The 93,201-nt window shown below is 66.4% G+C and carries 86 protein-coding genes and 2 pseudogenes; 66 read left to right on the forward strand and 22 right to left on the reverse strand.

Annotated features, from left to right (window positions below; genetic code table 11):
- Window positions 1–154 precede the first annotated feature (154 nt).
- Window positions 155–1,099 (reverse strand): helix-turn-helix domain-containing protein, encoded by a 945-nt coding sequence (locus C5E41_RS25655; RefSeq protein ID WP_219823246.1) that lies wholly within the window; start codon window positions 1,097–1,099, stop codon window positions 155–157.
- 148 nt (window positions 1,100–1,247) lie between these two features.
- Here C5E41_RS25655 and C5E41_RS25660 point away from each other — a divergent pair, with 148 nt between their 5' ends.
- From C5E41_RS25660 to C5E41_RS25685, 6 genes are read left to right on the forward strand one after another with little or no spacing between them, the layout of a single operon-like run.
- Complete coding sequence (locus C5E41_RS25660) at window positions 1,248–2,411, forward strand: glycosyltransferase (RefSeq protein ID WP_219823247.1); 1,164 nt, start codon at window positions 1,248–1,250, stop codon at window positions 2,409–2,411.
- On the forward strand, window positions 2,408–3,112 hold the full coding sequence (locus C5E41_RS25665; RefSeq protein ID WP_104378315.1) for a hypothetical protein: 705 nt from the start codon (window positions 2,408–2,410) through the stop codon (window positions 3,110–3,112). The genes C5E41_RS25660 and C5E41_RS25665 overlap by 4 nt, the downstream gene beginning before the upstream one ends.
- Entirely contained in the window at window positions 3,109–4,290 is a 1,182-nt protein-coding gene (locus C5E41_RS25670; protein ID WP_104378316.1) for a hypothetical protein, read from the forward strand. The genes C5E41_RS25665 and C5E41_RS25670 overlap by 4 nt, the downstream gene beginning before the upstream one ends.
- Entirely contained in the window at window positions 4,287–5,144 is an 858-nt protein-coding gene (locus tag C5E41_RS25675) for a hypothetical protein (protein WP_104378317.1), read from the forward strand. The genes C5E41_RS25670 and C5E41_RS25675 overlap by 4 nt, the downstream gene beginning before the upstream one ends.
- Window positions 5,111–5,662, forward strand: a complete 552-nt coding sequence (locus C5E41_RS25680) for an AAA family ATPase (protein ID WP_219823248.1) — start codon at window positions 5,111–5,113, stop codon at window positions 5,660–5,662. The genes C5E41_RS25675 and C5E41_RS25680 overlap by 34 nt, the downstream gene beginning before the upstream one ends.
- The gene (locus C5E41_RS25685) at window positions 5,659–6,135 is read left to right on the forward strand and encodes a GNAT family N-acetyltransferase (RefSeq protein ID WP_104378318.1); all 477 of its coding nucleotides are present in this window, start codon (window positions 5,659–5,661) and stop codon (window positions 6,133–6,135) included. Before C5E41_RS25680 ends, C5E41_RS25685 begins: the two co-directional genes overlap by 4 nt.
- Before the next feature lie 354 nt (window positions 6,136–6,489).
- Here the strand turns inward: C5E41_RS25685 and rmuC are convergent, their stop codons facing one another.
- The 4 genes and pseudogenes from rmuC to C5E41_RS25705 form a co-directional block, all read right to left on the reverse strand.
- Complete coding sequence (gene rmuC / locus C5E41_RS25690; RefSeq protein WP_181063420.1) at window positions 6,490–7,731, reverse strand: DNA recombination protein RmuC; 1,242 nt, start codon at window positions 7,729–7,731, stop codon at window positions 6,490–6,492.
- A 1,262-nt stretch (window positions 7,732–8,993) separates the two neighbouring features.
- Window positions 8,994–9,790: pseudogene (locus C5E41_RS25695) on the reverse strand (IS5 family transposase).
- A 1,223-nt stretch (window positions 9,791–11,013) separates the two neighbouring features.
- Window positions 11,014–11,157, reverse strand: a pseudogene (locus C5E41_RS35370) (nucleotidyltransferase domain-containing protein); the annotation flags it as partial.
- Window positions 11,158–11,365: 208 nt separating this feature from the next.
- Entirely contained in the window at window positions 11,366–11,821 is a 456-nt protein-coding gene (locus C5E41_RS25705) for a hypothetical protein (protein ID WP_104378320.1), read from the reverse strand.
- Window positions 11,822–12,346: 525 nt separating this feature from the next.
- On the opposite strand from C5E41_RS25705, the gene C5E41_RS25710 reads away from it, so the two are divergent.
- Complete coding sequence (locus C5E41_RS25710; protein WP_146097684.1) at window positions 12,347–12,805, forward strand: hypothetical protein; 459 nt, start codon at window positions 12,347–12,349, stop codon at window positions 12,803–12,805.
- Complete coding sequence (locus C5E41_RS25715; RefSeq protein WP_146097685.1) at window positions 12,726–13,334, forward strand: hypothetical protein; 609 nt, start codon at window positions 12,726–12,728, stop codon at window positions 13,332–13,334. The genes C5E41_RS25710 and C5E41_RS25715 overlap by 80 nt, the downstream gene beginning before the upstream one ends.
- A 142-nt stretch (window positions 13,335–13,476) precedes the next feature.
- Here C5E41_RS25715 and C5E41_RS25720 read toward each other — a convergent pair whose 3' ends face one another.
- Genes C5E41_RS25720 through C5E41_RS25730 form a run of 3 tightly spaced genes read right to left on the reverse strand, consistent with a single transcriptional unit; the run spans window position 13,477 to window position 19,603 of the window.
- The gene (locus tag C5E41_RS25720) at window positions 13,477–16,611 is read right to left on the reverse strand and encodes a type I restriction endonuclease subunit R (RefSeq protein WP_104378323.1); all 3,135 of its coding nucleotides are present in this window, start codon (window positions 16,609–16,611) and stop codon (window positions 13,477–13,479) included.
- The gene (locus C5E41_RS25725) at window positions 16,611–17,861 is read right to left on the reverse strand and encodes a restriction endonuclease subunit S (protein WP_104378324.1); all 1,251 of its coding nucleotides are present in this window, start codon (window positions 17,859–17,861) and stop codon (window positions 16,611–16,613) included. The genes C5E41_RS25720 and C5E41_RS25725 overlap by 1 nt, the downstream gene beginning before the upstream one ends.
- On the reverse strand, window positions 17,858–19,603 hold the full coding sequence (locus tag C5E41_RS25730; RefSeq protein ID WP_104378325.1) for a type I restriction-modification system subunit M: 1,746 nt from the start codon (window positions 19,601–19,603) through the stop codon (window positions 17,858–17,860). Before C5E41_RS25730 ends, C5E41_RS25725 begins: the two co-directional genes overlap by 4 nt.
- Before the next feature lie 486 nt (window positions 19,604–20,089).
- On the opposite strand from C5E41_RS25730, the gene C5E41_RS25735 reads away from it, so the two are divergent.
- Complete coding sequence (locus tag C5E41_RS25735) at window positions 20,090–20,359, forward strand: hypothetical protein (protein WP_146097686.1); 270 nt, start codon at window positions 20,090–20,092, stop codon at window positions 20,357–20,359.
- 138 nt (window positions 20,360–20,497) lie between these two features.
- Entirely contained in the window at window positions 20,498–21,541 is a 1,044-nt protein-coding gene (gene ligD, locus C5E41_RS25740) for a non-homologous end-joining DNA ligase (protein ID WP_258081257.1), read from the forward strand.
- A 95-nt stretch (window positions 21,542–21,636) separates the two neighbouring features.
- On the opposite strand, the gene C5E41_RS25745 is transcribed toward ligD, so the two are convergent.
- From C5E41_RS25745 to C5E41_RS34125, 3 genes are all read right to left on the reverse strand, one after another.
- Entirely contained in the window at window positions 21,637–22,530 is an 894-nt protein-coding gene (locus C5E41_RS25745) for a hypothetical protein (RefSeq protein WP_181063422.1), read from the reverse strand.
- Window positions 22,531–22,578: 48 nt separating this feature from the next.
- Window positions 22,579–23,325, reverse strand: coding sequence for a helix-turn-helix domain-containing protein (locus C5E41_RS25750; protein ID WP_258081261.1), 747 nt, complete (start codon window positions 23,323–23,325; stop codon window positions 22,579–22,581).
- A 181-nt stretch (window positions 23,326–23,506) separates the two neighbouring features.
- Window positions 23,507–23,782, reverse strand: a complete 276-nt coding sequence (locus tag C5E41_RS34125; protein ID WP_181063424.1) for a hypothetical protein — start codon at window positions 23,780–23,782, stop codon at window positions 23,507–23,509.
- Window positions 23,783–24,038: 256 nt separating this feature from the next.
- Between C5E41_RS34125 and C5E41_RS25755 the strand changes: the two genes are divergently transcribed.
- A complete protein-coding gene (locus C5E41_RS25755) occupies window positions 24,039–24,782 on the forward strand; it encodes a helix-turn-helix domain-containing protein (protein WP_104378330.1) in 744 nt (247 codons plus the stop codon).
- A 409-nt stretch (window positions 24,783–25,191) separates the two neighbouring features.
- Here the strand turns inward: C5E41_RS25755 and C5E41_RS25760 are convergent, their stop codons facing one another.
- Both C5E41_RS25760 and C5E41_RS33460 read right to left on the reverse strand, forming a co-directional pair.
- A complete protein-coding gene (locus tag C5E41_RS25760) occupies window positions 25,192–26,034 on the reverse strand; it encodes an MmyB family transcriptional regulator (RefSeq protein ID WP_104378331.1) in 843 nt (280 codons plus the stop codon).
- 229 nt (window positions 26,035–26,263) lie between these two features.
- Window positions 26,264–26,677: a hypothetical protein gene (locus C5E41_RS33460; protein ID WP_146097687.1), complete on the reverse strand. Its 414-nt coding sequence runs from the start codon at window positions 26,675–26,677 to the stop codon at window positions 26,264–26,266.
- A gap of 343 nt (window positions 26,678–27,020) precedes the next feature.
- On the opposite strand from C5E41_RS33460, the gene C5E41_RS25765 reads away from it, so the two are divergent.
- From C5E41_RS25765 to C5E41_RS25895, 27 genes are all read left to right on the forward strand, one after another.
- Window positions 27,021–27,569: a hypothetical protein gene (locus C5E41_RS25765; RefSeq protein ID WP_104378332.1), complete on the forward strand. Its 549-nt coding sequence runs from the start codon at window positions 27,021–27,023 to the stop codon at window positions 27,567–27,569.
- On the forward strand, window positions 27,566–28,804 hold the full coding sequence (locus C5E41_RS25770) for a cutinase family protein (RefSeq protein WP_181063425.1): 1,239 nt from the start codon (window positions 27,566–27,568) through the stop codon (window positions 28,802–28,804). Before C5E41_RS25765 ends, C5E41_RS25770 begins: the two co-directional genes overlap by 4 nt.
- Entirely contained in the window at window positions 28,801–29,898 is a 1,098-nt protein-coding gene (locus C5E41_RS25775; protein ID WP_104378333.1) for a lipase family protein, read from the forward strand. Before C5E41_RS25770 ends, C5E41_RS25775 begins: the two co-directional genes overlap by 4 nt.
- Before the next feature lie 72 nt (window positions 29,899–29,970).
- The gene (locus tag C5E41_RS25780; RefSeq protein ID WP_181063426.1) at window positions 29,971–31,437 is read left to right on the forward strand and encodes a cutinase family protein; all 1,467 of its coding nucleotides are present in this window, start codon (window positions 29,971–29,973) and stop codon (window positions 31,435–31,437) included.
- Between the two features lie 112 nt (window positions 31,438–31,549).
- Window positions 31,550–32,245, forward strand: a complete 696-nt coding sequence (locus C5E41_RS25785) for a hypothetical protein (RefSeq protein ID WP_104378335.1) — start codon at window positions 31,550–31,552, stop codon at window positions 32,243–32,245.
- Between the two features lie 92 nt (window positions 32,246–32,337).
- Window positions 32,338–32,898, forward strand: coding sequence for a hypothetical protein (locus C5E41_RS25790; RefSeq protein WP_146097688.1), 561 nt, complete (start codon window positions 32,338–32,340; stop codon window positions 32,896–32,898).
- Window positions 32,895–33,179, forward strand: coding sequence for a hypothetical protein (locus C5E41_RS25795; RefSeq protein ID WP_104378337.1), 285 nt, complete (start codon window positions 32,895–32,897; stop codon window positions 33,177–33,179). Before C5E41_RS25790 ends, C5E41_RS25795 begins: the two co-directional genes overlap by 4 nt.
- Window positions 33,180–33,291: 112 nt before the next feature.
- Window positions 33,292–34,227, forward strand: coding sequence for an alpha/beta fold hydrolase (locus C5E41_RS25800; RefSeq protein ID WP_104378338.1), 936 nt, complete (start codon window positions 33,292–33,294; stop codon window positions 34,225–34,227).
- Complete coding sequence (locus tag C5E41_RS25805; RefSeq protein WP_104378339.1) at window positions 34,224–34,460, forward strand: hypothetical protein; 237 nt, start codon at window positions 34,224–34,226, stop codon at window positions 34,458–34,460. The genes C5E41_RS25800 and C5E41_RS25805 overlap by 4 nt, the downstream gene beginning before the upstream one ends.
- Window positions 34,461–34,485: 25 nt before the next feature.
- Window positions 34,486–35,124 (forward strand): hypothetical protein, encoded by a 639-nt coding sequence (locus C5E41_RS25810; protein WP_104378340.1) that lies wholly within the window; start codon window positions 34,486–34,488, stop codon window positions 35,122–35,124.
- Window positions 35,121–35,927 (forward strand): hypothetical protein, encoded by an 807-nt coding sequence (locus C5E41_RS33465; protein ID WP_104379964.1) that lies wholly within the window; start codon window positions 35,121–35,123, stop codon window positions 35,925–35,927. The genes C5E41_RS25810 and C5E41_RS33465 overlap by 4 nt, the downstream gene beginning before the upstream one ends.
- On the forward strand, window positions 35,924–37,333 hold the full coding sequence (locus C5E41_RS25820) for a hypothetical protein (RefSeq protein WP_146097689.1): 1,410 nt from the start codon (window positions 35,924–35,926) through the stop codon (window positions 37,331–37,333). The genes C5E41_RS33465 and C5E41_RS25820 overlap by 4 nt, the downstream gene beginning before the upstream one ends.
- Window positions 37,330–38,808: an SCO6880 family protein gene (locus C5E41_RS34130; protein WP_181063427.1), complete on the forward strand. Its 1,479-nt coding sequence runs from the start codon at window positions 37,330–37,332 to the stop codon at window positions 38,806–38,808. Before C5E41_RS25820 ends, C5E41_RS34130 begins: the two co-directional genes overlap by 4 nt.
- A gap of 62 nt (window positions 38,809–38,870) precedes the next feature.
- The gene (locus C5E41_RS25830) at window positions 38,871–40,571 is read left to right on the forward strand and encodes a hypothetical protein (RefSeq protein WP_104378343.1); all 1,701 of its coding nucleotides are present in this window, start codon (window positions 38,871–38,873) and stop codon (window positions 40,569–40,571) included.
- Entirely contained in the window at window positions 40,571–41,698 is a 1,128-nt protein-coding gene (locus C5E41_RS25835) for a C40 family peptidase (protein ID WP_104378344.1), read from the forward strand. The genes C5E41_RS25830 and C5E41_RS25835 overlap by 1 nt, the downstream gene beginning before the upstream one ends.
- Before the next feature lie 86 nt (window positions 41,699–41,784).
- Entirely contained in the window at window positions 41,785–42,246 is a 462-nt protein-coding gene (locus C5E41_RS25840) for a hypothetical protein (protein WP_104378345.1), read from the forward strand.
- Window positions 42,247–42,413: 167 nt separating this feature from the next.
- Window positions 42,414–42,797 carry a hypothetical protein gene (locus tag C5E41_RS25845; protein ID WP_104378346.1) on the forward strand — a complete coding sequence of 128 codons (384 nt, stop codon included), beginning with the start codon at window positions 42,414–42,416 and terminating at the stop codon, window positions 42,795–42,797.
- The gene (locus C5E41_RS25850; RefSeq protein ID WP_104378347.1) at window positions 42,794–43,861 is read left to right on the forward strand and encodes a hypothetical protein; all 1,068 of its coding nucleotides are present in this window, start codon (window positions 42,794–42,796) and stop codon (window positions 43,859–43,861) included. The genes C5E41_RS25845 and C5E41_RS25850 overlap by 4 nt, the downstream gene beginning before the upstream one ends.
- Window positions 43,858–44,799: a hypothetical protein gene (locus C5E41_RS25855; protein WP_104378348.1), complete on the forward strand. Its 942-nt coding sequence runs from the start codon at window positions 43,858–43,860 to the stop codon at window positions 44,797–44,799. The genes C5E41_RS25850 and C5E41_RS25855 overlap by 4 nt, the downstream gene beginning before the upstream one ends.
- Window positions 44,796–45,737, forward strand: a complete 942-nt coding sequence (locus C5E41_RS25860) for a hypothetical protein (protein ID WP_104378349.1) — start codon at window positions 44,796–44,798, stop codon at window positions 45,735–45,737. The genes C5E41_RS25855 and C5E41_RS25860 overlap by 4 nt, the downstream gene beginning before the upstream one ends.
- Window positions 45,738–45,813: 76 nt before the next feature.
- Complete coding sequence (locus tag C5E41_RS25865) at window positions 45,814–46,767, forward strand: hypothetical protein (RefSeq protein ID WP_104379962.1); 954 nt, start codon at window positions 45,814–45,816, stop codon at window positions 46,765–46,767.
- A gap of 62 nt (window positions 46,768–46,829) precedes the next feature.
- Window positions 46,830–47,744 (forward strand): hypothetical protein, encoded by a 915-nt coding sequence (locus C5E41_RS25870; protein WP_104379961.1) that lies wholly within the window; start codon window positions 46,830–46,832, stop codon window positions 47,742–47,744.
- Between the two features lie 64 nt (window positions 47,745–47,808).
- A complete protein-coding gene (locus C5E41_RS25875) occupies window positions 47,809–48,771 on the forward strand; it encodes a hypothetical protein (protein ID WP_104378352.1) in 963 nt (320 codons plus the stop codon).
- Window positions 48,772–49,081: 310 nt separating this feature from the next.
- Window positions 49,082–49,789: a hypothetical protein gene (locus C5E41_RS25880; RefSeq protein ID WP_104378353.1), complete on the forward strand. Its 708-nt coding sequence runs from the start codon at window positions 49,082–49,084 to the stop codon at window positions 49,787–49,789.
- Window positions 49,786–51,048: a hypothetical protein gene (locus C5E41_RS25885; protein WP_104378354.1), complete on the forward strand. Its 1,263-nt coding sequence runs from the start codon at window positions 49,786–49,788 to the stop codon at window positions 51,046–51,048. The genes C5E41_RS25880 and C5E41_RS25885 overlap by 4 nt, the downstream gene beginning before the upstream one ends.
- Before the next feature lie 67 nt (window positions 51,049–51,115).
- Window positions 51,116–52,966, forward strand: a complete 1,851-nt coding sequence (locus C5E41_RS25890) for a type IV secretory system conjugative DNA transfer family protein (protein WP_104378355.1) — start codon at window positions 51,116–51,118, stop codon at window positions 52,964–52,966.
- Window positions 52,963–53,817: a DUF4913 domain-containing protein gene (locus C5E41_RS25895; protein WP_104378356.1), complete on the forward strand. Its 855-nt coding sequence runs from the start codon at window positions 52,963–52,965 to the stop codon at window positions 53,815–53,817. The genes C5E41_RS25890 and C5E41_RS25895 overlap by 4 nt, the downstream gene beginning before the upstream one ends.
- A gap of 167 nt (window positions 53,818–53,984) precedes the next feature.
- Here C5E41_RS25895 and C5E41_RS25900 read toward each other — a convergent pair whose 3' ends face one another.
- From C5E41_RS25900 to C5E41_RS25910, 3 genes are all read right to left on the reverse strand, one after another.
- Entirely contained in the window at window positions 53,985–54,392 is a 408-nt protein-coding gene (locus tag C5E41_RS25900; RefSeq protein WP_104378357.1) for a hypothetical protein, read from the reverse strand.
- A 63-nt stretch (window positions 54,393–54,455) separates the two neighbouring features.
- A complete protein-coding gene (locus C5E41_RS25905) occupies window positions 54,456–55,283 on the reverse strand; it encodes an SAM-dependent methyltransferase (RefSeq protein WP_104378358.1) in 828 nt (275 codons plus the stop codon).
- Window positions 55,284–55,305: 22 nt separating this feature from the next.
- On the reverse strand, window positions 55,306–56,139 hold the full coding sequence (locus tag C5E41_RS25910; RefSeq protein WP_258081258.1) for a helix-turn-helix domain-containing protein: 834 nt from the start codon (window positions 56,137–56,139) through the stop codon (window positions 55,306–55,308).
- Window positions 56,140–56,316: 177 nt separating this feature from the next.
- Between C5E41_RS25910 and C5E41_RS25915 the strand changes: the two genes are divergently transcribed.
- On the forward strand, window positions 56,317–57,414 hold the full coding sequence (locus tag C5E41_RS25915; protein WP_146097690.1) for a helix-turn-helix domain-containing protein: 1,098 nt from the start codon (window positions 56,317–56,319) through the stop codon (window positions 57,412–57,414).
- On the opposite strand, the gene C5E41_RS25920 is transcribed toward C5E41_RS25915, so the two are convergent.
- Entirely contained in the window at window positions 57,346–58,182 is an 837-nt protein-coding gene (locus C5E41_RS25920) for an NUDIX hydrolase (RefSeq protein WP_104378361.1), read from the reverse strand. The two genes, C5E41_RS25915 and C5E41_RS25920, sit on opposite strands and share 69 nt — an antisense overlap.
- Window positions 58,183–58,473: 291 nt before the next feature.
- Between C5E41_RS25920 and C5E41_RS25925 the strand changes: the two genes are divergently transcribed.
- Window positions 58,474–58,812, forward strand: coding sequence for a hypothetical protein (locus C5E41_RS25925; protein WP_104378362.1), 339 nt, complete (start codon window positions 58,474–58,476; stop codon window positions 58,810–58,812).
- 71 nt (window positions 58,813–58,883) lie between these two features.
- Here the strand turns inward: C5E41_RS25925 and C5E41_RS25930 are convergent, their stop codons facing one another.
- The gene (locus C5E41_RS25930; protein WP_219823249.1) at window positions 58,884–59,801 is read right to left on the reverse strand and encodes an SUMF1/EgtB/PvdO family nonheme iron enzyme; all 918 of its coding nucleotides are present in this window, start codon (window positions 59,799–59,801) and stop codon (window positions 58,884–58,886) included.
- A 66-nt stretch (window positions 59,802–59,867) separates the two neighbouring features.
- Window positions 59,868–60,650, reverse strand: coding sequence for an aminotransferase class IV family protein (locus tag C5E41_RS25935; RefSeq protein ID WP_258081259.1), 783 nt, complete (start codon window positions 60,648–60,650; stop codon window positions 59,868–59,870).
- A gap of 161 nt (window positions 60,651–60,811) precedes the next feature.
- Between C5E41_RS25935 and C5E41_RS25940 the strand changes: the two genes are divergently transcribed.
- The 13 genes from C5E41_RS25940 to C5E41_RS26000 all read left to right on the forward strand — a co-directional run bounded on the left by C5E41_RS25940 (window position 60,812) and on the right by C5E41_RS26000 (window position 71,978).
- Window positions 60,812–61,240: a hypothetical protein gene (locus tag C5E41_RS25940; RefSeq protein WP_104379960.1), complete on the forward strand. Its 429-nt coding sequence runs from the start codon at window positions 60,812–60,814 to the stop codon at window positions 61,238–61,240.
- 120 nt (window positions 61,241–61,360) lie between these two features.
- Window positions 61,361–61,894, forward strand: a complete 534-nt coding sequence (locus tag C5E41_RS25945; RefSeq protein ID WP_146097691.1) for a hypothetical protein — start codon at window positions 61,361–61,363, stop codon at window positions 61,892–61,894.
- Window positions 61,895–62,232: 338 nt separating this feature from the next.
- Window positions 62,233–63,300 (forward strand): cytochrome P450, encoded by a 1,068-nt coding sequence (locus C5E41_RS25950; RefSeq protein ID WP_104379959.1) that lies wholly within the window; start codon window positions 62,233–62,235, stop codon window positions 63,298–63,300.
- A gap of 321 nt (window positions 63,301–63,621) precedes the next feature.
- The gene (locus tag C5E41_RS25955) at window positions 63,622–64,599 is read left to right on the forward strand and encodes a cytochrome P450 (RefSeq protein ID WP_258081260.1); all 978 of its coding nucleotides are present in this window, start codon (window positions 63,622–63,624) and stop codon (window positions 64,597–64,599) included.
- On the forward strand, window positions 64,596–64,979 hold the full coding sequence (locus C5E41_RS25960) for a hypothetical protein (RefSeq protein WP_104378367.1): 384 nt from the start codon (window positions 64,596–64,598) through the stop codon (window positions 64,977–64,979). The genes C5E41_RS25955 and C5E41_RS25960 overlap by 4 nt, the downstream gene beginning before the upstream one ends.
- Window positions 64,980–65,132: 153 nt before the next feature.
- Complete coding sequence (locus tag C5E41_RS25965; protein WP_104378368.1) at window positions 65,133–67,016, forward strand: hypothetical protein; 1,884 nt, start codon at window positions 65,133–65,135, stop codon at window positions 67,014–67,016.
- A gap of 46 nt (window positions 67,017–67,062) precedes the next feature.
- The gene (locus tag C5E41_RS25970) at window positions 67,063–68,040 is read left to right on the forward strand and encodes a nucleoside hydrolase (RefSeq protein WP_104378369.1); all 978 of its coding nucleotides are present in this window, start codon (window positions 67,063–67,065) and stop codon (window positions 68,038–68,040) included.
- A gap of 109 nt (window positions 68,041–68,149) precedes the next feature.
- Window positions 68,150–68,989 (forward strand): SAM-dependent methyltransferase, encoded by an 840-nt coding sequence (locus C5E41_RS25975; protein WP_104378370.1) that lies wholly within the window; start codon window positions 68,150–68,152, stop codon window positions 68,987–68,989.
- Between the two features lie 110 nt (window positions 68,990–69,099).
- Entirely contained in the window at window positions 69,100–70,200 is a 1,101-nt protein-coding gene (locus C5E41_RS25980) for an NAD(P)-dependent oxidoreductase (protein ID WP_181063428.1), read from the forward strand.
- A gap of 95 nt (window positions 70,201–70,295) precedes the next feature.
- Window positions 70,296–70,610, forward strand: coding sequence for a hypothetical protein (locus C5E41_RS25985; protein WP_146097692.1), 315 nt, complete (start codon window positions 70,296–70,298; stop codon window positions 70,608–70,610).
- On the forward strand, window positions 70,607–71,233 hold the full coding sequence (locus tag C5E41_RS25990) for a TetR/AcrR family transcriptional regulator (RefSeq protein WP_104378373.1): 627 nt from the start codon (window positions 70,607–70,609) through the stop codon (window positions 71,231–71,233). Before C5E41_RS25985 ends, C5E41_RS25990 begins: the two co-directional genes overlap by 4 nt.
- A 181-nt stretch (window positions 71,234–71,414) precedes the next feature.
- Window positions 71,415–71,702 (forward strand): hypothetical protein, encoded by a 288-nt coding sequence (locus tag C5E41_RS25995; RefSeq protein ID WP_146097693.1) that lies wholly within the window; start codon window positions 71,415–71,417, stop codon window positions 71,700–71,702.
- A 45-nt stretch (window positions 71,703–71,747) separates the two neighbouring features.
- Window positions 71,748–71,978: a hypothetical protein gene (locus C5E41_RS26000; RefSeq protein ID WP_104378375.1), complete on the forward strand. Its 231-nt coding sequence runs from the start codon at window positions 71,748–71,750 to the stop codon at window positions 71,976–71,978.
- Between the two features lie 72 nt (window positions 71,979–72,050).
- Here the strand turns inward: C5E41_RS26000 and C5E41_RS26005 are convergent, their stop codons facing one another.
- Both C5E41_RS26005 and C5E41_RS26010 read right to left on the reverse strand, forming a co-directional pair.
- Window positions 72,051–72,626 carry an HD domain-containing protein gene (locus tag C5E41_RS26005; RefSeq protein WP_104378376.1) on the reverse strand — a complete coding sequence of 192 codons (576 nt, stop codon included), beginning with the start codon at window positions 72,624–72,626 and terminating at the stop codon, window positions 72,051–72,053.
- Between the two features lie 15 nt (window positions 72,627–72,641).
- Window positions 72,642–73,751 (reverse strand): helix-turn-helix domain-containing protein, encoded by a 1,110-nt coding sequence (locus C5E41_RS26010; protein ID WP_181063429.1) that lies wholly within the window; start codon window positions 73,749–73,751, stop codon window positions 72,642–72,644.
- A 257-nt stretch (window positions 73,752–74,008) separates the two neighbouring features.
- Here C5E41_RS26010 and C5E41_RS26015 point away from each other — a divergent pair, with 257 nt between their 5' ends.
- The 13 genes from C5E41_RS26015 to C5E41_RS26075 all read left to right on the forward strand — a co-directional run bounded on the left by C5E41_RS26015 (window position 74,009) and on the right by C5E41_RS26075 (window position 87,274).
- Window positions 74,009–75,253 (forward strand): ATP-grasp domain-containing protein, encoded by a 1,245-nt coding sequence (locus C5E41_RS26015; RefSeq protein ID WP_146097694.1) that lies wholly within the window; start codon window positions 74,009–74,011, stop codon window positions 75,251–75,253.
- On the forward strand, window positions 75,250–75,891 hold the full coding sequence (locus tag C5E41_RS26020) for an HAD family hydrolase (RefSeq protein ID WP_104378379.1): 642 nt from the start codon (window positions 75,250–75,252) through the stop codon (window positions 75,889–75,891). Before C5E41_RS26015 ends, C5E41_RS26020 begins: the two co-directional genes overlap by 4 nt.
- On the forward strand, window positions 75,876–76,445 hold the full coding sequence (locus tag C5E41_RS26025) for an AAA family ATPase (RefSeq protein WP_181063430.1): 570 nt from the start codon (window positions 75,876–75,878) through the stop codon (window positions 76,443–76,445). The genes C5E41_RS26020 and C5E41_RS26025 overlap by 16 nt, the downstream gene beginning before the upstream one ends.
- Entirely contained in the window at window positions 76,432–77,271 is an 840-nt protein-coding gene (locus C5E41_RS26030) for a TauD/TfdA family dioxygenase (RefSeq protein ID WP_104378381.1), read from the forward strand. The genes C5E41_RS26025 and C5E41_RS26030 overlap by 14 nt, the downstream gene beginning before the upstream one ends.
- The gene (locus C5E41_RS26035) at window positions 77,271–78,500 is read left to right on the forward strand and encodes a thymidine phosphorylase (protein ID WP_104378382.1); all 1,230 of its coding nucleotides are present in this window, start codon (window positions 77,271–77,273) and stop codon (window positions 78,498–78,500) included. Before C5E41_RS26030 ends, C5E41_RS26035 begins: the two co-directional genes overlap by 1 nt.
- Before the next feature lie 10 nt (window positions 78,501–78,510).
- Complete coding sequence (locus C5E41_RS26040) at window positions 78,511–79,797, forward strand: aminotransferase class I/II-fold pyridoxal phosphate-dependent enzyme (protein ID WP_181063431.1); 1,287 nt, start codon at window positions 78,511–78,513, stop codon at window positions 79,795–79,797.
- Window positions 79,788–80,483, forward strand: coding sequence for an NTP transferase domain-containing protein (locus C5E41_RS26045; RefSeq protein ID WP_181063432.1), 696 nt, complete (start codon window positions 79,788–79,790; stop codon window positions 80,481–80,483). Before C5E41_RS26040 ends, C5E41_RS26045 begins: the two co-directional genes overlap by 10 nt.
- Window positions 80,480–81,640, forward strand: coding sequence for a hypothetical protein (locus tag C5E41_RS33470; protein ID WP_104379958.1), 1,161 nt, complete (start codon window positions 80,480–80,482; stop codon window positions 81,638–81,640). Before C5E41_RS26045 ends, C5E41_RS33470 begins: the two co-directional genes overlap by 4 nt.
- Window positions 81,641–81,663: 23 nt before the next feature.
- Window positions 81,664–82,953, forward strand: coding sequence for an aminotransferase class III-fold pyridoxal phosphate-dependent enzyme (locus tag C5E41_RS26055; RefSeq protein ID WP_181063433.1), 1,290 nt, complete (start codon window positions 81,664–81,666; stop codon window positions 82,951–82,953).
- Complete coding sequence (locus C5E41_RS26060; protein ID WP_104378387.1) at window positions 82,950–84,230, forward strand: class I SAM-dependent methyltransferase; 1,281 nt, start codon at window positions 82,950–82,952, stop codon at window positions 84,228–84,230. The genes C5E41_RS26055 and C5E41_RS26060 overlap by 4 nt, the downstream gene beginning before the upstream one ends.
- A 320-nt stretch (window positions 84,231–84,550) precedes the next feature.
- Complete coding sequence (locus C5E41_RS26065; protein ID WP_146097695.1) at window positions 84,551–85,354, forward strand: glycosyltransferase; 804 nt, start codon at window positions 84,551–84,553, stop codon at window positions 85,352–85,354.
- Between the two features lie 417 nt (window positions 85,355–85,771).
- Window positions 85,772–86,257: a hypothetical protein gene (locus tag C5E41_RS26070; RefSeq protein ID WP_104378389.1), complete on the forward strand. Its 486-nt coding sequence runs from the start codon at window positions 85,772–85,774 to the stop codon at window positions 86,255–86,257.
- A gap of 36 nt (window positions 86,258–86,293) precedes the next feature.
- Window positions 86,294–87,274 carry a hypothetical protein gene (locus C5E41_RS26075; protein ID WP_146097696.1) on the forward strand — a complete coding sequence of 327 codons (981 nt, stop codon included), beginning with the start codon at window positions 86,294–86,296 and terminating at the stop codon, window positions 87,272–87,274.
- Window positions 87,275–87,481: 207 nt separating this feature from the next.
- Here the strand turns inward: C5E41_RS26075 and mobF are convergent, their stop codons facing one another.
- The gene (gene mobF, locus C5E41_RS26080) at window positions 87,482–93,034 is read right to left on the reverse strand and encodes a MobF family relaxase (protein ID WP_104378391.1); all 5,553 of its coding nucleotides are present in this window, start codon (window positions 93,032–93,034) and stop codon (window positions 87,482–87,484) included.
- Window positions 93,035–93,201 lie beyond the last annotated feature (167 nt).

Raw genomic sequence — 93,201 nt, forward strand, 5'->3', positions numbered from 1 at the left:
GCCGTCGCTGCCACCGGCCGGGGTGTCGGATGCGGGGGGCAGCGTGAACGGGGGGGCGGGCCGGGTGAGGATATCGGCGTCGGCTTGCACGATGCCCAGTTCGGTCATGGTCTGGGATGGTTTGGTCTCGATCACGGTCGAATTCCCTTTCTGCTCAGTGGTTTTCTGGGTGTGAACGGAACCGCCATTCCATGCGGTAGCGGGTGTGCAGCGGCGGGCTGGTCGTGTTCCAGGTGAACACTGCTGCCTCATTGTCGTCGGTGCGGGCTGGTGGGGTCGCGATCGGGCGGGCATCAGCGGTCGGGGAGGTTTCGATGCCCCACACCACTGGGTCCAGGGCGGCGGGGAATGCCATCTGCACCTCCAGGCGGGCGGTGGGTAGCCGGACGGCGCGCTGGAACCAGCGGCCCCATTTGTTCTCGCCGATGCTGTACCCGTATTCGATCCAGACGCTCTCACCCGGATACAGCGGGAAGCGGCCGCCGGTGTTTTCGAACAGCAGCCACGCTTCCTTGAATGCATCGAGGTCGTGTTTGATCTCCCACCGCATCGGCTCGCCGCGGCAGGTGGCCGTGAGTGCGAGTTCATCCCAGGTCAGGGGGTGTTGCCGGTAGTGGGCGCGGGATTGGTCAGGCTCGCCGGGGTAGCGGTCGACCGCGATGCGGATGAGGTAGCGGGTGACCGGTTCGGTGCCGGTGTTGCGCAGCAGCCGCCGCATTCCCAGCCGGTAGGTGGCTCCGTCGTAGTCCAGGCGGGCGGCGTCGTGCTCGCACACCAGCGCGGCGGCGGCCAATGCCGGGTCCAGCCGCGGCGGCAGTGGCGCGGCGTGCTCGCCGGCGCCGTGGGCGCGGGCGGCCTCGAAGTCGCGCCAGCGCCGCCAGATCGCGTCTCCGGAGTTGAGGGCGGCGTCGGCCTTGCGGGCGAAGTCCTCGGTCGGTTTGTGCCGTCCGGCCTCGATGTGGCTGACGTAGGACGGGTCGAACCCCATCTTCACCGCCAGCGCTTTCTTGCCCAGGCCGGCGTTCTCGCGCCAGTAGGCGACTTCGGCGGCGAACGCCTCGGCCGCCTTTTGGGCGGCCTTGAGCTGCGGTGTCTTCAAGATTTTTTGTCCCCCAGCGTGCGTGAGTTGAGTGAATCGTGAATGAGTTCAGTTCACCATTCCCTCACGTGTACCACCAGCGTTTTCCTGGGTTCCCCGGCCCGGCGGCACCGATCCCGCCACGGCCCTTTCGCACCTGGTGGAGGACATGATGCGGTTGCTGTATCTGCTCAACATCTCCAATCCCGACCGGCTGAGCGCCGATTCGGGCTTCACCGTCGCCGAACTGCTGCTCCCGGCCTTGGCCGATCTCGGCGCGAGCATCACCCTCGCCGCCCCGGCGCGGATCTCCGATGAGCGCGTGTGGTTCGAGCGCACCGCGCTGCCGGGCACGAAGTACCGGGCCCGGTTCGGCGCTGATGCCGCGCAACTGGCGGCGATCGTGGGCGGCGCCCGCCCGGATGTGGTGGTGGTCAACCAGATCGAGCAGGCACCCGCGGTGCGCGCGGCCCTGCTTGAGACCGGCCTCACCGCGCTGGTGGCCGGCTACTGCCACTATCTGCCGTTCTCGGTGACCGACCTCGGTGCGATGCACCTGGATCCATCGCTGGACGATGCCGGGCTCGGCCCGGCAGTGCTGCTGGCGTTCTGCGCCGGACTGGCCGCGTGTGACCGGGTGCTGGTGCACTCCGCCGCCGCTTCGGCATGGACCCTCGCGGTCGCCGAACGCCACGGCCTCGACCTGGGCGAGCGGCTCGCCGTGGTGCCGCCACCCCGGGACGAACACCTCGTCCGCGACCCCGCCGAGACCGAAAACGACTGGGGCGCACCGCTGATCGGGGTCTACAACCACCGACTGTACCGGCACTACGGCACCGCACGATTCGCCGAGCTGGCCTCCCGCCTCACTGCGGAGACCAGCGTGCAGCTTCGGGTGACCGACCTGTTCGGTGACCGCAGCGCGGCGCGGGTCGCCCTGGATTCGAGCCCGGAATTTCACCGCGCCCAGCTCGCCGCCCTGCCCAGCGTGCACGTCGTGTCCGACGGCGGCGACCGGACCCGGTACCGGGAACTGTTGGCGAGCGCGCAATTTGGGATCGCGCCGTTGCGGGCGGGCTGTCCGTGGTCGATGAGCGTGATCGACGCCCAGGCGATGGGGCTGCCGGTGATCGCGCCCCGGATGGGCTGGTTCGCCGAGCACATCGACGAGGAACTGCTGTTCGACAGCCTCGACGCGGCGATCGACATCGCGCGCCGGCTGGCCGGTGACGAGGAGTTCTACCGGCTGCACGCCAAACGCGCCCACGCCGCCACCACCTGCCTGACCCCGGCCGCCATCGCCGCCGCGTACTGGGAGGCGATCTCGCGATGACCGGATTCGACGCGATTCAGCTGTCCTATGACGAACCACTCGCCGACGTGCTGCACTCGCGGCTGGCGCGGGTGTTCGGCGGCACAGTGAAACGCCTTCACGGGGTGCGGCCGATGCGCCGCGCCTACCGGCTCACCGCCGAACTCACCGACACCGCGCAGTTCTTCCTCGCAGACGGCGACTTCGCCATCGACCACGAATTCAGCGCTGCCGCAGTCGAACCCCTCGCCGAGGGCGTGTCGATGCGGGTCTGGCGGGCCCGCAACCCGCTCAACAGTCTGTCCTACGGCTACGGCGGGCTGAAGCTGATTTGCGCCGAGGCGTTGCGGCAGCTCGGAGACGCGGTCGATGTCCTGGCCGCCCTGCCCGGCCGCGTCGAGTTCGTCGAAGCAACCGCGGGGGTGACCCGGTTCAATCAGAGCCCATATCACGCCTGGCGTGCCGGGTTCCGCGAGTGCGCGATGCTCGCCCGCGGCAGCGAGTACGGCATGGACGACGTGTCCGCGCGGGCGAAGATCGCCGCCTGGCGGTCGGCCCGCACCGGCGAGTTCGCCTCCTACGCCGCACTCGGCGCCCGCGACGGTATCGCGTTCGCGCACGACGCCGGCCGTGCCCCGGACCGGTTCACCCAGCTCAACGATCCGGTGTGGCTGCACCACCGGTTCACCAGCTCCTACGGCGAGCGGGCGATTGCCGGATGAGCGGCCCCGCAACACGATTGGTGCTGATCGAACCCTACGCGGCTCGGGTCGGCGGCCACTACCAGCACACGCTCTACGCGCTGGCCGCCGCCGGGCCGGACAACCTCATCGTGACCCCGGCGCGGCGGTGCGGCCCGGCGGCGCATCTGCTGGCCGGTAGTGCGGCCGTGGCGCGGGTGCTGGCCATCGGCAGCGGCGCGGTGCTGGGCCCGCGATGGTGGCCGGACCGGCTGCGCCGCCTCCCGCACCAGATCGAACTGCTCCGGCGTTGCCTGCTCGAGGGCGCCTGCCTGCGCACCGCCCGCCACGAGGGCGGATCCGGGTGTGCGGTGGTGATCCTGACCGCCAGCGAGGGCCTGCACCTTCTTGCCGCAGCGTTGGGCGATGTGGCGCACCTGCGGTTCGTACACGAGGTCACCACCACCGAAGACCTGCCGTTACGGCTGCTTGGCAAGCTATTTCGTCGCCGCGCTGGTGCGGTTGGGCTCGTCTGTCCCACCGAGGCCGTGGCGCGCCAGCTGCGTACCCGGTTCCCGGTGCTGGCGACCGCGGTGCGGACCTATGCTGTCGACGACGGGCAGCGGTTGACCGACGCGGAGATCGACGGCGCCCGAGATGTTTTCGGGATTCCGGCGGATGCGACGGTGGTGTGCCTGGTCGGCGGCTGGTGGCCGCACAAGGATATCGCCACCTTGGACGCGGCGCTGGCTCGCATCCGTAAGCCGCTGCATCTGCTGGTCACCGGGCACCCGATCGACCAGCAGATCCTCGACCGGTGGCGGGGCCTGCCCCGGGTCCGGTTGTGTGTGGAGCCCGGCCCGGTCCCCGAACAGATCCTGCGGCTGGTGTACGCGGCGGTCGATGCCAGCCTGGTGATCCGCCATCGCGGCGTCGGCAAGGAATCCGGGCTGGTCCTCGGCGCGGCCCGCCTGGGCGTGCCGCTGATCGTCTCCGGCCACGACCTGGACCTGACCCACCAGCTCATCGGCCACCGGTGGGTGCGGGTCTTCCCCGCCGGCTCCCCGGTCAGCCTGGCCACAGCGCTGGACGGCCTCAGCGACGAGCGGATGCCGCGCCCACCGGCCTCGGCGGGCAAGTCCCTGGGCATGGCCACCCCGAGCGAACAAGCGGCCTTCCTGGTCGACACCTACCGCCGGCTGTCGGAGGCCCGGCGGTGACGCCGCCGGTGATCGCGGTGATCGGGCCCGTCGAACCCGCCCTGCTCACCGCCTGGACCAGCCACTATCGAGGGATCGGCGTCGAGCGGTTCCTGATCGCATTCCACTTCCCCGAACAGGTGCACCCGCGCCATCGGGCCACGTTGCTGGGCACCGCCGCCGATCTCGGCATCGGACCGGCCCTGACCAGCACGGGTCCGTGGCACGAGCACACCAACACCGAGTTGCGCGAACGGCTGCGCACTCTGGCCGGGCCCGGCTGGCATCTGCTCGCCGACGCCGACGAGTTTCACCAATTCCCCGTCGGCGTCGATGATGCGATCGCCGCCGCCGACACCTGCGGGCGCCCGGTGGTCGGCGGTCTCCTGTTCGACCGCATCACCTGCGACGGCGCACTTCCGCCGATCACTGTCGGCATCGACCTGGATCAGGTGTTTCCGCTCGGCGGGCACCTGACCCACCGGCTGCTCGGTGGTGATCCCCGCAAGATCGTGGCGGTGCGCTCCGATGTCGTGGTGGCCTCGGGCAATCACCGTGCCCCCGGATATCGGCCGGATCCGGATCGGCTGGTGTGCGTGCACCACTTCAAATGGAGGCGCGGTGTGCTGGCCGATCTGCGCCAGCGGGTGACCCGCTTCGGCAGCGGCGAATGGATCGAACACACCCCCGCGGTGCGGTCGGAAGCCGCCCGGCTGCTCGATCACGTCGGCCGCCACCACGGCCGCCTCGACCCCACCGACCCGCGCCCGGCCTACCAGCCTGCCACCCTGGCCCAGCTGCCTGAAAATTGGGTGGCCGAGGCCCGTAACATCCTGGTCGAATGGCGGCCATCGACACCGACGAGCAAGGAGTGATCATCCGAATGCACCGGTCACGGGTCATTTTGTTGTGCGGCATCACCGGCTCCGGCAAGACGGTGCTCGCCAAGGCCCTCGCGGACGAGGGCTTCACCCGGCTCTCGGTCGACGAGGAAGTCTTCCGCCGCCACGGCCGCTACGGCGTCGACTACCCCCATGACACCTACTTCGAGAAAGAACGCCCCGTCGTCGACGACATCCGCAACCAGCTCGCCGCCGAGATCGCCGCGGGTCACGATGTGGTGCTCGATCACGGGTTGTGGCTGCGCCCAGACCGCGACGCCTGGCGCGAGTTCGCCGAATCCCTCGGCGCCGAAGCTCTTTTGGTGTACCTGCCCGTGGACAAGGACGAGCTGCTGCGCCGCCTCGACGAGCGCAACCAGCGCGCCGACGCCAACGCCCTGGAAGTCACTCCGGAAGCACTCGACGACTTCTTCGCCCGATTCGACCCACCCGAGCCGGACGAGCACGCCGTCATCTACACCGGTGGCGACCCCGCCACGATCCTGGAATGAGGATCGAGCCACTGTCGGTGCCCCGCATCGGGGAGGTCATCGACCTCATGGGTACCGGCGCCCCCTACATCACACCGCGCACCAGCTCGGACTACTGGCTGTACGCCACCCTGTTCTCCACCACCTGCCCGCTCGCGGTCGTCGACGGCGCGATCGCCGGCGCGGTGATCGCGTTCCGCAGCCAGGACGACCCCGCCGACATCTACCTCCAGGACGTCATCACCCACCCCGACTACCGGCGCCGCGGCATCACCCGTGCGTTGATCGCCACGGTTGCCGACCACGGCATCGGCCGGGGCTGCCGACGGTTGTATCTGACCTCCGAACCCGACAACCACGCAGCTCACACCGCGTGGATCATGTTGGGTTTCACCAATGTCGCCGGTGACCACACGATTGGCGAGGTATCGGTGATCACCGACTTCAAGGGGCCCGGCAAGACCCGCGCGGTCTACGAGAAGCTGCTGAGCTGAACGGACGGCCCCGGAACCACACATCAAGGCCGTCCTCGACCGCGGCCCCGAAGGGGCGAGACCGCGGCCTCGGCAGGTATCGAACCATCAGCCACCGACAGAGCCCAGCTACCAGGGACGACCGAGCCGATGGCCGCGCCAGGGCAACCTACGGCGTGGGGCCGGGCCTGTACAGTCCCGGCGCCACATACCGAATTCCTTTCTCCGTAGTCAGCTTTCGAAGGTGACCTCGGTTGTTCGCGCAATCGCTGCTCGGCCTGCTCGAGCAGTGCCCGGACGTGGCCGTAGGCGGCCAGATAGTCGACGATGCCCGGTTCTGTGCCCACGCCACCTCGGTGCCGTGCGGTCGTGAGATCATGCCACGCCGGTGCCACCGTCGGGGGCGGGCCCGGCGGTGCTCGGGAACGTCAGCGCTCGCACACTGCGTTCGACAGGTGCCAGGTCCTTCAAAGCGGGGTCGTCCCCGCGCAGTTCGGCGATCTTCCGGGCGCCGGGAATCACGCGGCCCTCGAAGGAGCCGACAGTTTTGTTGAAGTTGTCGACCGCCTTTCCCAGGCTGGCGCCCATAGCATTGAGATGATCGGCCATAGTGGCGATTCGCCCATACAGCTCACGGCCGAGTTTCGCTATCTCCTCGGCGTTTACCGACTGTGTGTGCTTCTGCCACATGTAGGCGACCGTGCGCAGTGACATCAACAGATTCGTCGGGGTAGCGATGATGATCTTGCTGCGGATCGCGTGATCCCACAGCCCGGGGTCATGGTCCAGAGCCGCGTGCAGGAAGGCATCGGCGGGCAGGAACATCACCACGAATTCCGGCGTGCGCGCGAACTGTGCCCAATACTGTTTGCCCGCAAGCTGTTCGACGTGCCTGCGGACGTTGCGTGCATGCGCGGCGACACGCTCCTGGCGGGCAGCCTCATCGTAGGCATCCTGCGCGTCCAGGAATGCCCCGAACGGTGCTTTCGCATCGACCACGATGGTCTTGCCGCCCCCGAGGTTGATAACCATGTCCGGCCGCACATTCTTGCTGTCGCCGTCGGTGACGACATGCACTTGCTGCTCGAAGTCGACGTGCTCGACCATGCCGGCCGCCTCCACGAGAGTGCGCAGTTGAAGCTCGCCCCACTGCCCGCGAACTCCCGGCTTGCGCAGCGCGGTGACCAGTTGCTCGGTCTCCTTTCGGAGCCGTTCGCTGGAGTTATTGGCCATCTTCACCTGCTCGGCGACCGCCGAAAACGCGCCGACACCGCTTTCGTGGAATGTCTGCACCTTGGTATAGAGCTTGTCCAGCTCCTGACGCAGCGGCGTGACCATGGCTTCGATCGCGCTCTTGCGCTGATCCATCTCCCCGGCCGTAGCCTTCGCACGATGATCGGTCATCTCGGTGAACCGCTGAATCAGCTGAGAACCGGACTGCGCCAACACCTCCCCGGCCATCTGCCGCACGGTGTCCTGCATCTCCTCCTGAGCGCCGCGCAGTAGGTCAAGCTGATCGGCGTACTTCTGCCGCTCCCCATCCAGCTGAGCCTGCAGGCCACCCCGCACGGTAGCGGCTTCCTGGAGCTGCTGCTGCAACGCCTGGACCTGCGCCACCGCGGTGTCGCGTTCGCTACGCGCCCGTTCAGCCTGCTGATGTTCGTGGCGGGCACGTTCCTCGGCGCCGTCGGCGCGGCCACGCGAGACCATGTACCCGGCACCCGCTGCCAGCACAGCGACGATGACAACGACGATAGTGAAAGCAATCGAACTGATCACGCCAAACCCTCCATGACTCAAATGATTTCGGGCACCGGCCTACCAAAACAGAGCCGGTTAAGGTGACGCAGACGATCGACCAGAACTCGGGGTGTCGATCGGCGCGGAGCATGTCACACCCCACCGACATGTTTCGCCAGCCGAGACCGCACCTCACCGATTCCGGCCGCATTGTCGCTGGTCGGCGCGGAAATGGCCTGGGGGACTACGGCATAGGATCATCCCAGCGAATGATGTTCAGCATCGCGTCAGGAAAGTCGTTGCCCGGTACTGTCGGTAGCGGTTTCGCCGGCCTCAGCAGTCCGGTTGCAGCGGGTAACACGGCCGAGCGGTGTCCGGGGTCATCGGCGGAACCTCCGCTTGCGCTGGACCAACCGCAGACGGGGTGGGCGCCCCGGTCACCGACGTAGCATCAGGGCCGCTGGTGGAATCGTGTCTGTGTGGATGGTGGACACCGGCCATAGCAGGACCAGTGGTCCTGCCAAATCGGTGTCCACTACCCGGGGTGAACCTCACTCGTCAGTGCGGTGGACTGAAAGCAGGGTTATCGAGATCCGGAATACCGGATGATCGCACCAGGCACCAACAGGATAATAGGCTCAGATGCTGCTCATCACTTGCCGGGCGGAAGTGGTTCCTCAATGAGCACGTCGTTGCAGACTGGGCACCGGAACGGGACAAGCTCGAGAGCTTCGCGCTTCTCTCCACAGTTCCTGCACCAATTGTATTCGAACTGGGCGAAGTACTGATCCAGCCGCTCGTTCATAAGACCCCCATCCGGCGGCCCGATCCTCGGTGACCGCGCACGTGCCAGCAGTCTCGCACAAGGCGCCGGGTGCCGACAAAGAAAGAAGTACCCATATGGATACATTGGACTAACGCGGGCAGACTGCGGCATCCGTCGTGGAATGGATTGCGAGACACAAGATCCGTCTGAATGAAACATTGACGGCGACAGATGGATTCGCGGATCGCGCGGGCGGCTGCCGACCGCGACGGAGCCGACGACGAGTGGCCGGTTTCAGATCGCAGACATGGGAGTTTCGTGCCTACTGGTCCGGTGGGTTCGGCGGCAGGCGGTCTAGGTTCTGTCCTGTAAGTCATCTGAGCCAGAGGATGATCGCTGCGATGGTGAGTTCGGCCTGGTAGTAGGCAGCGCGTTTGGCGTAGCGGGTGGCCAGATCCCGGAATTGCTTGAGCCGGTTGAAGCATCGCTCGACCACGTTGCGCTGTTTGTAGGTGTCGGTATCAAACAACGGTGGCCGCCCGCCGCGGGAGCCTTGGGCCGCGCGGCGGGCGATCTGGTCGGTGCGCTCGGGACTGACGAACCGGATCCGCCGCCGACGCAACTCCTGTCGGGTCGATGGGTGCGAGTAGGCCTTGTCCGCGATCACCACCTCGGGCCGCATTCGTGGCCGCCCCAAGCCGGTGCGGGCGACCCGGATACCGTCCAGCAGCGGCAGCAGTTGGGGATTGTCACCGGTCTGACCAGGCGTGAGCAACACTCGCATCGGCAGCCCGCGCCCATCGACTGCAAGGTGGATCTTGGTACTCAGCCCGCCCCGGGACCGGCCGAGCGCTTCTCCGTCAACCACGACGGAGCCCCCTTTTTCCGGGCACCCGCAGCATGCTGATGGGCCCGCACGATCGTGGAATCGACACTGACGATCCACTCGATCTCACCGATCGAGTCGTCGCGCACGATCACCTGATCGAGGATCTTCTGCCAGGTGCCGTCCGCGGTCCACATCCGCAGCCGCTCGTGCGCTGTCTTCCAGGGGCCGTAGCGTTCGGGCAGGTCACGCCACGGCGCACCGGTCCGCAGCTTCCACAAAATCGCGTTGATCACCTGCCGGTGATCCCGCCAGCGCCGGCCCCGACCCGACACCGGCAACATGGGCTCGATCCGAGCCCATGCCCGATCCGTCAACTCACCACGACCAACCACGCCATACAGCTAACACCAACCAGCACAACGAATTACAGGACAGGCCCTAGGCCGTCGTAAAGGGTGTTCACTAGCAGTTCGTCGCGGCGGGCGATGGGATAGTTCACGGTCCGGTCCTGGCGTCGGCCGAAGGTCACCTTCGTGGATCGCTGGAACCAGTGTTCGATGCGAGTCGCGGTGACCGGCGACTCGTCACCGTTGACCAGAATCATCAGGAACGGTGAGAGCGCCAGGATCCAGCACTCGTCGGCGGTCGAGGCGCCGGTGACCAGGTCGATCGTGATTGTCGAAGCGCCGGTGTTCATGTATGCCGTGCCGACATTGGCGAGGGCGACGTGCAGGGTGAACGGCGCGATGGAGGTAGGTTCGTCGTTGAAGTAGGCGGCTTGCAGTTGCGGATGGTCATCGAGCAGGCGGCGGGTATCTTGCACGGCGAGGATGCCGCCGAGGATTTGGCGGGCGATTCGTCCCGGATGCAGGTTGTTCAGCGAGTCGCGATCGACACCACGGCCGTGTTCCAACGGCAGCGTGAACGCGGCGCCATCGGGGCGGGTCAGGCTCCATAAATCATTCGGATCGCCACCGGTGACTTGGCGGTAGGCTGCACCGCACCGGTGTACGTGGCCGAGGACATCCTGATGCCATGCGGTGTACGCCTGCGGGAGACCGCGCTCGCTCGCGCCCCTGTTGCAGTCCACGCACAAGGTTTCGAGCGCGTGGCCATTCGTGAACTCGCGGAACACTTTGACCTCATTCCCGAACTGCCGATACAGCGTGACCGGAGAGTCGTTGCCGGTCGCTTCGGGGGGAATATGCTCGCGGCTCATCTCCGTCTCTTCACCGCAGTGGCGGCACCAACCCACATCCATGGCCACATCGTTCTCCCACGCTCGCCTTTGGCACAACGCGATATCGAATGGCATCGCCTGCGTCGACGACCGCGACCCGCGACCTGCAACGGCAGCGATGGCCCGACAACGGGGGCATTTTCGGCAGGCCAAGGTGAAACCTCGCTTTAGCCCCTGTGAGATTGGCTTGGGGCAATTGAGTGAGTCGTGCCCGATGCGTCGCGCTATCCATTGCCCCACTCTTCCAACGCAATTCGGTGTTGCCGAGCTGTTGTCAGCGGACTCGGACAGCAGCTGTACCCATGCGCCGAAGGCGTGGGTGATCCCGCGGTAGTAGATGGCGAAATCCCAGTCGCTGACCGGGGTGTGGGTGCCGGTGGCGCGAGAGCCGCCGAGGGTGACTGCTTGCACGGCGGGCAGCGCCGCCAGGTGTGCGGCGACAAGATCGCAGAACTGTTCGTCGGACATGAGATCTCCATGGCGGGTAATCGACGGAACGACACCGGAGCCGCGGGCTCGAACGGTGCCGTCGGGTGACTGGAGATGGTCGGATTCGTCGTCACGCCATATCTCGACGGTACCCCGCCGACCCACCTGGATGTACGAATTCCGATGTGTCAGAGCGATTTCAAGAGCTCCGGGAGCGCTTCAGCCGTGATGCCTTTCCCGGCGGATGTTAGTGGGCGAGCCGGCCGAGGGCGTTGGATATGTATTCGCGTTTTGCGGGGCTGCTGCGGTGTCCAGACCTGTCGCAGACGGACAGTTCGGTGGCGAGTTCGTAGGCGGTCTCCACGGGACAGCTGAGATCCTGCCGGCCGTGTACCAGTACGCCGGGGATATCGGCCAGTGCGCCGGCGTTGTGGATCAGTTCGCCGTCTTGCAGCCAGCCGTAGTTGGCGTAGAAGTGTGCGCAGATCCGCACCATGGCGAGAAGGTCGTCGGTGCCGTCGTATCCGTCCGGTTGGAATGACTGGTAGACCTGCGGCTCCATCTCCGGGGGTGTCAGAGCCATCACCTCGTCGTGCGGGAGCGACCCTATCGGGATGGGAAGCGCGGAGTCGAGCTGCTGCACCGCCAGGTCCAGGTATTCACACCGCGCATCGGCAAGGAAATTCTCCCCGGGCCAATACACCTGACCGAAGTCGAGCAGGGCTTTGTCGATCAGCCTGTTCGCGGTCGCGGTGAGCGACAGTGCCTGGTAAACGGTGCGTAGAGCGGCAGCAAGATCTGCCAGGTCGCTCGCCTCTACCTGTGCACCGTGGCGTGCAACAGGTCCAGCGCCGTTGCGGTTTGAGTTACCGGCGTATCCGAATCCATATCGCGATCATCGCGAGTCGCTGCTGACGACTCACCGATCTCACGACTTCCGTTTGAGCTGGCACGTCGCCGGTGACGTGTCGGATCGCGCCGAAACACCTTCACGAGAAGAGCGTCGCGGCCGTATGGCGGTCTCCGCCGAGCCCCGCGAACGGACAGCACGGCGACGTGTGCGACGGATGGTGTTGGGTGACCATGTCTTTCGGTATGCGTCGGCTGCCGGCGTTGTGGCGGTAACGACGTCAACGTATCGCACGACAGTCCGGACGGTGGTTGCGCGCAACCGAGGCGAAGTTGTTGCGTCGGTAGTCAGGTTTCGCCGGAATCGAAGGGGCGGGCGGTGTCGAACACAGCGGCAGTGAAGTCGCGATGGTGGATCGTGATGTGGCTGATTTTGCTCAGTGCCGGCGCCATCTATGCCGATTATCCGGCGCTCGTGGACAAGGACGAGCTACCGGCGCAGCGCGTCGGCGCCATCGTCGCGACAGTAGCCGACGGGCGAGCCGACAACGCGCACTTCTGGGTCTACTCGCGCCTGGATCCGTTCGGCTCAGAGAGAAGCAACCGTCACCTGATCAACTTCGCATACCGCATCGGTGCCCCGGCGAACACTGAGATAACGATCGAGTTCGCCCTCATCGGTGATGTTGCCGGGTTCGATCTGCAGTGCACCCCGGGTGACGTTTCGTCGCTGGTCGATACGACAACGGCTCGCATCGATGGAGGACTCCAGGCCGCAGCTGCCGCAGTGCAACTCGGTCGAGGTCGAAGCCCCAACAGCCCGGGCACCCCCCAATGACGCGGAAGTCCAGGGCGCGCTGGCCGATCTTGGCCCAGCACCGGCGAAAGTGGTGACGATTCGGCAGACCGCAACCGAAAAAGGCGCCGGCGGGCCCGGTCTCGAAGGAAACAAGGTCTGCCGAATCATGAACGGCAACTACGCCTCGACGCCCTCGACGAGGCCGTGGATCCCCAAACAACTGGAAATATCCACCGCGCCTACCGGATACGCACTGCGTGCAACTCCGCAAGGTCTGGGCGCCACCAATGAGGTGACCACCGCGGTAAACGGCCGCTACACCGTCGACCGCACGTTGATCGAGCCCATCAACAGACCCGACGGCACCGTCCGATGGAGCCTTCAGACCTCAGACGACACACAAACCATCGGCGGATACACCGTCAAGACGTTGCCCGGAATCGCGTCCCTGCTCAAAGACCCCGCCGACAAATGGAAGCGCGACATCGGAATTCTTGTCATCGGCGCCTTGATCGGGTGGCTCGGCGGAGCGCTCGTCGAGGCCCTGGTCGCACTACGAACCCCATGAAAACGCCGCGCTGGAAACCTGGAGCAACCCGAAGCCTGGTCGTGGCCTCAGCGTCGGCCGGTGCCGATGATTCGGCCGTTGTGTGCGTCGGCGGTGAGGCTGTCCAGCACGTACCGCTTCATCGGCCTTCGGGGCTGTCTGCTCATATAGCCGTCTGCTGGTCGAGCGCTGCCTCGTAGAAGGCGTCCGCGAGCGCCATGATGACGGCGCTGATGCCGGGTCCGTCGCTGAAGAAGTAGTCGGCCATGGTGTTGTGGGCTTCCTGGTTTTCCAGGACAGCCTCGGTGACCGCGGCCTGAAAGTCCTGCGACTCCATGAACTGCTTCTTCGAGTTCACCTTGGTCTGGTTGACCAGATCCGGATAGGCAAGTAGCCGTTGCACCAATCCTTGCACGAACTCACGGACTTGCGACGCGGTGAACGACTCGGCGCCGAAAAGGTCGTTCATCTTGTCGATGACGACCTGCAGCGCGACGTACTTCGGTTCCTTTCGGGTGCCGGTGCCCGCTGCGCTGATGCCCTTGAGTTCTCCGTCACCGGTCAGCGAGATATCGACTGCGGTCGCCTTGGTGTGCTTGACCCCGATAAGGACCACATCGGACAGGTCGACCTCCGCGGCCCAGGAGGAGTCTGCGATGACCTTTTCCAACAGCCGTAGGAAGATCGACAGCATCTCCATGTACGGGTCGCCGTAGTTGACGATCTGGCTCATGAAGTCGTAGAGCCGGACGTAGGTGGAGACGTCCTTGCGGAATAGGTCGAGTGTGTTGAGGGTGACTGTGTCGTCGGCCTCGATCGCGGCCGCGTAGCGGCGGGCGAAGTCGTTCTTGGCAGGGCTGATCGCGGCCGAGAGCGCGTTGTTGCCTTTGCGGGTGACCCACAGTTCGGCGACCTCGCGCACCTGTTCTTCGGTGTAGATCCCGGCTTGGGCGAGTTTGGTGGCGAGATGGACGACGACGTACGGGTCGGTCTCGGTTTCGAGGGTGGCGTTGGTGAAGTACGGCTCGAACGCAGCCCGGATGTCGTCGGGTTTGTTCACGAAGTCGATGACGAACGTCTTGCGCTTCTGCTCCCCGCCGGCGGTGCGATGGGTGCGGTTGAGCCGGGACAGCGTCTGCACGGCAGTGACACCGGAAAGTTTCTTGTCGACGTACATCGCCGACAGAAGCGGCTGGTCGAACCCAGTTTGGAACTTGTTGGCAACCAGCATGATCTTGTACGTCGAGCCCTTGAACGCGGCGGCCAGGTCCGAGCCGGCGCCGGGGTTCAGGTTGGCCTCGGTGAACTCGTCGTCCTTGCTCGGTTGCGGCCCCCAGTCCGTATCCCATTCCTCGTCTTCGGCCATGGTCACCGCGCCGGAGAAGGCGACCAGGGTGCGGTAGTTGTACGAGGCGTCCAGAGCGGCGCGCTTGGCGATGTAGGCGTCGATCGCCTTCTTGTACTTCACCGCGCCCTTACGCGAATCGGTCACGACGATCGCTTTCGCCTTGCCCTCCAACAGTTGGGCGACGTTGGCGTGGAAGTGCTCGACGATGATCTGTACCTTCCGGCCGATGTTGGTCGGGTGCAGTTTCGCCCAACGCATCACCCCCCTGCGCGCCGCGGCCTCCTCCACCTCGCCACCGTCACCGCTCTCGGCCTTGTTGGCGATCTTCATTGCGGTGTCGTAGGTCTGGTAGCCCTTGAGCACGTCGAGGATGTAGCCCTCCTCGATCGCTTGCCGCATCGAGTAGAGGTGGAACTCGACCGGTTTGCCGTCGGGGCCCTTGCGGCCGAACAGTTCCAGGGTCTTGTTCTTCGGTGTCGCGGTGAACGCGAAGTAGGAGATGTTCTGCGACTCTGCCCGCTCGGTCATCTCCGAGGCCAGGATGGACTCGACGTCGACGGCACCGCCGTCCTCGATCTCTTTGATTTGCTCCGCGGTCAGCACAGCTTTGAGCTTGGCGGAGATCTGGCCGGACTGCGAGGAGTGCGCCTCGTCCGCGATCACCGCGAACCGCCGCCCCTTCAACGACGAATCGGCCCGGATCTCATCGAGCGCGAACGGGAACGTCTGCACCGTCACCGCGATGATCAGCTCCCCGTTCTTCAACGCGGTCGCCAGCAGCCCGGATTTCGACTTCGCCCCCGCCTTCCGGACGTCCTCCGGGCTAATAGTCGCAACGATCTTGCCGGACCCGTCGATCTGCCGGATCGCATCCTGCAGCTGCCCGTCGAGCACGTTGCGGTCCACGACCACGATCACCGAATCGAAGACCTTCTCATTGTCAACGTGTAGCCGCGCCAACCGGTGTGCGGTCCAGGCGATGGTGTTCGTCTTCCCCGAGCCCGCCGAGTGCTCGATCAGATAGCGCTGCCCCACCCCCTCCTCGGCTACCGCGGCCACGATGTTCGTCACGGCCTCCCACTGGTGAAACCGCGGGAAGAGCATGCTCGTACGCCGCACCGACGTCCCGGTCGCGACATCCCACTCCTGCTTGGTCTCCACGATCATCAGCCGGCCGATGATGTTGAGCCACGCGTGCTTCTCCCAGACCCGCTCCCACAGGTACGCCGTCGCCGACTTGCCGTCGGCACCAGGCGGGTTGCCCGCGCCACCATCGTGACCGGTGTTGAACGGAAGGAAGTGTGTCTTCTCGCCTTCGAGCCGGGTGGTCATCGCGGCCAGGTCGTTGGAGACCGCGAAGTGAACCAGCGCCCGATGCCCGAACGACAACAGCGGCTCCGGCCGCCCGTTGGTCAGCGGATGCCGGTCCTTGCGGTACTGATTGATTGCCTCATCGACAGATTGAGTGAAGTCGGTCTTCAGCTCGACGGTGGCGACCGGGAGCCCGTTGATGAAGAAGACCAAGTCGATGCTGCGCCGATCGGCGGTGGAGAAATGCACCTGCCGCATCACCCGCACCCGCATCGCCGCGTACTGCTCGTTGCTGGTCGCATTCAGGCTGGTCTCGGGGCGGAACTGCGCCATCTTCAACCGGCCACCACCGATGTACTGCACCCCGCTGCGCAGGATGTTCAGCGTCCCACCGCCGTGCTCGAGGGGCTTGTCGAGCGCCGTGGTCAGCACATCGAGGAACTTCGTCTCCGATCCTGCTGCCTTCAACGCTTTCTCATACGCCGCGTCCTGAGTCGCCTTCAGCCAGGCGAACAGGTCCTCGGGAAAGAGCGCCCGCTGCCGGTCGTAGCCGGTGTTGTTCGCCGAATATAGCCACCCGTGGTCGGCCAGGTATTCGCAGATCTCGGACTCGAAGACGACCTCATTGTGGTCGGGCATCACGCCATCTCCCGTACATCGACCTGACCGGTCACCGCCGCTGTGATCAACGCCGAGCGCCGCTCACGGGCCAGTCCGATGAAGCGCTCGGTCTCTTCGAGCAAGGTGTCGATCTTTGCGGTCTGCTCGTCGAGATCCGCGGCGATGCGGCGCTGTTCATTGAGAGGAGGTATGGCGATGCGCAACTGCTTCAGCGCCTCGCATGTGAGGCCGCCCTTCGTGCTCCCGTTCTCCTCGCTGAGAAGTCGGAGCTCGTCATAAGCCGCCCGGAACGACCACAAGAGGTACTCCGGCAGCCACCGGCTCCGGTCGGGAGTTACGTACGCGACGTGCTGGTTCAGCGTTGCCTCGATGTCGAGAATGGTTGCCATGCCGCGTGTCTTTCCCTGTCCAGTCAGACCGACCAGAATGGAGCCGGGAGAAACAACTGGCAGATGGCATTCACGCAGCGCTGCCGCCGTCACAAACTGCTCGGCCTGAGTGACGCGAGTTTCGTTTACGACGGAGCTGTTCAGCCAGGGGATGTCACCGCCGTCCCAATAAGCGGCGTTATCTCGTCTTGGAGTGGAGCCGTTGCCGATGCGCGCGGTACGCCCCAGCTTGTCTGTCGCAGAACCTGCGACGGTGGGCTTGAGGATGACATGCATAGCCACAGCCCGGCGCCGCTCGCGAAGCATTCCGATCAGGCGCTGCTGCTCATTGACGAGCGTGTCGATACGGGTGGTCTCGCGGTCAAGATAGTCGGCGATTGCGCGTTGCTCGTCAGGAGGCGCGAACGGTACGCGAAGTGCCCTCAGTTTCTCGGCCGTGAGATGCGAAATCGTCGATCCATTGCAAACCAGATCGATGACACCAGCGTCACGGTAAGCGCGAAGCACGTAAGCGAGATACCGCGTGGACCAGTCGCCGAGTGATCGCACTCGATTCACCGTCTTTTGAAACGACCAGCCCGGCATGTCGTGGTCGAGCACCGTAGTTGTTCCAACGGCCCCGCCCTCCACGACCAACAGATCGCCACGACGTAGATCGAGACGCGCTGCTTCGTTTGCTGAGAAGGGCATCTCGTTGACGTCTGCCAGCTGTAAACCGTCGTCCTGGATGTTCGCAGCACGAATGTAGGGGAGAATCGTGTGCGATTCATCGACAGTTCTGCCAGCGTCGAGCATTTTGCCCAGCGTTACGGAGAAGGCGATGCCGATCGGCACAAGCTCAGCCTGATCGTTGTCAAACGGGTTGAGCGTGACCGTCACTTCTCGACCTCGCGCAGCAAATCAATGATCTTGGCGACCTGCTTCTCCAGGTCGGCGTCGATCTCAGCGAGGGGGCGGGGCGGGACGTACTTGTAGAAGTGGCGGGTGAAGGGGATCTCGTAGCCGGTCTTGACCCTGGACCAGTCGATCCAGGCATCGGGAACGTGCGGCTTCACCTCAGCGTCGAAGTATGCCTGGATGACCCGATCCTTGCCGGCCGCACCAGCGGTCGAGCCGCCGTAGGTGAATGGGACGATCTCAGTGTCGCGTTTTTTCGAGTCCGCCTTGGGCTTGCCCTTGCGGTCCACGACCGGCTTCCCGTCCTCGTCCAGCAGTGGACGTTCGACGGTGATGGTCCAATAGCCGAATTCGTCGTTGCGCATCACCTTGGAGTAGTCCGGATCGGCGTCGGTGAAGTCGCTGTATAACTTGAGCACCTCGGCGCGGTCGGCAGGGCTGAGCTCGCGGTTCTTCGCGCCGAGGTTCGGGCGCATCTTGGTCCAGAAGGAGGAGCCGTCGATGAGCTGGACGAGGCCCTTCCGGTCGGGGTGCTTGGTGTTGTCGAGGATCCAGATGTAGGTGGAGATACCAGTGTTGAAGAACATGTTGGTCGGCAGAGCGATGATCGCCTCGACCAGATCGTTTTCCAACAGCCACCTGCGGATGTTAGATGGGCCGGACTCGGCGGGACCATTGAAGAGCGGCGAGCCGTTCATCACGATCCCGGCCCGGCCGCCACCATCCTCCGGCGCCCGCATCTTGTGGGCCAGATGAAGCAGGAAAAGCATCTGCCCATCCGAGGTCGCCGGGAGACCAGGAGCGAACCGGCCGTAGGGCCCCGCCTCATCACGCTCTTTCGTGACCGCCTTCGCGTACTGCTTCCAGTCGACGCCATAAGGCGGGTTGGACATGCAGAAGTCGAACTGGCGGCCCCTGAACGCATCATCGGTCAGAGTGTTGCCGAAAGCGATGTTGGACGCATCCTGTCCCTTTGCCAGCAGGTCGGACTTGCAAATCGCGTACGACTGCGGGTTGTACTCCTGCCCGTAGAGGCTCAGCTTCGCGTCGGGGTTCTGCTCAAGCAGGTGCTCCTCGGCCAGGGCGAGCATGCCGCCGGTGCCTGCGGTGGGGTCGTAGAGCGTGCGGACGATGCCGGCCTCGGTCAGGTCGGCGTCCTTCTCGGCGAAGAGCAGGTCGACCAGCAGCCGGATCGCGTCCCGCGGGGTGTAGTGGTCACCCGAGGTCTCGTTCGCGGCCTCGTTGAACTTGCGGATGATGTACTCGAACGCATCGCCCATATCAGCGTTAGAGACGACGTCCGGATGCAGGTCGACACCCTTGAAGGACGTGACGACCTCACGCAGTAGCTCCGCCTTCTCCAGGGCAAGGATTTCCTTTTTGAAGTCGAAGTACTCGAATACGTCGACATCGGGTGAGAACCGGTCGATATAGTCGGCCAGGTTGTCCGCGAGCCCGTCGGCGTCTTGTAGGAGGTTGGCGAAGGAGTAGTTCGAGGTGTTGTAGAACGGCCGGCCAGTCGCCTTCTTGACTTCGATCTTGAGCCGGTGCGGGTTGTCGTACTTTGTCGCCAGCGCGCGCACTGTCTCCCGGTCGGGCTCAAGGATGCAGTCGAGTCGGCGCAGGATCGTGAGCGGGAGGATCACGTTTCCGTACTGGTTGGGGCGGTAGGGGCCCCGAAGTTGGTCGGCGATTGACCAGATGAAACTACCAAGGGTGCTCACCAAGGCTCCTTACGAGGTTCACTCGACGATCGAATGTTGGACGCCCAGCGCGAGCCCGTGCGGTGCGCGCCATCCGTACAGGCGGCGCACAGTCTGCAGCAGCCAGCGCGTCCCAAGAACATCATCGCGCATCATCACGCTCCACCTGCCATGAGGTCGGCAGAGGCGACGAGCTCAGCAGACAACGAATGCGGTGGAGTTTGTTGCCGTGAAAACTTTGGGGCACAAGGCCGATCACATCACGGCACGTTGTCGTTAGCGAGTCGGGACGCTGCGGGCGGCCAGATCACGCAGGGGCGACCCAGCTTGGTGGCCCCCTGGAGGCGAAGCCGACGGGGGACCGTGCCGGTGTGCTTCGTCGCGGGCGCCGGTCCGCCGTAGTTGTTGCCCCACCGCTCGATGCGATCACCTACCGCGAATATTTCGCCCATACCCGCGGCTATCCCGCCCAAGCCTTGGCACAGGAGTAGATGACAAGCTCAACCGATGCCCGTTGTGCCGCGCACCCGGATCCGGTTGAAGTCGCGCGCCGGCCTGGCCGCCGGTGACCGGATCGGCTATGTCGCCCCTGCCGGGCACGCCGCGGTGGTCCGCACCGACTTCGATCACGCCTCCGGCGAACTCGTTCAGATTTGGTCGAAAACCCCGCCCACCGGCGGGGCGGATTGGGTCGTTGTGTGGTGGCCGGGAAACCACTGGACATGGGAACGCGAAGCCGACCTCGAATTCGTCGACACCGACCAAAACCCCACATAACTCATCTGCCCGCTCGCCGGACCCCCGACCGTCCCACCCTCACGAAGTAGGCCCGTTGCGTTCGCTGCCCAAAGGCGCGCCAGTGCAGAAGGCTTCGCTGTTCAAGCCTCGATCTGGCGGCGCCGAGGCGGGTGCGAGGTGTGGCGCACTCCGGCGACCGTTCCATCTGATGCTGTATGTTTGCTTGTAGGTCGTTTGTGGTTAAAGGGAGCCTCTGATGGCGGCGACGCAACGGTGATCAGGCTGCCGCGATACGCGGCAATGCTGGCGGCTCCTGGAGAGTTGCCCAGCGACGAAGAGGGCTGGGCTTTCGAGATCAAATATGACGGCATCCGGGCGGGCGGTTATGTCACCGACCGCGTGCAGCTTGTCTCGCGGAACGGCAACGACATCACCGCAGCATGGCCCGAGCTGGCCGATTTGGCGGGCGAGCCGCCGTTCGTACTCGACGGCGAGCTCGTCGCGTTCGTCGAAGGGGTGCCATCGTTCGAGGCGCTGCAACCCCGCATGCATCGGCGCGGCGCTGGCGCGATCGCCGAGATGGCCGTGGCGGCTCCCGTGACCTTCGTGGCGTTCGACTTGCTGCATGTCGGTGACCGGACGCTGATCGAGCTGCCTTACGTGCGGCGTCGTCAACTGCTCGAGCAGTTGGCGTTGCCGGGGCCGCGGTGGCAGATATCGCCTCGCTTGAGCGGCCGGGGCCCGGACTTGCTGGCGCGCTCGCAAGCGCTCGGTTTGGAGGGCTTGATCGCCAAGCGTCTGGATGGCCGCTACCTGCCAGGCCGCCGCAGTCCATCCTGGACCAAGATCAAAAATCTGCGCGTATCGGAGGTGATCGTGGTCGGCTGGCGGCCCGGGGCCGGAAGCCGCTTCGGCCGGATCGGTTCGCTACTGGTGGCCGTACCCGACCAAGATGGGAATCTCATCTGGGTGGGCAACGTCGGAACCGGGTTCACTCGCGCCAGTCTCGCTGATCTGGCTACGAGACTGACTGCACTCCAACGGGATACGCCCCCGGTCGTGAACAGCGCTGCCGCGCCGGAGGCGAAGTGGGTGCATCCTCGGTTGGTCGGAGTAGTGGCCTTCACCGAGTGGACTCACGCGGGGATACTGCGGCATCCGTCGTGGCGTGGATTGCGAGACATCGATCCCGACCAGATCCGACCGCCGGATTGGAAATAGGCCACCCAGCATCAGCGCCGGGTGGAGGCGACTGACCTCGGATGCGATCGGCCGCTCCTGTAGAGGGCTCACGGTGCAGACGGTCGTACTGGTCGTCACCGGATCCGGAGGGGAGCCAGTGCCCAGGTGCCGAAGGCGTGGCTGATGGTGAGGACGACCTGGTCCGGTGCGGCCCCGTCTTCGACATAGCTTTGTAAGTTCAGCAGATTGTCGGCGGAGTGCACGTGAGCGAAGTCTGCGACATTGTCGGCGTAACAGAGATTGTGGTCGAGGCCGGCTGACAAGGTCATGAACCGTAGCGCTTCGGTGTTGATGTTGTTGGTGATCACCTGCCGGATCTGGTCGCGGTCGATGTTCGCGCGTAGCAGCGCGTCGTCGACGAGGCCGATCAGGGTGCGGCGGGTGAGCGCGGCGATGGCGTCGGGGTTGGTGGCGGCGCGAATGAGCTGATTGGTGGCGGTAGCGGTGGTAAGGATTTCGATGCGCGCGGGTTCGGCGGTGACGAGGCAGGATGCGGCGCCGTCGCTGACGACGGAGTTGACTTGACGGAGCAGGCGCTGTTCGGGTGTGGTGCAGGCGTCGGTGGTCACCAGCAGCACGGTGCGGGCCTCGCCGGTAGCGACGAGGGTGCGGGCCAGGTGCAGGGCGGTGCCGAAGTTGGCGCATTCGGCGGCCGAGACCCCGATCGGTGTGGCGTGGCTGAGTCCGAAACGCTCACTCAGTTGCAGGAGTTCGGTATTTTCGATCTGTCCGAACCCGATGGTGGAGGAGGCGAGCATGAGGATGTCGACCCCGGACGCCGGCGTCCGCGAGTGGTCGAGCGTTTCCGCGATGCAGGTTGCGGCCATGTCGATGGGCGAGTCGCGGGCGTGCCGGTAGGTGGCGAGTCCGACCTCATGTAGGGCATCGACCAGTCCTGGCTCGGCGGAAATGGGTTCGATATCTGTGATGGGCCGCGGGTCGCCGGCGGTGTGAGCTATTCCGGTCATGAAAACGCGCATGGTGTTCTGCCTTGGAAAGTGTTGTGACACTGACGGTTATCTGCATTCCGCGCTGGCTTTGCTGATGGCGTAAGCGACGAGGATGGCGTGCGGGCTGTGGAATTCGCTGATCTGCAATGAGATAGCGGACGGACCGCGAGAACCGCTGTGCCGCAGCAGGACCGGTTTGTCGGGCGGGCGGCCATAGCTGACTGTGGTGGGGTGTGTCGTCCAGAGTTCGGCGAAGTGCGGGTTGGCGGCCAGGGTGTGCAGCAGGGCGCGGGCGTGGTGGCTGCGGCGGTAGGGGCCGATGGCTGCGCGAAGCGCGGCGACGACGTGAGGTGCTTCGTCATCCCAGTCGACGACGAGTTCACGCGCTGCGGGCTGGAAGAACCACAGGACGATGTTGTTGGCGGCCTGACGCAGGCCGGGCAGCGCGTCATAGAGCCGGTCGCTGGCGGTGAGCACGGTCGACAGGGGAGTGGTGTAGGCGCAGATGATGCGCGCGGCATCCAGATATGCGAGGTGGGCGTTGACTTCGGGTGTTGCGATCTGGTGCCGGAGGTCGTCGTCGGCCGGAAGCCGCTGGGGCGGGTTCCACAAGTCGTAGGTGTGGCGACTCTGGGCGGGATCGAGGTCGTAGCCTCGTACGATCCTGGCCAGGGTGTCGATGGTGGGAACGGACCGGCCGTGCTCGATCTTGAATAGGTAGGCCGTGCTGATCCGGGCGCGAGCGGCGGCGATCTCGCGTGACCAGCCACGGCCGTGGCGCAACCGATCCAGCCAGAGGTGCAGGTCCGGCATGTCCACCCGCGCCGCCGCGCGGGCGCGTCGGGTACGTCTGGGTGGGTGCCTGCCGTCTGTGTGGCCGCGTACTCGGTTCACCCGCCTGTCTCCGTCTCTCCCCGACACCGTCTCGACCGGATCTGAAATATGAATATTCATAGAGTTCGCGCGCGTTCGACCGTGACCGATCACTGGTGTTTCAACGCCGCTCGTTGGTGTCGGTGCGGTGGCGAGCGCTGAATTCTGCCCATGACATGGGCGGTTTCTTGGCGGCGAGTAATTCGGCGCGGTCGCGGAGTATGCATTCGGTGCGCAGCTGCACGGCGAATTGCCGAACAAATGCCGCCAATTCGAGGTCGTCGGCGGTGTCGGCATAGGTCTGGATGAGGTTCGCGGCGTCGCTGACCTGCGACGCGACCCGATAGCCGCGGTCGAGGTCGGATGACAACAACTCCCGGCGCTCTGGACTCATCATTCAATTCCCTCCCACATTGCGCCGTAGGCGCTTTCGAACCAAATGTGTTGCACGACGGCATGCCTCGACGATGTGGCAGCCGAAACGCATATACCCCTGTGTATTCATGACCGGAGTCACACCGGATTGTGTGGTTGCGGCCTGTATGCGCTTGCGATCTAGCTCTAGCATTGTGGGCACAGTGCAGGGGGTCAACGGTTGCAGCGGCCACAACTTGTGGCCGGTTGCTCCACACGATCGACGGGGAGGTAAGACCGTGACGGTACCGGCGAGGTTCGGAAACCTGGGAGCGTTCGTCGAAAAGCGCAGGAAGCAGCTGGATTTGGATCGAGCCGAGCTGGGCCGGCGGGTCGGGCTGGCAGCGGGAACGATCAAGGCGATAGAGCGCGATGAGCGTCGGCTCGTCGACGACAACATCCGAAAAGTGCTGGGAGCGCTTGAAATTCAGGAGAACAACGTCCGGCTTCTGGTGTCGGCGAAGGAGGGGCGGCTTCGGTCCGACGACAGTGCACCCTGTGACCTGGAGCTTCGCGCTATCGAGGCGATCACGGTGCCGGTGTTCATCCTCAACACCGTCATGGGGCGCGTCGTGGCCGCCAACCAGGCGTGTGAGTCGCTGATGCATCTGCGCGCAGGGGTGAGCATCTACGAGTGGCTGGTCGCCGACGCGTGGACGCGGCAGCTGCTCGGGCAGGGCTGGCGCACGATCGCGCACGGCCTGATCTGGGGTGCCGCGCCGCTGATCGAGTGTGTGATGCCCGAAGGTGAGCGGGAGCGGCTGCTCGAGGTTTGCAGTCGGATGCCGGAATGGGAGACGTTGTGGACCACTCGCCCCGCCACCGCCGACTACATCTACGGGGCACGCATGACCAACCCCGGGACGGGAGAAACGGTCGACTACTCGTTTACCGCGTCCGAGTTGCGGTTTCCGCCTCGGGTCGGGTGGTGGCAGGGACAGCTCACCCCCGCTGGGCCAGAGTTGGCGCCGGTGAGTGCATGAACGTGGCCCGGGAGGGAACAGGCGGGTGCCTGGCGGTCTTCCCTCCGGGCCACGCCCGCCCGTGACGCACACACCATCACGGGGGTCTGGGGCGGCGCCGACGGCGACGCCGGGGCTGTGGCGCGGGCGGCGACGTAGGCCGTTGCGGTGGCGTCGCGGCGGTCGCGGTGTGTTCGAGGGCGGCGGCGATGTCGGCGGCGGTGAGAAACCATGTTCGCCCGGCCCGGTGTCCCGGCAGCGCGCCGGCTTTCAGCTGCCGCAAATACCATGCTTCGGACTTGTGCAGAGCGCGAGCGCCGACAGAGACCGGGTAGGTCGGCTCGTGCGGGGCCGCCACTGCATTCGCGGCGTCCTCAAAATCCGTGGTGTCTGGGGGCTCATCAGTCGGCACACCGGCACCTTCCTCATGCTATGAAACAGGCTGCGTCCCAACGCTATCCGCGCTCTGATGTCGGCCAGTGTGGGATCGATACGCCAAGAACAAGCGAACCCCGGGTTCCTCGACAAGCTCGGTGACCTGCACGGTTACCAGGTCATCCCGGTCGCCCCAGCGGCGCGGAGACGGGCCAACGTCGTAGGCGACCTCGACACCGCTACGCCACAGCCCAGCGAATCGGGCACTGCCGGCGAGTCGTCGAAGAAACCGGGCTCCCTCCGGCGCATCGCGGAAGCGGCCCAATGCCGCACGCAGAGTCGCCACGAAGAACTGGGCGTCCTCCTCGGGGCCCTGGCGACACGATTCGTCAGCCGAGGAGAAGCGCCAGATGGCGAGGTTGTTCTCGGCTTGGCCCAGGCCGGGAAACAGCCTCTGGAACTGCTGGTTGGCTGCCACGACATTCCACAGGGGATCGCAGAAGCCACAGGCAATCGCCCGGGAGTCCCATGTCACCAACTCCCCTCGGCGACCAGGAGTCGCTATACGCTCACGCAGCTCGTCCACTGGAGCCAGGACTGCGGCGGGTTCCCACAAGTCGATGGTGTGGCGACGCTGGGTGGGTGAGAGTTCATAACCGGTGATGATCTTGTCGAGTGTGTCCCGGCGCGGAGTCGCCGAACCAACCTCGACCGACTTGAGATAGGTGGCACTGACGTGTGTGTACTGGCCGGCCAGCTCGCGGGTCAGGTCGCGGGTTTCGCGCATCACCCGTAGCCAGGGGCCGAGCTTTGGAATTCCAACCGGAACATCACCAGCCAAACGGGGCACCTCCGGTGGCTGTCGAGCATCAGGCGAATCGGGTGTGGTGGTGGTCATGAAACCCCCTCAAACGCAGACACTTTCGTGCCAGCGAATACACGAAATGGTGAAAAGCTGTCTCCCCCGAGCGCTTTCGTTCATACCAGAATCCCCCGATGGCGGCAACGAGTAACCAGTGATCTCACCGGCGAAGAGGCCCGCTCGCGCTCGATCCACGGCGGTGTCCACTACGCGGTGTTCACCAATCGGCGACGTGCGGGAAAAATTTCGAGGGATACTGGGAGTATCAATTTTCGCCGCTGTCGCAGGTAAATCCACCTCTTTGTGGGGATAGCGCGAGTATATATAAAAACTCCATCCCTTCAACGCCTGGTGAATCGCAATTTTCCGCGTTTTGATGGTAGGGCAACTGCTCCTGCTCCGAAGGGAAATTGATTGTGGATCCGATGGTCGTTCTTTCCTGGATCGATACCGGCTCTGCGGCAGTCTCGAACGGACTGACGATCGCCGCCCAGGTGCTCTCGCTCGTCCTTCCGTTCCTCTGAGCTGCTAAACACCGGATCAGCGCCCCGGTCCAGTCGGCGTTGACGACGCCGGGGCGCTGATCCCCGAAAACGCCACACCATTCATTCCTTCCTTTTCCCTCCCTCCGTTCGAAGGGTTTATTCGGCATGCCGAAAACAGGATTCAGAAACGCCAAGAGAAGAACCGCGACACCCTACAAAGGGTCGGATCGGTCACAGACAGAGAAGTCCCGACCGGCGTCGCTTATGGTTGCCGGTGCTGTCCCGCTGTTGATCGCACTCGCGTGCGCCGGCCCGGCGGGTGCATCGACGGCTTCGACCGCGGACCAGCCTGGCGTTACCAGCCCTTCCCAGCCCGGCACCGCGACACCGCCGCCCCCACCTGCACCGCCGCCGCCTGCGCCGGAACCTCAACCGGAACCGGCACCAGAGCCTCAGCCGGTATATGTCGAGCAGCCACCCGAGGTCCGCAACGGGCCCACCCCGCGCCCCGAACCCGCCGACGACCCGGCCCCGCCGGTGCAGGTGCAAGACCTGCATCTGCCCGAGCCGGTGGCGCCCGTCGCGCCGATTCAGCCGCCGGACAACACGATTCGTATCGGGCAATGGCAGGCCCCGGCACCGGATTGGCTTCCACCCCAGGCACGTGACTGCATCAACAACACCGCAGCCGGGGCGGAAGCGCAGGTCGCCACGGCCCTGGATTCGATCGGCATCCCGGCTGGGCGCTCGGACCGGGTCAGCGGCGCAACCCTGGCCGGCGCCGGGATCGGCGGCGCGGCCGGAGCGGTCGCGGCCGGCGCACCGGCGGCGGCCGCGGGTGCGGTCGTGGGCGGGCTGATCGGCGGCACCATCGGCGGAATCGCCGGCGCGGCAGTAGGAACCGTGGTGCCGGTCCCGGTCGTGGGCACCGTCACCTCCGGCGTGGCAGGCACTGCGGTCGGTGCCGCGGCCGGTGCGGCAGCGGGGGCGGCCATCGCTGGCATCCCCGCAGCGGTGGCCGGAGCATTGGCCGGCGGCACCGTCGGAGCCGGTTTCGGCGCCGGGGTCGGGGTGGGCCAGCCGTGACCACCACAACCCGTACCCTGACAACCCGGGCCGCGATCGCTGTCAGCACAGCATGCGCCGCGACGGTGACCGGCCTAGCTTCTGCCGCGGGGGCGGTGCCGATCGGTCCCGGCTGCCCGGCCCTCTATGTGATCGGGATCCAGGGCACCGGCCAATCGACTCCGGACCCGAGCGCGGACACCGGAGTGGTCGGGGCGCTGCTCGGCCAGGTGCAGGCAGCGGTCCCGACCTTGGTGCAGCACAGCACAGTTCCGTACCCAGCGGGCTTCGGCGGCATCGTTCCCGGCGGCGGACCGGAACCGTACGCAGAGTCGGCCAGCGAAGCGCTCGACGGCATCAACGCTGCCGCCACCGACATCGTCGCCGCCTGCCCCGACACCTTGCTGGCCGGTGTGGCGTATTCGCAAGGTGCGCAGGCGATGGCGCAATTCGCCCAGCAGGTCGGTGCGGGCAACGGGCCCGTCGCGCCGGACAAGATCGCTGGGATCGTGCTCTACGCCAACCCCGACCGCCTCCCGAACTCCCCGGTTATCCCGGGTCGGCCCGGACAGACTGTGCCCGACCCCGCACCGGGTACCGGAGGAGCCGCGGTGGCGGCGGTGCAGATTCTCAATCCGCCCGCGACCGGTAGTGGTATCGCTACCGACGGTGACGGCTACGGGTCATTGGCAGGCCGGGTCGCCGATATCTGCACCGACGGTGACTTGGCGTGCTCGGCGCCCGACCACGCGGCCCTGCTACGCGTCGGCGCGGAAATCGCCGCCCAAGCCGACTTGCACGACCCCATCGCTGCCCTGATGACGATCAACGGACTGTTCTCGACGGCAATGGGGCGAGCATGGACCACGGTGCTCGCCGAGGACTTCCACACCGACCCCGGCAACGCCGACTACCTTCCGGGAAAACCGTTGGCGCAGCGACTCATAGACGCCGCCGACCCCCGAGCCCCCGCACCGGGCACGGATCAGGTTCAGGCAGCCGCCCAGCGATGGGATCAGATCACCGCCGCAGCGGCGGCGAACCCACTCGGCATCGTGCCGAAACTGGCCGGCCAACTGGCCGGTGCCTGGGGCGATTTGGTGGCAGACAACGCCGATCTGATCAACCCGGCGGTGTGGCTGCGCTACGGCGACACCGTCGCCCGCCACAACGGCTACCTCACCAGCGGCCAACTCGCCTCCGGCGTCGCCTGGATGACCGCCCTCGCCCACGACGCCGCAGGACACCAGTCATGAACGACACCGACACCGACTTCTACACCCCGCCCACCCTTCACGACTCCATCGAGCCCGGCCGTATCCTGCGCATACGCCCCACCGACACACCCGCGTTGACCGGGGCAGGCGCCGCGTGGCAGCTGCTCTACACCTCCACCGACACCCACGGCGAACTCACCACGGCCTCCGGCATCGTGATCGCCCCCGACACCGATCCCGAACTCGGGCCAGGGCCGATCCTGCTGTATTGCCCCGCCTTCCACGGACTCGGCGGACCCTGTGCACCGTCGCGGCTGCTGGCCATCGGTGCCGAACCCGACACCGAAGCGATCACCGCTGCACTGGAGCGCGGATGGTTCGTCGCTGTCGCCGACGGGGAAAACCTCGGTGTCACCGGGCAAGGCCCGCACACCTTCCTCGCCGGCCGCGCCGCAGCGCACCACGCCCTCGACCTCGCCCGCGCCACCGCCACGATCCCGGACCTGAACGCGCAGGGATCACCGGTGGTGGCCTGGGGGTACGCCGACGGCGCCCGCGCGGTCACGGTCGCGGCGCAGCTGCACCGCTCCTACGCACCCGAGGTGGACCTGCGCGGTGTCGCGGCCGGTGCGACCATCACCGTTCCCGGCGCGCTGGTGGCGACGCTGAACACCAGTCCGTTTTCCGCGCTCGTGCTGGCCGGGCTCATCGGCTTGTCGCGCGCCTACCACCATCTCCCTCTGCGACATGTGCTCTCGGCCGACGGCCGACAGATCATCGCCGAAGCCGAAACCCGCAGTGCCCCAATGCTGCTGGCGCAGTATCGGCGTCCGGTCGAGCACTGGTGCGATCGCGCGCAGCCGTGGACCGATCCCATGTGGCATTACGTCCTGGCCCGCGAAACCATCCCCGTCGACCAGCTACTGGCCGTGCCGGTGCACCTCTACCACGGCGCCCGCGACGCGCTGGTGCCGATCGGACAGAGCACCCGCCTGCTGTCGGCCTACCGCGAGGGCGGGATCGAGGTGAGTTGGCGCAACTACGACCGCGGCCACCTCGACACCGCCCGCGACGCCATCACCGAAACCGTCGCCCACTTGGCCGACTACCTCAACCGAAATCGCGAGGGATGAAAAGCAATGCGATGCAGCACAACTCGGCACTTCCGAAAAGCCGACCGCAAGAACCTGGTTCGCCGGGTGTGCGTGACAGCGGTGGGGGTCTCGCTGATCGCCGTGGGCGGCGTCCAGGTAGCGACGGCTGATCCGGCGGTGCCGATCGGGGACCGGTGCCCGGTGTTGTTCGTGTTCGGTGTCCAGGGGCCGGGCGAGTCGGCGACCGACACCGCACCGACTCTGGACACCGGCGCTCTCGGCCAACTGTTCACACCCCTGGAGGCGCGCGCCGGGGACCAGATCCAACGCCTCTACATCCCCTACGGAACCAGCGAGACCGGCGAGCCCGAGCCCTACGGCCAGGCCACCACCAGCGCCGCGCAGCGGCTCGAATCCGAGGCCAGCGAAGTCGTACATCGTTGCCCGACAACGAAGATCGCGGCGGTCGGCTACGGGCAGGGCGCGGCTGCCGTCGCCGATGTCGCCCACCGCGTCGGCGACAACACCGCCACCGTGGAAGCCGATTCCATCGCCGGGATCGCGCTGCTGGCCAACCCAGCGCGAGCGGGCAGCGACGTTTTTCCCGGCCGCCCGGAACAGACGACCCCCGCACCAGCACCCGGCACCACTGGAGCAGCGGTCGCGTCTATCCACTTCGCCAACACATCGCGCAACGGCACCGGCATCAGCGCCAACAGTAGCGAGGACGTGGGATTCGGTGCATTGGCCGGTCGAGTCGCCGACCTCTGCGTGCCAGGTGATTTGGCGTGCGACGCCCCCGCCGGTTCGCCATTGACGCAGACGGTGAAAAACATTGCCGCTCAATCCAACCTCGGTGATCCGGTTGCCGCCATCTCGACCATTGCTCAGGCGCTGGCGGCCACGACCTGGAAAACGGCAGTCGGCGTCGTCACCGACGACATCGCCGGCAACAGCCTGGACGAGCTGAGCTACCAACCAGCCAAACCCCTGGGGCAACGCTTGGCGGAGGCGTCGGACCCGAGCACCCCGATGCCCGGTCCCGACGACGCGCTGGCCGCGTTGTTCCGGATCGGCACGATCGGACTCAACACCGTGGTGTCGGTGGCGCAGAAGGTATTCACCCCGGCCACGATCGCCGAGCTGGCCACTGTCGGGATGGCCAACCCCGCCGCCGCCCTCGGGATCCTCGGCACGAAACTCGCCGGCGCGGTCGCCGACCTGATCCCGCCGCAAACCGCGCTGAGCTGGGTGAACCAGGCATTCGACGCCATCACCTCCACCGTCACCGACGACCAGCAGCTCTACCAGCTGGCCACCTACACCCAATACAGCGACACCGCAGGCCACCACGCCGCCTACACCAGCACCCCCGCCACCCCAACCGGAACACCGGCCGTGGACGCGGTCGCCGACTGGTTCACCGCACTGGCCCACGACCTCGCCGCCACCGACCCCAGCATGGCAACGCCACTACCCCCGACAACCACCACGGAGCCGGCCGCATCGACGACGCCCGGTTCCGTCCCTGAGCGGACCGGCACGGCAACCCCTCCCCCTGCCGTGCCGAGTCCTTGAACCCCTTCGGCGGAGACGGTTTCTCTGCGCCAGAGATCAGTTCCGTCCTCGCGGGCCGACTCCGCCGAAGGGCCCATCCACCCACCCATCCACGCAGAGGAGGTGAACCACCATGCCACACACCACATCCGCGGACACCACTCCCGCTCCAGGGGACGAATGGCGTTGGCTCGAGCCCGACTGTTCGAAAGAACTGCAGTCCGAGCCGACGCAACTGCATCCCGGTCGCACCGACACCCATCTCGCACCGCAGGCGCTGGGACAGGAGCATCCGCGGCTCGGTATGCCGTCCGCGCGGGTGTGGATAGTCGTGGGTGCGACGGTGACTGTGGCCGCCGTCCTGGTGCTCATCGGTGCACTGGTCGTTGCCGATCCCGGCGGACACGGCCTGGCTCCGACCCAGACCGCGGCCCCGCCTACGAGCAACGCCGCAGCCGCTGGCGGGGCGTGCGCAGGACTCACCGGCACCACGGTCACCGATCGTGACGGTGACACACGGACCGTCGCCGGGGTCGTGGCGTCGTTCGAAAACGCCTACTACCGGCTCAGAAACGCAGACGCGGCATTGCGGGTCGTGGCGCCGGAGGCAGGCCTGGCGGTCGATGCGCTCGCCGCCGGGATCGCCTCGATCCCGGCCGGCAGCACCTATTGCGTGGCGATCACCCCGATCGCCGGTGGTAGCGCGAACGTGCACGTGGTCGAGCAACATCCCGACCGCACCCGCACCGACTACCTGCAAGTGATCAACACCCGCCCCGCCGGGCCCGGCTTGGTGATCACCAACATCCAGAAGCAGGCCGGACCATGACCGCCCTCGCCGTACACACTTACGGTGAGCCCGGCGACGGACGTCTCGACCCGACCACCGTCACAGGACCCGACCCGGAAAACCGTGCGCCGGTGAGGAATTCACCGTTACCCGTCACGGGGGCGTATCCGCCGCTGTTCGCGGTGCTCGGCGCGCACGGCGGTGCGGGCACCTCGACGCTGGCCCGGTGGTGGGCACACGCCGCCGATATCGGGCTGGCGTGGCCCGCATCGACAGTGAGCACCCAGCGGGTAGTGGTCGCGGCTCGTGACTGCCTGCCCGGGTTGACCGCTGCTGCGGACCGGCTACGGGAATGGCACGCCGGGCTAACACCCCCGGGGGTGACCGTGGTCGGGCTGGTGCTCGTCCCACCGCGGCCCGGCCGGGTTCCGCTGGCGGTGCGTCGCTACCGCAGCACGGTCGCCGCCCTGGTCGAGGGCGCTGTGTGGTCGGTCCGGTGGCACGACGAACTGCTCACCCATGAACTCGACGACCTCGCGGCCTACACGCCCAGCGACCTGCCGCCACCTCGGCGAGCCCATCTGAGCGAGGCGGTCCCGGTCGACGTCCACCGCGTCGGCGCAGCGATTACCGCACGCATCGCCACCACCCGGCCTGTCCAATCCGATCCCACACCCAGGAGACGCCCATGACGCACTCCGTCATCGCCAGTATTGCTGTTCTGGCGCAGCAGATTCCGATCACGCCCGAGGCGCCGCCGGGGTCTGCGGGGCTGACCAAGGTTGTGAACTGGCTGGCCTGGGCGGTGATGCTCGCCGGTATCGCGGCACTCATCTACGCCGGCGGCAAATTCGGGTGGGAACGCTGGCACGGCGGCGCGGTGGAGAGCCCCAAGATCGTGTTGGGCGCCCTCGTCGGCGGAATCATCGCCACCAGCGCCGGATCCATCATGACTCAAATCGTCGCCAAATAAGCAGTGCGACCACGGATCTGGCTTGCCGCACACATGGGTGACGGGGCACTTCGAAACGCTGACCCAACCGTCTCAACAAGTACTCGATTCTGAAACAAAGGAAGTCACACCTATGCCAGTCACCGACACCTCCCCATTGGTCATGACCGCCAGCGACGGGCTCATGCTGGCCGGAGATCGTTGTGGGCCAACATTCGCCGCAGCGACCGTTGTCTATGTTCATGGGTTGCTGTGCGACGGCAGCTGGTGGCAACCGCTGATCGAGCATGTCCACGATCGCCTCGACGGCCAGATCGCTCAAATCGTCTGGGATCAACGCGGGCACGGCCGCTCCGGGCGCCCCCACCGCAGCGTCGAGACCACCCTTGAGCATTTGGCCGACGATCTCGACGCGGTGCTTACCCAGGCAACCGGGTCAGTCGTGCTGGTCACGCACTCGGCCGGATCCTTGGTCGCTGCGGCCTACGCGCAGCGATACCCGGCTCGCGCGGCCGCCCTGTCGGGACTGGTGCTGTTCAACGCCACCGGCGAATTCCCCGAATTCCCCGCCCTGCCATCCCATTTCATGACAGCCGCAGCACGGATCAAGATGCTTCGCCACGGCAGGCTCGACCACATCGCGGCCGCGGCAGCGTCGATGGCCGAACGACGCTTCCGCCGCACGGCACGCCGGCTGGGGTCTAGGGCTCCGCTGGCCACCGGGGCCCGTCCGGGTGATCCGCGGGTGCTGACCGACCTCATGCACGCCTACCGCCACTTCTACCTCGACCCCGAGACCGCGGCCGGGTTGCGGTCGCTGCCGTCGTTCGTGGTCACCGGCGACCGCGACCGGGTCGTCCCCGCCGCACAATCGACCCGGTTCGCTGAGAAGATCTGGGCCGACCAGCATGTGGTGCCCAGTGCCGGGCACTCGCTACCGAGAAGTGACCCGGAGACGGCCGCCGAGGTGATCGTCGCGGCCCTTGAGGTCGCCTACCGCGCCGACGTCGACCAGTTGCTGCTCGATCAGGACGGCGAGTTGGCCGCCGACACCGATGGTGCGCCGTGAGCGCCGCCACCCGCCTGGACCCGCAAGTCCTCGCCCCGCTGACCCAGCTGCTCGGGTGGCTGGCCTGGCTGGTGCTGCTGCTCGCGATCGCCCGCACCATCTGGATCGGCTGGCAGCTGGCATGGCGACTACACCGCGAGGAAGCGATCGAAGGACTCGCCGGCGCCCTGCTCGCCGCCGTCCTCGTCGGCTCCGCCAGCGGCATCGCCGCCGCACTGTTCCCCACCCACTGAACTCCGAACCCCTGGGGAGACACCAGTGAACACACACACCACCCACCGCCCCGGCCTCATCGCCCTGATCGGACTGCTCGGCATCGCCACCCTCACCGGCTGCACCGGCCCCGGCGACCACACCGACCCGCCCGCGACCCCCTCACTGCCCGCGGACATCCACGCCGCACCAACCAACGTGACAACCGTTGTGTACCAGGACATCTCGCTTCCAGTGGCCGACCAGGGTCCTCGTTCTATGACCGGCGCGGTCGCGGCAGGCTTCACGCACACCCCGGTCGGGGCGGCGCTGGCGGCCATCCACGCCATCGTGCGGATCTCCGTGGCGCCCGACGATCAGTGGGACCTCGTCGGCCAACAGATGCTCGCGCCCGGCGCTGGACGCGATGACTGGGCCGTGGCGCGAGCCCAGGTATCGATCACTACACCGGCCACCGGCCTGCCCCCGAAGATTCTCGGTTACCGCATCACCGGCTACACCGCGGACCGGGCCGACACCGCGATCTACACCCAGCAACCCGACACATCGCTGACCTGCAACACCGCCACCGTCATCTGGCAGGCCGGCGACTGGAAACTGCTGCTGCCCGACGGGAACCACCCCGCACTGGTCACCGCCTCCAACGCGCTGCCCACCGACACAATCCTGGTCCCCATCCGATGAACACCGCCACCACCACGACACCGCCACAAAACCGCCACCGCTGGCTCGGACTCGCCGTCGCCCTGGCCGTCCCGCTGAGCGGATGCGGCACTGACGCCGCTCAACCCTCGTCCGCCGGTTTATCCACAACGACCCCCACGGCTGCGGCGCGGCCCCCGCTCAGCGCGACACCGGCCCAGCCTCCGACCACAGACCTGTTCGGCAACCGCCTTGACGTCGTCGGCGACGAAGGGCGCGCGCTTACCCAAAATCCGGCCACGCGCACCAGCTCATCGGCGGGCGACTACCTCACCGCGGCACCAGCGCAAATGTCTTGGCAACGCGGATGGGGTGGCGCCGCGCTACCAGTTTCGGGCAGTGACGGTCCGGCTTACATCGACCACGGGATCGCCTCCGGGTTCGCCGACACCCCGCAAGGCGCGGCGCTTGCTGCCTGCGACGCGATCGCCCGCGCCCTCGCCGCGCCAGAAGAAGTGTGGCAGAACGTGGTTCGGGCCCGATTCGTCGGGGACACCGACGCATTCATCGCCAGGATGACGCGCGGCCGCACCCGCACACCGGATGCCGCCCGCTATGTCACCGTCCCCGACGGCATCCGCATCCGCCCCGGCTACCGCCCCGACTTCGCCGTCGTCGACATCGCCACCCGAACCCGCGACGGCTACACCTACGCCTCCTGGCCCATGACCTACGACCACGACGACTGGCGAGTGCGACTACCTGACGACATCGAAACACTCTGGCAGCCAGGCGATCCCATCGAAGCGCTTGCCGGCTTCGGGCAATGGAGGACCACCACATGACGACATCCATCGCCGCCGTCAACCATGCTCAGCTGCCGGACATCGTGTGCGACCTGCCCACCGGACCCGGCGCCGTGTGCGCGCTGAAACAACTCGGCGGCGACGCCGCCAACTCCGTAGCAAATTCCGCATTCGACAGCATGGTCGACTCCCTGATCGACGGTATGACCAAGGCGCTCAGAATCGACGTGACCTGGTGGGTCAATCTGCCGTCCCCGCAGTTGGCGACGTCCACGGGGGAGCCGGGGCCTGCTCTGGCGTCGATTCGGAGCTACACCAGCGGTTTGCAGGTTCTGCTGATGATCGCGGGCATCTTGTTCGCCGCCGCCCGGCTGGCGATGGCCAAACGTGGTGGCGTCGCGGGGGAAGCGCAGGAGAGCTTCCTCATGTTCGCGCGGGCGGTGTTCGCCTCCATGATGTTCTCCGCGTTGATCACCACCGGCACGAAGGCTGGTGACGCATTCAGTCATTGGGTGATCAACGACGCCACCGGCGGCGACCTGCACGGAGCAGTCGAGCGGCTGGTCGACAACAACCTGCGCGATCACAGCAACCTCGGCTCCGGCATCCTGCTCGTGCTAGGCATCCTCGGCCTGATCAGCATGCTCGTGCAACTTGCCATGCTGGTCATCCGCCAAGCCGTGCTCATCCTGGTGGTCGCCGCGATCCCGCTGGCCGCTGCTGCCGCGGGCACCGGCCCCGGTTCCCAGGCGTACAAGCGGATGCTGTCGTGGTCGCTGGCGTTCGTGCTGTGGAAACCGGTCGGTGCCCTCGTCTACGCGATCGCCTTCACCGCCGCAGGCACGAAAACCATTGGCCAGCAACAAGATCCGCAACTGGTGTTGCTCGGCATGATCCTGTTGTTGTCGGTGACGATCGTGCTACCGGCCTTGATGCGGCTGGTCGCGCCCGCGGTGGCAACCCTCGGAGGCGGGGGAGGAGCAGGCGCCGCGCTCGCCGGCGGCGCCCTCGGCATCGCCATGGGCGCAGCCGGAGGTGACCGTTCCGCGGCCCGCAAGATGACCGAAGGCGAAAACGCCACGACCAGCGGAGCCGGAGGCGGTAGTCCCACTCCGCCCCCGAGTGGCCCACCGGGCGGGGCAGGAGGTGGCCGTCCGCTCTCGGGTGGCACCGGTGGTGGTGGAGCTTCGCCCGGCGGCGGGGCCTCATCCGGAGGGGCCGCACCGGCGGGAGCCGGGGGCCGGTCAGCGGGCTCAGCGGGATCAGCCGGTGGCAGCTCGGGTGCGGCCGGCGGCGCGGGCGCAGGGGCGGGCATAGCTGGAGCGGCCGTCATGGGCGCGCAGTTGGCCGGTCAGGGGGCGCAGTCGGCGAGTTCGGCGGTCGAGTCCCAAGCCGGTGATAGCTGGGATGTCGATGCGCCCGGCCCGTTGGAGGTGCGGCGATGACCAGTCCCCGCATGTACGGCAGATGGGAGAAACCACGCTCGGCCGGGTTCTTCGGCATGACGTGGGGAGTGAGCATGCTCGCGCTGGCACTGCTGATCACCGTAATGGCCACCTTCATGATCACCCGATCCATACCCACAACGCTGATCGTGCTCGCCTGCGCCGCAATAGTTTTCACGCCACTTGTCATCACCGTCGATGGCAGGACCGGGTGGGAGACGGCGGTCTTGCGCGTCCAGTTCGCGGCGGCGAAAGCGCGGGGTGAACTGCTGTATCGGTCTGGCCGGTTCTCCCGGATCCCGGGTGTGGCGAGATTGCCTGGCCTGCTGGCTGATTCACGCCTGGCAGAGTGGGAGACCCCCGGGGGGAAGCGGTTCGCGATCATCCATATTCGCCGCACCGATCACTGCACGGTGGTGCTGCGGGTGTTACCGCGCGGCAAGGAACTGGTCGACCAAGCCCAAATAGACGCCTGGGTCGGCGAGTACGGGCATTTCCTGGCCTCGCAGTCACGCGGCGGTGAGATCGTCGCGGTCACCTCGGTCCTGGAGACTGTCGCCGAAACACATCTCAAGCAACGCCGCGAAGTCGCACGCCTGGTCCGGCCTCAGGCGCCGGAATTCGCGGCCGCGGTGTTGCGTGAGGCCGCCGCCGATATCGGCGGAGTGGGTGTGCGGATCGAAGCTCGCATCGCCATCACCTTCCGCGCCATCGGCACGTCCCGTAAAACGCGGCGGGATCTGCCCGAGCAGGCCCGCGAGATCGGGCAACGCCTGCAAGGGGTGCTATCCCAGCTGGCCCGCGCGGGGCTGCCGGCCACGCCGCTGCAGGCGTGGGAGGTGCTGGGGCTGGTGCGGTCGCGCTACGACCTGGCTGCCCAGCGCGATATCGAAGCCGCCGGCCCCGCGATCACTGATACACAGTCGTGGGATTCGGTGGGCCCGATCGCCCATGAGGACCGCTGGGACCATCTGGTGCACGACGGGGCGCGCTCGATCACGTGGGAAATGGACGCGCCGCCGCGGGGCGCGGTGCTGGAAACCGGTCTGGAGGAGTTGCTGCGCCCGCGCGCAGATGTGCCACGCAAGCGGGTCGCGATCGTCTACCGGTTGCATTCGGCCGCCGAGGCCACCGACCTCGTCGACTCCGACTTCCGCGACGCGCTGGCAGCCGAGCAGACCGAACGCGGCATCGCCTCGGCCGCGGCCTCCATCCGTGTCGACAACACTCGCGCCGCCCGTCAGGAACAAGCTCGCGGCGCCGGTCTCACCCGATTCGGGTTCCTGGTCACCGTCACCGACGTCCTCGACGCCGACCTGCCCGGCATCGAAGCCTCCGTACGCACCATGACCGCAGCCTCGCGGCTACGGGTGCGCCGCTGCTACGGCTCCCAAGCCGCCGCCTTCGCCGCCTCACTCGGCATCGGCCTGATCCTGCCCGAACACACCTCGATCTCGAAGCGGTTCAGCGCATGAACATCCATAACAAAACCAGTAAACCTCGCCACCAGCGAACGAGGAGGGTCGCAGGGATTCGCGTGCTGACATCCCAGGCCCGAGCAGAGACCGAAACGGCCGCCGCCAGGCGCGGTCTGACCGCGGTGCGCGCTCGCTGGGTGCTGTCGAGTGACGATCATCGCCGCGCCACTGCCGCACGGCGGGTGGAGGATTCGGTTCGCGACGGCTTCGCGGTGCCCGCAGCGAGTTTGACCGACCGCGGGTACCGCGGCGTCGGCGGTGGCCGCGCGACAGTGGTGCCAGCGACGCCCGAATGGCGGGCGACCACGGTGCAGGTGGCCGGATTGTGGCCCTTCGCGGTCGGCGCGACCGCCCCGGTGGTCGGTTGCCCTGTCGGCTCGCATTACGTCACCGGCGCGCCGGTGCACTTCGATCCGATGTCGTGGTTTACCCGCGGATTCATCACCGCACCGATCGCCTTCGTGCTGGCACTCAACGGATTCGGCAAATCCTCGCTGATCCGGCGCCTCGCAACAGGGGCAGTCGCAGCCGGGGAAACCGTGCTGTGCATGGGCGACACCAAACCCGACTACCGTGACCTGGTTGAAGCCCTGGGTGGGCAGGTGGTCGACCTCGGCTATGGGCACGGCAGCGTTAACCCACTCGCCGTCGGAGCCCTCGGCACCATCATCGACCAGCTCCCGAATCCGGATCAACGCCGCCAGGTCGCCGCCCGTGTCGAAGCCGGACAAGTCAACATCGTGGCCGGGTTGATCGAGCTGGTTCGCGGCTCCCGCGTCGCCGACTACGAAGAAACGCTCATAGCCGCCGGGTTGCGCGAACTCTACAGCCCCGCAGGAGGATTCAGTCCGGAGCGGCCGCCACGGTTGTCGGATCTGCTGGCCACGATCTCCGGCGGCGCGGACCGGCTACGCCAGTTCGCCGAGGAAGACGACGATGTCGCGTTCCGGGCGGCGACGAAAGTGCTGCGCCGCTCGCTGCGCGCGGTGATCGAGGGCCCGTGGGGACAGATCTTCGACCGTCCCACCAGCACACCCCTCGATCTGAACAGCCCCGCGGTGTGCATCGATGTGTCCCGCATTCCCGAGGGCGACACGAAGCTGCTGGCGGCGGTGCTGATGGTGTGCTGGAGCGAGGGCTTCGGCGCGGTCGCCGCCGCTCACGCCCTCACCGACGCAGGTCTCGCGCCGCCGCGCACGTTCGAGGTCGTCATGGACGAGATCTGGCGCGTGCTCGGCGCGGGGGAGTTCATGGTCGACCGCGTCGACGCCCTGACCCGGTTGAACCGGCCACTTGGCACCGGGCTGATCATGTGCAGCCATACCATCAAAGACCTCGCCGCCTTCGACTCGCCAGCTGCCCAAGCCAAAGCCCTCGGCTTCTTCGAACGCGCCCGCGCCAAAATCATCGGCCCCGTCGGACCGGAAGAGATCGAACGCCTCCGCGCAGCGGTATCGATCACCGACACCGAAAAATTGCTGGTCACCTCCTGGGCCGCGCCCCGGCCACCGACCGACGATCACCTCGACAACACGGGCATGCGCGAAACACCGCCCGGCACAGGATGTTTCCTGCTCAAGACCGGAGAAGCCGACGCGCCGGGCATCCCGTTCCGCATGACCTTCACCCCGACCGAGCGCGCCCGCGACATCCACAACACCAACCGCCGCTTCTCCCACCTGACCGGGGAAAACAACCACGGCCCGCAGCCATCGTTCGAGGCAGAGGCCTTCGAGGTCGGGGAGGACGGCGATGAGTGATGTCCTCCAGAACCCTGCTCGCAGGCATCGTGTGCCTGCCCATCGCATTGATCCTGTTCCTGGCAGTGCTCGTCGGAATACAGCCTGTGGACTCGTGTGCGACCCCAGTGCTCGCTGGGGGAGTGGCGGGCCCGACCGGTCAATCGCTGGCGGGATTGAACGAGCGGCAGTTGGAGCTGGCGCGCAACGGCGTCGCGATCGGCAAACAACGCCGAGCCCCGCAGTCGGTGATCATCGCCGAACTGGCAGCGATGATCACCGAATCGACGCTGCGCAACCTGGCGAACTCCAACGTCCCGGATTCGCTGAGCTTCCCCAACGACGGCGTCGGCGCCGACCACGATTCGGTGGGCCCGCACCAGATGCGCGTCAGCGTCTGGGGAAGCGCCGGGATCGCCACGCTGATGAATGCGATCTATCAAATCAACTGGTTCTACAACCAAGTCGCCACCATCACCGGCGCCACCTCGATGACCTCGGCCGAACTCGCTCAAGCAGTCGAAGTGTCCGCACCGAACGCCTATGCCGGACAACTGGACCTGGCCCAACGCCTCTACGCGATGTTCGCCGACATCGACCCAGCGTCCATGCCCGTCCCCGCGCCAGGACAACCGGCTTCCGGATGTGGACCCCGCTCGGGACCACCCGGCGCGCCAGTGCCGGCCAGTGGGTTCGGGCAAGCGGTCGTGGCCGCGGCGCAGCGGTGGATCGGCACCCCATACGTGTGGGGTGGGGGAGACGCCGATGGACCGACCGGCGGCGGGTTCGACTGCTCCGGGTTGACGTTGTACGCGATCTACCAGGCGTCGGGCGGCCGAATCCGGTTGCCGCACTACACCCAGGCCCAACAAGACTCACCGGCCGGGCAGGTGGTTCCGTTCGATCAACGCCAACCCGGAGATCTGATCTTCTTCACCACCCCGGCCGAGAGCGATTCCCACCACGTCGCCGTCTACGCGGGCCGCGACGCCGACGGCACCGACCTGGTCATACACGCCCCCCAATCCGGCGAAACCGTCATCACCGCACCCCTTGCCCGAGTCGCCGGATCCGACCACCTCGACGTCCGCCGCTACACCACCCCACAACCCCGAAGCCCAACAGTGGAAGAGGGAAAACAGCTGTGACACCGAATAATCCGCATCGACGACGTGAGGCGGGATCCGTGCGTGGACGTTCTGTACCTCCGTCGTCGAAGCGTCGCAATACCGCTTTGACCAGTGCAGGCGGTAATGACCGCGTCATCGCCGAGCAACGGCTCGCCGGGCGGGCATCAGCGGGACCGCATCTTCTGGCGTGGGTTTCCGCGACGCGGCAGACCTTCACCATCTGTCGGCCCGACGGGCACACCGTGGCCCACGACCGGTTTCACCGCGACCTGATCATCGACAGCGACGACGCCGCCACCGAAGCCGCAGCACTGCAAGCGATCTGGCTCGCCGCACACGGGAAAGACCTCTGGGGCGCCGACGTGGCGACCCTGCGCATCGTCACATCCCGCTTTGTCGCGGACCCGGGTGCCCTGCACCGGGCGGCGTTCGCCAGCGGCCTGGTGCTCGACCTGCTCGTCGACGCCGCTACCAATCCCGCCACCGGCCATCAGCTCGGGGTCTGGGTCGACTGGCGCCGCGCCGACCTCACCTACCTGATCCAACATCCGAGGAACCCGAAATGACGTCACGCCCCTTCAGAACCTTGCTCACTGTCATGGCCGGAGCGTGCCTGCTGACTGCGTGCACCGAGCACCCGTCACGCGGCCGCCCGCCGGATGAAAATGCCTGCGCACGTGCAAGATTCGACTCACCGTTTACCGCAGTTGACCCGTGCTCGGCCGAATCGGTCATGTCGGCGGCCTTGCAGACGATGTTCACCTACCGACCTGGCGAGGGGCTCGACCCGCGGCACGCGTTCGACGCTGCGACGCCGCTGCTGGAACCCGAATTGGCACGCAGCGGCGCACCAGCGGCAATCACCCTGGCACCGGTCACACCCGACATGTGGGAACACTGGCGCGACCAACACGTCACGGTCACCGCGATCGCTCGCACCGCGGCCGATGACCACCCCGCCGACACCGCGACGAGGGCGGCGCGTGTGGTCACGGTGAGCATGCAACCCAGCGACAACACCCCCGTGCTGAGGCTGGTCGTGTTCGCTGTCGCAGACCGCACGCACGGCAGGGCAGGCGCTGGGTGGCTGTTGTCGGATGTGCAGGTTGCGCCATGACTCAGGGGAACGGTGACCCGGTCGATGAGGGCGGGCAAGCGGTCAAAGCCGGGTTCGTGCAAGCAATGCAAACCGCGGCGATGACGATGAACCTGCTCCAGCGCCGCGGCAGCGAATCGCGCTCACGGCAAGAATTCGCCCAACGCCAAGACGACCGGATCGCCGAACAGCAACGCAAGAACCACATCCACGGCGCGCAGATCCAGGGCTATATCGATAGGGCGCAGCACGGTCGCCTCGAGCACTGGGCCGATATGGCGATCAAGGCCGGCCGCTACCGCGAGCACCTGCTCGAGATGCAAGTTAAAAACGCACGTCTGCACCACGATCAGGACAGAGCAGACCGCGCCAAGGACAGCGACAAAGCCACCGAGGAGCGCCGCGACAAGGTTTCCGGGTTGCAGGTGCGGGCCCTGCGCGGTGAGTACAACCGCAAAGACGCGATTCACACCCAGCAGTTGCGCCGCTACGACAAACAGATCGCACAAGACCAGCGGCTACACGATCTGAAGGTCGAATACCAGAAGCTGCTGATTGAGGCCCGCAAACGCGCGCTCGGGCTCACCGAAACACTCACCGACACCGACCCCGGCGCCGCCCGCGCTCACGCTGCCAGCGCGGGCTGGGCGGCGGCCGAGGCCACCGCGGATCTGTCCGATCAGCAGCGCGTCGCCGCCGACGCGTGGGCCGAACGCTACGGCGAGGACACCGGCAACGACCCCCGTACCACATTGGCCGATGCGCGTGCCGAGGCTGCGTCCCTCGACGACGCCGTCGATGAACTCCACACCCAGATGAGCGCGCTCAGTGCCGAGTACACCCTTGCCAGCTATGGCGAATCCCAGCTGCGGGACATGAACTCCCACAGCGCCACCGACCCGACCCACTGGCCTGATGCCGATTCAGGCGAACAGCTCGAAGTGCTCGGCGGAGAGGTCAGCGATGTCGCGGTCGAGGTCACCGGCGTCACCGGTGACCTCGATATGGGCGTCGATTTTGCGCCACCGGTACGCCCACCCGTCAAAGCTCTCGGGCCCGCGCCGTCGGCGGAGATCGAACCATGATGGCGCGCAACCCCCTTCTTGTCCGCGAATCGGGTGTGGCTGTGCCCGATCGGTGGCAGATGAAGCTGCTCGCAGGTGTGTATTCGCATGCGTCGGCGGCGCGGGAGATGGCCGCTGCGGCGCGGGCAGGGCGGGAGGAGACCGGTGAGCTTCCGCCGCCGTCGTGGTCGCGGGCTTTCCGCACCGAGGTCCTGCTCGGCCAAGAACTCGAGAAAGCGGGACTGGCCGCCGGGGTGCCGCGCGAGTGGCTGAACCAGGCGCGCACGCGCGCCCATCTGGCACAGCCGTGGCGACGTGACCTGCACTGGCGCATCCCGAAACCGGTGGACCGGACCAGGATGCTGGTCGGGCTGGCCGGTGAGGCGCACCGGATTCAAGACCTCGCCGCAGTGGCGGTCGCCTACGAGCACCGCGGCGCGCACGCCGAACCAGGCACTGCGACCTGGGTCATGCGCAACCTGCGCCGATCCCGCACCCGTCTGGTCCAACTCGCACGGCTGCTCGCCGTGACCGATGACGAAGCCCAGCGAATGTGGAACTCGCCCCAGCACTGGGCCGCCGCCGCCGAGGGGGCCCGCGACGCGAGTGTCGACGAACTCGACTCCCGCTGGCGCACCCACGCCCGCAGCGACCAGACCAGCATCGTCCTGCAGGCCCGCGCACTCACCAAATCCGGCATCACCACACCAACCAGCGCCGCACTCCCATCACCCGATCAGATCCTCCAGATCCTTCGAAACGAGCTCGGACACAACACAGTTCCTATATCCGAGGCCTCAGACCGGCGTCCGGCAGCCGATCTGGTCGCACCGGCCGGGCAAGGCATCGATAGGGCGCTGGCCGCAGCCGGAATCGGCAGCGGCGGCCATAACGGCCTGGTGGCGGATCTTCCGCCGCTGCCACGACAGCCCGGCACCGGAGTCGAGGTCGAACTATGACCGGGCCGGAACGCGCTGTCGGTGCGGCCGGTCGGCGTCCGGTTGCGCCGAATGCGGCGCAGAAGGCACTGCTGCGGCGGTTGTGTGCGGTGGCGTCCCAGACGAGGGTGTTGCTCGATACCGCCCGAAACGACTATGAGACAGGAGTTTTAGCAGAACCTGCCTGGTTCGGGCGCCTGGATGCCCTCATGGCGCGCAGCGCCGCGCTGGTGAAGCTGGGCCACGCCGGTGGGATACCGCAGCGGTGGATCGATCTCGCTCGCCAGCAGGGCGAGCGCGGCACGGGGTGGCGGACCCCGCAACGATGGCCCGTCCCGCACCCCGTGCACCGGGCCCGCCTCATCGACGACCTCGCGGCCGAAGCCCGCGAACTCAGCGACGTCATGGCCGTCCATGCCGCCTACCGCACCCATGCCCGCAGCGACGAACCCGAATCGCTGCGCACACGAATCGAAGCCACAACAGCGTTGCGCCACGAGCGTCTGACCTCGATCGCGGCGCTCTTGGATCTTATCGGACCCGAACGTGACCGGATCAGGCCCGCCTCGGATCCGATCTGGGCCCGCGCTCTGGCGGCCACGGTGCGAGACCGTGGTCCCGACCTGCTGGCACAGCAATGGCGCGCCCACGCCGAACACGAACCCACATCGGTGGCGGCCTACCGACTGCTGACCGACCACGGCGACCTCGACTTCATCACGGATTCCGCCATCGCGCCCGTCCCCGCGGTGATGGTCGAGCACATCGCCGCAGCTCTGCGGCTGCCACCCGGTCTGGCTGCTCACGACCTGCCACTCGGCGCAGCCACAGACAGCGCCGTGACCGCCGCGTTAGGCGAGCCGCGATCCGTCGAATTCCCCGCGCCAACTGCCGGCGACCAGCAGCACGTCGGCGCCGGCCCGGCACTCATACATCGCGACAGCGGCCCCAGCCCGTGACCGCGCAGGGGCAGACCCTCTCGAGCCGCTGACTATCCGGCGGCGGAGCACAGAGCTCAAGACCAGGAGCAAAAGGATGACGACTCCCCACCCGACACCCGATCCAGCCCGCATCGGAGCGCAGACGTCGACCGTCTCGTCGGGCAGCGACCATGTCCGGGGACCGAACGCCGCCCAGGCTGCGCTGCTGCGGCGTTTGCGTGACGTCGCCGACGGACTGCGCCGGATGCAGGAAACCGGCCGTTTCGGAGGCGAATTCGGTCACTTTCCCTCCGAACTGTGGAACGACTACCTCGAGGAGATGCACGACCGCGTCGACGCACTCACCGCCCTCGGGCGCGCCGGCGGCATCGCTTCACCGTGGCTCGACTACGCCCGCACCACCACTGCGGCCGGACAGATACCCGACCGCTGGCCTGACACAGACCCGCGAGCCCGCGCCGAACTGATCGCCGCAGTGGGCGGGCAGGCGCGGGAGCTGGGGCACATCGCGGCCGTGCATGCCGCCTACCGGGCCCGGATCGCCGCTCAACCCGACCGAGAGCAGGACGCTATCGCTGAAATGCTGGGCCAGCGATGGGATCGCATCGGCACGGTGGCGGCTCTGCTGAAACCTGTTGGCGCCGAACGCGAAAAAATTTGGCCCGGCCCCGACAGTCCCGCATGGCTCGCCTCTTTCACGCAGCCAATACGCGACATCGGGCCTGCCGAGCTGTCACGACGATGGCATACCCACCTGTCAGCTCCGGATGCCGACGTGACCACGCATGCGTCGCTGGCCGACTACGGCGACTTGATCTGGGACCCCGACCGCGAACTGGTGCCGCCACCGCAATCACTGATCGCCCAAATCAGCGCCGAGTTGCATCCCGGCCGCAGTGTCGACAAGCCGGTCAGTGGTGGCGCCGCGATCGACGCCGATATCGCCGCTGCACTCCCTGATTTGCCCCGCGCATTTGTGCCGGAGAGCCCCACACCTGACCCGAATCAGGCTGCAGGCCCCGCCCTCGACACCGGACCCGAACCGTGACAGCAACCCAACCAACCGAAAACAGCAACAACGCAGATCAATCCGAACCCAGGAGATCGCCGATGACCGAACCACAATCACCGCTCGTCCAGCGAAGACCGGTGTGGCAGCAAAGACTGCTCGACCGGATCCAGGACTTGTCCGACGACCGCGCCCGGCTCCTGCGCGAGGGCTACGACACGCCGCCCGGGGCGGGGGAGTTGTCCATGCTGGCATGGCGCACTCAGCTGCTGCAGCTGGCGGCTGACCGCAGCGAGATCGAAGCCCGCGCGTTCGCGATCGGCATCCCGCCCGCCGAAGTTGGCGCCGCCCGAGCGGCGGGAAGCCGCGGACGCCGAGCCGACCTCAACCCCGAGCCCGGCGCCGATGCGCTGCGCGAGCACATGATGGGCTGGGTGGCCAGCGACGTATGGCAGATCCAGCACATGGCCGGGATCGACGTCGCCCACCGGATGCGGGCGGTCACCGACGCACCCCGGTTCGAGCCCGAACCGTGGATGGTCGCTCAGTTCGAGCGCAACCTGAGCGCGTTGTGGATCCGGGCCGGCAACGTCGCCGACGCGATCGGCCTCACCGTCGACGAATCCGCCGGAATGTGGGCGCGGACCGGCAGGGACTGGCAGCGAATCCTCGACGCCACGACACATACCTACGACAACGAAGCAGTCGAGGAACGCTGGCGCGTCTACGCCCGCCCAGGCATCGAAACCAGCGTGATACGCGATGCCACGGCCATCACCCTGCGCCTGGACGTCGCCCTGTTCGAACAACCCGTGCGCATCCCCACGCCGCACGCCATGAAAACCGCCGCCGCAGCGGCATTCCTGTCCAGACCGGCGACCGGTACCGACACCGTCGCCAATGCGGTCGACCGCGCTCTGCCCACCGAGGCCGACCACACCCACTGGAACACACCCACACCCACCGGCCCACCACCGCATTCCAGCCACAACCTCGACGCCGGAACCCAGCTATGACCAGCACCAGACCCATCCGAACCCGCTGACACGCAGCGTAATTTCCCGCCAAGAGGTATCGACCATGACCGAACCTGACCCCGCAGTATCGATCGAACAGTGGCAGGCGAAGTTGCTGGCCCGCATCGACCGCCTCGCGCGCGAGCACGCGACGGTGCAGGCACGCGGCTTCGGCGGCTACGCCGGCACCGACGGCACGCCCGAACAAGAGTGGCGCTCGCATCTGGACGCGTTGGAAGCCGAACGCGAAACCACCGAGCAACTGGCCATCGAGCTCGGCATCCCGCCCCAATGGGTCGACCGCGCCCGAACCAACGGTGTCGAAGCAGCCGAACTCCCCACGCCCACAACCGAAATTGCGCAGGCTGTCGCGCCTCCGAGCCCAGCAGCCGGGATACCCGAGGCCTCCGCGTCGGCGTCGAAGCAGTTGTTCATCGATATGGCTGTCGTCGATGTGTGGCATGTGCATCGGATGGCACTGCTGTCAGCGGCGCGCGATGCCCGCCTCAGCGCCGGCCGTTTGGGGTTAGGCGCCGACCCGGTCGCCGATATGCAGTTCCACCGCACCATGAATCTGCACCATCAGCGCGCGACCGGGCTGTCCGACGCCGCGCAACTGTCGGCGCCCGAGGTCGACGCCCTATGGAACAGCCCGCAAGTCCATACCGCCCGCCAGCAGGCCGCCGCGCAGATCAACCGATGGGACGACCTGCAACTGGAATTCGAATGGCGCCGCTACACCCGACCCACAACGGACCCAGCGTTGCCGCCCTACATCCCCGTCGACCCGGACACCGGAGCCCCGACCACCCACGCACAGGCACGCCCACCCGACCCCGACGAATTGATCGCGCGCGCCGCCGCCGCGCTCGGTATCGACCCCGAGCGCACCGACCGGCTCCCGATCCACCACGCAACCGCCATCGATATCGCTCTGCCCGAAGCCACCGCCCGTGACTGGGCCCCCGACCCCGCCACCGCACCACCGCCAACCTCCACACGACCCGACCTCGGACCCGAACCCTGACCGCCGCACCGCCAACTCCCGGTGATGGCGCTGGCGCCGCCCTCACTTCAAACCCGATTCCACCCCGATACCGCGAGGACATCCCGTCACGCCACGACCACCGGTCGCGGCCCGCTTCACCAGAAGGCGGAACACGATGTCCGAAAACACATTCCCACCATCGAATCCTCACGGCGTCAACGCCGCCCCCGCAGCGAGCCCACCTCTCTCCGGAGCAGCGGCCTCTCCTCCGGTACCCGCGACAGCGTTTCGATCCCGCACCGTAGCCAGCCCGCTGGCCGTCCGGTTCGGCCCAGACGACCCCGACGCGGTGCGCGCGACCGCACTGCGCGCCGTGCAGGACTCGATGAAGCGCTACATCGACTGGCAACAGCACCCGGCCCCCGACACCACCACCGCGGGTTCCGGCGAGTGGCGGCTGACCGCGATCAACGGCATCGAAGACGACCTACGCCGCGCCTACCTCGACGCCGTCCACGGCGGGGTGCCGATCAGCGACATCGACACCGCCCACGACCTCGGACTGGCCGGTGTCGGGTGGGACCAGCAACCGGCTCACCCGCTGCTGGGACGGCTCGAACATCTCGCCCACGCACTCACCCTCGCTGAGGCCCGCGCCGGCACCGACCGTACCCGGATACGCGACCTCGAACACGAACTCGCCCAAGCCAACGCGCGCATCGAAGCCCTGTCCGAAGACCTCGCACACGCGCGCAACACCATCGCCAAGCAGACCGAGGAACTGGTCGACGCCGAATGGCTGACCGGCGACCGACACCACAACACCCAACCAGGCCCGCAACCCGCCCGCGCACTCGCCCGCATGAACACCGAACTGGCGCTGGCCAACGAGATCGACGCCCTGCAACGCGGACCGGCGACCGACACCAGCGGCGGGATCAATACAGCGATCGACAACGCACTGCCCAGCCACCCCGACTACTGGCCCGAAACCACCGACCCCGACACCGGGCCACCGCCAGCCACGTCGGATCACGGGCCGGAGGTAGAGCTGTGACCACTCTGGACGAGCCGCTGGGGTTCACCAACCCCGACTACTACCACGACGCTGCCTCGCACACCGAGAGGCAGCTGCGCGCCGACTTCGCCCGCTACTACCAGCTGCGCGAGATCGCGCCCTCCGCCGCCACTGCCGAGGCACGAGCCGAATTCAACTCCCGCGCTGATGAGTTGGCGATCCGTTGGGCGCGGCACGAGTCCGAACACTGGCGCGGCACCTGGGCGGGACTGCAACGAGTCGTGGCCGGATGGCGAACCCAACCGGAGATCGCGCGCCGCAACTACGACCAAATCGCGCGCGCCCGCGCTACCGGCGAGGTAGCGATCGACGACGACATCTGGCGCACCCTGCAACAAGCCCGCCTGATCACTGGGCACGGCACCGGCACGATCACCGGCTCCACCCAAGACGCCGCCCGCCGCTACCCCTACCTGCAACCCAACATGGGCGCCACCGCGGCGCCGACGACGCGAGCGGACAACGAGATCGATCGCCGCAGCGCGGTCGAACGCACGCTGGGCGCACCCAGAAATCCGGCAGTCGCGTTGCCGAGCCTCGCGAAGGTCGACGCGGTCATCGCCGACACCGACGAACTGCTCGAGACCGAGGAAACAGCAGCCGATCTCGACGACGGCCGCGATGCACGAAAAATGCTGCTGCCCCGGGCAGTTCGCGATGCACCGATCTCGGCCGACTACAGCGACACCGAAACATGGCAACGCCGCCACGCCGATGCCCTGCGAGAAGTGCAGGATCTCGCGGCCGAGCACAGCACCGTCGCCGACGGGCTCAACGGAATCGACGACCAAGCCCGTATCGCCCGGCTCGACCGATTGCGGGCCGGGCTGAGCGCCGCGCGACGCGACGCTCTCGCCGTCGGACTCACCGACGACCAGGTACACACCGCATACACCACCGGCCGCGACGGAACCTACTGGGCCACACAACCATCCGATCCCCATTTGGGACGTATCGCCCAACTCCTCGAACACCGCGACACCGCCCGCGCCGCCGCCGACTCCTACCGAACCCAGCTCACCGGAACAATTGCCGCCCAGCCAGATCCCAGCCTCACCACGACAGAAACGGCCATGCCGGTCACTCACAGCACTTCCGACGTAAGGACAGGTGCTGCGACCAGCAGTGCGGTCGACACCGCACTTCCCGACCCCCAGTCCGGCGAATGGGCCCCCGCCGCTTCCGAGGCGGCCGCGAAAGAGATTGTTGCCCAAGCTGATCGCGAGGTGAGCTTGTGAATCACCTCGGCCACGGTTATGCACAGGCATTCACAACGTTATCCCCAGTCTGGGTGAGGGCAGTGTGATGGCGCGGCAGACGCGGCGCCGCACCACCGGAGGATTGGCCGAGGAAACCTGGCTGCTGCTCATAGCCCTCGGTCTCATTGGGTTGGCGCTGCTCGCATGGGCGGCCCTGTCGGCCGGAAGCTGGTGCGCCGGACTGCCTGTCACCGCCCACCCAGTCGCCGCGCTACTGCAGGTGATGGCCGGCCGGCATCGCTGGCCGTGGCAATCCAGCGTAGTCATGGCGATAGCGCTGGCGGCCATCGGCGCGTTCGCGACCGTATCTCGCAGGCGGTGGGCATCGGTGCGGCGCAGCGACATCGACCGCGCGGCACGCACGATGGTGTCCCCGCGCCAGATCTCCGCGGCGCGACAGCAGGACAACACCAGCGCCGCCGAACGGCTGCTCAAAGACGCACCAGCCCACATCCAGGCGCTGCCGGGGCCGCCGCTGGGCCGCACCGTCGTCGGCGGGATCGAGTTGTTCGTGCCGGCCGAGATGGGCGTGTTCATCGCGGCCGGGCAGCGCACCGGCAAAACGATGGCGTGGGCGATCCCGGCCGTGCTGAGCGCGTGGGGGCCGGTCCTGGCGACCTCCAACAAACCAGACCTTTACCGGCACACCGTGTTCGGTTGCGAACAGCGTGGACGCGTGTGGCTGTGTGACCTGCAAGCCGTGACCGGGCAGCCGGTGTGCGGGTTCTGGGTCGACCTACTCGACCGCGTCCGAACATTGGCTGCCGCACGAAAGTTGGCCTCATTCTTCGTTTCCGGGGCGTCGGGGTCGGCGTCAGAACGCGCGAACGCTCGTGTCGACTCCTACTTCGACGGCGGCGCTCAAGAACTGCTGGCCTTGTACCTTCTGGCCGCCGCGTGTGTCGACGGCGACCTGCTCCACGTCGCCGAATGGCTGTCCAGCGATCAAGACCAGACACCCATCCTGATCCTGCGCCACCACCATCACGCCCGCGCGGCACAACGCATCTCGGACGCCCAAGGCTTGTATGCGCGCCAACGCGATGGCCTGTACGACATGGCGCGCAGGTTTTTGAACGTGCTCTCCGACGAAGGCTACGCCACCATGATCACCCCACCTGCTCGCAGACGCATCAGCGTCTACGAAACCAGCGACGCGATCGTCATCGACACCTCGCTGGCTCCGACGACGCACGACCTGCCCGAATTCAAACCCGCGAACTTCGTCACCAGCAACGACACCCTGTTCGCGTTATCGATGACCGGACCGGACTCCGCCGCCGCCCTCACCGCCGCCCTCGTCGGCCAAATCCTGGAATCAGCGCTGACCTTCGCCCGCGCACGCCCCGACGGCCGCCTCGCCGTGCCGCTGCTGGCGGTGCTCGACGAAGCGGCCAACTGCGCGCTCATCGACGCACTGCCCAGCTACTACACCTACGCCGCCGGATGCGGGGTCATCCTGCTGACCATCGTGCAAGTACTCGAACAAGCCGAAGACCTCTGGGGCGCAAACGGTCTGACCGTCATCCGCGCACAATCCATCGAAATCTACGGCGGCAACATCGCCACCCCCGCCTACCTCGAACAGTGGACGCGACTCGTTGACGACCACGACGTTGCCGACCACTCCCGCTCGACCGGGCCCGGTGGCACCAACCGCAGCACGAGCTGGCGCGCCGAACCCATCCTCAACGTCGCCAAACTCGCACGCCTACCCAAAGACCGAGCCCTGGTCCGCCTCCCCGGCCACGAACCGATCCTGATCGAAAAACAGTTCTGGTGGAACAACCCCACCCTTGAACCACTCGTCACCCGCTCCCTGGCCCGCTACACCAACGCACCCACACAACCCGCGCGGCCGGAAAACGCTGGTGGCGCAGAAGAAGTCGAACTATGACCACACCAGCGACACCTGCAGCCTCACGGCACCCACGCAAGGCACCGGCTCCCGCCTATTCGGACTTCGTCACCTTCGCCGAGCAATGGTTGTTCCCATTCATCACCGTCCGCCTCGCCGAAGCCAACCGCGAACACACCTGGACCTGGTGCTGCCAATGGTGGCGTCACCGCGCAGTGAGCGTGCGCATTGCTCACCTGCACCGAGCCTTCGAAGCCATGCGCGCCGACAAGAACGCTGCCGGCCTGTCGACCCTCCTGCTGCATCACCTCGACCCCCACTTCCACGTCATCCTCGACGCCGCCAACGGCCCGCTGCACCGATGCACCCGCACCAAACACATTGGGCTGCCGTCACTGACCTACGACCTCGTGCCTCCGGGATGGTTCGCCCCCACAAGCAAATCCGACACCGAGTCCAGTGCCAGAAAGCCGTTCCGGTTCGGCCACTACGCCGACTTCGTGGAGCAATGGCTGCTGCCGGTCACCGCCGTCCGCATCGCCGCCAACCACCGCGAAGACCAATACACATGGTGTCGGCGATGGTGGGACCACCGCAGCGTCGCCGTACGCTTCGCCGCCCTACACGTAGTGTTCGAAGCCGCTCGCATCGCTGAGGATGGCTCTGCCATGTCGACACTGTTCGTCTCACACATCGACCCACACTTCCGGTACATCCTCGACGCCGCCAACGGACCGCTGCATCGCTGCACCCCCGACCACCACACACCCGAAACCGGACTACCCACAGCCGACGTTGCCACCAACTGGTTCACCCCACCCGGAAACTCCACCCCTGTGGAAGAACTCGGATTCGGTCCAGACTTTCGGCACCGCAGACAACAGCAGTGAATGGTTGGCACTGCTCTGGTTCCTGGTGTAACGCTGGTGCTCGAGTTCGGCCTCGACGAGTGGGAGCCGTAACCGCGCCGGCGGAAAGCCCAACGGCTCCGTCGGATCCAAGCCGCGATAGGACCAGGCGGGGCGTTCCAGGTGCAACAGAATGAGTCTCGTTGTTGTCACGCTGCCGTTGGGAACTGCGCGAGATCGAACTCGCCATTCCGGACACCGCTCATAAACGCGTCGAACTCATCGCAGTCGAAGTGCAGAGCGACACCGGCGTTCCAGGAATGAGGAGCCTCGTGAGCAGTGAACGTGTACCGCCCCGCCGGAGACTGCTGGATGCTTATGCACTGCCCATCGGTGCGTCCAGCGCGGAGCGCTTCCTGAAATGCATCGAACTGCTCGTCCGAGACGACCAGCGTCTGATCCGAGGGAAGCGGTGCGCCTCGATCGGTCTCGGGCGTTGCGAGTTTATCGTCCCAGACTACGGTCCAGCCATTCTTCCGGCCTATCCGCACGCATGAGTTCCCACCCGCGCTGCGCGCTGCTTTGACACAGTCGCGGGCGGTGAAGATGGGGAGCATTTCGGTTCCTCTCGTTATAACTCTGTTCAGCCTGTATAGCCTCAATCGTCGCGAATCTGGCGATTACGGTCGTCGTCCGACTGCGGCGAAATTGCATGGGCGCGCGGGATCGTCCTGGTATACAGGACCGTCTGGCTGCCAGTCCGTGGCGTAGGTGACACCTGGAGGGGATATCACGGTGAAGCCGTCGAAGAATCTGGTGAAGGTTGCACGGTCTCGCAGGTGGACCGGATCCGATGTGGCTTGGTAGAGAGCTGCCGCGGCGGCGACTTGTTTCTTGGTGTCTTCGTCGGCGTCTTCGAGGGAGACGTGGGTGGCGGCGAAGTAGCTTCCGCGTGGGAGTCGGTCTCGGATATCGGCGACCAGCCGGTGAGGGTCGCTGGCGTCGGGAACGAAGGGGAGAACGGAGACGATCAGCAGGCCAACGGGCTCGTCGGTATCGAGTAGCCGGCGTGAGTCCGGGTGGTCGATGATGCTGGCGGGGTCGCTCAAATCGCCTTCGACGATCGCCGTCTTTTCCAGGGAGTTCTCTCGCCGCAGAAGTTGGTGTGCGCGCGCGACTGCATCGAGGTCTTTGTCGACATAGACCACGCGAGCGTCTGGAGCGATGCTTCGTGCGACTTCGTGTGTGTTGCCGCCGGTCGGTAAGCCTGAGCCGATATCGAGGAACTGGCGTATGCCTTTTGCGGCCATGAACCTGACGGCTCGGGCGAGAAAGGCACGGTTGTGCAGTGCCCAGGTGTGCAGGAACGGCAGTTCGTCGTACACCTTGTCGGCGAAGATCTGGTCGTTGCGGTAGACCGGCTCACCGGTGAGGTAGTAGTGGTACAGACGCGCCGATGTCGGTGTGCCTGTGTCGACTTCCCTGGCCCGAAAGTCGTACTCGGCCATGGGTTCCCCTTCGTAGATGGTGTTATGAAGTTCGGAGTTGGACGGTTCGTGCGATGTGGTCGATGAACTCTCGCGAGTCCTCGCTGCTGAGTGCCGCGGCGCTGAGTCGGGCGAACAAGGCTTCGCGGGCGCCGACCGGCGGTTTGTCGAGTATGTAGCGGATTTCCCCGAGAGCTTCTACGACCGCGAGTTCGAGGTCGCCGGCCGCGCCGGGTGAAGGGACGCGGATGAGGGTGAAGCGATCCTCCATCCCGCCGCCGTCGACAGGGGTGTTGAACGGCAAGATCTGGATCAGGATGTTGGGGCGCTGGGACAGATCGATCAGGTGATGGAGCTGGTCGATCATCACGTGGCCCTTGGGGTCACCGTGGCGGCGCCGCAAGCAGGATTCGGAGAGCACGGCGTGGAACTCCGGGGCCTCGGCCTTCACGAGGTTTCGCTGGCGCTCGAGCCGTGCTTGCACCCAGTCTTCAACGGTGATGCCGGTCTGGGCGTCAGACATGTTCGCATGTAGTGCTCGGACATAGGACTCGCTTTGCAGCAGGCCCGGGATGATCTCGGATTCTGTGATCCGGAGCCGGTTTGCCTGTTCTTCGAGGTCCACGAGGAGTCGAAGCTCCTCCCAGTAGACCCGGCGATGTCCGGTCGTCCAGAAGCCGCGTCGATATTTGTCTCGCCGCAGCTCGAGCAGGCTCTGGATGTAGTGCTCGTCGGAGAATCCCAGCTGCTTCGCCAGCAGCTGGAGGTCACCGGCCGAGATGCGACCTGTACCGGCGATCAGGCTGTTGATACGGGATTGGCCGACCTCGATGATCTGTCCCGCCTCGGCTTGGCTCTTGCCGGAGGCGCGAATCATGTAGTTGATCTCGCGTCCGAGTAGAAGTCCCCGGGCGGTCCGCGTTGCCATAGGTACTACCGTAGCCGCAGTTTCGATACTCCCGATTCGGTTCCTGAATTCTGATTATCAGTTTATGGTTATCGGAACAGCGACACCGCCGCCCGCGCGGCAACGAGGGCGGACTCGAGGGAGGTGGTGACGATCGACGGCAAGGAGATCCGCGCAGCACGCACCCGGCGTGGCTGGTCTCAAGCCCAGTTGATCGCCGCCCTGCGTGCCCACGCGAGCCAGCAGGGAATCGCTCTCATGTCGCCCCACAGCCTCCGAACCGCATTGTCGCGCTGGGAAAATGGCCGGCACATGCCGGATAATCTGTATGCCCGACTGCTGCGGCAAGTGCTCGGGATGCCAACCGCCACCGTCGATCTCGCCCGTGGCGGCACTCTGTTCGAGGTGCTGCTGAACCACACCAACAGCCTGCGCATGCTCGATCGACGCTTCGGCGCTCCCGCGGCCCGTCTCCAAACGGCTGCGCACGTCACCGCACTGGATGCGATGTGGCACAGCAGCAAAGGAGCGGATCGATCGGTGATCGCTCGTGCACAGGCAGATGCTGCGGCACTGGCTGCGTGGCAGGATTTCGACGTGGGCGACACAGCTGCGGCCGCGGCGCACTACAAAGAAGCGCGCACCGCTGCATTGCGCGCAGAGGATCCGATCCTGTTGGCCCACACGATCGGTGAGGAAGCGGTGATGCTCGCCGAAACAGGACAGGCCGAAAAAAGGCAGGCCGCCGCGGCGCTGGCACAGGTTTCTCAGGCGGAACGCATACCTGGACTGCCTCCGCTGCTCCGCTCGTGGCTGTCGGCCACCGGTGCACAGGTGGCGACCTATTGCCCAGGCCATGCTTCGACAGCGCGTGAGGCACTGGCGGCTGCGGAAGCCCTACTGCCGTCCAACGGCTCATGTGACGACGACGAAATGCCGTTCATCGCCCACAACGAAACGCATTTATCTCGCTGGGCTGGTCATATTCTTGCTCTGCTCGGTGATCCTGCCGCTGCAACGCTCACTCGCGATTCCATGCAGGTGATCCCCGAGGACTTCGTCAGGGCACGATGTGCCCAGCAGCTTGATCTTGCCCAGGCAGCAATCAACGCCGGCCGACGAGAAGAGGCGGTGTCGCTGCTCTCGGCCACAGCCGACCATATTGGTGACCTGGGGTCAGGACGTCTCCGCCGCCGGCACGACTCGCTCCAGCACCGAACCCGAAAGCTCCTGGCCGCCAGCTAAATTCGCTGCTGCTGCCAGCATCCCGACCGCCGTGCCCGTTCCGAGAAGTTGCCCGGTCGCCAATAACTCGGCGGTTCTACGTAACGGTACCCATACGAGCTGCCCCGCCTCCTCTGCGTCTGCCGGCGCTGCAACTTGTCGTGGCCCATAGCCGAGGAAAATGTAATGAGGTGTCTGTACCAGCCCGGGCATCGGCTCGAGTTCCGCTACGAGGGTCAGTCGCTCGACGGTGAACCCAGTCTCTTCCAATAGCTCTCGACGCGCGCACGATTCGTGTTCCTCACCCGAATCCACGATGCCGCCCGGCGACTCGTAGCCGATCGTGTCAACGATCCACCGGTGCCGTTGTAGCAGCAGAGCTCTGCCGTGATCGTCGATGGCGGTGACAATCGCGACGGGATTCAAGCGCACCGCGTGGTGATGCCGATCGACTCCATCAGGCGTCGTGATGTGGTGGCGTTCCACCGACAACCATGGCCGGCCGTCATATACCAGCTTTCCGGAGTGAACAGTGGTGCGCGGGGGGCGATCAGTCATTGCCTCACGGTACCGGCGGGCCGATTGTTTGCTGAACGGCGAAATCGTTTGCTGGTTGCTACGGGTTGCTACGTTCCCAACGCAGAGCTTTACCGCCACGCTGGACTTATGTCCTGGTTGAGAGACAAGCCGGTAGCACGAGGCGCCGCGCTTCGACGGCGCGATCAACGCAACAGGATTGTCAACGGCCGCGTCATCGTCTCCGAAATCGACCACGCCGAACCCAGCCATTCAGCCGCATCGTGCGGCGCGGTTCGTGATGAACCTGCACTGAGCCCAGCAGCCGCCCGGGAAACCGTGAACCAACAGGGGGATGTACCGCCGGAGCTGTGGACACGAGCTGCTGCCCTTTTGTCGGCGGATCTCGACGATGTCTAGCCAGTGTGCCGCTGGAGGCCAGCGGATCCGGGGGCTGAACGGCGTCAAGCAAACGGAGGCCCCCAACGGGCGCACTGTCACTCGCTACTGGGTGGCGTTGACCGATGCTGCTGGTTTCGAGTCGGCAGCGATCCGGAGGCCGGCATGACCACCGTTCGGGCGTACGGGATCGTGCGCAGCGACTTGTCCGGGGATGACACCGAGCTGGATGCCGCGCGAGTTCGAGACCTATCGGGGCGGCATGGATTCGATCTGTGCGCAGTGCGGATCGAGCATGGTGATGCCGATTTCGGGTTGTTGCTGGCGACGTTGGCGCCTTCGCACATCACTGCACTGATCGTGCCGACAGTCGCGCATTTGAGTGGGTGGCTAGATGCGGTGCGGCAGGACGCGTGCGTGTGGACGTTGCGGCCCGCGGGTTGCTGGCCGCGCTTGGATGCGCCAAGCGCGGTCGCGGAGTTCATTCCGGCGGGGTCGGCGTGAGTGCCGGGGTGCGGCTGAGACGGCCGCTGGGCGGTGGGCCGACGGGTGGCGAGGAACACCGGGGAACCGGCTCAGGGTTTGAGATCGGTTGCAGCACAGCGGAATCCGGTGTCGTCATCGCACATGAGGCGATAGGCGTCGTTGAACGCCGCCGGTCGGGCGGCTTCGAGGAGGCTGCTGAAGGACGAGCCTTTGAGCTCGAACCGGCCGGGGGCCGATTCGGTCGACAGCCATTCCCAGACGTTGCCGCAAAGATCGAACACGCCCCAGGGGCTGACCGAGGACTTGTAGCAGTCGACTGGTGTGGTCGTGCCGGGTTGGTCGAAGACTTTGCAGTTGGTTTTTGCGGGTGTGACCTGGTTGCCCCACGGCCAGGTGGCGCCGGAGGTGCCGCGCGCGGCTTTCTCCCACTGCTGCGCCGTGGGCAGTTGTTTGTGGGACCAGCGTGCGTAGGCGGTGGCGTCGTCGTGGGTCACCCATACGACAGGGTGATCAGCGATTGCGGGAGGTGGCTGGCCGTTGTCCCAGTGCCGGGGTGCTGGATGCCCGGTCGCGGTCACGAAGGTCGCGTAGGCCGCGTTGGTGACCGGGTAGGTGTCGATGTGGAATCCGGGCAGCCACACCGGTTGGTCCATAGGGCCGGACAGGTAGACCCCTTCGGGGATCCATGTCATGGAGCGACCGTCGACGGGGTGGCGGATGCGGTCGGGCTGGATCAGCTGGTCGCTATCGGGGGCCTCGCCGATCGCGTCGGCGGGCACGAGAGTAAGGAATCGCGTCAGCTCGTCGGGGTTCAGTCGGGACAGCGAGGTGTCGAGCGCGGCCTGATTGACCGGTCGCGGCTTGATGTCGGCTCCTTTGGCCTCCCAATTGGAGACCTGACGTTCGGTGACACCGAGGTGCCCGGCGAATTCGATCAAAGACATTCGCCGGGCCCCGCGCAGCGCGGCTACTTCAGCTCCCGTCCACGGCCGAACCAGGCTTTTCATCGACAGTGTCGCCCCTTCTCGATCTGTTGGGGACCGAGCCTACTGGGAGCCGGGGGCAGTGGTGGGCTAGAGCTGTTGCGGCGGAATGGATTCGTAAGCTTTCCGGAGGATCGACACCGCCTCGTGCTCGGGCCACTGGACGTCGTCGATGCAGGACACGGCGCGTACGCCGGTTGCTGCGTTGGTGGCGACGACGCCGGCGTAGTCGCCGAGCTGGGACAGCGTGACGCGCTCGGTCACCACGTCCTCGTCGAGAACCTGATTGACCAGCCGCATCGTGGTACCCGGCAGGACTTCTGCGCGGGGCCAGACCAGGTTGCCTTGCCGAGTGATGAAACCGATGTTGCTGGTTGCGATTTCGCTGATCGAGCCGTCACCGGCGGCGAATACGACGTCATCGAATCCCTGACGCTGGGCGGCTGCGCGCTGTGCGAGGGCACCGAAGAGTCCGATGTGCTTGACCCTGGGCAGATCTCGCGAGTACACGACCGATTGCAGGCGCAACGGCCCCGACAGCGCAGCCGGCGCATGGCGCATCGAAACCAGCACATGCGGGTCGGCGGTGACGCCGGGCTTGGACAGTTCGAGCGCCGGATCGTAGATGGTCACTCGGACGACTACCGGTCCATCGGCGTCGCGGATGGCGTGCCGCACGTAGGCGCGGACGCGATCGGGGTCGAGTTCGGCGTCGAAGACCGTGAGGCTGTCGCGGACCAGCCGATCGAGGTGCAGTTCGAGGCCGCGAACCGCGCCACCCTCGACCCGCATCGAGGTGAAGTGGCCGAGTCCGACCAGCGCCAGCGGCGCCAGATCCTCGACGGTGACCGGCACGCCGTTGAGTTCCATCATGCCGCCAGTGTCCCACCGGCTAACCGGTACGCAGCAGGGGCCTGGGCGCGAAGTTCGGTGAAAGTTCAGTGCAGTTCGGTGGTGATGCAGTTCCGGCTCACACCCATTGTGCCGAAGCTGAAGTGTATGAAAATCGCGGAGCGTGACGCCCGGGGGGCTGCATGACTACCCGCGCGCTCGTCCGGGGCGATGAAGTTCTACCGGATTGGCACGAGCTGTGGGCAGCGGTGCGCGGTAATCGCGGGCTGAGCACGCATCCGGTGACTGCCCTGGCCTCCTGCTTGGCGCGGACGCACCGTCTCGCACTCACCGGTGGCAGCTTGGTCACTCGCCGTCGTCTGCGGTTGATCTGCGCGATCGATGCGTGGGGGGCCGAGCATATCCGCGCCGCTGATCGGCGGGTATCGATCGGCGCCTACATCGACCAGCTGGCCGCGGCCGCGGTCGCTGCCGATGAAGCCGTTCGACACGAAGGCGCGACGGGCGATGTCCTGCACAAGGTCTTCACAGAAGCAGCCCGGTTGGCCGCAGGTTGGACCGAGATCGTCGAGACTGCGGCGCCACGTACCTACCGAGCGGGTCCTGGATGAACGGACTGCGCCTGCCCGGGCCTGGCGGAGCCCATCGAGGCCGCCGACTAGTGGATCGCCGCATTTACTTCAAAGCACTTGTGCCCCTGGCTAATTGATGAATTCGTTGATGGAGGTCTCGTGACAACAGCAACCGTGCCGCCACAGCTCGATGTCGGCGGGGAACCTCGCCCACGGCAGGGTGCGGATAATGCGCTGGCGACCGATGAGTCCTTCGCGGACTACAAGCGCCGATACGACCAGCTCTACGGCCCGACATATCTCGACAACACCTTCAAGGCAATCACGGTTCGCGCGAACCGCTTCGTCGCGCTGCTGATGGTGGGAGACGACGTCGCGGACGCTGTCGTGGAAGCCTTGCCACGGCGGCCGTTGCCCATTTTCGCGCTGCGCCAGGGAGTTCGGGTCTTGATGACTGCTCCTCCGGCGCCGGACGACGACCTGCAACGGTGTAAGTCGGTCCTGTTCGACGCACACGTGACGGTTGCCGGAGACGGAGCGGCGTTGGCGTTGCCGACGCCAGGCAACGGGACACGCTACTGGCTGGACGGCGAACCTCCGGTGGATTCCTGGTTGCCGTCCTACCGCGAAGTCGTCGACGTGATCGGCGCCAAGACTGCCCGCAGGCGCGGGTTACCGGCGGCTTCGTGGTGAGCCAACCTGCTTCGGTCGTCGGCCGCGGTATCGGCTCGCGCATTTCGACCAGATCGCAGCGGTAGCTGTCTCCTCCGAGATTCCCGCATCACTGTGCGCTGAACGGCCCATCGACACATCGGCCGACACGCACGGGTTTCTTTTTCCCTCAACACGTTTGGAGTACTTCTGTGTCCATTCCGTCAACCGGTCCCGGCCGGTGCCCGATCGAGCATGGCCCACCACCGGGGAATGCTTCGCCGATTCCGATTCCGATTGCTGGGCAGGAGTTCGCCGCGGATCCGCACGCCGTGTTCCGGTACATGCGATCGCGATACTCGCATCTGGTCCCTGTCGATGTGGGTGGTGTCGCGGCGACGCTGGTTATCGACTACCGGCTCGGGTTGGACATCCTCAACGATGAGGATCGCTATCCAACCGAGCCGGCGGCGGGATCGCCGGTGCTGGCCTGCCTGGGGCCTGGACGCGATGCCTTGCATACCCGTGGTGATGGGCGTCGGCGGCTTCGCCGCGCGATATCGGACAGTCTTACCCGGGTCGACACGCTGGCGTTGGAGGCGACGGTCGCACGCGCCGCAGTCAGGCTCGTCAACAGCTTCTGCGAGACCGGTGAGGCGGATGTGGTGGCCTGTTTCGCCATTCCTCTCGTGGCCGAGGCGCTGCATGGTGTGGTCGGGTTCGCCCCGGAGGTCGGCGGCAAGATTATCGATGCCCTGCTGGCGTTGCAGTCCGCCGATCCTGCGTCCGCCGCCGGAGGCGGTTTGATGCTGCGTGACGTGGTGGTCGACACGGTGCGGGCCAGGCGCGCGTACCGGGACGCCGATATCACCTCGTGGCTGATGGAGCATCCGGCCGGGCTGTCGGACGAAGAGATCATCGAGCAGCTGCTGCTGCTGTGCGAGTTCATCGCACCGACCTGGGCGCTGATCAGCAACGCCGTGCTGCTTGTGATGACCGATGAACGATTCGGCGGCGACGTGCTCGGCGGCGCGCTGTCGGGTCAAGACGCCATCGACGAAGTGCTGCACACGAATCCGCCGGTAGCTGTCGCGGCGCCACGGTTTCCGCGGCAGATGCAGGTCCTGGACAACATCGGCACGCTGCCCGACAACTCGCCCCTTCTGGTCGGGCTGGCGGCCTGCAACGCCGATCCCGCGGTGATGCGCGACGACCGCAGAGGCAACCGCTCGCACCTGGCATTCGGCGCCGGAGTGCACATGTGCCCCGCCGAACCGATCGCGACGTTGATAGCGCGCACAGCGTTGGACCAGCTACTGGATGCACTGCCGGATCTGGAGCTCGCCGTGCCCGCCGACCGCCTCGTGTGGGTGCATGACCCGTTCCGCCGGGCTCTGGTCTCGCTGCCCGTGCGGTTCCTGCCCTCGAAACCCTTCCCGCTTGCGTAGAGAGCGTTGATGATGCAGCAACAACCCGCGGTCGTCGGTGCCGCGTCCATCCCGATCGAAAAGGTCGGGCCTCGAATCAGCTTGCACACACCGGAATTCGCGGCCAACCCGCACGAAATCTACGACTGGATGCGAGACAACTACGGGCCGCTGGTGCCGGTGCTGCTCGCACCAGGAGTCCCGGCGACCCTGGTGATCAGCTGGCACACAGCCAGGCACATCCTCGGCGACGACGTTCGTTTCCCCGCGGACCCCCGCGCGTGGCAGGAGGGAGTGGCCGACGACTGCCCGATCAAACCGATGATGCTGTGGCGACCGAACGTGCTGCATGCGGTCGGCGCCACCCATTCTCGTCTCCGCAAGGCGATCAACGACGCCCTGGCTGGTGTCGATCCGCACAAGGTGCGCAAAGAAGTGATCCGGAGATCGGAAGCCCTGATCGACGGGTTCTGCCAACGCGGGCGCGCAGACGTCCTCAGCGACTTCGCGCATCCGATGGTGGCCGGGGTCCTCAACAATCTGATCGGCTGCTCGGACGACACCGGTGCCCAGGTGGCCGATGCGATGGCGAGGATGTTCAACGCCACCGACGACACCGAGACCGTCGAACAGGACCTGGCACGGGCACTCGGCCAAGTCGTTCGGCGCAAGCGGATCCACCCCGGCGACGACATCACCACGCGCCTGCTGGCATTCCCCACCGTCCCGAGCGAGCACATGCCGCTGTCGGACGAAGAGACCATCCATCAGCTGGTCCTGCTCTTCGGGGCAGCTATCGAACCGATGGTCAACCTGATCGCCAACTCGGTGCTTCACATGATCACCGATGACCGATTCACCTCCAGCACAACGACTGTCAGCTCGACGATCGCCGACGCGATGACCGATGTGCTGTCGTTCGACCCGCCAATGGCGAACTTCTGCTTCACCTTTCCACCCGGACCCACCGTCGTCGAAACCCAGCCAGACAAGCAGTACATCTGGTTGCCAGCGAACGAGCCCGTCATCATCAGCCTCGCTGCCTGCAACAACGATCCACGCATCCAGAAGAACCGGACGGCCAACGACTCGCACCTGGGCTGGAGCACCGGGCCGCATGCGTGTCCCAAGGATGCGCGAGACCTCGCGAAACTCATCGCCCACACCGGCATAGAGAGGCTGCTCGACGCCGTTCCTGACCTCGTTCCGGTCAATCGTGAACCGGTCTGGCGCCGGGGTCCCTTCCACCGCGCGATGGCCGAATTCCCGGTCGAGTTCCTGCCTGTCCCCCCGATGCACGCCACCACCAGGAGGCCATGATGCCCGCTGACCAATCCCTGACGGCCACTCTCGACCCCGCCGGCGTCGGCATGACGCGCGAGGAAATCGACCTTTTCGTGAACACACTCACGTTGACCGCCCCGCAGGTGTGGACGTTGTGTGACATCCTTCCGCCCGTCGACCAGCTGGACCACCGGTGGTGGGACGACTCACCCGCACAGCTGGCGGCCGTGATTCGGGCCAGAGCCCTCGAGCCGCATCACAGTGAGCGGTGGGGAGTCGATCACGACGATCTCGCCGAGGTCTGCGAAAACCTCCCTGCCCCACACGCAGTGGCGCTTGTAGACGCCATCGTTCGGGCCCGAACCGTGCCCGGGGACTACGTCGAGGCGCTGCGCGCGGTCGGGCTGCTGCGCTGACCTCCGGGGGGACTGGATCGCACCGATCCGGCGCCCCGGCTTGCCACCTTTCACATCCGCATCGAGAGCCATGGGGCTCAAAGCAATTCGGCGACACACCTACCGGCCACCAATACCGGACGTGGCGCTGGCAGCACCGCGAAGGGAATCGATATGACCACCACCGATCCCACCCCAACCACCGACAAAGCCGGCATTAGCGGCGACCCCGTCGACCGACACGTACCCGCCACCGGCGCGCTGGGTGCAGCCCTGTTCGGCACAGACCTCGCACAGCGGTCGCTGGTGCGGGAGGCCGCGGCTGCGATCGGCTACCGGCCACAGCCTGGCCTGACCTATCTCAAGAAGGCGGTACTCGGGCCTGGGCAGCTGCGGGCGGCGATTGCCGATATCGTCGGATCTGCGGTCGCAGTCGCCGCTGATGACGAGCTGCGGGGACTGATGGCCGAGGAGCTTGCCGTGCTCGCCCCACCAGGACTCACACCATTGACCGGTCACCTGGATCTGGCGATCGGCGCGATCGCCGCACTCGGCAACGGATCCGACTATCAGCAGCGAATCCTGCACGACCTCGACAGCGGTAAGGCACTCGGCCTGGCCGGCATCACCGAGGTCGGCGGCACCAACGGCGCCGATTGCCGCACCCAGGCGATCTGGGATTCGGGCACCGGGGGTCTGTGGCTGCGCACCCCGGATCTGCGGGCGTCCAAGTTCAAGCCCAACGGCAAATATCCCAGCCTCGGGCTGCCGACGGTCATGGTGGTCACCGCCCGCGTGATCGTCGACGGACGCGACGAAGGGGTGCTGCCGATCCTGCTCCGTCTGCACGATGGCACCGACTTCGCGCCCGGCGTCGAGGCGGTTTTACTTCCGGAAGGTATCTCGACACTGCCCCACTACATGTTCCGGTTCCTCGACTGCTGGGTGCCGAAAGACGCTGTGCTGGGCGGTGATTGGGCACGCATCACCGACGAAGGGCAGTTCGAATCCGACGTGCCGGTGCCCGAGCGGTTCCACCGTGCGAGCATCCCGCTGGGAGCTGGGCGACTCGACCTGGCTCGCGCCAAACTCGCCGCAGCCCGCGCCGCGGTCTGGGGGCTGCACGGTTTCGCGTCGCAACGTGGCGGTCATCAGTTCGATCCGCCCCAGCCGGGGCGGCGGATGATGGACCGGGATTCCGTTCAAGCGGATCTGGTCACGGCCGTCACCGCGCTGTACCCGGCGACGATCCTCGTCCGCAAGCTGGGCACCATGCGATCGGCTGCCGGCGCCGACGCCGTCGAGACGATGGTGTGGGCGATGATCGCGAAAGCCTCATGCACCATCACCGCCTACGAGCAGCTGCTGATGGTCCGGCTCAACACCGCCGCCCACGGCGCCACCATCAACAGCAGACTCGGCGAATGGCACGCCAACGCGCTCGGCGCCATGATCGCCGAAGGCGTCATCCAAGCCATGCAGGTCAAAGCCGGGCGCCAGCTGACGAAGACCGGGCAGCTCCGTCTGCCGGGAACTCCCGAACAGCTACCGACCCTCACCCAGGCACTGACCGAGCGAGAGCGAGTGATCGCGGCGGCGATCCGCGACGGCGATCTCACCGTCGCCGGGCCCGTGCTCGGACCGGACTCGGCCGCCATCGCCCTGACCAGCGCGGCCGCCGAACGCGCTCTCGCTACCGCACCCCTGATCGCAGCCACCGAAACCAGCGATCCCGACACCCGGCACCTGCTGACCACCATCGCTGCCGCCTACGCCGCAGACCGCATCTCCACCCACTACGGCTGGTTCAGCGCCCACCAGCAGCGGCTACAAACAGCTGTCCCGGACCCCGGCGCCCTCGCGAGCGAGTTGGTCGAGCATCGTCGCACTCTCGCCCGACGGCTCCCGGACCTGGTGGGCGCCTTCGACGTCCCCGATCTTCCCGGGTCACCGCTGTCGGGCCGCGACTATACGGCCCCCTGGCGTGAACTCAGCGGCTGGACCGAGGACAGCTTCATTCGCGCGGACGCGCCCCTGCCCAGCAGTCGAACCAATTGAGGCTCAGGAGATCCCATTGATAGACATCCGTTCCGTGCCGCCGCCGATGACGCGGCTGCCCGTCTGCATCTGCACAGACCTCGGCAACGACCCAGACGATTTGCTCGCGCTGGTCATCGCGGCCGCGGCTCTGCCGCTCCGGCTGATAGTGACCTCCGACGAATTCGGCGGCGGCGAGCGGGCGCGGCTGGCTCGGTATCTGCTCAATTTGTGCGGGCGTACCGGTGTCGTTGTCGTCGCCGGGGAAGAAATCGAGGGTGCGGAGGCTCGCTGGGTGTGTGACGGGCTGGTGCCGTCGAACTTCCCGCCGACCTCCATGCCGATTACCGGGTCGATGGTCGAGGCGGTGCGCACTGTGTTGGGTGATGGCCACCGCGCAGCATGGATCGGGCAGGGCCCGGTCACGAACCTGGCGTGGCTGTACAAATGCGCTCCGGAGCTGGCGCGGCGGCTGGTGATCACGTTGATGGGCGGCGGGCCGGCGCACCTGTATCGCGACCCGTCCCGCGCCAGCCACAACCCGCGAATGGACCCCGCGAGCGCACGTGCGATCTGGACCGCGCCGGACCTGGATCTGCGGTTGGTGACCTCGGATGTGACCTTCACCGACGCAAACGAGATCACCCGCGACAGTGAGATTTATCGGCTGCTCGCGGCCGACAACTCGCCGAAGTGGGCGCGGCTGGTGGCCGACGGGTACGACCGGTGGTTCGCGCGCAAACGGCCGGGATCCAAAGCAGCTGATCCGATGGCGGTTACCGCGGCGGCAGGGCTGCCGTTCGTGACATTCGATGCGGTCCGAGTCGCGATCGGCTCCGATGCCCGAATGCATCTGGACCCCAACGGAACTGCATTGCGCATGTCGACAGCCGCGGACTATACGGCCTTCCGCAGCTGGGTGGCGATGGTCGTGCAGCACGCCCTCGAGTCCGGAATGGGATACGAACCCTCGCTGATCGGACGGCTGCCGAGCGTTCCCGGACCGACAGCGGTAGGGGCAGCACCGATAGGCCGCCGGTCATGAGCACCAGCGAGCGCCGGTTGCATTCGAACTGCTCGTCGAACTGCCGTGCGCGTGCCCGAACAGATCAATGCCGCCGCCAGCTCGCCGAGCAGGCATCTGAGGACGCCGGATGAGCAGCCAACAAGAGGCCGAGCCTCAGGCCCCGGAGCCGATCTCCATCCATAACCCGCGCCGGGCTCAGTGCGGGCGAGTCCACGATTTCCTGCTGACCGGCGGGAAGGATTCGTACGACGTGGACCGGGAAGTCGGCGAGCAGATCATGCGCGAATGCAGCGCTTTCCAGGAGTCGGCCCGTGCTGCCCGGCTGTTCCTGGTGCGCGCCGTGCACCACCTGACGGCCGAATGCGGAATCAGTCAGTTCGTCGAGCTCGGATCGGGCTATCCGTGCTCGCCGAATCTGCATGAGGTCGCGCGCAGCACGGCGCCGACGACACGCACCTTGTACCTGGACTCGGACGCGGTGATCGCCGCGCATGGCCGCGCGTTTCTGGAGGACGAGCACAACGTATTCGTCCATGCGGACCTAACCGACACCAGCACCGTCGCGCAGCAAATCGACAAGAATATGAATCTCGCTGTGCCCGTGGCGATTTGCCTCGGATTCGTCGGCGAGTTCATCGAGGATCCGCAGGCCGTGGTCAACGCCGTTTCGGCGGTGGTGCCGGCAGGGTCTTACGTGATTTTGAGCCATGTCACCAGCGACGTCGACACCGAAGAGGTCACGCGGGCCGCGGAAATCTATCGGGATTACGGCATCGCGTTCTGGCCGCGTCCGCGTCAGGAGATCGAGGAGATTCTGTCGGGCTGTGAGCTGATCGAGCCCGGCTTGGTGGCTTCGCAAAGGTGGCGACCGGATCCGGATATCGATGCGGTACACGCCGCTGCGCTCGGCTGGGATCCGGCCTCGATAGGTGAGACCTGCCTGGCGGCGGTAGGGAAGGTCCGATGACGTGCCTTCATATCCCGCGATCGGTACCAATCCAGCGTGAACAGCGGCGGGCGAACGACATACCGACGGCCGAAGGGGAGTCGCACAGATGCATGCGCGAGGGAGCGACATTGGACAGCCCGGACGTTCTGGTGGTCGACGACGGCCGCTTGAAGGCGACGTGGCCGTTCCTGGCTGATCGTCTGCGTAATGGTCTGGTCAGCCGGGATCTCACGGTGAGGTGGGAAAGTCTGCCCGCTGGCAAGTCTTTGCGTGAGATCGAGGGGATTGCGGAGGTCCCCGCGCTGGTGCTGCTCGATGTCGAGCCCCGTGCAGAGGACATCGCGGCGATGCCGCGGCTGGAGGTCGTCGCCGGGATTACCGGGACTGGCCCTGTGGTGGCGCCACAGCTGGCTGCGCGGGGCATTCCCTATGTCGACGGGTCGCGCGGTCACGCCTATTCGCGGGCGGAGATGGCGCTCGCGTTGACGCTGTCGTCGTTGCGGCAGCTGCCGAGCTGGCATGTCAAGATGGCGGTCGAAGGCCCCGCGGCGTGGCCGCTTCCCAGCTGGCAGTTCAGCGATCACCACGGTTACGTGAGCGGCACCCTGCGCGGCAAACGCGTCGTCGTGACGGGTCTGGACCCGGTGGGAACGCACGTCGCCGACCTGTGCAGCGCGTTCGGTGCGGTGGTGTCTGTCGCCGATCCATCTGCCGAAGACATCGATTTCACTGTCTGCGATGTGCAACGGGTAGGAATCGACGAGATACCAAGGGCTGGCGACATCCTCGTGGTGGCCTCTGGCTCGCCGGAATTGCGGGTACCCGCTGGCGTGGTCAACCGCATGGCGCCGGGCTCGCTGGTGGTCACCATCGACAGTGCCGGAATCGATCTGGCCGCGCTGCGCGCCCGCGTCCTGTGCGACGAGCTGGCGTGGGCCACTGACGTGTATGAGACCACGCCGGTCGCTCTCGATGATCCGATCCTCGGCCGCGACAACGTGATTCACACACCAGACGTGGCCCGTTGCACCCGTGACGCGAACCATGGCGTCGCTGATGTTCTGGGAGAGAATGTGATTCGGGTTCTGTGTGGCGGGCAGCCGTGGCCATGGGATTGCGTTCCAGCCGCCCGGTCTTCCACGGAACCGACAGCCTCGGCTGGTTTGCCGGAGGTTGAGGCTGGCCCGTTGGCGAATATCGTCCCCGGGATCGAGGCAGGCCGATGGTAGGGGCGGCGGTTCTGGAGCGGTCTTTTCAGAGCGGTGCTGTGCGCCGCCGAGCTGCTGATGTGCCGTTCGGCGGTGGTACTGGCTCCGCGGGTTTCTTGCTCAGCAGGGTTCAAGCGCTGGTTCTGTGCGCGCTGGCCGGTGCGGAGGGCGGCCTGACCGCAGCGGAGCTGGCGGCCGTGACCGCTGGCGCCCGCACGACGCCGGTCGCGCCGGCGGTTGCGGCGCTGGAGGCTCGGAGCCTGGCCCGGGGGCACGAAAGGTTCGGGGCCGGACAGCGCGCGGCGTGGGCCTGGTCGCCGACGAGTCTCGGCCGCCGCATCGTGGAGGCGATGACGACAACTGAGGGCTGCGGTGCGGTCATCGAGGTGGAATCCGTGCGGGTGAATGCGGCTGAAGCGAGGCAACGGTGAGCGCCGACATGGCGGCTCTGCCGCGCTTGCGGCCGGAGCAGCAGATCACTCGGGACCGGCTTCTCCGCTCGGCGAGTGAGTTGTTCATGGCCGAGGGTTTTCATACGACCTCGGTCGACAGGATCGCCGCCCATGCTGGGTACAGCCGCAGTGCGGTCTTCGGGAGCTTCAGCGGCAAAGCCGAGATCGGTGCGGCCGTGCTCGATGAGATGTACGGCCACGTCACCGACCGCATGCGTCTTGTCCGGGTCACGACCGTGGAGCAGCTGGTATCCACCGTGACGACGTGGGGATATCTCGCGGTGAGCCGGCCCGGCTGGATCCGGCTGGAACTGTCACTGGCCGGGCCTTCCGCTCCTACCCGGTCGGTGCCGCTGGCGCGACTGATCTCGGCACTCGGTGGCTGGTTCACCCGCGCTGCCGAAGATATCGGCGTGCAGGCGGCCGAAGGCGAAGAAGTCGCCTATGTGCTGATGAGCACGCTGGCGGGCCTTCTCACCGCCCACCCGGATTCAACCGACATCACGACCGGCTTGGTTCGCCAACGCGTCGAGCTCGTGTTGAAGACCTTCATTCCGCATCAGCTCAACGGCGCGACGGCCACCACGGGGAGGACGCCGTAGTGATGCCGTGCTGCGTGTCGCGACATCTAGAGCGCGGCAGTAGTCGGACGACTCGGCACTGAACCGTACATCGATTGAAGGAGACCAAATCATGGATAGCGCAACGAACCTTGCGACACCGCAAAAGCCTTTCGGCGATCCCGGCCAATCCAGCGGTCCTGAAACACCGACGGTAGCCGCAGTGGCAGTGACGTCGCTGGGGATCGGGATGGTGTATGTGCGATTCGACGCCCAGCACCCGCGCGATCTGGGTACGGATCCTCGCGGTTTCACCTTCGGTTACGAAGCGCTCGCCAACGCCGAGCAATTCGGCTCGACCGTCGCTCTCGACGAGCGAATGGCCGAGTGCGACCTGTACGCGGAAGTGATTAGCGGCCACTATCTCGCAGCCGCACTCACACCCCTGTGTACGGCGGCAGTCGCGGAGCAGGTCGAATTGGTGAGTGTGGACAACTATGCGATGTTGTGACCACATCGACGGGAGCTGCCGGGCACCGACAACGTCTCAGCGTTGATGGTGGACACGGCATTCGATCTGGATATATCGACGCCGGACCTGCGCAGCACCTGTGCAGCGGCGAAGGTGTCGAGCCAGTATCTGGATCCGACCTGCGACAGTTGGCGGGGACCGATCACCTCGGCATTGGGATCGGCGCTGCTGACCGCGCGATCGCTGGGCTGGTGCTCCTGGCGGAGCCTGGATCTGGACCCGCTGGTCACCGAGTCGGCTCGCGAGACACGGTAACCGGTCGTGGCAGCGCAACAGCAACAACCTGAAGGGCGCGGACAGGTGCCGTGCCATGATTCAGGTGGGTGTTTAGTGCCTCCATTCGAGCGGCGAGGTACTCAGAGCTGCGTCGGCAATGCTGATCGCGCTGGTGGTTTTGAGTTTCGAGCGGGAGTCGTCGATCCATTCCTGCATGAGGGTGTTGCCCGCGGCCTGGTATTCCAGGGCCTGGAACAGGCATTCGAGGCGGTCGGCGTCACGGGCGCAGACTGCTTCGAGGGTGGCTTGGGCTTCGAACTCGGCGACGGTGTCTTGCAACAGCTTTCGCACCGTATCGGGCATGCGGGCGACCTGTGCGGCGGTGACGGCGTTGTGGTCGACGCTGGGCAGGAACGGTTTGCTGGTCTTGTTCAGATCGCGGGTGCGGGTCTCCTGAGAGTCGTGCCAGACCGCCATGTGCGCGGCTTTGGCCGCGTCGCCGCCTTCGAGAGCGGCGATCAGTGCCGCAAGCTGCGCGGTGCGGCAGGTGTGGTCGGCGACCGATTCCGGGTTGGTGATCTGCGCGTCGAGCCAGCCCTTGCGCGATTCGCGTTTGAGTACCCCCATCTCGAAGGCGAACGCGGCGATCTCGGCTGCGGCGTCGGGGCGCAACTGGTGTTCATCCATGGGTGTTCCTCCGCGTTATCGGCTGGACAGGCGTACTGCGTAGGCCACGTTAGCCAGGTCTTGGCGGGCTTGGGCCATCAGATCGGGGTCGGCGTTCATTCGGTCGACCGCCGCGCGGGTCGCTTCCCGCAGGGCGGGGTCGGCGGTGAGCAAGTGCGGATGGCTGGCGATCAGGTCGGCGAGGGTATGAACGTAGAGGTCTGCTTGGTCGGTGCTGGGCTGAAGCCGGTCGAGCAAGTGCCGCAGCAGTCGCTGTCCGGACCAGCCGGCAGGGTCGGCGCGGATCATGGCATGGTCATCGAGGACCCCGCCAGCCAGCTCACCGACCCAGTACGCATAGTAGGTCAGGTTCGCCTGGGCCTGCGCGTCGTCCAGGCGAGTCAGGTAGGCGCGCAACGGATCTCGATCTCCGGTGGCGGCCAGCGCGATCGCCGACGAGCGGAGGCGCAGCGAGCCCGGAGTGTCGTTATCGCCGGTCGACTGCTGGGCGCGGCGGAGTTCGCCGGTGAGCCAGTCAGCGGATTCGGCGCGGTCGTCGAACCCGAGCAGGTAGATGGCCTGGCGGCGCAGCAACGCGTCGTCTGGCCATCGGCAGCGGTCGGCAACGTCGAGAAGGTGATCGAAGAACAGTCTGCGATCGGCGGCGGAGATCACGGGGGACGAGGGCCGGGGCCCGTGGCCGCGGTGGTCGGCCAGGTCTGCGAGTTGGGTTGGCGGGCGGCCGGTGAGTGGCCAGGTGATCAAGTTGGCGAGGGTGCGTTGGTGCACGCTGACCGCGAGCGGATGCGACTCGGCGCCGATTTCCGCGGGGTGGGTGCTGACGGTGTCGCCGATGATCAGGTCGGCTTCCAGTGCGTCGCCGATCAATGCGAGCGCGTGTGGTGGTGCGCCGTGGCGGGTCAGCAGCATCCGCAGCCGTGTCAGGTCACCGGCGCGCAGGTGGGCCAGGGGCCGGCGGCCGCTTTCCCATCCGTAGACGGTGGTCTGGTCGACGCCGAGCAGTTCAGCGAATTCGGTCTGTGTGAGGCCGGTGGCCTCGCGCAGCAGTTTGAGCAGGAACCCGGACACAGCGCCGTGCAGACGCGAACCCTGACTGCGGGTCGGTATATCGGGGGGCGGGCCCATGAGCGGTCCTGTGTCGATGATCGGCGGCGAGGTTCTACTCGTACTCCCGGTCAGTTCAGCGTCCGGCCTGGTCAGCATACCGTCGAGACGGCGGTCCAACAGCGTTGCGATCGAACTCGGATTCCACCGCACACGCAGCCAATGACTTTGGCGCGGACAGTTTCTCACTCGTGGCATCGACGAAGGAGTGTGCCTGGCATGAAAGACCGAACACTGCCACCGCATACGCGGTGCACCGCCGCGGGCGGTGGTCGGCGATGACGCGGCGGGTGCTTGTGCTCGGGCACAGCACGGGTCTTATCGAGGCGCTTGCGCGCATCAATTCCGATGTCCCGCAGGTGTTTCTGCTGGTAGAGCCGTCGGTGCTGAAGGCACATCCCGGCGAGTTCGACCATCCGATCGTCAACGAGATCCGCACCGCGCGTTTCGTTTTCAGCGATGAAGCGGTCGAGGTCGGGGCCGCCTGGCACGCCGAGGTCGGATTCGACGCGGTGCTGCCGGGCAAGGAGCATGCAGTGCGGGCCGCAGCCGCCATCGCCGACAAGCTCGGCATGGGCTACCCAGGCGCGAACGCTGTCCGAGCGTGCACAGACAAGCTGATCTTCCGGCAGCTGGTCGAGGATGCGGGATTCCCGACACCCCAGTTCCGCGCGGTCGACACCATCGCCGAGGTGGGCGAGTTCTTCGATGCCGTCGAGGGCCGTCCCATAGTGCTCAAGCCACGTAACCGCAACGGCTCGCTGGGCGTGCGCTACATCGACGACCGCGATGACATCCCCGTGGCGTGGGATCAGTCGATGCAGACCGATGAGGGCACCCACAAACCGCTGGATCGGCCGTTGAACTGGACGTATCTCGTCGAGGAGTACCGGATCGGTCCGGAGTTCTCGGTCGAGGTTCTGGTGCAAGCTGGCCAGATCGTGTTCGTCAATGTCACTGGCAAGACGGTCGGCGACCTTCCCTGGTTCCCGGAGATGGCCCACCAGGTACCGGCTGTCGTGCCAAGTCCACTGCACGCTCTGCTGTCCGGCAGCGCACGGCGCTTGGTGCGGGCCCTCGAAGTACGCGACGGGCTGCTCCATTCGGAATGGCGAGTTCAAGGTGAGCGTGCCTACCCGATCGAGTGCGCGGTCCGGTTTCCCGGGGATCGGATCCCTTGGCTGATCGAACTCGCCTACGGAGTCAACCTCGCCGACGCCTGGCTGCGCTGTCTCGTGCACACGCAGCTGCCGATCGATCCGGTTGCCGAGCGGTTCGCGGCAATCCGGTTCCTGCGGGCCGCGCCGGGCGTGGTCACGGGTGTACGAGGGCTCGAGGAGTTCTGTGCAGCGCACCGCCCGCTGGAGGTGTCGGCGCCACAGCCGGGCGACTTGCTATCGGAGGCGCGGGACTCGCATTCGCGGCCAGGGTTCGTGGTGTTCGACGCCCGCACCCTCGAGGAGTTGAAGGCGGCGACCGCGGACTTCGACGCGATGGTACGAGTGGAGACGAGGCGGCCATGACCAGGCCCGAGGACACCGAAGCCGTCCTGCTGGACTGGGACGGCGTCCTGCACTACTGGCAGGGTGACGGCGAACGCGCGGGTGAACAGGCCGAGGGTCTGCCCGCGGGGGCGATCGCGGCCGCCGCGTATGGCACCGACGCCTACGAATACGCCAAGCTCGGCATCTACACAGACGCCCGGTGGCGTGAGTCAGTGGCCGAGAACCTGGCACAGCGGTTCGACAGCCGTGGCCGTGAGGCGGTGCGGATGTGGAGCGCCGACCGCGGACGTCTTGCAGATGGGGCGATCGAATTCTTGGCGCAGCTGCGGGAGCGGTTTGTGGTGGCGTTGCTGAGCGACAGCACCGACATCCTGGTCGCGGACCTGGAGCGGTTCGGTCTCGACGCCGACTTTGACCACATCTTCGTATCTGCGCACCTCGGGATGACCAAGCCCGCGCCAGCGCTGTATCGGCACGCCGCCACCGTGATCGGCGTGCCCCCGGCCAAGATTCTCGTCGTCGACGACCTACCGGTGAACTTGCCCGGCGCGCGCAGTGTCGGCATGCGGGTCGCACATTTCAGCGCGGGGTCGTCGTTGTCGTCCATCGTCTGTGAACACCCAATCCAGGAGGAAAAATCTTGTTCGTTTGGCTGAACGGCAGTTTCGGAGCCGGCAAGACGTCGATCGCGAGGGAGCTGGTCGCGGCCGACCCGCAGCACTGGCGGCTGTTCGATCCCGAATTCGTCGGGTTCATGCTGCGCGCACAGTTCCCCGATGCGGAGGCCACCGACTTCCAGGACCTTCCGTCGTGGCGGCGGCTGGTCCCGTTCGTCGCAGACGATATCGCCACCGAAACCGGGCAAAACCTGGTGATCGTCCAGACGGTGCTGAACCAGAAGTACTGGACCGAGATCGCCAACGGCATCGCGGAACTGGAGCATCCGCTGCGTCACGTGCTGATCGACGCCAGACCGGATGTGCTGCGGCAGCGCATCAGCGAAGACGAGGTGCTGCATCGCGCAGCCAGCTGGCGACTTCAACATGTGCCTGCCTACATCGCCGCCCGCAACGACTGGCTCGCGAATGCGGCCGATCTCGTAGTCGACACCACCTCCCTGAGCCCAGTGCGTGCCGCCGCCGAGATCACCGAGGCCATCGAGCGATGGGCCACAGACGATACCCCGGAGGGTTCGGATGACCGTCCGTAGTGACACGGGCACCGATGATTCCGCAGCTGTTGGCCGGCCCGCCCTCGACACCGCCCCGGCCGCAGCAGCTGCCCGGATCCGAGAAGATTGCCAGAGCAACGGTTTTGCCCTGTTCACAGTCGCTGACGCTGCGCTGACGGGACGAGAAGTCCTCGCTGAGACGGCACGGTTACTCGGACTCGGCGGCGCCTACGTGCCCGCGGTCTACGCCACCGATCCCCAACGATTCGGCTACGACAACTATGGGTTCAACACCATCGCGCCCACGCCGACCGTGACCGGTCACGGGTCGTTCGGCACCTGCACGGCACAGGGTTTCCACACCGACGGCACCCTGGAACCAATAGGGCACGTAGGAACATCGCTGCTGTGGTTCGACCGCGCCGCCCTAAAAGGCGGGCACACCACGATCTTCCACGCGGTCGAGGCATTTGAACACCTGCGACGCATCGACCCGGCCGGGGCAGCGGCATTGACGACCGACGACGCGCTCACCCGAGTAGCAAGGTCGTTCCAGCCGCCCCCCAGAACGTCCGGGCCAGCGTTTGCCGAGCTCGCCGGTCGCGGCCTGCGGACACGGTGGGCTGACGACGGCACCGAGATCTGGCAGCTGGCCGACAGCCTCGGCGCCCAGCGCGTAGCCGCCGTCGAACGTCTGCGGGCGATGTCGCGACCCGGCAGCCGATACCGGCAGGACATCGCGATTCCGTCGCGTACCGGGCTGGTGCTGTGTAACGGGCGGATCGCACACGGCCGCACCGCATTCACGGCCGGGATCGGCGAGCGAGTACTGATCCGCGGCCTGTACACCCAGGAGATAGCGTAATGAATTCTGCGGCAACACTTCTCGAACAGCGCCGCGTCACCGGCATCGAGTTCACACAGGAGCAGTTCGCAGCACTGCTCGCCCCCAGCACCCCGGATGCGGTGGTGGCTACGCTGCTGACGACCCTGGCGATGAGCAGCCACAGCGACGCCGAAGCATCGGCGCTGACCCAGGCGTATGTAGCGTCCGGAAAGCAGGTGAACTGGCCCGACGCCACACAGGTGGTCGACAAGCACAGCACCGGCTGTGTCGGTGACGATGTCAGTATCGTGCTCGCGCCGCTGCTGGCCGCTACCGGCCTGCGGGTCGCGAAAATCACCGGATCGGCGTTGCGGCACTGCGGCGGCACGCTCGACAAACTGCACTGCATCCCCGGTCTACGGCTGGATCTGACGGTGGCCGAGTTCGTCGGCTGCGTCGAGACGGTCGGGTTCTGCATCGCCGGCCAATCACCGGAGCTGGTGCCTGCCGACGGCCGCACCTATGCGCTGCGTGAACGCACCGGCACCGTCGACGTCGCGGCATTGATCGCGGCCAGCATCATGAGCAAGAAGCTCGCCACCGGCGCCGCGACGATCGCGCTGGAGGTCAAGTATGGACCGGGCGCGGTGGTGGCCACCGAAGCCGACGCCGACGAGTTGGTGCGGCTGATGCGAGCGATCGGCGAGGCCGCAGGCCGGCGGATGCTGATGTCGACCTGCGACGCCTCGCAGCCGCTCGCCCCCGCAGCCGGGCCGCTGCTCGAGCTGCGTGAAGCTGTCGCGGTGTTGCGCGGGGGCGGGGCGCCGGTGTTGCGCGAGCATGTGACCGGATTGGCCGAGCAGATTCTGCACGCGGTCCCGGCTCCCGATTCCGGGACACCGATTCGATCCCGCATCGACGACGCTCTGGATTCCGGCGTCGCCTACGAGATGTTCTGCCACTACATCAACCATCTCGGTGGAGACGCCGAGTGGCTGGACATGGGCCTAGAAACCACCCACGCCCCCGCCGTCGTCACCTACCACGCACCTCGGCCAGCGATCTACACGGGAATCGATGCGCGTCCCGTCGGGGAAGCCGCCCAGATGCTTGCTGCCGTCGACGCCGCGTGTGGTGTACGGATTGTGGCCGAGCCGGGGAAGCCGGTCTCAGCCGGACAATCTGTCCTCGAGGTCCACGCTCCCGACCCGGTCTCCGGGCACGCGTATGCCGATGCCCTCGGCCGTCATTGCCACTTCCACGACTGAGCAGGCCACCGTGCAGACAACCAACCTCCCCCCGGCCGGCGATGTCACCGCGGATCCGCGGGCACACCTGGCGGAGATCACCGCCCGCATCGCCGCCACCGAGCCGCTGAACCGGACGGCGATCAACCTGGTCCCCAGCGAGAATCGGATGAGCCCGACCGCACACGCGCTGCTAGGCACCGACTACAGCAACCGCTACCACTTCAACGAACACCAGACCGCGCGGCAGTGGGAGTTCCGCGGCGGCGAGCCGATCGCCGAGCTGGAAAACGCTGGCCGCGAAGCATTTTCACGACTACTGCACACCGACGCTGAATACGTGAACCTGCGTCCGATTTCTGGGCTCAACGCCATGATGATCGCGCTGGCCGCGCTCGGCGGCGCACCGGGTTCAACGGTGGTGTCGATCTCCCAGGCCAGCGGCGGCCATTACGCCACAGGCGAGCTGATCGGCCGGTTCGGTCACCGGTGGCGGCCGATCGACTGCGCCGACGGGCACCTCGATCTGGCCCAGCTGGAGCAGGTACTGGCTGCCGGATCGGTATCGCTGGTGTACGCCGACTTGCAGAATTCCCGGCACGTGCTGGACGTGGCAGCGGTGGCGGAGCTGGTGCACCGTTATCCCCCTGCTCGTCTGCACGTCGACTGTAGCCACCCGCTCGGACTCGTGCTCGGCGGCGCGCACCCCAACCCTTTGGACTCTGGCGCGGGATCGATCAGCAGTTCGCTGCACAAAACGTTTCCGGGCCCGCATCGGGGACTGCTGGCTACCCGCGACGAGACTACCCATGCGTTGCTGCGCGAGGCGCAGTTAACGATGGTCAGCAGCCACCACTTCGCCACGGCCCTGGCTGCCGCACGCGCCGCGCTCGAGTTCGAAACCTACGGCAACGGATACGCGAGCGCGGTGATCACCAACGCTCAGGTGCTGGCCGCCGCGCTGGCCGACCACGGCTTCGACGTCGCCGGCGGCGAGTCCGGATACACCGACACCCATCAAGTCTGGGTGCGCCTGCAAGACCCATTCGCTGTGTCGGACCGGTTAGCGCGCTGGGGTATACGGGTGAACATCCAACACGATCTGCCCGGGTGCCCGGGGCCAATGTTCCGGCTCGGGACCGCCGAACCCACTGTGCTCGGTGCCACCACCACCGACATGCGGGACCTGGCCGCGGTGATCGGGATGGCCCGCGAGGGGCACGCCAACCGAGCCACGGCCCTCGTGAGCGAGCTGCGCACCCGGATCGGGCAGCAGCCGTGGTGGTCCCGCACCACCGAGGAAGGGGTGTGGCCGTGACGACGGTGGTCGTGCTCGCTGCCGGCGCCGGGCGCCGGTTCGGGGCGGTGTATCCGAAGGAACTGCATGCGCTGCGTCCAGGGGTGGCTGTGATCGATCCTCTCTTCGACGCGATCGACACGCTCCCGCTGCCGGAAGTGAAAGTGGTGCTCGTCGTGTCTGCCGAAAAGCTCGCGCTGGTGCGCCATCTCGAACGCTCGCGCCGCGACACGGCATTCGTGCTGCTGTCGCACACGCAGGTGGCGCGCGGATTGGGGTCGGGGCTGCTGGCCGCCGCACCGTGGTGCGACGAGACCGTGCTGATCTGCCTGGGCGACCAGGTGTTCGTATCCGATCCGGTGCCGGCGTTCAGCGACGCAGTCGACCGCCTGCACGATGCCGACCCGATCGCCGTGGTCGCGGCCAGCACGGGCGACCCGGAGCGGTTGCGCCGTGAGGGAGCCCTGACTGTCACCGACGGCATCGTGACCGCGGCGGCCGAAAAGCCAGCGCAGCCAGCAGGATTCAATGCGTGCTGGTCGGCGCTGGCCGTGCGGAGGCCGATGCTCGCGCCGTTGGCGCACGGCCTGTGCGCCGGTGTCACCGAACGCCTGATCGACGCACCGGTGGTGTGGGGACCAGATTTCGTCAATCTCAACGAGCCCGCCGATCTGGCGGCGGCAGCGAAAGCAGGTGTCCTGCCATGACCACGCTGCTGTTCGACGCCGGACCGTACTCGCTGGGCCAGACCACCACCAGCGGCATCGGATTGCGGGTCGCCGAACTCTCCGCCGCCCTGGCCCACGATTTTTCCGTTTACGTCTACAGTCCCGCCACCGAAGTGCACGAACCGATCGACGTCGGCGACGCCGAACTGGTCACCGATGAAGCCGACTGGCCGGGCCTGCTCACCGACACGGATGCGGTGTTCTTCTTCGACATGCCCGACCCCCGTCGCATCGAACAGGCCCGCCGCGAGGGCGCGCTGATCGTGTCGGAGAACGCGCCGCCGATCGAGCAACTGGAATATCCCCGATTCCGACCCGGCGGCGTCTTTGACACCGACACCTATCGCGAGCTCGTGGACACCTACCGATTCCAGCTGACGCACAGCGACCTGTTCATCGCCCGCTCTCATGTCGAGCGGACGACTCTGATCGCGAACCTGGCCGGCTATGGTCTGCTGACCCCGCAGGACCTGGCCCGATCACGACAGCTCGACCACCGCATCACCACGATCCCGATCGGCTACAGCACCACGACCTCGCCCCGCGCCACGGCCCGTATTCCAGGCGCGACCGGGCAGGGCCGCGGTGAGGTGCTGTGGACCGGTGGGCTGTGGACGTTCATGGACCCGGTCGCGGCGGTGCGCGCAGTCGCGCGGGCCCGCGCCGGTGGTGTCGACGTTGGATTGCGGTTCCTGCATGCCGCGCCCCACCCCGACACCGACGCGGTACACGCCGAAGTCACCAGGACCGCATACGACCTCGGAATCGACGATCACGTGGTGCTTCACACCGATCCGGTGCGCCACGATGACCGCGATCGCTACCTGCGTCATGCCGCCGGGCTGATCTGCCTGGCACGTCCCGGGATCGAGAACCAGACCTGTGTGCGGCTGCGGGCCCGCGATTCGCGCCTGTATGGGCTGACGCTGCTGGTCGATCCATTCGGCGCCACCGCCACCGAACTGGCCGCCGATGGCCTGGCCGTCGCCGTCGACCCCGCCGACACCGACACGATCGCAAGCTACCTCGCGGTGCTGGTATCGGACCGGCCACCGCGCCCGGCGACGCCGCAGGAATGGGCCTACGAGCACACCGCCGAACCGCTCGTCGCGCAACTGCGGCAACGACTGAACTAACTTCAGAGACAGGGGATTTCGTCATGCCAGCACGCTGGAACGGCTGGACTACCGCCAGCACCGCGGCCAACTCACGCCGCGACCTGCAACACCAACAACTCGTGCGTGGCTCAGGCTGCGAGCTCTGGGACCTTCACGGCCGCTGCTACCTCGACGGTGTCGCCGGCGCCGCCAATACTCCGTTCGGTCACGCACACCCACGCATTACCGAGGCGGTCACCGCGCATCTGCGGCAACTGGCACACGTCGATGAAACCCTCGCCGCGCAACAGCCCGCCGAAGAACTCATCGACGCCCTGGCCGACCTCACCGGCCTCGACGATTTCGTGTTCGTCAATTCCGGATCCGAAGCGATCGAGGCCGCCATCCGCATCGCCATGGACTACTGGTGCCACCGCGGCCAACCCCACCGCGACACCATCATCGCCTTCGCCCGCGGCTACCACGGCTGCACCGCGCTGGCCGCCGCGCTGTCCGGCCTACCGATCCTGCACACCGAGTGGGCGCCCGCACCGCGAATCCAGCACGTGGAACTCACCACCGAAAACCACCCCGACCAACCCGGCGCAGCCACGGCACTCGCCGACGCATTCGCAGCGGCGATCACCGCCGCCGGCCCACAGCGGGTGGCGGCGGTGATCGTGGAGCCGTTCCTCAACGTCGGTGGCGCAATCGTCCTACCCGACGGATCTCTCAACGAATTGCGCACAGTCACAAGCAGTTTCGACACCCTTATGATCGTGGACGAAGTGTTCACCGGATTCGGTCGCAGCGGCTCGGCGGCGTTCGCCATCAACGCGATGCCCACCCCGCCCGACATTCTGGCCATCAGCAAGGGCATGACCAACGGCGTCGTCCCGATGGGCGCCACGTGCCTGCGACGCAGCATCCGCGACGAATTCGGCGACGCCCTACTGCGCTACGGGCACACCACCTCCGGCCACGGCCTCGCCTGCGCTGCCGCGCTGGCCACCATCGACCTGTTGCGCACCGACGGCCTCGCACATGCCGCCGCCACCGCTGACTGGTTCGCCACCAACTTCCGACAGTGCCTGCGCGCGTCCGGAATCGTCGATCTGCGCACGTACGGGGCCGTGGGTGTCGCCGAATGTGACACCGTCGAGCGAGCCGTGGCGATCGCCGCGGACGCACGCCGAGGGTCCAGCGGCGGCTTGATCGTCGGCTGCAAACAGAACGCACTCATGCTCACCCCCGCGCTCAACGCCACACCCCAGCAGCTCGCCAGGATGGCCGCGGAACTGAATCTCGCGATCGCGAACGTCGAAATCTACGGCAGGAGCGTGCACGCATGACGACTCTCCCCACCGGCCTACCAGCGCTACCACCCGCACCGGCACGCGCGGCCGACGACTTCGAGTACATCCCGTGGTGGACCACCGCGACAATGGCCAGCGTCCTGAACGACATCGACACCGCCACGTGGTGCCTGCTGTGCGATCTTGCCTCCGGCACCGCCGACATCGCTGCGCGCGGGCCGCGCACCTCCGCAGCCACGGTAGCGGCCGTCATGGAAGCCCTGTGGACGCGACAACCGATCCGCCACACCACCGCTCCGAGCCACCGACACATCCCGGAGCGCTTCACCACCCTGACCGCTGCGGACCCCGACCTCGGCACGTGTGGACGCGTGGCTGCCGCCTGGTGCGTGGCGAGGCTGGCCGTCTACGCCCGCCACCTTCCCCACACCGGTGGCGGGTGCCGCCACCACCAGCTCGCCGATGCAGCCGCCACCGCGCAGCAGATCCTCGCCTCCGACGAGGGCAGCTGGCTCTACACCGCGCCGTTGGCTGCCCGCTACGACCACGACCGGCCTTTCGCCGCACCGGAATTCACCGCCGCGATCACCACGATCGCCCGCAGTCGGCTGGCCGGGCGCGACACCATCGAGTACGGAGCCGGAACCGGCGCCATCACCCGCATCGCCGCACCGCATACTCGCAGCCTCGTCGCCATCGAACCCGCCATCGGCATGCGAGCAGTCCTACAACAGCACACCGGCAACCTCGATCAGGTGCGGGTCCGCGAGGAGGACTGCATGAGCGTGGGCCTGCCAGATGCCTGCGCCGATGTGGTATTCGAACATGCCGCACTCTGTTTCGTCGACGAACCGCTGTTCGCCGTCGCCGAGGCCGCGCGGCTGCTTCGCCCCGGCGGCTCGCTTATCCGGATCATCTCCACCACCGATCAACCCGAACCGGTCACCGCCTTCGACGCGGCCTTTCACGCGCAGCTGCGCCTGCTCGGCCACCAGCCGGGCCGCATCGTCAGCTCTGGCAACGATCCCCGCATCACCGACTGGCTCTCGGCCGCCGGGATCGACACCGAGATCGACGCCATCGCCACGTGGAACAGCCAACAGCCCCTGCACCGCCACATCGCCCCATTGCTCCACGGCAGCTACCCCTACCTGGCCGCGATTCCCGACGACGACCGGCGCCGCGCCATCGACGGCGCACTGACCGCGACCCGCTTGAACCCGGACACCCTCATCGACAGCGCGCACAAGGTGAAAACCGCGTCCACACCGCTGGACAGCACATCCCTTCTCCGAGATGGGGCCCGGCGATGATGACCATCCTCGCCGCCTACGCCCCCGGACCCGGCCACTGCAATACCCTGCTGCCGCTCGTGGAAGACCTCGCCGCCCAATCGGATTGCCGCGTGTACCTATGCGGCAGTCAGGAAGTCGCCGCATTCACCGGCATCGGTTCGCTGGACGCCCAGCATCAGCCGGCCGGGTTCGAAAGCTATCTACGGAGCAGTTCGAGTATCTCCGGTGACGAGATCATTCGCCGGATGGGCCAGCGCAGTCGCCGTGACATCGAACGTCTGATCACCGAACTACACCCCGATCTGATCGTGTGCGACACCTCCGAGCGCGGAGCGGTGGTGGCAGCCGTCGACCACGGTGTGCCGTTTTTGCGGGTGGTGTCGTGTGCGGACGCCGCCACCCCAAACGGTAGTGCCGAAGAAGCGCGCCGACGGACACTGGTCCGCGGCTACGACGCCGACGACCTACGATCGCCCCTGAATCTGGGAACAGTCGCGTTCGGGCCGCGCTGGTTCTTCAGCGGGAGCGAACCACCACAGGAGAATCTGCGCTGCTACCGATACCGGTCGCGAACAGCGGCCGAAGCAATACACGGATACTCGCGGCGGCAGCGACCTCGCGCGCTGATCAGCTTCGGCACCTTCATCACCGAGCCGCCGATAGAAGTGCTCGGTAAGGCCCTGATGGGTCTGATCGATGCCGGTATCAAATCGCTGAGGGTGAAAATCCGGAAAACTTCGAAACGAGTCATTCTTCGCGGCTGGTCCGAATACCTCAGTGCCCGAACAGGAGTCAATATCTCGGTGACGGCTGAGTTGGATTTGCTCCACCATTTGCCCCATGCTGACTTACTGCTGTGTCACGGCAGCGCCACATCGACTCTCGAAGCGCTACATCGGGCCGTCGTCCCGATAATCGCTCCAGCCCACAATGACACGTTGTTCGTCGCTCGCCGCTGTATCGATGCCGATGCCGGTGTAGTTATCGACCCGACAGGCAACTGCATCCGCAAACAAGTCCACGCAGCCGCTACCGCGGCACTGCACTCACCGCAGATCACTGCCGGTATGCAATCGTTCGCGGCCGCCAACAGCGCATTACCACCGATCGCCGTCCTGGTCGACCAACTGGTACGCCACTAAATGGCCACGCGAAGGAGACGGACAAACGTGCACGACGAAGGGAATGACCCCATCCCAGGACTGCGGACCACGCCGAGACGGGATACTACTGTCCGGCCGACTGGTGTACATCGCTCACACGGTGCATGCGGCACCGCTTCGGCCGGATGCAGGTCGACGGTGAAGCCCCAGCGGATCGTGACGTGCTCGACAACGGGATCGCGGTCAGAATTCCGGGTCGGTCCTCGCTGCGGTGACGCATCGACCGGCAGCCTCACAACGATCCGAACTCCCCGGTGGACGAGCTGGGTATGCGTTTTACGGGCCGGCGCTGGTAGCTTCGTCGTTCTGACGCGAGGTGCCCTCGTTGAGTGTGGCTGCGGATGAACCTGAGAGCCACCGATATGAGCGGTCACGACATTTGCAGGGGAAGCAGTGATGACTGACGACCGAAGCCAGCTGGGATTCGAGATCGAATTCGACGGCCAGACGCAGGCGTGGCTGGAGTGGAGCAACCCAGACCGCATGGAATCGGCGATCCGTGCGTTTCTGACTGAGACCGTCGCGGGTATCGCGGACTACTCGGATCCTTGGTGGCAGCCACCGCTGTCTACTCGCATCATCGAAACATCTCGCGTGCTCTTCGCGAGCTGGGAAGGCTTCATCGCGCCCGAAAACCACTCCAAGGCAGACCAATTCATCCGGTTCGTGGGCGAATGCATTCGTCATCAACATCCGGGGATGGTGTGGACCACCAGCAAGCTCACCTACAACCCGCTGTATGCGGACTACGGTTTCCGTCCAGCGGTGCATTTCGTGGACGGGCATCGCGAAGAGCCGGTGAGCATGGTCGAGACGCTGTTTCGGATCGAGAGCGCCGAGCACTTGGACTACGCCATCCGCGAAGCAGGCACACCCGCCTAACGGGTCACCAAGCGCCGGGGAAACGCTTGATGTCGCATGAGTGACCGGCCAGATGGTTACGACGCGCTTCGCAACGGGATGTCGTCGCACGAGCGAGGCCGCTATTTCGAAATCGGCCGGGCGTATCTCGAGAAGGAGACCCGCGAGGCCGGGTGGCGACAGCAGGTTCCGCTCGGCAGCGAAGGGCGGATCCTGGATTCAGCCCAGGTCAATCCCCGCACCGGCAAGGTCGACAAGAGCCGCGAACGGAAATCGGGTCGCGTTGAAGGCCGTGAAGCGGTCCGGCAGATCGAAAAGGAAATCGACGCTCTGCGAGAAGGCAGCCTCATCAGTAGCCGCTGGGAGACGGTAGAAGGCGAGACGATCTCACGCGATGTCCAGGTCATGCTGAACCTGGCCACACGCGAGTTCCCTGACAGGTTCGAACATCGCATCGTCTCGCGTGAGGATGCGCGGCTGGCGATCCTGGAAGGCCAACGCATCGCGCGGGCGCGGCAGCTGGAGTTGCCCGGCCTGTCTGGCGACCGTCTGAAGCAACGCCAACAAGAACGGGAGGCCCGGCAGCGATCGCAACGGGAAGCTGACCGCGCGCGGAAGTCGCGAGAACAGCGGGCTCGCACGCGCGGTGAGCGACTGGCCACGATCTACGGGCGGTTCCGCGACGGCGCCGAGCGAGGATTCGACGCGATCACACAAGCACACCATCGCGGCGCCCGGCTCGCCTACGTGCTCGAGCGTTTCCGTGCTATGACCGAGCGTGCGCGGGCCGAGGCTGAACGACGTACAGCAGCCGAGCGTGAAGCCCGACGCCTACGTGAGCAGCGCGAAGCGAGGGAACGCTTTCTGGAACGGCTGCCCGATGATGTCGCGGACAAGCTACGGCGTTCGTTTCCCGCGCCAGGTGAGGACTCGCGGCACCGCGGCATCGAACCCCGCAGCGGTTCCACCCGCGCGGGCCGGGAAGCTCGCGCGCGGGCTCTGGAAAAAGAACGAGGACGAGAAGGACGCTCCCGCTGAACCGATGGAGATCCGAGCCGAGCGTGGATCTCTATCGCAGCTGGAATGCATGCTGCATGCCTGGGCGACGGACCGAGAGCGGTGTGGGTCCGCGCCTGCGGCCAGCTCTCGGCTCGGCCGCGTGTAGCGAAGATGCACTTCCTGGTCACTCGGATTCGAGGCGCCAGCGGTGCTGGGGTCGGGCAGCTGGGATCGTCGGATGTTGCTCTAGAGCTCAGGGCCGTCGGTTCCGGCAGCTGCGCTGGTGTCCAGGCCGGTGTGTTGGAGGGCAGACCAGCGATCGACTTCGTCTTCGCGGTTGGCGCGCTGGGCCTGTTCGGTGGTGGTTTGTTCGGGCGTAAGGTGGGCGCGGCGTATGCGTTCGGCGTGGAGTTCGGTGAGTTCTTCTTCCAGCCAGCCGATATCGATCGGGTCGCCTGCGTGGGTGGTACTGGGTGCTGGGCCGTAGATGGTGGCCTCGTCGTCGGCGAGTTGAATGCGGAGTTCGAGGGTGCCGATCGCTTGGACGAGTTCGGTATCGGTGAGCATGTGAGTGAGGTTGGACGGATCGAACCCACTGTCGCCGGCGAGATCTTGCGATGAATTGTTCTGGCTGGCCGGGGTTTCGGTTGTCAGGAGTGCGTCTGCGAAGGCTTCGATGGTCGCGCGGTCGGCTGGGTTTCGTGTGTGGCGCCAGTCTTTCCGCAGTAGTGCTAGTGCCGCGGTGGGTGGGTGCCGGTCGGTGATGAATGTGCAGCGGGCGGCGACCTGATCGGCGGGGTGGTGGTCGGGGATGCCGGGTTGGTTGTTGTCGCGGCAGGTGCTGCAGAGTCCGTCGTCGCAGTGGTGTTGCTGGGTGTCGGTGCGGGCGCGTTCGAGTCCGCAGGCGAGGCAGGGGAGTTCGTGGTGGTCGGGGACGGCGTAGCGGTCGTAGTCGACGGCGTGTCCGGTGCCGGCGAGGAAGCTGGTGGTGTCGGAGCGTTCTGGTGCTTCTTTGCCGGGGCGGTGGCGCGTGGTGCCGATTCCTTCGGGGACGGGTAGGTGGGTGGGGTCGGTGTCGAGGTCGGCGAAGGCTTGGTTGTAGGTGTCGAACGCGTCGCGGCCGGGGTCGGGGCGGGATGGACGCCGCCGTGTGGGATCCACGTATTCGCGGTGATCGCGTGCTGCGGTGCGCGGGTCGCGGCGGGGCCGCGGGTCGGTGGGTGGCTGGTGGAGGCGGGGGTCGGTGGCAGGGATTGCGGTGAGGATGAATTCGCGGTGTTCGGGGTAGCGGTCGGCGGCCCAGCGGAGACGCGCGACCGCTACCGGGTAGGCGCGGGCGGTCAGGGTGGTGATGACGCGTTGGAGGACGTCGCGTTCGGGGTTGTCGAGGTGGGCGGTGAGGCGGGTGAAGGCATGTCGGGCATCGTCGATCCTGCCGGAGGACACAAGGTCGCCGATCGCGTGAACGATGTCGGCGGGCAACGGATCGACACTGTTGTGGTTTGGGCTGGTGTTGTGGGGCTCGGGTGGTGGTTGGGTCATGTCGGTCGTAATTCCGGTTGCGGTGTGGGGGTTTTCGGGTTCGGGTGCTGGGTGGGTGAGTATTTCGATGCGCCAGGCCAGTGCGGTGGCGAGTTGATCGGTGCGCGGTGGTGTCGTGTTGTCGTCGGTGGCGGCGAGGAGAAGTTCGTGGGCGGCGGCGAGCAGGTCGTGGGGTGTCCAGTCGGTGGGGGCGGTGTCGATGGCGGCGACCAGGCGCGGCCAGGCCGGGTCGTTTATGACGTGTTCGGCGGTGTCGGGGCCGAGGATGTGGTGCAGGTGCGGGGTCCAGTCGGGGCGCAGAAGGTGTCCGGTGGGGGTGGTGAGTGCGGCGGGGTCGAGGCGCAGGCGGGACCAGAGTGCGGCTGCGGGCATGTCGTCGGGGAGTGGACGCTGGGTGGCGGCGTCGGTGAGCAGCGTGTCGATGTCGAGTCCAGCCGCGGCTGCGGTGTCGAGGTGGGCGGCGAGCACGGGCCACCAGGGGTCGCGGGTGATGCGGGTGTCGAGGCGTTTGGCCAGGGGCTCCCAGGTGTGGGTGGCGGTGTGCAGGTCGGCGAGCGCATCGGTCACCCGTGTGTTCAGTCTGGTTTGATGGTCGCGTTCGCGGGTGGGGAAGCGGGCGGCCCCGGTGGGGCGCAGGTCGGTGTCGGGGACATGGTGGGCGGCGCGCCACACCGCCAGCTCGGCGATCAACTCCGGGTTGCCGAGAAGGGGCCGCGCCCAGACCGGCGCGGTGGCCGCGACCCAGGTGCGGGCGTCGGTGGTGATCTGGGTGGTGAGGTCGGCGACGATGCGTCGGCGTGCGTGGAGTTGGCTGGCGATGGCTGGGTCGGATAACCGGTGGGGCAGGCCGTGCAGCCAGGGCAGGGGTCCGGTTCCGGTGGAGTGGGCGCCGCTGGTGTCGAGGCGCCAATCCAGTACGGCGGCCGGGTCTATCGCGGTGTCGAGTTCGCGGTGATCGATGGCCTGGCGTAGGGCGGTGGCGGGATCGTGGCCGGCGAGGGCGAGGATGGCCAGGTGATGGCGCAGGGTGGGGTAGGCAGGGGCGTCGGTGAGGCCGGGCAGCAGCGTTTCGGCGTCGTGGTCGAGCTGGGCGAGGGCGTCGGGGCCCAGGGCGTGTTCGGTGGCGACGCCGACAGCATCGAGGTAGACGTCGCCGGCGCGGCCGAGCCGGCGATAGGGGTCGAGGGCGTCGCGTAGGGCGGTGTGGGCGCTGGTGTGGGTGGCCTCGCGGGCGAGGATGTGTTGCAGGACTTCGACGGCGGTGCGGGGCAGGATGGCGGGCTCGGTCCAGAACGACAGCTCGCTGGCATCGACGGTGGTCGGGACGTAGAGGTGGTTGGCGTGGATTCCGCGGGTGACGGCGACGTAGAGCTGGTTGCGGGACTCGCTGCCGGTGAGCACGGTGTGGCAGGTGTCGGCGGTGGTTCCTTGCGCGGAATCGATCGTCATCGCATAGCCCAGCCGGACATGGAGGCCGACGTATTCGGGTGGCAGAACGGTGGCGGCGCCCGGTTTTGCGCCGGGGCGTAGGTGGGTGACAGTGAGGCTGCCGTCGGGGTGGACGGTGCCGATGCGCCACCGGTAACCGTTGCGCACCCAGTCGGTGTCACCGAGTCGCACGTGCCGGTTGTTGCGCCGGGTGCAGATGATGTCGCCGGCGGAGGCGACCGATCCGTCGCCCAATGTGGTCGTTGCCGAGGGTGTTTCGGGGGTTCGGGCGAGGCGGTCGGTGCGCGCGCGGCGGTTGAGGTCGGTGACGATGTCGTGGATGGGGGCGAGCATGATGGCTTCGCGTCCGGCGTGCTGGTCGGCGAACCATGCGCTGTAGGCTTTGTCGGCGATGGTGGCGGCGCTGCCGGAATGGATGCGCTGGTTGTCGAGGTAGAAGCCGAACCCGGCGGGGTCTGCGTCGCGGAGTTGGAGTCCGGCGGTGGCTTCGGCGGTGTCGGCGAAGCGGACCACGTGCGTCAGGGTGATCGTGTCGGGGGTGTGGGTGGTGTCGATCCCGGCGCCGCCGGCGTCGATGGCGGGCAGTTGTTTGTCGTCGCCGACGCAGCGGATGGTGGCGCCGCGGGCGGTGAGGAATTCGAACAGCTGCAGGCGTTTTCGATCCGACAGTTTGATGTGTTCATCGACGATGACGAGCGTCTGCTCGTCTATTTGGTGGATCCACATCGGTGCGGAGGCAGGGAAGTCGTCGGCCGTCCGCACCCGGTCGGTGTCGTGGTGTGATCGGTGTCGGTTGAGGATGTGCAGGAGTCGGTCGACGGTTTCTACTCGTGTGCGGGTGGCTTCGGCGAGGATCGCGGCGGGGGCGGCTTCGGGCGCGAGGCCGAGAACTGTTCCGCCGGAGGCGCGCCAGGCGTCGACGAGCACGCGCATGGCGGTGGTTTTCCCGGTGCCCGCAGGCGCGGAGGCGATGGCGATGCGGGCGGGGGAGGTGGCGAAGTGGGTGACCATGGCGGTTTGGCCGGCGTTGAGTTTCTTGCCGTGGTTCGCGGGATCGGCGTTGTAGTCATCGATCGCGGCGGTCACGAAACTCTCGTCGATCATGCGTCCACCGGGCTGCACCGACAGCTCTGCGAGGCGGTATTCGATGTCGAGTTGGTGGGCGGAGGTGTAGTTCTGGGTGCCGGAGCGGGTGTAGACGCTGGCGCCGTCGCGGCGCTGGAACGACTCAGGAACGGTGGCGAGATCGGGTTCGGCGGCGATGTCCGGGTCTCCGCGAGCGAGGGAATTGCGGGGTGAGAGTGCCTGGGCGACAACGGCGTCGGCGACGGCGGCCCAGGTGTCGCGGTCGGTGAGGGCGCGGATGCGGCGTTCGGTTTCGGCGCGGATGTGGTGGTGCTGCCACACCGACCGCTGCGCCGACACCACCTCCACAACGTGGCGGGCGATGTCCGCGATGCGCTGCTCATCGACCACCGGCGAGGGTGCCGGCGCCCGGTTCAGCGTGGTGGCGAGGACCTGATCGAGGGCGTGACCGTCGCGGAGGACGGTGACCGCTTGAGCACGCCAGTCGCAGCGTTGTTCGGCCCATGACCGGGACAGGTGTTTGGCCGGCCGAGTTTGCAAGGTGGCGACTTGCGCGAGGTTCCACATCTCGACCGGTGTGGGTTCGCGCCCGAGTTGCTGGTGGAAGTCGACTGTCAGCTCGCCCAGCCGCGTCCGGATGGCGGCGTCGCGGCGCGACCAGTACCGGATGAGCGTTGTGGGGATGCCATCGATTTCGCGGATGGGGCGTTTGTTCGGGTTCGTGCCGGGGCGTTCGGTGAACTCGACGCCGAGGTCGGCGCGTAGGTGGTGTTCGAGGCGGGTGTTGTAGATCTCGCTGATCGTCACGTTCAGCCGGTAGACCACCGCAGCGTCCAGGGTTCGCCACCTGCCATCGGCACCGCGTACCCGGTTGGCGATCAGGGCGTGGGTGTGCAGATCAGGGTCACCGCAGCGGGATTCGCGGTGGACGAACCGTGCGGCGATGATGCCGTCGACATCGATCTGGCGCACGCCGTTGCGGCCCGCGCGGGTGAAGATCCCGTGTTCTTGCAGCCAACTGAGGGCGTCGTCGACGGCGGCGTCGTGGGCGCTGGCGATGCGCTGGGAGACCTCGATGGGTGCGATGGCCCAGAGCGCGGAGACGCTTTTGACGGGAGAGAACGTGATGTCGAATCCGGCGACCGCCGCTGATTTCGGGCGCGAAATCTTGGCGACGAACCCGGACAACTCACGGTCATCCAACGGCGGTCGCTCGTAGTGTTCGGTGAACATTTCCGTCGCGACGTCGGTGCGAATACGTGCGCGAACCTCGTCGGGAATCGCCGCGCGGGCGCCGACTCCGGCAGCGATATTGTGTTCGGAGAACGCCTCCCCGCAGCGTTTGCGGAACTCGTTCTCACCGGAATACGTCCGATAGGGGTTGCCCAACCGTGTCGCTCGCTCCGCCATTGCCTTCGCGGTTTTGAGCGCGGTTCCCTTCGCAGTCTCGGAGGCGATGATGTGTGCGGCGATCACTTCTGCGTCGGGGTGGCGGCCCTGTCCGAACAGTGCTCGCATCTGCGCTTCGGCGACTTCGTCGCCGGGTGAGAGGTTCAGGGCGGCTAGTCCGTTGCCCCACCACCTACCCGGTTGTTCTCCGTGGGCGGAGTAGTAGTCCGACAGGCTTCCGGGGCCGCGGTCGGAGGCATCGGCGGCGGCGACCTGGCGAAGGTAGTAGCGGTAGCTGTCGCCGGCGAGAATCTTGTGCAGCGTCGCGGTCACCTATCCATCACATGCCCAATGCATCCAGAGTTTCCAGGGCCGGAAGGGAGGTAGTTTGTATCAAAACGCGCCATTTCCCCATGTTGTAAGGAAATTCTTATCTTCCGCGATGCATGAGGTTTGCGGTGGGTGAGTGAATGTGGGGGTGAGGGGTTATGGGGGAATGG

Source organism: Nocardia nova (genome assembly GCF_002933465.1).
Taxonomy (GTDB): Bacteria; Actinomycetota; Actinomycetes; order Mycobacteriales; family Mycobacteriaceae; genus Nocardia; species Nocardia nova_B.

Coding starts and splice junctions, on each gene's coding strand:
- C5E41_RS25835 (WP_104378344.1), top strand. CDS start 40,571: ATGTCCTCCAGAACCCTGCTCGCAGGCATCGTGTGCCTGCCCATCGCA.
- C5E41_RS25875 (WP_104378352.1), top strand. CDS start 47,809: ATGACCGAACCTGACCCCGCAGTATCGATCGAACAGTGGCAGGCGAAG.
- C5E41_RS25750 (WP_258081261.1), bottom strand. CDS start 23,325: ATGCCGGACCTGCACCTCTGGCTGGATCGGTTGCGCCACGGCCGTGGC.
- C5E41_RS25870 (WP_104379961.1), top strand. CDS start 46,830: ATGACCGAACCACAATCACCGCTCGTCCAGCGAAGACCGGTGTGGCAG.
- C5E41_RS25720 (WP_104378323.1), bottom strand. CDS start 16,611: ATGCCCGACCACAATGAGGTCGTCTTCGAGTCCGAGATCTGCGAATAC.
- C5E41_RS25845 (WP_104378346.1), top strand. CDS start 42,414: ATGTCGGCGGCCTTGCAGACGATGTTCACCTACCGACCTGGCGAGGGG.
- C5E41_RS25890 (WP_104378355.1), top strand. CDS start 51,116: ATGGCGCGGCAGACGCGGCGCCGCACCACCGGAGGATTGGCCGAGGAA.
- C5E41_RS25850 (WP_104378347.1), top strand. CDS start 42,794: ATGACTCAGGGGAACGGTGACCCGGTCGATGAGGGCGGGCAAGCGGTC.
- C5E41_RS25855 (WP_104378348.1), top strand. CDS start 43,858: ATGATGGCGCGCAACCCCCTTCTTGTCCGCGAATCGGGTGTGGCTGTG.
- C5E41_RS25925 (WP_104378362.1), top strand. CDS start 58,474: ATGACCACCGTTCGGGCGTACGGGATCGTGCGCAGCGACTTGTCCGGG.
- C5E41_RS25905 (WP_104378358.1), bottom strand. CDS start 55,283: ATGGCCGAGTACGACTTTCGGGCCAGGGAAGTCGACACAGGCACACCG.
- C5E41_RS26000 (WP_104378375.1), top strand. CDS start 71,748: ATGGTGGACACGGCATTCGATCTGGATATATCGACGCCGGACCTGCGC.
- C5E41_RS25800 (WP_104378338.1), top strand. CDS start 33,292: ATGCCAGTCACCGACACCTCCCCATTGGTCATGACCGCCAGCGACGGG.
- C5E41_RS33470 (WP_104379958.1), top strand. CDS start 80,480: ATGACCACGCTGCTGTTCGACGCCGGACCGTACTCGCTGGGCCAGACC.
- C5E41_RS25795 (WP_104378337.1), top strand. CDS start 32,895: ATGACGCACTCCGTCATCGCCAGTATTGCTGTTCTGGCGCAGCAGATT.
- C5E41_RS34125 (WP_181063424.1), bottom strand. CDS start 23,782: ATGATGAGTCCAGAGCGCCGGGAGTTGTTGTCATCCGACCTCGACCGC.
- C5E41_RS26010 (WP_181063429.1), bottom strand. CDS start 73,751: ATGGGCCCGCCCCCCGATATACCGACCCGCAGTCAGGGTTCGCGTCTG.
- C5E41_RS26030 (WP_104378381.1), top strand. CDS start 76,432: ATGACCGTCCGTAGTGACACGGGCACCGATGATTCCGCAGCTGTTGGC.
- C5E41_RS34130 (WP_181063427.1), top strand. CDS start 37,330: ATGACCAGTCCCCGCATGTACGGCAGATGGGAGAAACCACGCTCGGCC.
- C5E41_RS33465 (WP_104379964.1), top strand. CDS start 35,121: ATGAACACCGCCACCACCACGACACCGCCACAAAACCGCCACCGCTGG.
- C5E41_RS26020 (WP_104378379.1), top strand. CDS start 75,250: ATGACCAGGCCCGAGGACACCGAAGCCGTCCTGCTGGACTGGGACGGC.
- C5E41_RS25970 (WP_104378369.1), top strand. CDS start 67,063: ATGACGCGGCTGCCCGTCTGCATCTGCACAGACCTCGGCAACGACCCA.
- C5E41_RS25895 (WP_104378356.1), top strand. CDS start 52,963: ATGACCACACCAGCGACACCTGCAGCCTCACGGCACCCACGCAAGGCA.
- C5E41_RS26005 (WP_104378376.1), bottom strand. CDS start 72,626: ATGGATGAACACCAGTTGCGCCCCGACGCCGCAGCCGAGATCGCCGCG.
- C5E41_RS25665 (WP_104378315.1), top strand. CDS start 2,408: ATGACCGGATTCGACGCGATTCAGCTGTCCTATGACGAACCACTCGCC.
- C5E41_RS25900 (WP_104378357.1), bottom strand. CDS start 54,392: ATGCTCCCCATCTTCACCGCCCGCGACTGTGTCAAAGCAGCGCGCAGC.
- C5E41_RS26075 (WP_146097696.1), top strand. CDS start 86,294: ATGAGTGACCGGCCAGATGGTTACGACGCGCTTCGCAACGGGATGTCG.
- C5E41_RS25760 (WP_104378331.1), bottom strand. CDS start 26,034: ATGACCACCACCACACCCGATTCGCCTGATGCTCGACAGCCACCGGAG.
- C5E41_RS26055 (WP_181063433.1), top strand. CDS start 81,664: ATGCCAGCACGCTGGAACGGCTGGACTACCGCCAGCACCGCGGCCAAC.
- C5E41_RS25960 (WP_104378367.1), top strand. CDS start 64,596: ATGATGCCCGCTGACCAATCCCTGACGGCCACTCTCGACCCCGCCGGC.
- C5E41_RS25865 (WP_104379962.1), top strand. CDS start 45,814: ATGACGACTCCCCACCCGACACCCGATCCAGCCCGCATCGGAGCGCAG.
- C5E41_RS25920 (WP_104378361.1), bottom strand. CDS start 58,182: ATGGCTGGGTTCGGCGTGGTCGATTTCGGAGACGATGACGCGGCCGTT.
- C5E41_RS25975 (WP_104378370.1), top strand. CDS start 68,150: ATGAGCAGCCAACAAGAGGCCGAGCCTCAGGCCCCGGAGCCGATCTCC.
- C5E41_RS25715 (WP_146097685.1), top strand. CDS start 12,726: ATGGAGGACTCCAGGCCGCAGCTGCCGCAGTGCAACTCGGTCGAGGTC.
- C5E41_RS25785 (WP_104378335.1), top strand. CDS start 31,550: ATGCCACACACCACATCCGCGGACACCACTCCCGCTCCAGGGGACGAA.
- C5E41_RS25775 (WP_104378333.1), top strand. CDS start 28,801: ATGAACGACACCGACACCGACTTCTACACCCCGCCCACCCTTCACGAC.
- C5E41_RS25735 (WP_146097686.1), top strand. CDS start 20,090: ATGCCCGTTGTGCCGCGCACCCGGATCCGGTTGAAGTCGCGCGCCGGC.
- C5E41_RS25660 (WP_219823247.1), top strand. CDS start 1,248: ATGATGCGGTTGCTGTATCTGCTCAACATCTCCAATCCCGACCGGCTG.
- C5E41_RS25685 (WP_104378318.1), top strand. CDS start 5,659: ATGAGGATCGAGCCACTGTCGGTGCCCCGCATCGGGGAGGTCATCGAC.
- C5E41_RS25670 (WP_104378316.1), top strand. CDS start 3,109: ATGAGCGGCCCCGCAACACGATTGGTGCTGATCGAACCCTACGCGGCT.
- C5E41_RS25935 (WP_258081259.1), bottom strand. CDS start 60,650: ATGATGGAACTCAACGGCGTGCCGGTCACCGTCGAGGATCTGGCGCCG.
- C5E41_RS25820 (WP_146097689.1), top strand. CDS start 35,924: ATGACGACATCCATCGCCGCCGTCAACCATGCTCAGCTGCCGGACATC.
- C5E41_RS25965 (WP_104378368.1), top strand. CDS start 65,133: ATGACCACCACCGATCCCACCCCAACCACCGACAAAGCCGGCATTAGC.
- C5E41_RS26060 (WP_104378387.1), top strand. CDS start 82,950: ATGACGACTCTCCCCACCGGCCTACCAGCGCTACCACCCGCACCGGCA.
- C5E41_RS26035 (WP_104378382.1), top strand. CDS start 77,271: ATGAATTCTGCGGCAACACTTCTCGAACAGCGCCGCGTCACCGGCATC.
- C5E41_RS26015 (WP_146097694.1), top strand. CDS start 74,009: ATGACGCGGCGGGTGCTTGTGCTCGGGCACAGCACGGGTCTTATCGAG.
- C5E41_RS25860 (WP_104378349.1), top strand. CDS start 44,796: ATGACCGGGCCGGAACGCGCTGTCGGTGCGGCCGGTCGGCGTCCGGTT.
- C5E41_RS26070 (WP_104378389.1), top strand. CDS start 85,772: ATGACTGACGACCGAAGCCAGCTGGGATTCGAGATCGAATTCGACGGC.
- C5E41_RS25680 (WP_219823248.1), top strand. CDS start 5,111: ATGGCGGCCATCGACACCGACGAGCAAGGAGTGATCATCCGAATGCAC.
- C5E41_RS25930 (WP_219823249.1), bottom strand. CDS start 59,801: ATGAAAAGCCTGGTTCGGCCGTGGACGGGAGCTGAAGTAGCCGCGCTG.
- C5E41_RS25940 (WP_104379960.1), top strand. CDS start 60,812: ATGACTACCCGCGCGCTCGTCCGGGGCGATGAAGTTCTACCGGATTGG.
- C5E41_RS25910 (WP_258081258.1), bottom strand. CDS start 56,139: ATGATTCGCGCCTCCGGCAAGAGCCAAGCCGAGGCGGGACAGATCATC.
- C5E41_RS25745 (WP_181063422.1), bottom strand. CDS start 22,530: ATGACCGGAATAGCTCACACCGCCGGCGACCCGCGGCCCATCACAGAT.